The organism is Kangsaoukella pontilimi, from assembly GCF_009830125.1.
GTDB lineage: Bacteria > Pseudomonadota > Alphaproteobacteria > Rhodobacterales > Rhodobacteraceae > Kangsaoukella > Kangsaoukella pontilimi.
Genome location: NZ_WUPT01000001.1, coordinates 1,400,869 through 1,508,056, shown reverse-complemented (window position 1 = coordinate 1,508,056; position 107,188 = coordinate 1,400,869). Strand labels below are relative to the sequence as shown.

Genomic DNA, 107,188 nt, shown 5'->3' with positions numbered 1-107,188 from the left:
TCACGCCGGAATGGCGGTTTTCCGGCCTGTCGTGGCGGAACAAGTGGCGGCGATCGGGGGTTTCCCTCGTGACAAGCCGCTCTGCATCGCCGGGCGGAACACAAGATAGGTGGTTGATCATGTTCAGTAAAATCAAATCGACAACGGCTCTGGTGACTTGCCTCAGCCTTGGTCTTCAGGCGCCCGCGATGGCGCAGGGCAATGGCGAAGGCCGCGCGCTCGGGCTTGCAAAACAGACGGCCCGTGACCTTGGGCTTCAGATGTGCATGGACGCGGATGCGCCTTGCGTGACCGAGGAGAATCTCGTCCTGCTGCCCGCCGACGCGACGGGCGAAGAGCTGTCCATCTGCGCGACCGACGCGGTCGAAGCGCCATGTGTGCGCGAGGAAGACGGACAGATTCTGGCCGAGGCCGAGAGCGAGCTTGTCGTGAATGTGCTGGCTGGCGTATCGACCGAAGGCGGCGCCGTTCAGGTCGAAGACAATGCCGTGATGGAAGCCGCCTCGTCGCCCGCGGGTGACGATGATGCCGCCGACACGACGGCAAGTGCCGAGGCTGAAGCCGCTATCGAGGCCGAACCGGCCCCGGCGGATCAGCCTGCGATTTCCGAAGCTGGGACGGAGGCGGATGCCGAAGCCGAGGGCGAGGCCGAGACGGCCGACGCCGCTGGCGACACCGAGGGCGCTGCCGAGGAGGAAGAGGTCGCTGCCGAAACGCTGGAAGCCCCTGCCGACGATGCGGATGCGGGCGAGATGATCGAAGAACAGACCACCGCCGAAGTCATCGAGGCGCCGGAAGGTGATGTCGAAGATGTCGATGTGAGCGAGCAGATCGAAGAAGAGACGACTGCCGAGGTGATCGAAGCTCCTGAAACGGAAACGGCCGAGGCCGAGGACGTGATCGAAGAAGAGCCGGTGCAGGCGACTGCTGCCGCGGCAGCCGCGACCGATGAGGGCGCGTCGGCCGAGGCCGAGGTCGTGACCGAAGACGTGACGGAAGAGTCCTCGCGGTCCGCCACCGAGGATTTCGAGACCGCCGCCACCGTGACCGAGGAAAGCGCCGCGCCTGCGGATGACGACAGCCTGTCGAATTTCGAGAAAGCGCTGCTTCTGGGTCTGGGTGCCGTGGCTGTGGGATCTATCCTGGATAATGGCGACGAGGTCGTTTCGAACTCGGGCGACCGTCTGGTCGTCAGGGAATCGGATGGCGAATTGCGCATTCTCAAGAACGACGACGCGCTTCTGCGTCAGCCGGGCGCGCAGGTGCAGACCGAGACCTTCAATGACGGCTCGACCCGCACCACCGTCACCCGTGAAGACGGTAGCCGGATCGTGACGATCCGGAGCGCCGAGGGTGTGGTCCTGCGCCGTGTGCGCGTTCTGGAGGACGGGACGCAGATCATTCTTGTCGACGACACCGCCGAGGTGCAGCCGGTCCGCGTGTCCGAGCTTCCTGAACCGCGGCCCGCGCCGGAGACGGCCGATGCGTCGGACGAGGACGCGTTGCGCGCGGCTCTGGCGGAAGCCGAGTGGCTGTCCAACCTCGACCGCAGCTTCTCGCTGCGTCAGGTGCGCGAAATCCGCGAAGTGCGCGAACTTGCTCCGCAGGTCGAGCTGGACGCGATCACCTTCGCGACGGGCTCCGCTGCGATCCAGCCAAGTCAGGCCGAGGAGCTGGCCGCGCTTGGCCGCGTGATGAGCCGGATCATCGAAGAGCGCCCGGAAGAGGTGTTCCTGATCGAAGGTCACTCCGACGCCGTGGGTGACGCGACTTATAACCTCGCCCTGTCCGACCGCCGTGCCGAAACGGTCGCGCTGGCACTCACCGAATATTTCGACGTGCCGCCGGAAAACATGGTGGTGCAGGGCTATGGCGAGCGCTTCCTGAAGATCGAGACGCTTGAGGCCGAACGCCTGAACCGCCGCGCGGCGGTCCGGCGGATCACGCCGCTGATCTCGGTCCAGACGGCCCGCCGCTAAGGCGCAGCGCGTTACAAACAAAAAGCCCGGGAGCGTGTCTCCCGGGCTTTTTCGTTTCCGTAAGATCGGCGGCGCTACTTGGCCGGGCCGATCATCATGACCATCTGGCGGCCTTCCATCTTGGGCATGTTCTCGACCTTGCCGAGCCCCTCGACATCGGTGGCCACCCGTTCGAGCAGGTCGCGGCCCAGATTCTGGTGCGCCATTTCGCGGCCCCGGAAGCGCAGCGTCACCTTGACTTTGTCGCCGGCTTCGAGAAAGCGCGTCACGTTGCGCATCTTGACGTCGTAGTCGTGGGTGTCCGTGTTGGGACGGAACTTCACCTCTTTGACTTCGATGGTCTTCTGTTTCTTGCGGGCCTCGCTTTCGCGCTTCTGCTGCTCGTACTTGAACTTGCCGTAGTCCATGATCTTGCAGACAGGGGGCGAGGCATTGGGAGAAATCTCGACCAGGTCGAGCCCGGCTTCCTCGGCCATCTCAAGCGCCTGACGGGGCGAGACGACGCCGACATTTTCTCCTTCGGCTCCGATGAGCCGGATTTCGGGCACGCGAATCTTGTCATTGATCCGGGGGCCGGTGTCACGCGTCGGAGGCGCGTTGTGAGGTCTGCGAGCGATGGTGGTTATCCTTCCGTTGCCGTTTCGCTGAGCGCGTAAAATAGGCGCGAAGTGGCGCATATTCAACCGGTTTCGCGCAGACGCACCTGTCCTGTTGCAAGGGGCAGAAAAGGGTGTGGCGCGGGCCGGACGGTCAGCCCACGAAGGCCTTTTCCACCACGTAATGCTTGGGATCGCTGTTGGCGCCTTCTTCCAGACCGAAGCCCTCGAGAATCGTCTTCATGTCCGTGTTCAGACCCATTGAGCCGCAGACCATGGCGCGGTCGGTTTCGGGCGTGATGCCGTCGACGCCGAGATCCCGGAACGCCTCGCCCGAGGTCAGAAGATCGGTGATGCGGCCCATCTTCGGGCTCTGTTCGCGGGTTGTGGTCGGGTAGTAGACCAGCTTGTCCACGCCGCCATCGGTCAGCTCGCGCATCATTTCGTCGGACTTCACATGGTCGACCAGCCGCCGTCCGTATTCCAGTTCCGCCACGTCGCGGCAGGTATGGGTCAGGATGACCTTGTCGAAGCGCTCGTAGGTTTCGGGATCGCGGATGAGCGAGGCGAAGGGGGCAAGCCCTGTGCCGGTCGCGAAGAACCAGAGCCGGTCGCCCGGCAGAAGCGCGTCATGGACGAGAGTGCCAACGGGTTTCGGCCGCAGGATCACCTGATCGCCGGGCTGAATGTGCTGCAGCTTCGAGGTGAGCGGGCCGTCCTGCACCTTGATCGAGTAGAATTCCAGTTCGTCGTCCCAGGAGGGCGAGGCGATGGAATAGGCGCGCAGGATCGGTTTCTGCTTGCCGGTCTTGGGGTCGGGATCGCCCATCAGGCCGATCATCACGAACTCTCCCGAGCGGAAGCGGAGCGAGGCGGGACGCGTCGTCCGGAACGAGAACAGACGGTCGGTCCAGTGCTGAACGCTGGTGACGGTCTGGGCGTCGGGCAGGATGGCGGGTTTCGCTGCGGCTTCGTTCACGGGTCTTTGCTCGGTCATATGGTCCATGCCGACCCGTTCCGGGTCGGTCCTCGTCTTAGCTTGTGTTGCAGGTCAGATAAAGGTGCGTCTCAGGCGCGGAGCCGCGACTGATAGTCATGGGCGGTCCATTCGGCGCGGGCGAGCCACTGGTCCTCGGGCTGGCGGCGGGCGAGATCGTCGTCGATCTCAACCTCGTCGAAGCCCGAGCGGCGGGCCATGGCGTACTGGTCCGCGATGACATGACCGCGCGCGCGTAGCCGTCCCTGATAGCCCATCAGGCGCAGGCGGCGCGCGATGGTAAAGCCACGCCCGTCGGCAAAACCGGGGAAATCGACGCGGATCAGGTCGATATCGTCGAGCCTGCCGGCCAGAGCCTGCGGATCGGCGTCGCTGGCAAGGTCCACGGCCATCACGGGGCCGGTGTCATTGGCGGCAAGATCGGCCAGCGGCACGATGGGTGCGGTCCAGTCGTCGGGCGTGAAGCCCCGGTCGGTGACGATGATGGTCATACTGCCTCCTCTGCGGCAGGGCGCGTGGCGCGCCCGCCCGCGACGTGGATGCCGCATTCGGTCTTTTGCCGACCGCGCCAGCGCCCGGCGCGGCTGTCTTCGCCCTCGGCCACGCGGGTGGTGCAGGGCAGGCAGCCGATGGACGGATAGCCCTTCGCCACCAGTGGGTGGCGCGGCAGGCGGTTGTTGTCGATGTAGTCCGCGACGTCCGAGGGCGACCAATGGGCCAGCGGGTTGACCTTGATCCGGCCGGCGGCGTCGGGCTCGAAGAAGTCGAGCGCCACGCGGCGGCCGCCCTGGTACCGTTTCCGGCCCGTCACCCACGCGCCGTAGGTGGTGAGGGCGCGCTCCAGCGGCCGGGTCTTTCTCAGGTCGCAGCAGGCGTCGGGGTCGGTGACGTGCAGCGTGTTCTCGGGGTCGGCGAGGAAGGTCTCGTCCCGGTCGGGGCGGATCACGGTGACGTTCGACAGGCGCAGTTTGGCGGCGAGGTCCGCCTGATAGTCCAGCGTCTCGGGAAAGAGCATTTCCGTATCGACAAAGAGAACCGGTGCGGTCCGGTCGATGGTGGCGACCATGTGAAGCAGGACCACTGCCTCGGCCCCGAAGGACGAGACAAGCGCGGTCGGGCCGACCTGCGGGTCGGTCAGAGCGTGGGCCAGCACGTCATGGGCGGCGTGATGCGCGTGGCGGCGGTTCAGGTCCGCGACGCGGGTCGCGACCGGTTCGAGCGGGGCTTCAAGCGGCATGTCTCTTCTCCTGATCGGGGTAGAGCGCGGCCTTGAACGGTGTCAGGCCGAGCCGGCGGTAGGTCTGAAGGAAGGTCTCGTCGGCGCTGTCGCGCAGGTCGAGATAGGCCATGACCAGACGCTCGACGGCGGGGATGATCTGATCCGCCGAGAAACCCGGACCGGCCCGTTCGCCGATGGTGGCCGTCTCGGTGCCGTCGCCGCCGAGGGTGATCTGGTAGTTCTCGACGCCCGCGCGATCCAGCCCGAGGATGCCGATATGACCCACGTGGTGATGCCCGCAGGCATTGATGCAGCCCGAGATCTTGATCTTGAGCGGGCCGATATCGTGTTCGAGCTTGAGCGCGTCGAAATGGGTCGCGATCTCCTGCGCGATGGGGATCGAGCGGGCCGTCGCAAGCGCGCAGTAATCCATGCCGGGGCAGGCGATGATGTCCGAGATCAGGCCGATATTCGCCGTGGCGAGGCCGTGCGCGCGAAGGGTCGCGTAGACCTGCGGCAGATCGGATTTGTGGACATGGGGCAGGATCACGTTCTGCTCGTGGCTGATTCTAAGCTCGTCATGGCCGAAGCGTTCGGCAAGGTCTGCGAGGACGCGCATCTGTTCGGCGCTGGCGTCGCCCGGCGTCGCGCCGTGGGCCTTGAGCGAGACGCTGACGATGGCGTAGCCGGGCGCGCGGTGTTCGGTCAGGTTGGTATCCGTCCAGGCGCGGAAGGCCGGATTGGCGGCGCGGTGGGCTTCATAGCCGTCAGTGGAGGCGTCGCGGAAGGCGGGTGGGGCGAATTCGGCCTCGATCCCTGCCAGAAGTTCCTGATCGACGCCGGAGAAGGCGGGGCGCAGCTCGGCGAAGCGCGCCTCGACAAGGTCGCGGTATGTGTCGAGCCCGTTCTCGGCCACGGTGATCTTGATCCGGGCCTTGTACTTGTTGTCGCGGCGTCCAAGCAGGTTGTAGACGCTGACGATGGCCTCGACGTAAGGCAGCAGGTCTTCGCGCGGCAGGAAGTCCCGGATGATCTGACCGACCATCGGGGTCCGGCCAAGGCCGCCGCCGACGATCACCTCGAAGCCCGGCTCTCCAGCGTCGTTCCGCACCATGCGGAGGCCGATATCGTGGGCCTTGGTCACGGCGCGGTCATTCGGGCTGCCGGTGATGGCGATCTTGAACTTGCGGGGCAGGAACTGGAATTCCGGGTGGTCGGTGGACCACTGGCGGAGAAGCTCGGCCACGGGGCGCGGGTCGGCGATCTCATCCGCCGCGGCACCGGCGAAATGGTCGGCGGTCACGTTCCGGATCGTGTTCCCGCTGGTCTGGATGGCGTGCATGCCCACATCGGCCAGCGCGTCGAGCATATCCGGCACATCGGCCAGCTTGGGCCAATTGTACTGGATGTTCTGGCGCGTGGTGAAATGGCCGTAGCCCTTGTCCCACCGCTCGGCCAGATAGGCGAGCTGGCGCATCTTGGCGCTGTCGAGCGTCCCATAGGGGATCGCCACGCGCAGCATATAGGCGTGAAGCTGAAGGTAGAGGCCGTTCATCAGGCGGAGCGGTTTGAACTCGTCCTCGGTGAGCGAGCCGTCGATACGGCGTTCGACCTGTTGGCGGAACTGCGCGACCCGTTCGCGGACGAAGGCATTGTCGAATTCGTTGTACGTGTACATGGGGTTACTCTCCGGCCTGTTTGCCGTGGGCATAGTTGGACGGCCCGCGCGTGCGAAACGCTTCGCGGAAATGGATGGGCGCGGGGCCGGTGTCGGTGGGTTTGGCGTCGGCAAGGTAGGCGCCGACGACGACGTCCGGCTGCGAGATCGCAAAGAGCAGCCGGTCTTCGGCGACGGCCTCGTCCTCGATCAGCTCGGCATCCGCGATGTCGCGGGTCCAGCGGTCGTCCTCGGTCAGCCAGACGGCGTCGCCCTCGAGAAGGGCGTTGGCGGTGACGACCTTGGGGGTGAAGGGGCGGCGGGTCATAGGGCGATCTCCGTCGAAAAGCTGGGTGCAAGGGCGGCGGCGGCGCGGGGCGCGAGGCCGAATAGGATGAGGGCGGGGCCGTTCAGGTCGGCGCCGGCGATGTCGTCGGGAAGTGCTGCGAGCGTGGTGGAGAGCGTCCGCTGATCTGGGCGGGAGGCGTTCTCGATCACGCTGACGGGCGTGTCGGGGGCTGCGCCATGCATCATCAGGCGGCCCTGGACGAACCGCGCGGCGCGCTTGCCCATGTAGATCGCGGCGACCTCGCCCGGACGCGCCAGGGCGCGCCAGTCGTGGTCGGCATAGCCCTTCATGTCGTGGCCGGTGATGAAGCGGACGCTGGCGTTCCGGCCGCGCCGGGTCAGGCTTTGCCCGATGGAGGCGACGGCGGCAGAGGCGGACGTGATGCCGGGGACGATGGAGAATGCGACACCGGCGGCCTCGCAGGCTTCGATTTCCTCGTCCAGACGACCGAATACGGTGGGATCGCCCGATTTCAGGCGGACGACATGGGAGCCTGTGAGAGCGTGCTGAACGATCAGCGCGTCGATTTCGGCCTGCGGGGTGGAGGGGCCGAAGCCCTCTTTCCCGGCGTCGATGATCAGGGCCTCGCGGCGCGCGAGTTCGAGGATTTCGGGCGTGACGAGGCGGTCGTGGATCACGACGTCAGCCTCATGCAGCGCGCGGCGCGCCTTGAGCGTCAGAAGCTCGGGGTCGCCGGGGCCGGAGCCGACGAAGCTGACGCGGCCCTCGTCGGCGCGGGCGGCGAGGTGCCTGTCGAGTAGGCTGTCGAGCGCGGGCGTGAGCGCGTCTTCGCCTGCCTCGTCAAAGGCCTGCGGTCCGGTGCGGAAGTAGAAATCCGACCAGAAGGCACGGCGCGCCCGGCCCATGGGAAGCGCCTCGGCGGCGGCGCGGAACGCTTTGCCCACACGGGCCAGCGTGCCCAGTGCGCGGGGCAGGCGTTCTTCCAGGTCGGCCTTGATCGCACGGGCGAGGACAGGGGCCGCGCCCTCGGTGCCGATGGCGACGGTCACGGGGTCACGGTCGACGATGGCGGGGGTGATGAACTGCGACTGTTCGAGGTTGTCGACCCAGTTGACCAGAGCGCCGTCGGCACGGGCAAGCGCGGCGACGCGTGCGTCCTCGGCATCGTCGTCATTGGCGGCGTAGAAGAGCACGGCGCAGGTGGCGTCGCCGGGTTCCATCGCGCGGCGAACCAGCGTCAGGCGACCGACACGGGCGAATTCGGCGATCTCGGGCAAGGCATCCTCGGCAAAGACCGTGATCCGGGCCTCGGTCTTCAGAAGCAGGCGCAGCTTGGCGAGCGCGGCCTCGCCACCGCCCGACACGACGATGCGGCGGCCCTCGACGGCGACGAAGATGGGAAAGTGCTTCATGGGCTCGCTCCGAACATTTCTTGTCCTCAAGATAGAATATTGTTCTGGATATTGGCAGATACTTGCGCCAGATAAGGACAAATGTTCCGTTTCGGCGTGAGTCTGGAACGGTGTTTCCAAAAAAGACGGAGGACGGGAATGTCAGTGCGGTTGGACGAGTTGGATCGGAAAATCTTGCGCGAGTTGCAGCGGGACGCGAGCCAGTCGCTGGACGATATCGCAAGCCTTGTGGGCTCGTCGAAGACCCCGGTCTGGAACCGAATCCGGAAGATGCGCGAGGCGGGCGTCATCGGCGCGCAGACCGTGATCCTGGACGCCGAGGCGCTTGGGTTTGAGGCCTGTTTCTTTGTCCTGATCCGCACCTCGGCCCATGAGGCGGACTGGCAGGCGAAGTTCCTCAAGGCTTTGAAATCACGGCCCGAAGTGCTTGAGGCGCATCGGCTGGCGGGTGATATCGACTATATCCTGAAGGTGCGCGTCAGGAACGCACGGGCCTATGACGAGTTCTATCAGGCGCTGATTTCGGAAGTGCAGATCTACAACGTCACCGCGCTTCTTTCGATGGAAGAGATCAAGTCGACGACGATGCTGCCGCTTTGATCAGGTGGTGACCATCAGCTTTTCGCGGCCCCGGAAGTGATAGAGGTTCGCGACGCGGGGCGGCTCGATCAGTTCGAGGTTCCGGAAGCGCGCGAAGAGGATCGGCAGGGCGATCTGCATCTCGAGCCGCGCCAGAGGTGCGCCGACGCAGAAGTGGATGCCGCCGCCGAAAGACGCGTTGGCACGGATCGGGCGGAACGGGTCGAAGACGTCCCCGTCGGGCCAGACGGCGTCGTCGCGGCAGGCCGATGCCAGAAGGCAGCCGACCTCATCGCCGGGGTCGAACCTCTGTCCGAGGATCTCGACGGGTTTGTAGACATGCCGGGTGAACATGTGGAGCGGCGGGTCGAACCGCAGGCATTCCTCGACCGTGCCTTCGATGGCCTCGGGGGCGAGCGCCTCGTCCCGTCCGGCGAAGTTCCAGAGCTGGACCACGGCGTTGCCGAGGGAATGAACGGTCGCCTCGTGGCCCGCGTTTAAGAGCAGGATGCAGGTGGTGATCAGCTCGTCGGTGGTGAGCTTTTCGCCGCCTTCCTCGGCGGCGATCAGGTGGCTGATCAGGTCGTCGGCAGGCTGGCGGCGGCGCACCTCGACATAGGAGCGGACGAATTCCGCGAACTCGGCGGCGGCGCAAGCGGCGTCTGCCTCGATCTCGGGGGTGCGGCGGGCCTGATACATGGCCACCATACGGTTCGACCATTCGAGAAGCTCGGGCGCGAGGCTTTCCGGGACACCGAGGAGGCGCGCGATGACGATCACCGGAAGCTGCCGCGCGAAGACATCGAGGAGATCGAACGGACCGGAGGGCGCCTTGGACAGGAGATGGTCGGCCGTTTGCGAAATTTCCGGTGCCAGATGCAGGATACGCCGCTTCGTGAAGGCGCGGAGCACAAGCCCCCTCAGTCGGGTGTGGTCGGGCGGTTCGCGTTCGAGCATCGAATGCGCCTCGACATCGTAGAAGGGCCGGAGTTCGGGGCGGACGGGTTTCTGCTGTCCGGGGGGCACCTCGCGCCCCATGTCGCGATGCTTGAGCACGGCCATGACCGCCTCGTGGGTCGTGGCCATGGGCATTCCATACTCGTCCCAGTACACGAAATCCCCCATCGCCCTCAGGCGCGCGTAGAACGGATAGGGGTTCTGGACGAAGCCGGGCTCCGTCGGGGACTGTCTCACCGGTTCCATCATCTGCGCTTCCCACGCTATTTGATGCTGTTCGCAAAATCCGAAATAACTCGACGGGGGGTTGCCGCAACCTAGCCTTTTAGACAGGTCGTGGCGTGCGACGGATTATTCGGTTCGACAAGAGGGTTTGGTATGAGCGGACTTCTGGCACTTCTGGACGATGTTGCGGCGATTGCCAAGCTGGCGGCGGCGCAGGTCGACGACATTGCCGGGCAGGCGGCCAAGGTGGGCGCCAAGGTGGGTGCGGGCGTTCTTGACGACGCGGCCAAGGCGGGCGCCAAGGCCGCCGGCGTCGTGATCGACGACGCGGCCGTGACGCCGAAATACGTCACCGGGCTGCCGGCGGCGCGTGAATTGCCGATCATCTGGAAGATCGCGCGGGCGTCTTTTTTCAACAAGCTGGTCATCCTGCTGCCTCTGGCGATCCTTCTGGACACGTTCCTGCCCTGGATCGTGACGCCCTTGCTGATGCTGGGGGGGGCGTATCTGTGTTTCGAGGGGGCCGAGAAGGTCTGGCACCTGTTCCGGCCGCATGAGGAAAGCCACGCGCAGGAGGCCGAGACGCTGGATGCGGCGCATCTGGAAGAGACCCGCGTGAAAGGCGCGATCAAGACCGATTTCATCCTGTCGGCCGAGATCATGACGCTGGCGCTGTCGACGATCGAATCCGACGACTGGCTGTCCAAGGCGCTTGTACTCGCCATGGTGGCGATCGGGATCACGGCGCTGGTCTATGGCGCGGTGGCGCTTCTGGTGAAGATGGACGACGCCGGGCTGACCCTGTCGCGGATCGGGCGGCTGGCGGCCACGCGGGCCTTCGGGCGCGGCATGGTCAAGGCGATGCCTTACCTGATGAAGCTGATTTCGACCGTGGGGACGCTGGCGATGCTCTGGGTCGGGGGCAACATCATCGTTCACGGGCTTGAGGTGCTGGGCTGGCACTGGCCTTACGACACGATCCACCACGCCGCCGAGGCGGTTGGCCAGGGGAACGGGCTGCTAGAATGGGTCGTGGTCGCCACGCTCGACGGGATCGTTGGGCTTGCGCTTGGCCTTTTGCTGATCCCTTTGGTGACCAAGGCGATCGCGCCGGTCTTTACCCGGCTCTTCCCCGAGAAACAGGCCGGGTCGGCGCACTGAGGTCCGGTTTCGCCGCCGACTGCGTCGGCGTCGACCGACCGGGGGGAGCGCTGCTCCCCCCGGACCCCCTCGGAGTATTTCCGAACAGAAGAAGGCGTGTGGCTCAGCCGAGGAGGAGCGCAGAAAGCGACCAGACGGCCATGACCATGACGAGAAGCGAGCCGACGGTATAGAAGCTGGCCCGGATGTCGTGGATTTGCGCGGTCGCGTAGGCCCAGAAATGGCCGGCGCGGGCGAGGACGAAGCCCCAGAAACCGATCAGCGTGGCCCAGAGCGGCGGGTCGGTCGCGACGAAGAGCGCGCCCGCGACCCAGAAGGCGGGGATGTTTTCGAGGTCGTTCAGATGCATCCGCCGGCTGCGCTCGACCCTTGGGTTGGGATCGAGCTGTGCGGGATCGGGGTTCGGGTTGAGCGGGGTCTTCTTCAGGTCTTCGGGCGAGGCCCATCCGGCGCGCTCGCTGAGCATCGCGTGAACCGTCATCCAGCCCTGTCCCATGAGCTTCAGCACCATGACCGACGCGGCCGCGGCGTAGTGCCAGAAGACGGGATTCTCGAGCGTGTAGAGCATCCGGTCAGCCCCTCGGGCGTTTCTCGAAGCGGGGCAGCATGGCGGAGAAGTCCTTGCCGCGGCCATCCTCGGCCTCGACGAATTGAGCGTAGAGGTCGCGCGCCCGTACGCCCATGGGCGTGTCGGCGTCGACCGAGGCCGCAGCCTGTTGGGACAGGCGCAGGTCCTTGAGCATGAGTTCCGCCGCGAAGCCCGGTCGGTAGCCGTTATCGGCGGGGGACCGAGGACCGACGCCGGGGGCGGGGCAATAGGTATTCATCGACCAGCTCTGACCGGACGAGGTCGAGACCACGTCGAACATGGCCTGCCGGTCGAGGCCGAGCTTGTCGGCCAGCGCGAAGGCCTCGCAGGTGGCGATCATGGTGACGCCGAGGATCATGTTGTTGCAGATCTTGGCGGCCTGACCGTTGCCGGACGGACCGCAATGGACGGCCTTCTGGCCCATGATCTCGAAGAGGGGTTTGGCGGTGAGATAGGCGTCCTCGGGGCCGCCCACCATGAAGGTGAGCGTTCCGGCGTCGGCGCCCCCAACGCCGCCCGAGACGGGGGCGTCGAGCGCAAGAAGGCCGGCGTCGGAGGCTTGTGCTGCGACGGCGCGGGCGCTGTCCACGTCGACGGTCGAGCAGTCGAGCAGGATGGCGCCGGGTGTCATGGCGGGGATGACCTCATCCGCCACGGCGCGAAGGATCGCGCCGTCGGGCAGCATGGTGACGACCACCTCTGCGCCGGTCGCAGCGGCGGCGGCGCTGTCGGCGGCGGCGACGCCATCGGGCATGGGGGCGGCGGTGTCGAAGCCCGTCACGTCATGGCCCGCTGCGGCGAGGTTGCGGGCCATGGGCGCGCCCATGTTTCCAAGTCCGATGAAGGCGATTTTCATGTGGGCGTCTCCTGGAATGTGAGGTCGTCCGGGCCGAGCGGCATGAGCATGGCCGAGACCTCGGCCGGGGTGGGGGCGTCGGGCGCGGGGTGGCGCCATGTCGGCGCGCGGTCCTTGTCGATGACGGCGGCGCGGATGCCTTCCTGAAAGTCGCCCATCTCGACGATGCGGTGGGCGAAACGGTATTCCTGCCGAAGCGCCTCGTCCATCCGGTCGCGGGTGCGGGCTCGGTGGATCAGTTGCACGGCGGTGGCCATGGCCAGCGGTGCGTTCCTTGCCAGACGGTCAAGCGTGGCGTGGGTCCAGTCGGTCTCGTCGCCTCGAAGCGAGGTGAGGATATCGCGGAGCGTTTCGCCGCCGAAATGGGTGTCGACCAAGGGCTGCTCGGACGCGAGCGGGCTGTCCGGAGCGGGCATGGCCGCCGCGTCGATCGCGTTCCAGTCGCCGGTCTCTTCGAGACGGGCGATCAGGTCGGGCCACGCGGCCTCGGGGATATAGTAATCCGCAAAGCCCGCGTGGATCGCATCGCCCGGCCCCATCCGTGCGCCGGTCGTGCCGAGATACTCGCCGAGGCGTCCCGGCGCCCGCGCCAGAAGAAGCGATCCGCCCACGTCCGGCACCAGCCCGATGGTGCATTCCGGCATGGCGATGCGGGAGGTGTCGCCCACCACCCGGTGCGAGCCGTGGCAGCCGATGCCGACGCCGCCGCCCATGGTGAAGCCCTGCAGGAAGGTCGCCACGGGTTTGGGGAAGTCGAAGAGGGCGAGGTTCAGCGGGTATTCGGCCCGCCAGAAGCGGCGCACCTCGCCATGGTCTCCGGCCTTTAGCGCGGCATAGATGCCGGCGATATCGCCGCCCGCGCAGAAGGCACGGTCGCCCGCGCCGTCGATAACCAGCATCGTGACGTCGTCGTCCGCGGCGAAGCGCGGCAGGGCGGCGCTCAGCGCCTCGACCATGTCCCACGTGATCGCGTTCAGCGCGTCCGGGCGGGTCAGGGTGATGCGGCCGGTCCGGCCCGTTTTTCGGATGTGAATGTCGCTCATCTGGTCTTCAGCATATCGCGGGCGACGATCACCCGCATGATTTCGTTGGTGCCTTCGAGAATACGATGCACGCGCAGATCGCGCACGATCTTCTCGATGCCGTAATCCGCCAGATAGCCGTATCCGCCGTGAAGCTGAAGGCAGGTGTCGGCGGCGCGGCTTGCGGCCTCGGTCACGAAGGCCTTGGCCATGGCGCAGCGTCGGGTGGCGTCGGGTTGGGCGGTATCCAAGGCCCAGGCGGCGTGGCGGAGAAAAGTGCGGGCGGCCTGAAGCTCGATCTCGGTATCGGCCAGCTTGAACTGGAGTGCCTGAAAGCGGTCGAGGGGCTGACCGAAGGCCTGACGCTCGGCCATGTAGGCGAGCGTCTTGTCCAGCGCGGCCTGCGCGGCGCCGAGGGAACAGGCGGCGATGTTCAGGCGGCCGCCATCGAGGCCTTTCATTGCATATTTGAAACCGTCCCCCTCATTTCCAAGGAGATTGGCGGAGGGAATGTTGCAATTGTCTAAGTGCACTTGTCGGGTCGGCTGGCTTTTCCAGCCCATTTTGTCCTCAAGAGCGCCGAAGGAGAGGCCGGGCGTGCCGTCTTCGACCAGAAAGGCAGAGATGCCATCCGGTCCGTCGCCGCCCGTCCGGGCCATGACGATGTAGGCATCGGAATAGCCGCCGCCCGAGATGAACGCCTTGGTCCCAGTGAGGCTCCAGCCGGTGTCCGTGCGGGTGGCGCGGGCGCGGAGCGCGGCGGCATCGGAGCCCGAGCCGGGTTCGGTCAGGCAGTAGGACAGGAGTCGACGCATGGCGATCACGTCGGGCAGGAGCCTGTCGCGAGTCTCGGGCCGGGCGTGGGCCGCGACCATTGCGGCGCACATGTTGTGGATCGACAGGAACGCCGCGACAGAGGCACAGGCGCCCGAGAGCGCTTCGAAGACGATGGTGCCGTCGAGCCGGGTGAGACCCGCGCCGCCTGCGTCCTCGCTGACATAGAGCCCGCCGAAACCGAGGGCGGCGATATCGGTCCAGAGGTCTTTCGGGATGGTGCCGTCCGTCTCCCATTGCCGGGCATGGGGCGCGATCCGGTCGGTGGCAAATGCGCGGGCCATGTCGAAGATGGCGGATTGTTCGTCCGACAGGGCGAAATCCATGGCGTCCTCCGCAGGAATTGAACACTTGTCCAGTTAACGTGGCCGGACAGGCCGGGCAAGTCAGAGGTCGGCGGTGAATTCCTCGATCAGGTGGTTCACGACGGCACGAAGAGCGCCCTGATGATCCTCGCCCGCCTCGCGCGCGCCGGCATAGACGCGGCGCTGACGGTCGGAACTGGTGCCACCGGCAACCATTTCCGGGGCGCGGTGCACCTCTTCGGTACAGCGCAGGATACCGGCGTCCTCTTCGATCAGATCCAGAAGCTCGGCCAGCAGGTCCTCCATCGGCTTGATCTCGTTTCGGCCGAAGTCGATCAGCCCTTCCGAGGCCCCGAACCGCTGGGCCCGCCAGCGGTTTTCGCCCACAAGGAAGGTATCGTAGATGCGCCAGCGCATGTTCGAGCGCGACAGCCGCCAGAGCATCCGGGTGATCGACTGGGTCAGCGCGGCGATGGTCAGAGTGTCTTCCAGCCTGGGCGAGACGTCGCAAATCCGGCTTTCGATCGTGGGGAAGCGGTGCGAGGGGCGGAGATCCCACCAGATCTTGGTCGAGTCCTCGATGATGTCGAGCGAGGTCAGCGCCGTGACCGTGCGCTGGTATTCGGACCAGCCCGAGAAACGCGGCGGCAGACCGGTGCGAGGCAGGTTGTCGAACACCGTCAGCCGGTAGGAGGCGAGGCCGGTATCCTGCCCCTGCCAGAAAGGCGAGGAGGTCGAGAGCGCCAGCAGGTGCGGCAGGAAATACATGAGCTGGTTCATCAGGTCGATGCGGGTGTCCTTGTCCTCGACGCCCACATGAACGTGCATTCCGCAGATCAGCATCCGCCGCGCGACGCCCGCGAGCGCCCGTTCCAGATCGTTGTAGCGCTCGCGGTCAGTGTGGTGCTGTTCCTTCCAGTCCGCGAAGGGATGGCAGGAGGCGGCGATGGGGGCGAGGCCGAACTCGGCTGCGACCTCGGCCACGGTAGCGCGGAGGTGGCGCAGGTCCTCGCGCGCCTCATTGATATTGGCGGCGACCTGCGTGCCGACCTCGACCTGACAGGCGAGAAACTCGGGGCTGAATTGGCCTTCGAGCCGTTCCGCGCAGGCGTCCATCATGGCGTCCGGTGCGGAGGCGAGTGCGCCCGTCTCGGGTTCGACAAGGAGGTATTCCTCTTCGATCCCCATGGTGAAGGCGGGCGGGTTGGTCATGGGTCGGCCCCTCGCTGTGATATGCCTGTCTCAAGCTAGAGCAAATGCGCGGCTGCACCGCAAGGCCGCTGATTCGCGGATTGGTTCTGATTTTTGCACAGTCCTATCCACAGGCTCTTACCGTCCACGGATCGGATTTTCGCCGCTTGTGCCGACGCGGTCGAAAGGCACCAAATGCCGGATTTTGCCGCGATTTTGCCCCATTTTGGACGTATTTCCTTGGGGCAGGTCTTGCCGTCGGGTAACGTTAATGCGGGGTTAAACCCGTGTTTTTTTTGGCGGCGTCTGCGCCGCGTTCCTGGTGGGGGAAATTATGAAACTTATGAATACACTGCTTGCGGCGGGGGCGTTGTCCTTTGCTGCGGGCGCTGCAAGCGCAGCGACATATACAATCGAGGATTTCGGCGAGAAGAAGCCTGACGATCCGTATGTGAGCCAGGGGTATATCTACGACCCGGCCAATGGCGTGAACGGTCAGTGCTACGACAAAGAGACTTGGTGCCTTAAGGAAGCCGGCACGCAGGACTTTCTGACGACGATCGACACGACGCCTGAAGATAACGTCCTGTTCTCGCTCCTGGGTTTCTACGTGAACCTCGACGGCGTGGGTTCGCAGGAAGGCGAGGGCGACGACGCTATCGTCAACTATCTGCGGATCACGGATAACACTGACGAAGGCGACGTTCTGACCCTGGGTCTGAACATCGACTACAAGAACGACACCGACTACAACTCGCTCGTGAGCATCTTCACCGTCGAAGAGACGCCGGAGGAAGTCAGCTTCCTCGACAAGCGCAGCGAAGGGTTCTGGGTGATTATCGAAAGCGGCTTCACCGACGTCACCAAGTTGACCTTCGAGGCGCTTGGCTCGGCGAACGTGCGGATCGACTGCATGGCGCTGGCCCAAGGCGGTGATCATGGCTTCGAGGGCGTAAGCTCGATCAGCACCTGTGCACCGAGCATGCCGCCGCCGCCGGAAATCCCGCTGCCCGCCGCCGGCTGGCTGCTGATTGGCGGTCTTGGCGGTCTGGCTGCGATGAAGCGGCGCAAGTCTTAACGGCCTGAACCACCCACCTTTGTATCGACGGCGTCCCATCTGGGGCGCCGTCCTTGCGAATCGAGGCCCGGATGCGTCCGGGCCTTTGTTTATTAATGCGATACAATGATGGAACTGGGGCATCATCGTTCACGCTGCGATGGCAGTCATTGTGAAGCGTCTGTGGATAAACCCAGATATAGGGGCTATTTGCCCCATTTTCGCCACAATTTGCTTCCTTTGGGGAACTCTTGGGCGTAAGGTCTAGTTGGGTGAATAGCGTCTATTTCGGACGCGATTGTTTGGTGGGGGTACCATCTATGAATGTTTTTAGAACTATAATTGCGGTCGCAGCTATGTCGGTCATCGGTGGCGCTGCAAGCGCGGCGACCGCCAAGTGCGGTGATGCGCTGGCCGCCCTCGTGACCGGTACGTCCGATTGCGAGATCAGCTCTACAGCGAACCAGGATTTTCTGAACACGACACCGATTACGGTGAACGGCGAGGCGTTCTTCGGTTTCACTGACTGGGTGTATCTCGACAAGGACGAAGGCGTCGATGTCGATGATGAGACGGTTTACAGCAATCCCGAGGTCTCTTCGACAAATTACCTGTCGGTGAACGGCGACGGCACGAGCGGCACCTGGGCGATCTGGGAAGGTCTCGCCAGCATGTACTCGGACGGTATGCTCATCTTCAAGGATGGCAACGACACGTTTCTGACGGGTTATCTGCTCAGTGGTTTCACTGGCCTTTACGGCGACGTGTTCGACGGCAAGGACATCAGCCACGTGACCCTTTACGGGCGTGGAGTTGGACAGGAAATCCCGCTGCCCGCCGCTGGCTGGCTGCTGCTTGGCGGTCTTGGTGGCCTGGTGGCGATGAAGCGCCGCAAGTCGTAAATCTCGCCTCTCTGGCGATGCAAAGGCGGCCCTTCGCGGGCCGCCTTTTCGATTCCGGCGGAAAGCTGCCGCCCTGTCTGCGCCTGTCCGTCGATCCGGGACGGGGAGACGCGGAAAACTCCAATTTTTCAATGGATTAAGTTTGTTTCCAAATGAGGCATTGGTGCGTCAGCATTGTGTCTTTAAAATGGCAGGTAAATCCGGCATGTACGAAGCCGGTCCTGCCATTCCGGCAGGCGTACCAGTGGGGGCTGAGTATGGCACCGAAACGTTTGCTTGCGACCGCATTCCTTGCGGCTCTGGCGCCGATCGCGGCGTCGGCGGCGAGCTATACGTTCGACCTTGCCAGCGAGACATCGATCTATGACCCTGCGGGCGATCCCGGCACGTTTCTGAACGACTATACGCTCAGTATCACCGACGGCGGCCTGACTGGCATTTTCGGCGGCGGCTATGTCACCGGCCTGAGCTATGACGGCAGCGATACGGTGGATGGCGGCACCTTTCAGGACGCCGATCGCCTGCGCCGGTTCAACAACGGTCTGGGCGTCTGCAATGTCGGCGAATGCTACAGCGAAGACCCCGTTCATTCGGTCGATGGTGCGTCCAGCAACACCCGCGACTATGTCGAGCTGTCTTTTTACAGCGGCGGCGAACTCGTCGATGTGACCCTGACGGCGCTGACGTTTGGCTGGATCGGCGAGTGGACATGGGGAGGCCACGACCTCGGCTTTGAGGATACCGACGGCTCTTTCGAAATCCTGCTCGATACGATGACCGGTGGCGACATCGGGTTAGGCGATCAGCTTGCGTTCTCGGGGACCGTCACGGCGAACCTAGACAGCTATCTGTCGCGGGGCAGCTTCAATCTTGCCGATGAGAACCTCTTCGACAGCGTCTTCGGGATCATGGCGGGTGACATGGCAAGCTGGAAGCTTCTTGCTGTCACGGTCGATTTCACGCCACCGCCGCCGCCGCCACCGCCGGAAATTCCGCTGCCCGGCGCGATCTGGCTGATGCTGGGCGCTTTGGGCGGGCTCGCCGGTCTGCGCCGGCTTCGGACGGCCTAGAACCCCACGCGATCCCCGCCCTTCAGCGCCAGAAGGTCCCGCGCCTCGTCCGGGGTGGCGACCTCCAGTCCCAGCCCCTCGATCAGACCGCGCACGATGCCCACCTGTTCCGCGTTCGACTGCGCAAGGCGTCCCGGACCGGCCCAGAGCGAGTCCTCCAGCCCCACGCGCACATGTCCGCCCAGTGCCGCCGCCTGTGCTGCCACGCGCATCTGTGCGGCACCTGCGCCCAGCACGGACCACTGGTAGTCCTCACCGAACAGCCGGTCGGCGGTGCGGCGCATATGCATGACGTCTTCCGCGTGCGCGCCGATCCCGCCCAGAAGGCCGAAGACCGACTGGACAAGGAAAGGGGGCGTCACCAGCCCCCGGTCCACGAAATGGGCAAGGGTGTAGAGATGCGAGATGTCGTAGCACTCGAATTCGAACTTCGTTCCGTTGGCGGTGCAGATAGACAGCACCTTTTCGATATCGGCGAAGGTGTTCTTGAAGACGAGTTCGCGCGAGGCCTCCAGGTGCTGCCGTTCCCAGTCGTGTTCGAACTCGGTGAAGCGGTCGAGCATCGGGTAGAGGCCGAAATTCATCGAGCCCATGTTCAGGCTGGCCACCTCGGGCTTGTGGATGGCGGCGGGCTGGACCCGTTCCTCGACATCCATGAAGGGCGAGCCGCCGGTGGTCAGGTTCAGAACGGCATTCGTGGCCTGCTTGATCCGGCCGAGAAAGGGCAGGAAGGCCTCGGGGCTCTGATCGGGTCTGCCGGTCTCGGGATCGCGGGCGTGGAGGTGCAGGATTGCCGCGCCGGCTTCGGCCGCTGCAATGGCGCTTTCCGCGATCTCGTCAGGCGTGACGGGCAGGTGCGGCGACATCGATGGCGTGTGGATCGAGCCGGTGACGGCGCAGGTGATGATGACCTTGCGGGCAGGGCGGGGCATTGGGTCAGGCTATCAAGTATTCGCTGATGGACACGTCGAGCAGGAATATCGTGTCGGTCTGCTCTGCGCCGGGGTCGCCCCATGTGTGAGTGATCAGCGTTCCCGTGAAGTCCGGTTCGCCTTCGCCCGCAGGCTCGGTATAAGTCGGATCAAGCACGAAGTTGCCTGACCACCCAGTAAGGTCGAGTATGTCCTTGCCGACTTCGAAGTCGAAGATGACATCGTCGTTGCTGCCGTCCTCAAACACGAAAACGTCCGCACCGCCCGTGGCTTCGTTGATGAGTTCGTAGGCGTCACCCCACATGAAATCGTTGCCCTCGCCGCCGATAATCGTGTCGTCGCCACCGGTCACCCCGTCGAGCGTCCGACTGTCTCCCACGATATCATCGTGGCCGGCCCCGCCGATCAGGCTGTCATTTCCACCAGAGACATCGGGATAACCCTCGGGCGGTGTCCCGTTCGCGATAGTGCGGTATGTGTCGCCCCATAGTACGTCGTCGCCTTCGCCGCCATCGAGCGTATCGTCGCCAAGGATGTCGTAGGTCGACCATCCGCCGTCGAAATCTCCGATGAGGATGTCTCGATCGCCTTCACCCGAGATATTATCGTCGCCGAGGTTGCCGACGACCCAGTCGGCGCCGTCGCCCATCGTCGCGGTGTCATTCGCCTCGTCCAGATAGAGCATCTCGGAGCCGGAGGAACCCAGAACGACCATGTCTTCGGCGGGGCCGTTCTGATTGCGATAGTCGAAATAGGGGACGAGAACCCCGGTTTCGGGGTGGAAATTGTAGGTCTTGAAATTCTTCTTGGCGGCCAGTGCGCCAAGGTCGATCACGCTACCGTCGGCGGCGCCCGTATCACCGCCATCACCGCCGCCACCGCCCGGCCCGCCCTTGTCCGGTTTTCCACCCTTCGGCATGGTTCAATCCCCCGTCTTGAACGAATACACCCTTTTCAATTGCCTAAGCTTATCGGAAATCGGCAAGATCTCAAAGAATTGCCGTTTGACGGTGGGAAGCAAAAAGGGCCGCCCTTTCAGGCGGCCCGTTCGTTTCCCGGTTGGGCGCGTCAGTCCATCTGCTTGAAGTGGAACTCGCCGCCTTCCTTCAGGCCCGAGGGCCAGCGCGCGGTCACGGTTTTGGTCCGTGTATAGAAGCGGAAGGCGTCGGGGCCGTGCTGGTTCAGGTCACCGAAGCCCGACTTCTTCCAGCCGCCGAAGGTGTGATAGGCGAGCGGCACTGGGATCGGGACGTTGACGCCCACCATGCCGATATTGATGCGGCTGGCAAAGTCGCGGGCGGTGTCGCCGTCGCGGGTGAAGATCGCGGTGCCGTTGCCGTATTCGTGGTCCATGGCAAGGCCGAGCGCCTCTTCGTAGCTCTTGGCGCGCACGGTGGAAAGGACGGGGCCGAAAATCTCGGTCTTGTAGATGTCCATGTCCTTGGTCACGCGGTCGAAGAGGTGGGGGCCCACGAAGAAGCCGTCCTCGTAGCCCTGAAGCGAGAAGTCGCGGCCATCGACCACCAGTTCGGCACCCTGTTCCACGCCCGACTCGACGAGGCGGAGGATGTTGGCCTTGGCGGCGGCGGTGACGACGGGGCCGTAATCCACGTCATTGCCGGCTGTGTAGGGGCCGACTTTCAGCTTTTCGATGCGGGGGACCAGCTTTTCGATCAGGCGGTCGGCGGTTTCGTCGCCCACCGGCACGGCGACCGAGATCGCCATGCAGCGCTCGCCCGCGGCCCCGTAGCCCGCGCCCACGAGGGCGTCGGCAGCCTGGTCCATGTCGGCGTCGGGCATGACGATCATGTGGTTCTTGGCGCCGCCGAAGCACTGGACGCGCTTCCCGTTCTCGCAGCCCTTGGCGTAGATGTACTGCGCGATGGGGGTCGAGCCGACGAAGCCCACGGCCTGCACGGTCTCGTTTTCGAGGATGGCGTCCACGGCCTCCTTGTCGCCGTTCACGACCTGCAGGACACCGTCGGGAAGGCCCGCCTCCTTCAGCAGTTCGGCCAGCATGAGGGGCACAGAGGGGTCACGCTCGGACGGCTTCAAGATGAAGGCGTTGCCACAGGCGAGGGCCGGGGCCATTTTCCACATCGGGATCATGGCGGGGAAGTTGAACGGCGTGATTCCGGCAACGACGCCAAGGGGTTGGCGCATGGAGTACATGTCGATGCCGGGGCCGGCGCTGTCGGTGAATTCGCCCTTCAGAAGGTGCGGCGCGCCAATGCAGAACTCCACTACTTCAAGCCCGCGCTGCACGTCGCCCTTTGCGTCGGGGATGGTCTTGCCATGCTCGCGGCTGAGCGCCTCGGCCAGCTTGTCCATGTCACGGTTCAGAAGCCGGACGAACTCCATCAGCACGCGGGCGCGGCGTTGCGGGTTGGTGGCGCCCCATGCGGGCTGCGCCTCGGCGGCGCGGGCGACGGCGGCGTCCACCTCGGCCCGCGAGGCGAGCGGGACCTTGGCCTGAACCTCGCCCGTGGCGGGGTTGAAGACGTCGGCAAAGCGGCCGGACGTGCCGGCGGTGTGTGCGCCGTCGATGAAATGGCTGAGTTCTTGCATGTAGGTTCCTCCCGGTGGGTCGGTCTTTCGGTTGCGGGGACTATAGGGCTGGTGCGGGGCTGCGAAAACGGGCAGTTTCCCAAAAAGGTTTTGCAAAAATGCGGGCACGGGTCGGATGAAAGACTGGGATGACATGCGAATTTTCCTGTCCGTCGCGCGGGCGGAAAGCCTGTCGGGCGCGGCAAAGGTGCTGCGCGTGGACCCGGCCACGGTCAGCCGGCGCATCGCCCGGCTTGAGGCCGAGGCGGACGCGGTTCTCTTCGTGAAATCGCCGCAGGGCTATGTGCCGACAGAGGCGGGCGCGCGTCTGATCGCTCATGCCGAGGCGGCCGAACGCGCGATGGAGGCGGCGCGCGAGGACCTGCAGGGCCGGGCAGAGGGGCTGACGGGGACGATCCGGCTGGGCGCGCCGGACGGCTGCGCCACCTACCTCTTGCCAGTGGTCACGGCCCGGATCGTGCGGGCCAATCCGGGTCTGGATATTCAGGTCGTGGCGCTGCCACGCGTCTTCAACCTGTCCCGGCGCGAGGCGGATATGGCCATCGGGGTCAGCCGGCCCACGGCAGGGCGGCTGAGGATCCAAAAAATCGCGGACTACACGCTGTCGCTGGCGGCGTCGCACGACTATCTGCGGGACTGTCCGCCGATCCGGACGCGCGCCGACCTGCGTGAGCATCCGATCGTCGGCTACATCCCTGACATGATCTTCGACAGCGAGCTGGACTACCTTGCCGAGGCAGGGCTGTCTCATGTCGATTTCGCGTCCAATTCGGTGCCGGTCCAGATTGCCTGGCTGAGAGCCGGGGCAGGGGTGGGCGTGATCCACGATTTCGCGCTGCCCGATGCGCCGGGCCTCGACCGCGTTCTGCCCGAGGACTTCCGCCTGACGCGGGCTTTCTGGCTGATCCGGCACGCGGATGATGCGCGGGTGGCGCGGCTCAATCGCTTTGCCGAGGCGCTGACCGAGGAAATGCGCGCCGAGATCGCCGAGCGCGCGCGCGCTTGACTCGAAGCCTCTGGGCGTGGACGCTGGAGCCAAGAGCGAATGAGGAGGACATTCATGCTTGTGCGCCAGATACTTGCCATGAAAGGCGGCGGTGAGGTCGAGACGATCCCCGCGGCGACCGGCATCGCGGACGCGGTCCGGATGCTGTCGGAAAAGCGGATCGGCGCATTGGTGGTGTCCGATGACGGCAAGACGCCGCTCGGCATCCTGTCCGAGCGCGACGTGGTGCGCGAGCTGGGCCGGCGCGGGCAGGGGGTTCTGGACGAGAATGTCAGCGACCTGATGACCCATGACCTGATCGGCTGCACCTCGGACGAAAGCGCCGATCAGGTGCTGAGCAAGATGACCGACGGGCGGTTCCGGCATATGCCGGTGATGGACGGCACGCAGATGATCGGGCTGATCTCCATCGGGGATGTGGTCAAGGCACGGCTGTCCGAGCTTGCGATGGAAAAGGATGCTCTGGAAGGGATGATCAAAGGTTTCTGAGCTTGGGCCGGCCTTGCCGCCCCGGTCCAAGACCTTGATGTCACGAGAAAAGTCGTGCAGGGATGCGCGGCATAGAGCCAAGGAACCTGTCCATGCGCATCGGTCTTTATCCCGGCACATTCGATCCCGTCACGCTGGGGCATCTGGATATCATCGAGCGTGCGACAGTGCTGGTCGACCGTCTGGTGATCGGTGTCGCCATCAACCGCGACAAGGGTCCGCTTTTCCCTCTGGACGAGCGTGTCGCGATGATCGAGGCCGAGTGCAGCGCGATTTCCGAGCGGACCGGCGTCGAGATCGTCGCGCATCCGTTCGAGAACCTTCTGATCGACTGCGCCCGCGACGTGGGCGCCAGCATCATCGTGCGGGGCCTGCGGGCTGTCGCGGATTTCGAGTATGAGTACCAGATGGTCGGCATGAACCGCGTTCTCGACAATACGATCGAGACGGTCTTTCTGATGGCCGAAGCCGAGCATCAGGCGATTGCGTCGAAGCTGGTCAAGGAAATCGCGCGGCTGGGGGGCGATGTGTCGTCCTTTGTCACGCCGGCGGTCGAAGCCGCGCTCAAGGGGCGTTATTCGCGCTGAGAAATGAAGAACGGGCGATCCCCTTCTGGGGTACCGCCCGTTCAGATAATTCCGTCATCCTGTCCCGGCGTTGAGCCGGTCGCGGCCTCAGTAGCCATAGACGGCGCGGTGCGCGATTTTTTCAACGTCGCCCTGATAGATGTTCAGGTCCAGCGCGGTGTCGAGCGGCAGGCCGCGCAGCTCGCGGACGGTGCGGTGGTATTGAGCGCGTTTTTTCAGTTCGGTTACGAAGTTCATCGTTATCTCCAATCGTGTCTTGTCGGTCTTTCATCGTCCGACACCCGCGATATGGGCCTGTTGTTAGCGCTAAACAAGCGACGAAATCGAAAAGCCGCGTTGCATTTCATGCAAGGGTCGGCGGACGTCCAAATGCTTGACGTTCAATGAAAAAAGCAGGCCGCGAGGGCCTGCTTTTAACGTGTTGGTCCGAAAAAGGGCCGGTTGACCGCTTAGCGGCCGTAGACGGCCCGGCGGGCGATGGCGGGAATGTCGCCCTCGTAGATGTCGAGGTCGAGCCGAGTGTCGAGCGACGTCGCGCGCAGCTCGGTCACCGTCCGGTTATAGGCAGCGCGCCGGGCGGCACGCGTACGAAGTGTCTCATAGAGCGATGGCATGGGGGCCTCCTTGTCACGGGGTTGCGCTCACACCCCGAGACTTGGCCCCCCAGGCCGATCAAGCAAGCGCTAACGCTGCAATGCAGCATTGCGCGTTCTGCAAGGCTTGTCAGATGTGGATCAGAGCTCTTCCATGAGCTGCGCCTTGGCCGCGGCCAGGAGCTGCGTCATCTTGGTGCGGATCTCGGTCTCTGTGGCCTTGTCGCCAAGATCGCCGGAGACCTTGCGATAGACGTCCTCGTCGCCCGCTTCCTCGAAGTCCGATTTCACCACTTCGCGGGCGTAAGCCTCGGCGTCGTCACCGGTTTTTCCCAAAAGCTCGGCGGCCCAGAGGCCCAGAAGCTTGTTGCGGCGCGCCTCGGCGCGGAACTGCATTTCCGCGTCATGGGCGAATTTGTTCTCGAAGGCGTTCTCGCGATCGTCAAAGGTGGTCATGTGCCTCTCCCCGGGAAGTCGTGGTGCTCGTTTCCTCAGATATGCCCTTGCACGCCGCGATGGACAAGGCCCGAGACGCCCGCGACGCTTGCCCGATGGTCGCAGTTGGCCTATGAGGGCGCGACACGAGCGCGGGGCCGCTGGCCACCCGCGACAGGGAACATCGGGACATCATCATCATGGCACGTCGCAAGAAGGTCTACGAAGGCAAGGCCAAGATCCTTTACGAAGGCCCGGAGCCGGGCACGCTGGTTCAGTACTTCAAGGACGACGCCACCGCCTTCAACGCCCAGAAGAAGGACGTGATCGAAGGCAAGGGCGTGCTGAACAACCGCCTGAGCGAGTTCTTCATGACCGGGCTGGCGCAGATCGGAGTGCCGACGCATTTCATCCGCCGCCTGAACATGCGCGAGCAACTGATCCGTTCGGTCGAGATCATCCCGCTGGAAGTGGTCGTGCGGAATTTTGCCGCCGGCACGCTGTCGCAGCGGCTGGGACTGGAAGAGGGGACGCCGCTGCCGCGCCCCATCGTCGAGTTCTGCCTGAAGGACGACGCGCTTGGCGATCCTCTGGTCGCGGAAGAGCATATCATCGCCTTCGGCTGGGCCAGTCAGCAGGATCTGGACGACATGGTGGCGCTGGCGCTTCGCGTGAACGACTTCCTGTCGGGCTGCATGCTGGCCGTCGGCATCAAACTGGTGGATTTCAAGATCGAGATCGGCCGCATCTGGGACAATGATTTTCAGCGCCTTATCGTGGCCGACGAGATCAGCCCGGACAGTTGCCGGCTCTGGGATATGGAGACCGGTCAGAAGCTGGACAAGGACGTGTTCCGCCGCGATCTTGGAAACCTTGCAGACGCATATACCGAGGTTGCGCGGCGTCTGGGCGTATTGCCGTCCAACGTGACGCCCGCATCGAAGCCGACATTGATCAACTGAGGCTTAGCATGTTCGGACTTTTCAAGAAAAAGACCCGCGCAAACAAGAACGATGCGGTGCGCAAGGCGCTTGCGGGATATGGAGACGACGGCACGCGGCCGCGTCACGTTATCCACTTCGCCTACGCCAAGAAGGGCGGTCAGGACGCAGCGGCCGCCGAAGAGATCATCCGGCGGTATCTTGCCCCTGACGTTCTGGAGCCCGCCGAGGTGGGTGACGGCATCCGCTTCGAGCAGAACCGCGAGGTCGCGTCGGCCGAGTTCGATGCGATGACCGACGGTCTGGAGCGTGATCTGGCAGAGATCGGCTGGGAGTATGACGGCTGGGAATGCGCCGTCGAGACAGGAGAAGAAGAGTGAAGGCACGGGTTCATGTCATGCTGAAGGACGGCGTTCTCGATCCGCAGGGCGAGGCGGTCCGCCACGCGCTCGGCTCGCTCGGGTTCGAGGGCGTGAACGGCGTCCGGCAGGGCAAAGTGATCGAGCTGGACCTGGCTGGCGAGGATCCTGCGGCGGCAGAGGCCGAAGCAAGGAAGATGTGCGAGGCGCTTCTGGCCAACACGGTGATCGAGCGCTACGAGGTCGAGATCCTCTGATGAAAGCGGCCGTTCTGCGGGAATACAACGCGCCCCTCGTCCTTGAGGACGTGGCGTGGCCTGATTGTCCCGAGGATGGCGTTGTCCTGAAAGTTCTGGCCTGCGGTGTCTGCCGGTCCGACTGGCATGGCTGGGTCGGCGAGCATCCGCGCGTGAAGCCGGGTCAGATCGGCGGGCATGAGTATTGCGGCGAGGTGGTCGAGGCGGGGCCGCGCGCGACCTATCGCGTGGGCGACCGGGTCATCGCGCCATTTATCCTGGCCTGCGGGTCCTGTCCGCAATGCCGGGCCGGTGTCTCGAACACCTGCGACGATCAGCGCCTGCCGGGTTTCGTCGAGCCGGGCGCATTCGCCGAGTATGTGGCCGTGCCCAGGGACTGGAACCTTGCGCGGCTGCCCGAGGGCATGTCGCCCACGCTGGCCGCCGCGCTTGGCTGCCGGGTCACCACCGCATGGCACGCGCTGACGGGGCGCGCCGATCTGCGCGCCGGCGAGTGGCTGGCGGTGCATGGGACGGGCGGCATCGGGCTGGCCGCGATGCTGTTGGGCCGGGCCATCGGCGCGCGGGTCATCGTGACGGATGTCGTGGCCGAAAAGCTGGATCACGCGAAGGCGCTCGGGGCCGAGCACGCGGTTGACGCGAGCGGCGGCGACAGCGCCGAGGCGATCCGCGAGCTGACGGGCGGGGGCGCGCATGTGTCCGTCGAGGCGCTTGGGTTTCCGGCCACGGTGGCCGCGTCGATCGCTTGCCTCAGGCCGCTAGGGCGCCACGTTCAGGTGGGTCTGCCCGTGGGGCATCATGCCGTGCAGCCAGTGAACCTGAATCAGGTCTATATGGGGAACCTCGCGCTTTTCGGGACGCGGGGGATGCCGTCGCACCGCTATCCGTCGCTTTTGTCTCTGATCGCTTCGGGCGCGGTCGATCTGTCGCCCATCGTGGCGCGTGAAGTCGCGCTGTCGGATGCCAGTGCCGAGCTTGCCGCCTTCAACGGGCCGATGCCGCCGGGCGTCGCCGTCATCACCGATTTCCAGAATTAGGAGCCCTTCCATGAAAGCCGCCGTCATCGTCTTCCCCGGATCGAACTGCGACCGCGATCTGGCCGTCGCTTTCAGGGCTGCCGGGTTCGATGTGGACATGGTCTGGCACAAGGACACCGAACTGCCCCAGGGGGTCGACGTGGTGGGCGTGCCGGGGGGCTTTTCCTTTGGCGACTACCTGCGCTGCGGGGCGATTGCCGCGCGCTCGCCCATCGTGGCGGCGCTGAAGGCGCATGTTGAGGCGGGCGGCTATGGCATCGGCATCTGCAACGGGTTTCAGGTGCTTCTGGAGACGGGGCTTCTGCCCGGCGCGCTGATGCGGAATGCGGGGCTCAAGTTCATCTGCAAGCCGGTGGAATTGAGCGTCGAGACCACGGCAAGCGATTTCACCAGCGGATATTCCGCCGGCCAGACCGTGACCTACCCGGTGGCCCATCATGACGGCAACTACGTGGCCACACCCGAGGTGGTCGCGGCGCTGGAAGCCGAGGACCGGGTGGCCTTTCGCTACTGCGAAGATTTGAACGGGTCTGTGGGCCGGATCGCCGGTATCCTGTCGGAGAACCGCCGGGTTCTGGGCCTGATGCCGCATCCCGAACGTGCGGCCGATCCGGCGCTCGGGACTGCGGATGGGGCGGCGCTTTTTGCCGCGCTGGCGAAGGCCGGTGTCGCCGCTTGAGCCAGACCTGCTTGGGGCGTAGATTCGTCCCATGAGCGCCAAGGATCAGGAACGCGGAACCAGCGGCGGACCGGACAGGTCCGCATGGCGCATTCGTCTGTTCATGATCGCCGTCATTGCGGCGGCGGTGGGCGTGGTCTGGTGGACCAATCAGCTTCTGACCGAACGCTTTACGGAAAGCACGCGCTCCCGCGCCGAGGTTCGGCTTGCGCTCTATTCCGGGAACATCCGAAGCGAGCTGCAGCGGAGCCAGATCGTGCCGCAGCTTCTGGCCCGCGACCCGACGCTGATCGGGGCGCTGAATTCGGCGGATTACTCGCAGTCGTCGCAGCGGCTGATTTCCTATCGCGAGGAGATCGGCGCGGCGGGATTGATCCTGCTCGATGCGGACGGGCGGATCGTGGCGGCGAGCGATCGGGTCGAGATTGGCGCGTCCCGGCGCTCGGCACCCTATTTTGTTGATGCCTTGCGCTCGAACGAGACGGTTTTCACCTCGGCTGAGCAGGAAAGCGGCGCGCAGATCTTCGCATATTCCCGCAAGATCGAGGTCTCGGGCACCGCGATCGGGGTGATCGTGGTCGAGGTCGACCTCAGGAAATTCGAGCTTGCCTGGGCAGGGTTCACCGATGCGGTCATCGTGACCGACAGCGAGGGCAAGATCATCCTGACGACGGAAGGCCGCTGGCGCGGGCTGACCGAGGAGGCGGCGCTGGCCGCGCGCTCGGCGCCCTCGGCAATCCAGCGGGCGATCCGCGCGACGCAGGACTGGTCGGCCCTGCCCATCGACGCGTACCTGCAGGGCGAGGCGGTGATGCGGCAGGAGACGCGGATCGGGTTTCAGGGCTGGCGGATGACCAGCTTCACCACCTACGCCGGCGTCCGCGAGCGGGTGAACGCGTTCATCGCGCTGGAGATCATGGGATTCGCCATCCTTCTGGCGCTCGGGTTCTACTTCATCAGCCGCAAGGCGACCTCGCGGCTGGTCTTCTTCCAGCGGGAGTCGGCAGAGCTTCGCGCATTGAACCTGGCGCTACAGCGGGAAATCGCCGAGCGCGAACGGGCCGAGCGGAACCTTCAGGTGGCCGAGCAGACGATCCAGCAGTCGTCCAAACTGGCCATTCTGGGCGAGATGTCGGCGGCGGTCAGCCACGAGCTGAACCAGCCTCTGGCGGCGATGAAGACCTATCTGGCGGGGGCGAAGCTGCTGCTGCAGCGGCGGCGGGCGGACGAGGCGCTGTCGTCCTTCCAGCGGATCGACGACCTGATCGAGCGGATGGGCGCGATCACGCGGCAGCTCAAATCCTATGCGCGCCGAGGTGGCGATGCGTTCGAGCCCTTGGATGCAAGGGCGGCGGTGTCTTCGGCGCTGGTGATGATGGAGCCGCAGCTGAGACAGCGCAATATCGCGATCACCTCGTCCCTGCCGCGAGACCCGGCGATGATCGTGGCCGACCGGCTGCGGCTGGAGCAGGTTCTGATCAATCTTCTGAGGAACGCGCTCGACGCCACGAAGGCCACGGCGAACCCGGATATCAGGGTCAGCCTATCGGTGGGGGATGACGTAGTGATCCTTGTCCGCGACAATGGGGTGGGGATCGAGGATCTGGAGAACCTGTTCGAGCCGTTCTACACGACCAAGGCGCCGGGTGACGGTACGGGACTTGGGCTTGCCATTTCCTCGGGGATCGTGAACGACCTTGGCGGTCGTCTGACCGCCCGCAATGGCAGCGACGGCGGCGCGGTCTTCGAGATCGTGTTGCCAAGAGCGACGGAGGCGAGCCTGAGGGCCGCGGAGTAGGTGAGGACAGGGCATGGCCCAGCACATGAAAATCGCGATCGTCGATGACGAGCAGGACATGCGGCAGTCGATCAGCCAGTGGCTGGCGTTGTCGGGCTTCGATACCGAGACCTTCGCCAGCGCCGAGGACGCACTGAAGGTGGTGAACACCGACTATCCCGGTGTCGTCGTCTCGGACATCAAGATGCCAGGCATGGACGGGATGGCGTTTCTGAAACGGCTGATGAGCGTCGATTCCGCGCTGCCCGTGATCATGATCACCGGGCATGGCGATGTGCCGATGGCGGTCGAAGCGATGCGGATGGGCGCGTTCGACTTTCTGGAAAAGCCGTTCAACCCGGACCGGATGACCGAGCTTGCCAAGCGCGCGGCCAATGCGCGGCGGCTGACGCTGGATAACCGGGCTTTGCGGCGGGAGTTGTCGGACGGGACCGGCATCATGAAGAAGCTGGTGGGCGCGTCTCCGGTGATGGAGCGGCTCCGCGAGGATATTCTCGACCTCGGGCAGGCCGACGGTCACGTGTTGATCGATGGCGAGACTGGCACCGGCAAGACGCTGGTGGCGCATGCGCTCCATGCGGTGGGCGCGAAGGCGGGCAAGAAATTCGTTCTGTTCTCCTGCGCGGCTCTGGACGAGGACAGCCTCGCCACCCGGCTTTTCGGTCCGGCCGAGGATGGCGGGCCGTTGCCGCTGCTTGAGGAGGCGCGTGGCGGGACGCTTGTGCTCGAAGATATCGAGGCGTTGCCGGAACGGCTTCAGGCGCGGCTTCTGACGTGGATGAACGAGCAGGGGAGCCCGGCCGAGACGCGGATCGTCGCGATCTCGAACCTGCAGGAGGCGGGGCGCACCTGCGAGGATGCGCTGAGGCCCGATCTCTATTACCGGCTGGCCGCGATGAAGATCACGCTGCCTCCGCTCAGGAACCGGGGCGAAGACATCCTCATGCTCTTCCAGCGTTTCTCCGAGGAATACGCGGACGAATACGGCACCGAAGCACCCGAGGTCAGCGCGCAGGAGGCGGCGCAGTTGTTGCAGGCGCCGTGGCCGGGGAACATCCGTCAGCTTGTGAACATCGCCGAACGGGCCGTGTTGCAGGCGCGACGGGGGACGGGGACCATCGCGTCGCTGCTAATGGCCGAAAGCGACGAGGCTGATGCCTCCGTCACGACCGAGGGCAAGCCCCTTAAGGAATACGTGGAAGCCTTTGAGCGGATGCTGATCGACAACACGATGCGGCGGCATCGGGGGTCTATCGTCAACGTGATGGAAGAGCTCTGTCTGCCGCGCCGGACGCTCAACGAGAAGATGGCGAAGTACGGGCTACAGCGGTCGGACTACCTGTAGGGCGTCAGCCGGACTGACGGGCGGCGGTGTCGGCCTCGGGCTGTTCCGCTGGCGTGGCGTCGCGCGCGTTGCGCGTCAGCGTCTCTTGGATGAGGCGCGCCCATTCGCGGAACGGGTAGACGTAGATCAGGAAGGGGTTCTTGTCTTCGACGCCTGAACTCAGCGCCCCCATCTGCCCCCGGAAAACGCCGTTCTCGTGATAGGTGCCGAAGAGCTTGTCCCAGAGCGGCATCAGGTTGGCGAGGTTCTTGCCGTAGGCTTCGGGCACGTCGGCATGGTGCCAGCGGTGGAAGACGGGTGAGGCGACAAGGTATTTGAAGCGCCCGTGATCCCATTCGAGGTCCATGTGGACATACATGTTATGCAGAAGCGCCACCGCGATGACGACGGGCAGGGCGGCGGGGATTTGCAGCCAGGTGAGCAAGACCAGGTAGCTCGTGGTCATCACGAAGGCTTCGAGCGCGTGGATACGGAGCGCGGTAAAGGCGTTCACATGGGTGTCCGAGTGGTGCGCGGCGTGCGTCGGCCAGCCCCAGCGGGTGTGCATCAGCCGGTGGCTCCAGTAGTCGCAGAAATCCACGGCGACGAGGCCCACGACGCAGATCAGCCAGATCGGCGCGTTGTTCCAGAGCGCGGGGTCGATATGAGGGATGTGGAGCTGATCGTAGATCCACTGCGCGCCCGCGTTCAGGTCATGCACATAGGCGACGCCCACATAGAGGTTGAGCCCGTAGACGACGAGGGTGGCGGCGGTGTTCTGCGCGGCGTTCCGGCTGAGTTCGTCAAGACGCCCGTAGATGAAATAGAGCACGAAGGACGCGGCCAGCGCGATCTGAAGCACGTAGAGATTGACGAAATTCAACGCCCCGTCGATGAAATGCACTTGTCTGCTCCGTTTGTGCCTTGGGCGGGCCAGCCCCCGCCATTCCCTTGGTCGAGGTCCGTTAAACAAGGGAGCTTTGGCAGCTTCGCGAAGAAAAAACGGCGAAATTGTGCGGGGATCAGTGGGCGTGCTGCGCGGAGCCGCGCAAAATTCATCATTGTGTTATGACATTCTCCCGCATTATGGTCACTCAGACCAAGGCAACGTCCGCGACGGGACGCCTTGGCGGAAAATTTCGCTGCATCAGGGGCTTGGACCGATATACGGCGCCACTGACGCGGCAAGCAGGCCGGATGGCCGCACTGGGATCGCCAGCAGAGTCGGATGAACGAACTGCTGGCCTTGAACGGGCGCACCCCGAACGGGTCGCGTCGGAGAAGAAACGCGATGACGCGTGCGAGGCATAGTGAGAGCGTGCTTCCGGTCCTTTCGGGCCGGACAGTAGGCCATGCCCGCCGCTCGGTCGCCTTAAATGAACACGCCAGAACACGCAAAGCGCCCCCCGGGCGCCGACTGCGTTTGGCGTGCGGAAAGTCAACATGTCAAAGAAAATGCTTATCGATGCCACCCACGCGGAAGAGACCCGCGTCGTGGTGGTCGATGGAAACAGGGTCGAGGATTTCGACTTTGAATCCGAAAACAAGCGTCAGCTTGCCGGGAATATCTATCTAGCCAAGGTCACGCGGGTCGAGCCCTCGCTTCAGGCGGCGTTCGTCGATTACGGCGGCAATCGCCACGGTTTCCTGGCCTTTTCGGAAATCCATCCCGATTACTACCAGATCCCCGTCGCCGACCGCGAAGCACTTCTGGCCGAGGAAATGGCGCTGGACGCCGCAGAGGCCGAAGAGGAAGAGGCCGAGAAGCCCAAGCGGAGAAGCCGCCGTGGCCGTGGCCGTGCAAAGGCGGCCGAGGCCGAGAACAAGGATGCGGTCGCGACCGAAGAGGTGGCCGAGGCGTCCGGAGAAGACAGCGGAGAGCCGTCCGGTGACGACGCCGCGCCCGAGACTGAGGCCAGCGCGGATGCGCCCGCCGCCGAGGCCGAAGAGGGCAATGGCGACGACAGCGCACCCCGCGCCATTCCCGGCATGGACGTTGTCGACCTTGACGAAGAGGGCGACGACGACGCCTACAATGCCGCCGAGCACGCAGCCCAGAACGACGACTCGGTCGAAGCCGTCTCCGACGACGACAGCCCCGAGGAAATTCGGCGCCCCCGCAAGCAGCGCCCGCGCCGCTACAAGATCCAAGAAGTCATCAAGGTCCGGCAGATCCTGCTGGTGCAGGTCGTCAAGGAAGAGCGCGGCAACAAGGGCGCGGCGCTGACCACCTACCTGTCGCTGGCCGGCCGCTACTGCGTGCTGATGCCCAACACGGCGCGGGGCGGCGGCATCAGCCGCAAGATCACCCAGGCCGCCGATCGCAAGAAGCTGAAAGAGATCGCGAACGAGATCGACGTGCCGAAGGGCGCGGGTCTGATCATCCGCACGGCAGGCGCCAAGCGGACCAAGACCGAGATCAAGCGCGACTACGAGTACCTGCAGCGGCTCTGGGAGCAGATCCGCGAGCTGACGCTCAAGTCCATCGCGCCCGCGAAGATCTACGAAGAAGGCAACCTGATCAAACGCTCGATCCGCGACCTCTATAATCGCGACATCGAGGAGGTTCTGGTCGAGGGCGATCTGGGCTACCGGACGGCCAAGGACTTCATGAAGATGATCATGCCGTCCCACGCCAAGAACGTGAAACACTACCACGACCAGATGCCGCTTTTCGCGCGTTATCAGGTCGAGAGCTATCTGTCGTCGATGTTCAACCCGACGGTTCAGCTCAAGTCGGGCGGCTATATCGTGATCGGCGTGACCGAGGCGCTGGTGGCCATCGACGTGAACTCAGGGAAAGCCACAAAGGAAGGCTCGATCGAGGAAACCGCGCTCAAGACCAACCTTGAGGCCGCGGAAGAGGTGGCGCGGCAGTTGCGCCTCCGCGACCTTGCCGGGCTTGTCGTCATCGACTTCATCGACATGGAAGAGCGGCGGAACAACGCCGCCGTCGAGAAGCGCTTCAAGGAAAAGCTCAAGGTCGACCGGGCCCGCATTCAGGTGGGCCGGATCTCGGCTTTCGGTCTTCTGGAGATGAGCCGTCAGCGGCTGCGTCCGGGTATGCTGGAGGCGTCGACCCAGCCGTGCCCGTCCTGCCATGGTACGGGTCTGATCCGGTCGGAAGACAGCTTGGGCCTGACGATCCTGCGCCAGATCGAGGAAGAGGGCGTCCGCCGCCGCACCAAGGAGGTGCTGGTCAAGGCGCCAGTGTCGATCGTGAACTTCCTGATGAACCACAAGCGCGAGCATATCGCGCAGATCGAGGCGCGCTACGGCATGGCCGTCCGTGTCGAGGCCGATCCGTTCCTGATCTCGCCCGACTTCTCGCTGGAGAAGTTCAAGACCGCCACGCGCATCGTCAAGGAAAGCGCGCCGGTCGTATCGGCCGACGCCATGCTGATGGCAGCGGTGGAAGAGGACATGTCCGCCGAAGCTGAGGCCGAGGCCGAGGAAGAGGATATCCAGGACACGCCCGAGACCGCCGAGGCCTCGGACGAGGATCGCCCCAAGAAGAAGCGCCGCCGTCGCCGCCGCCGTCGCGGCAAGGGCGAAAATGGCGACCGCGAAGAGGGGGCCGAGGGCAATATCGAGGCCGCCGACAGGTCGGGTGAGAACGGTGAGGACAGTGGCGAAGCCGCCGAGACGCCGGTCGCCGCCGAGGCAGAGGAGGCTTCTGCCGCGGAAGAGACCGAGAAGCCCAAGCGCCGCCGCAGCCGGAGCCGGAAGAAGCCTGCCGACGAGGCCGAGGCAAAGCCGGAAGAGACAGCGGCTGAAGAGGCCCCGTCCGAGGCACCTGCCGCCGAGGATACGCCCGCGCCCGAGGCCGAGGCCGACGCGGCCGAGGAAAAACCTGCGAAACCCAAGCGCACGCGCTCGCGCAAGAAAAAGACCGAGGAGGCACCCGCCCCCGAGGCCGCTCAGGACGAGGCACCCGCTGAAGAGGCCGCTCCCGAGCCGCAGGCAGAGCCTGAGCCCACTCCGGAGCCGGAACCCGAGCCTGCCGCCGCCGGGGCAGGCGGCGAGCCCGCACCCGAGCCGGAACCCGCGCTGGAAGAGACGTCGGGCGGTCCCGAGAAGCCTCGCCGCAAGGGGTGGTGGTCGATGGGCCGGGGCTAGGACTCAAGGCAAATGACAGACAGGGGCGCGGGGCAACTTGCGCCCTTCGTCGTTTCTTCTGTTCGGAAATACTCCGGGGTCCGGGGTAGCGCCCCGGTCCTGCCCTCTCAGCCTTTGCGCCGGATCAGGTAGACCTGCCGGCCGTCGCTCTCAATGGCCGAAAGAAGCGCATGTCCCTGCTCGTGGCAGAAATGCGGGATGTCGACGATCGCGGCGGGGTCGTCCGCCAGCACTTTCAGAACAGTTCCCGGCGTCATGCCGCGCAGCCGCTTCGCCGCCTTCAGGACGGGGAGCGGGCAGAGAAGCCCAAGGGCGTCGAGTTCGTCGTCATGCTCCATGACCGGACGGGTAGGGCGCGTGTTACAATTTGTCCACCACCTTGTGATGCCCCGTGTCGTGACGCGGCGCGCGGGATGGCATAAGTCAGATTCATGTTCGGGATCGACATCTTCGACGCGTCGCTTCTGCCCGCGATGACCATCGCGCTGGCGGCAGGCGTTCTGTCGTTCCTCAGCCCCTGTGTTCTGCCCATCGTTCCGCCTTACATCGCCTACATGAGCGGGGTCACGGTGACCGACATGTCCGAAGGCACGGGGCCTCAGCGGCGCCGTGCACTGGGCGCGGCGGCCTTTTTCGTGCTGGGTCTCTCAACGGTCTTCCTGTTTCTCGGCTTTACCGCGTCAGCCTTCGGACGCTTTTTCCTGTCGAACCAGGACTGGTTCGTCACGGTGGCGGGGCTGGTGATCATGATCTTCGGGGCGCATTTCCTCGGCATCTACCGTATTGGGTTCATGGACCGTGAAATGCGGATGGATGCGGGCGACCGGGGCGGCTCGGCCTTTGGCGCCTACGTGCTGGGTCTGGCCTTCGCCTTTGGCTGGACGCCGTGCATCGGCCCGATCCTGGGCGCGATCCTGTCCATCGCGGCGAGCGAGGCTGACGTGGCACGGGGCACGACTCTTCTGGCCGCCTATGCGGCGGGCCTCGGCATTCCGTTCCTGCTGGTTGCCGCGTTCTTCCCGTCCATGAAAGGGCTCATGAGCTGGATGAAGCGGCATATGGAGCGGATCGAACGGGTGATGGGTCTGCTTCTCTGGACCGTCGGTCTGTTGATGCTCACGGGCAAGTTCACCGATTTCTCCTGGTGGCTTAACGAGCAGTTTCCGGTCCTGCAGACCTTCGGCTGAGGCCGATTGTTTCCGAACGGGCATTTGACCGTTGATCCGGAAAATACGAAACAGAATCAGGCTTCTCGTGTCCCGTTTCATGGTCTAGGGTCATGCCCATGCTGCACCGGGGAAAATCGCGCGTTGATCGTCGCCGGGTGTTCTACATCCCCGGCTACGACCCCTATCCGCCCCGCCGCTATCGCGAGCTGTACCGGGCCGAGAGCGCGAAACAGGCCGGCATTTCGGACTATCGGATCGAGATGAAGCCACTCCGGGGCGAGACCGGCTGGATGGTCCGTTCTGATATGGAGGGCGGGCGCACCGTGTCGCGGGTGGAGGTGCTGGTCTGGCACGACCTTGTGCAGTCCTCGATGTCGGGCGGCATCTGGGCGACCTATCTGGCGCTGATCCGGACGGTCTGGATTTATCTTTCGACCGGCGCGTTCCGGCGGCTTTCGTGGCTGGCCAAGGGGCCGGTCATCGCGGCGCTCTATCCGATCGTGATGCTTTTGGGACAGTTTCTGCTGGCGCTTCTGGGCGCGGGTGTCGTGGCGAGCCTTGCGGGGTTCGTGACGCTCCGGGCCAGCGAGTTGGCCATGGGGCTTGCGGGCCGTGCGCCCATCGGCTGGGTGGCGGCCATTGTGTCGGCGGCGGTGTTCTGGGGCGTGTTCCTGCCTGTCTTCGTCGCCGCGATGCGCTGGTTCAAGTCGAAGGACGACAAGACCTTCGCCTATTACCTGATGCAGGATTATGCCTATACGGCTTCAGAGCGCGGCGCCTATCCGGCCGAGATCGAGGCGCGCCTGCATGAGTTCCGCCACCGGATCGAGGCGGCGCTTCGTGACCCCGACGTGGATGAGGTTCTGGTCGTCGGCCATTCCTCGGGCGCGCAGCTTGCCGTGTCCGTGGTGGCCGATATCGTCCGGCTGAACCGGGTGCCCGAGCGGGGCGCGGTTCTGTCATTGCTTACACTGGGGCAGGTCATTCCGATGGTCAGTTTCCTGCCCAAGGCGCGGCGGCTGAGGGGGGATCTCAGGCTGTTGTCCATGGCCGAGACGATCACCTGGCTCGACGTGTCAGCGCCCGGGGACGGGTGTTCCTTTGCTCTTTCGGACCCGGTGGCGGTCACGGGCGTCGCGCCTGCCAAGGGGCAGCAATGGCCGCTCATCATCTCGGCGGCGTTCTCGAAGACGCTGGCGCCGGAGACGCTGAAGGCGATGCGCTGGCGGTTCTTCCGGCTGCATTTCCAGTATCTCTGCGCCTTCGACCGGCCGGGCGATTACGACTATTTCCGGATCACCGCAGGCCCGCAGACGCTGGCGCAGCGGTTCCGGGGGCGGCGGCCCTCGGCCAGCCGGATCGACGTGCCCGCGTCGCGCTTTACCTCGACCATGCATTCCGTCGTGCGATGATCCCGCCGAAGCCGGCGTCGCGGCCTGACCGGGTCTCGCTCTGGCGCTACTGGCGGCTGTTCCGTCAGGACATCCTGTCGGCGCAGCCCGAGCGGCTTTACCACGCGTGGATGGCCGAGTTCCGGACGCCGTTTTTCCGGTCCTTTCTGGTGAACCAGCCGGATCTTGTGCGCCGCGTGCTGTCGGGGCGGCCGGAGGCGTTTCCCAAGTCGGGGCGGGTGACGGCCGGGTTAAGGCCGCTTCTGGGGGCGTCTGTCTTCGTCACCAATGGCGACCTCTGGGCGCATCAGCGGCGGATCATCGACCCGGCCTTCGAGGGCGGGCGGCTGCGGGACGTGTTCCCGGCGATGGTGGCGGCAGCGCGGGATACGGGGGCGCGCTTGGAGGCGGGGGTGCTGGACATCGAGGCGCTGGCCAGCCGGGCGACGGCGGACGTGATCTTCCGCACGCTGTTCTCGATCCCTATCACGAAGCGGATCGCAGAGGACACCTATCGCGCGTTTCGCATCTTTCAGCGGGCGCAGCCGGTCGCCACCTTGCCGGCGCTGATCCCCGGTCTGCCGGTGGTGCACCGGAAAAAGACGAGGGCTGCGGCACGGGAGTTGCGGCGGTTGATCGGGGACCTCGTCGCGGCGCGGACGGAAGAGATACGCGAGGGGCGCGCGCCGGACGATTTGGCGACCCGGATCATGACGACGCCCGACCCGGAGACGGGGGCGACGTTCTCATCCGACGAGATGGTCGATCAGGTGGCGATCTTCTTCCTCGCAGGCCATGAGACGAGCGCGGCGCATCTGGGCTGGACGCTCTGGTGTCTGGCGGCGGCGCCGGAATGGCAGGAGCGGGTGGCGGAGGAGTTGGCGGGGTTCGACCCGGAAGCGGGGCTGGCGGGGCTTTCCGCGCTTAAGGTCACGCGGAACGTTCTGCGCGAGGTACTGAGGCTTTACCCGCCGGTGCCGATGATGGTGCGCGAGGCGGCGGAGGGCGACGTGTTCCGCAAGCGGCAGGTGCCGAAGGGCGCGCAGATTGTGTTGTCGCCCTGGCATCTGCACCGGCATGAGCGAATCTGGTCGGAGCCGGACGCTTTCGACCCTGCGCGGTGGGAGGATGAGGCGACCCGCACGGCGCGGCGCGAGGCGTTCATCCCGTTCTCGGCAGGGCCGCGGGTTTGCCCCGGTGCGGGGTTCGCGATGGCGGAGGCGACGGTGCTGCTGGCGGCGCTCCTGAAGGAGTGGCGGTTCGAGGTTATGGACCCGCCCGTGCCGGTGGCGCATCTGACTGTGCGGGCGCGGGACGGTATTCGGCTGAGGGCGGTGGCGCGCTAGGCGTCGCGCCTGCGGTGCCAGTCGAGCACATATACACGGATGGCGGAGGCAAGGCCGCTTTCCGCGCCGCGCTCTTCGTCAATTTCCGCCGCCAACTCGTTCAGGCCGAGGCCGCGCGCCGCCGCGATTTCGCGGAAGGCCAGCCAGAACGGTTCCTCAAGCGAGACCGAGGTGCGGTGTCCCCGGATCGTGAGCGAGTGTTTGACCGGGCGGCTCATGCGTCTTCTTCGTCGTCCTCGGTGCGGTGCGCGTCGAGGACGCGGCGGGCCTGTTCGGTACGGGCGGCGTCGAGCAGACGCTCGGCCTTTGTGCGGCCGAACTTCACGGCGTTGGCGTCAGCCTCTTTTCGGGCCGCGTCCCGCGCGCGGGCCTTGCGCACCCGGTTCAGGTTGATGGGTTTTTCCGTCACTTGGGACCGATCATCTTTTCGGGGCGCACGACCTGGTCGAAGGTCGCCTCGTCCACGAAGCCGAGTTTGACGGCCTCTTCGCGCAGCGTCGTGCCGTTCTTGTGGGCGGTCTTGGCGACGGTGGTGGCGTTATCATACCCGATGGTGGGGGCGAGCGCGGTGACAAGCATCAGGCTCTCGCGCATGAGCTGGTCGATCCGGGATTCGTTGGCGCGGATGCCCGAGACGCAGTTGTCGGTGAAGGCGCGGGCCGCGTCGCCCAGAAGCTGCATGGATTGCAGCACGTTATAGGCGATCATGGGCTTGTAGACGTTCAGCTCGAAGTGGCCCTGGCTACCGGCGAAGCCGACGGCGGCGTCGTTGCCGATCACATGGGCGCAGACCTGGGTCATCGCCTCGCACTGGGTCGGGTTGACCTTGCCGGGCATGATCGACGAGCCGGGCTCGTTCTCGGGCAGGAGCAGTTCGTAGAGGCCGCAGCGGGGTCCGGAGCCGAGAAGGCGGATGTCATTGGCGACCTTGAAGAGCGCGGCGGCGGCGGCCTTGAGCGCACCGGACATGGCGACCATGGCGTCATGGGCGGCGAGCGCCTCGAACTTGTTCGGCGCGGTGACAAACGGCAGGCCGGTGATGCGGGCCATGTTGGCGGCCACGTCCTCGGCCCAGCCGGGGCGGGTGTTGAGGCCCGTGCCGACGGCGGTGCCGCCCTGGGCAAGCTCGTAGATGTCGCCGAGCGCGGCCTCGATCCGTTCGATGGATTTGGCGACCTGGTGCGTGTAGCCCGAGAACTCCTGCGCCAGCGTCAGCGGCGTGGCGTCCATCGTGTGGGTGCGGCCGATCTTGATGATGCCGTCGAACTCTTCGACCTTGGCGGCGAGCGCGGCGTGGAGGTGCCGTAGGCCCGGCAGGAGCACGTCGCGCGCGGTCATGGCGGTGGCGATGTGCATGGCCGTTGGGAAGGTGTCGTTGGACGACTGGCCCATGTTGCAATGATCGTTCGGGTGGACCGGGTCCTTGGAGCCGATCACACCGCCCAGAAGTTCGATGGCGCGGTTGGCGATGACCTCGTTCGCGTTCATGTTGGACTGGGTGCCGGAGCCGGTCTGCCAGACGACCAGCGGGAAGTGGTCGTCGAGCTTGCCGGCCACGACTTCGGAGGCGGCTTCGATGATGGCGTCGGCCTTGTCGGCGTCGAGCGCGCCGGCGGCCTTGTTCGCCTCGGCGCAGGCCTGTTTGATGACGCCGAGGGCGCGGACGATGGCGACGGGCTGCTTCTCCCAGCCGATGGGGAAATTGATCAGGCTGCGCTGCGTCTGCGCGCCCCAGTACTTGTCGGCGGGCACTTCGAGCGGGCCGAAGCTGTCGGTTTCCGTGCGGGTCGCGGTCATGGTCTGGCCTTTCCTCGGTTGCTCCGGAGGCCAGCTATATTGAGCGCGCGGGGCGCGTGCAATGCGATGAGGGGGCTCTTCAGGCCATGCGGCGGGTCAGGGCCGAGCGGAATTGCGGGTTGCCGGAGAGCGCCTCGGCGAGGCGGGCGCGCATCCGGGTGAAATCCTGACCATAGAAGAAAAACACGGTCTTGCCGCCGCGTTCGACCCAGCCGCGGAAGACGCCGTCTTCGCGGAGTGCATCGGCGCAGGCGCGGGCGATGCCGCGACGGGCCTCGGCGGTGGGGGCTGCGTCGGCTTCGAGCGTGAGTTCCAGCCCTTCGGACGCGCCGAAGACCAGCGGCTGGCCGCCATCGGCCAAACGGATCGACGAACCGCAGGGGGCGGCGAGATGTTCGAGCATCCGCGCGACGGTCTCCAGCGTGCCGCGATCGGCGCGGGTGAGGCCGAGATGCAGGTCGACGCCGAAGACATCGGCGGGCGCGCTGCCATGGGCGGTGCAGTCTGTGACGACACCAAGGCCTGCGGCGGCCAGTTGCCGGGCCAGAGGTTCCGCAAAGCTCTTGTGGGCGTCGCGGTGACCGAGACGCACAGGCAGGTGGACCCGCGCAAGGTTCACGCTGAGCGTCACGTCGGTCTTGGGCTTCAGATCACGAAAGAACATGGAGCGACTCCCCTGCTGGCAACGGGGTCAGACTGGAGTCGAAATGTGGCGAATTCCTGAACGCCGGGTGACCCAAAGAGGGCGCGGGCGCTATTTCCGGAAACGGTCGAGGCTGACGATTTCTGCGTCGCCCTTGGGCGCGGGGCCGGGATCGGGCGCATCCGGCTCATCATCGTCCCCGTCGTCGTCATCGTGATCGTCCTGGGTCTCGAACCGGAGACCGAATTCGACGGAGGGGTCGACGAAGGTCTTGATGGCGTCGTAGGGGATATACAGAGGCTCGGGCGTGTCGCCGAAGTTCAGCGTGATACTGAAGCCGTCATCGGTGACTTCGAGGCCGTCGAACCAGTGCTGCATGACCACGGTCATTTCGTCCGGATAGCGGTCCGACAGCCAGTCGGCGAGCTCCACGTCCGGGTGCATCGTGTCGAAGGTGATAAAGAAGTGGTGCTGACCCGGAAGCCCATGCTCGGCCACGTCTTCGAGGACGTTCTGGATCAGGCCGCGCATGGCCTGATGCATGAGGTTGCCGTAATCGATGCTGCGGGTCATGGGGCCTCCGTCGCCTGAGGTCAGCATAAGAGATTCGGTTGCGTTGAAAAGGCGGGTCGGCGGAAAATCGACATTGATGCGGTTTCGGCCCGTGTCACAGGGCGGAGGCCGTTTCCGGGCGGGCGCGAATGGTGGGAAAGTGCAGGCTTCTGTTGCCAGGTGCCTGCGAACCCCGCCTTACGCGGCTAGGCGCAAGGGCTTAAGTTTCGATCTTGCGCGCAGCTTAGGCTGCGAGCGCGACCGGAGCACGGTTGTCGTTGGCAACTGTACTTGTCGGACCGATAACGGTGGTACCTCACCGGGACAAAGCTAACCCCTTTAGACGTTCGTCGATCCTATTTCGGCCCCTCTGTCCGCCAACGACGGGATATTGGTGGAGCCGCCGGGTACCGCCCCCGGGTCCGATCCGCTTATTACGAGCGCGTTTATGTCCATAGTCCCGTTGCCGGAACAGGGTTGATATAGGTGTTTAAGGGCCGCGTGGAAAGGGGCTCTGCCCCCGCAGCCTGCCTTGCAGGCCGCTCCCCCGGAGTTTTTTTGCCAAGAAGAAGGGACGTGCGGGTCTCAGAGATTGAGGGCCAAGAGAAGGCCCGCGACGACAATCTCGGTGGCCGCGAACCCCCATGTGCGGCGGGTGGGTGCCTCGTCCAGCGCGATGGAGGTGACGCGGCCCACGGCGGCGCCGGCCCAGGCGAAGCCGATCATCGCGTAGGCGATCGGGCTGCCGAGGATAAGGGCGCCAAGTCCGAGGCCGATGAAGAGCGCCCCCGATGCGGCGCGAATCTCACTTGTGCCCATGGTCGAGCCGTTGGTCTCGAGGTCGAGGACACCCATCGTGTAGCGGGGCGCGAGCCAGCCGATGGCCCCCAGCCCGATAGAGGCAAGGGCAAGAAGGATGTTGATGGCGTCGATCATGGGGGCGTTTTCCTGTGCTTGCCTGTCTTCTACGCACGGGCGGACAGAAAGGTTCAGTCAATTGGGCGCTTGATATCCGGGGGCGGGCATCAAAGGTAAGGCGGAACAAGGAGAACACGATGATCACACCCGCATATGTCGACACGATGGCCCGCTACAACGCGTGGCAGAACCGCAGTCTTTACAGGGCGGCGGATGGGCTGAGCGATGCGGCGCGGCGCGAGGATCGGGGCGCGTTTTTCGGGTCGATCCACGGGACGCTGTCGCACCTGCTCTGGGCGGATATTCTGTGGATGAGCCGGTTCGACGGGTGGGAGACAATCGAGGCCGGCATCTCGGAAAGTGCGAGCTGGGTGGCGGACTGGGTTGATCTGCGGGAGCGTCGGCAAGAGGCGGATACCCGCATTCTGGCCTGGGCCGGGGCGATAACGCAGGACCGGCTTGATGGGGACCTGTCCTTCTTCTCGCGCGTGCTGGGCCGTCAGGCGACGAAGCCGCTCGATTTCTGCGTCGTCCATTTCTTCAATCACCAGACCCACCACCGCGGGCAGGTTCATGCCATGCTGACGGCGGCGGGGGCAAAGCCCGAGGACACCGATCTTTTCGTCATGCCGGATGATGCCGGGGAGCCTTCGCACTAGAGGCTGGCGCGTGCAGCTTGCTTGCCCCCCGGGGAGGCCGCCTGTATTTCGGGGTGCGATTGCCGGGTGGTGCCGGGAGGCCGGTGCCAGAGGACCGACAGAAAAACTCCAGAGGGGGGCACTCATGTTCAAGGCACTTGTCGTCGAAAAGGATGAGGACGGAAAAACAAAGGCTTCCGTCAAGGAGTTGACACTTGATGACCTGCCCGAGGGCGAGGTGACGGTGGCGGTCGAGTATTCGACGGTCAATTACAAGGACGGGCTTTGCGTTGGGCCGGGTGGTGGTCTGGTGCGCAATTATCCCCATGTGCCGGGCATCGATTTCGCCGGTGTGGTCGAGGCGTCGGACGATCCGCGCTACAGCCCCGGCGACCGCGTGGTTCTGACCGGCTGGCGCGTGGGCGAGGCGCATTGGGGCGGGTATTCGGAAAAGGCGCGGGTCAGGGCCGATTGGCTGGTGCCCTTGCCCGAAGGGCTGACCACGCGCCAGGCCATGGCGGTCGGAACAGCCGGGTTCACCGCGATGCTGGCGGTGATGGCGCTGGAAGATCACGGGCTAACCCCTGAGAAAGGTGAGGTTCTGGTGACCGGTGCCGCGGGTGGCGTGGGTTCTGTGGCGACAGCCATTCTGGCCAATCTGGGCTACGAGGTCGCCGCCGTGACGGGGCGGCCCGAGACCGAAGACTATCTGAAGGGACTGGGCGCAAGCCGGATCGTGCCGCGCGAGGATCTGGCCGAAACGGTCAAGCGGCCGCTCGAAACCGAGACATGGGCAGGCTGCGTCGATGCGGTGGGCGGCGCGATGCTGGCCCGCGTGCTGGGGCAGATGAGATATGGCGCGTCGGTCGCCGCCGTGGGGCTTGCCGGCGGGGCAGCCCTTCCTGCGACGGTTGTGCCGTTCCTGCTTCGCGGTGTGAACCTTCTCGGCATCGACAGTGTCATGCAGCCCTATGAGAACCGCGTCCGGGCCTGGGAGCGGGTGGCGCGGGATCTGCCGATGGACAAGCTGGAGGCGATGGTCCAGCCCGCGACGCTGGACGATCTTCCGCGTTTGGGTGCCGATATCCTGAAGGGTCAGGTCAAGGGGCGCGTGGTCGTCGATATCGCGGGCTGACCCGCGCCGTCAGGCGGCTTCCAGACGGGCTGCGAGTTTCTCGAAGGCCTGTTTCCAGCCGCCTTCGCCTGCGGTTCCGGCGGGGACGCCCCGATGAACCATGGTCATCTTCGTGCCGCGGGAGTCTTCGGCGAGATCCACGATGACTTCGGTAACGTCTGGCGCGCCTTCGGGCATTCCCATGGCTTGCGGGGAGATGATCGTGCCGCTCTCGTCGGCCATGCTCTCGGTATAAACCAGCCGCGTCTTAGGCGTGATCTCCTTGTAGACGCCGGTGAACCACATGCGCATTTCGCCGTCGGGGCGAGACATCGCCATGCAGATGCGGCGGGTGCCGCCGATGCGGAGGTCCAGTTCGGCAACCGGCACGCTCATGCCGTTCGGTCCGTACCATTGGCGGAAGAGGTCGGGGTCGGTCCACATGTCCCAGACCCGGGCGATGGGGGCGGAGAAGTGGCGCTCGATCCGGACCCAGACGGGTGTGTCGGTCATTCGGGGTCTCCCTTCAGGTTTTTCAGGACGTGATCCATCGCGTCGAAGCGTGCGTCCCAGATGTGGCTGTAAGCGGCGGTCCAGTCGGCCACCCGCGCGATGGCGCTGGCGTCGAGCGTGCAGGGGCGGAACTGTGCGTTGCGGCCCTTGGCGATGAAGCCGGCGTTCTGAAGCACGCGGACATGTTTCGAGATCGCGGGCAGGCTGATGTCGTATGGGGCAGCGAGCTCGTTCACCGTGGCCGGGCCTTTTGCGAGCCGGGCGAGGATGTCGCGCCGGGTCGGGTGAGCGAGGGCCGAGAAGATGGCGTCGAGTTGGGCGTCGTCCTGCATGCGAGCATTATTGAACTGATTCGTTAATTAATAAAAGTGTTAATTAATGTGGCTGCAGGGGGCGCATTTGCTTGCCGGTCGGCAAGTTGCGGGGTAGGCAGGAAAAAACGAGGGAGGGACGGGCATGAGCCTTGCATTCGTATTTCCGGGACAGGGGGCGCAGACCATCGGCATGGGCAGCGACCTGGCCGAGGCCTATCCGGCGGCGCGGGCGGTTTTCGACGAGGTGGACGACGCCCTGGGCGAAAAGCTGTCATCGCTGATCTGGGAGGGAGATCAGGCGGAGTTGACCCTGACGCAGAATGCCCAGCCCGCGTTGATGGCCATGTCCATGGCAGTTGTTCGTGCCTTGGAGGCCGAGGGCGTGAGCGTCACTGATGCGGCCTTTGTGGCCGGGCATTCGCTGGGGGAATATTCGGCACTTTGTGCGGCGGGCACGTTTTCGGTGGCGGATGCGGCGCGGCTTCTCCGTCTGAGGGGCGAGGCGATGCAAGCCGCGGTTCCGGTCGGCGAGGGCGCGATGGCCGCGATCCTTGGCCTCGAAATTACGACCGTTCAGGCAATCGCGGCGGATGCGGCAGGGGGCGAGGTTTGCGCGGCCGCCAATGACAACGACCCGGCGCAAGTCGTGGTCTCGGGCCACAAGGGCGCCGTGGAGCGGGCGGCGGAACTTGCCAAGGAGCGCGGCGCCAAGCGGGCGCTGATGCTGCCGGTGTCCGCCCCGTTCCATTGCAGCCTGATGGCGCCCGCGGCCGACGCGATGGCCGAGGCGCTGGCCGGTGTGGACATGAGTGACCCGAGCGTTCCGGTCGTCTCGAACGTGGCCGCGCGGCCCGTGTCGGACAAAGCCAAAATCCGCGATCTGCTGGTCGAGCAGGTGACCCATTCGGTCCGGTGGCGCGAGAGCGTCGACTGGATGGCGACGGAGGGCGGCGTGACCTCCTTCTGGGAGATCGGAGCGGGCAAAGCGCTGACCGGCATGATACGGCGCATCGCCAAAGAGGCCGAGACGCGGGCCGTCTCTGGCCCCGATGACGTGCGCGGTGCGGCGGGCAAGGCGTAGGCAACGCATTTCAACCAAGAAGAAGGAGTGAGGCATGTTCGATCTGAGCGGAAAGACGGCTCTTGTCACCGGCGCCTCTGGCGGGATCGGCGCGGCCATTGCGCGGGCCCTGCATGGGGCGGGGGCGACCGTGGCCCTGTCCGGCACGCGTGAGGCGCCCTTGCAGGATCTGGCGGGCGAGCTGGGTGAGCGGGTGCATGTGACGCCCTGCAACCTCTCGGACCGCGAGGCGGTCAATGCGCTGCCCAAGGTGGCGGCGGAGGCGATGGGATCGGTCGATATCCTTGTGAACAACGCGGGCGTGACGCGGGACAACCTGTTCATGCGGATGTCCGAGGACGAGTGGGACAGCGTCATAGAGGTCAACCTGACCGCCGCGATGCTGCTCTCGAAAGGTGTTATGCGGGGCATGATGAAATCCCGCTGGGGCCGGATCGTGAATATCTCGTCCGTGGTCGGGTCGACGGGCAATCCGGGGCAGGCCAATTACGCGGCGTCCAAGGCCGGGCTGGTGGGCATGTCGAAGTCGCTGGCCTATGAGGTGGCGAGCCGGGGGATCACCGTGAACGCGGTGGCGCCGGGTTTCATCACCACGGCGATGACGGACAAGCTGAACGAGGAACAGCAGGCCAAGATTCTGACCCAGGTGCCGGCGGGACGGATGGGCGAGGCAAGCGAGATCGCGGCGGCCGTTCTGTACCTCGCCAGCCCTGAAGCCGGCTATGTCACGGGAACGACATTGCATGTGAACGGCGGAATGGCCATGCTGTAGGCAGGCTTGCGGGCGTTCACCTTATCGTTTGCCTTGTGGAAACGATGTGCTATAGGGCGCCCACATCCCAGCCGGGAGCCGCCAGCGGCCCGGCTGTTTTTCGTCCCCAGGGGCGGTATAATCAACGACGGGACGAGACCCGAGGAACACGTGAGGAATTAACATGAGCGACATCCAAGATCGCACGCGCAAAATCGTCGTCGAACATCTGGGCGTCGAAGAAGACAAAGTCACCGAGAACGCCTCGTTCATCGATGATCTGGGCGCGGACAGCCTCGACACGGTCGAGCTGGTGATGGCTTTCGAAGAAGAATTCGGCATCGAAATTCCGGACGACGCCGCTGAAACCATCCAGACGTTCGGCGATGCGGTGAAGTTCATCAAGGAAGCCGTCTGAAGCGACTTCCCATCCGTTCTTGAAGGCGGCGCGTCCCTGGCGGGGCGCGCCGTTTTCTTTTGCGGCGGTCCTCGGGTCGGCGTTTCGCCGCCCCCTTTGATTGCGCCCGGTTTTCGGCACGTGTATGTCGGAGTGCAAAGCAATTCCTGAACGGAGGCGGGCATGCGTCGGGTTGTTGTAACGGGTCTTGGGATGGTCTCTCCGCTGGCGGCGGGGGTCGAGGAGACATGGACGCGGCTTCTGGCCGGTCAGAGCGGCGCGGGCACGATCACGCGGTTCGACGCGGGGCATCTGGCAACCACCTATGCCTGCGAGATACCGCGCGGCGACGGGTCGGACGGCACATTCAATCCGGACGACTGGATGGAGCCCAAGGAGCAGCGGAAGGTCGACGACTTTATCCTGTACGGGATGGCCGCTGCCGAGATGGCGGTGAAGGATTCGGGTTGGATGCCCGAGGGCACAGAGGATCGTGAGCGGACGGGCGTCATGATCGGCTCGGGCATTGGCGGGCTGCAGTCCATCGCGGAGACCGCTGTTCTGATCAAGGAGCGCGGCGCGCGGCGGGTGTCGCCGTTCTTTATCCCCGGCGCACTGATCAACCTCGTCTCGGGGCAGGTGTCGATCCGCTACGGCTTCAAGGGGCCGAACCATGCGGTTGTCACGGCCTGTTCGACGGGCGCGCATGCCATCGGGGACGCGGCGCGGCTGATCATGCTGGGCGATGCGGACGTCATGGTGGCCGGCGGCGCGGAAAGCCCGATCTGCGAGATCGGGATCGCCGGGTTCAACGCGTGCAAGGCGCTCTCCACCAAGCGGGGCAATGAGCCCGAGAAAGCGTCGCGGCCCTATGATGCGGACCGGGACGGGTTCGTCATGGGCGAGGGCGCGGGCGTTGTGGTGCTGGAGGAATACGAGCACGCCAAGGCGCGGGGCGCAAAGATTTACGCCGAGATCCTGGGCTATGGTCTGTCGGGTGACGCCTATCACATCACTGCGCCCTCGGAGGATGGCGAGGGCGGCGAGCGGGCCATGCGGAACGCGCTGCGCTCGGCCGGCCTGTCCGGGGCGGATGTGGACTACATCAACGCGCATGGCACCTCGACCATGGCCGACACGATCGAGCTGGGCGCGGTCGAGCGGGTGATGGGAGATGCGGCGTCCAAGGCCACGATGAGCTCGACCAAGTCGTCCATCGGGCACCTTCTTGGAGCGGCGGGCGCCGTGGAGGCGATCTTCTGCATTCTGGCGCTCCGCGATCAGGTGGCACCGCCGACGATCAACTTGGACAACCCGGCGGTCGAGCCGAAGCTGGACCTTGCGCCCAACGCCAAGCGTGAGCGCGAGATCGGGGTCGCGCTGTCGAACTCCTTCGGGTTCGGCGGCACCAATGCGTCGCTCGTCATGGGCCGGATCGACCGCTGATGTGGCGAAATCTTGCGTCGAATGTCCTGACCCTGCTGATCGTCGGGCTGGTGCTGTTGGCCGGGATCATCGGCTGGGGGCAGAGGCAATACGTGGCCGAGGGGCCGCTAGAGGACGCGATGTGTCTGCAGGTGCCGCCGGGAAGCACGATGAGCCGGGTGGCCGACAGGCTGGCGGCGGATGGGGCGATCACGAACGCCACGATCTATCGGCTCGGCGCGGACTACACCGAGCGCAGCAACCAGTTGAAGGCGGGATCGTTCCTGATCCAGCCGGGGTCTTCGATGGAAGAGATCGTGGCCGAGATTACGGGCGACGGTCTGTCGACCTGCGGGACCGAGGTGATCTATCGCGTGTCGGTTGCCAGCCAGAGCGTGCGGGTGCGCGAGCTGGACGCCGCGACGCAGGATTTCGAGGTCGTGGCCGAGTTCGACCCGCTGGCCGTGGAAGACGTGCCGGCCGAGTACACGAGCGCACTGGACGATGTGGCGACGCGGTACCGGGTCATCGTGGCCGAGGGTGTCACGAGCTGGCAGGTGGTGAACGCGATTTCCGGGTCCAACCTTTTCACGGGCGAGGTGGCCGCGGTGCCGGATGAGGGTTCTCTTGCGCCCGACGGGTACGAGATCCGTCCCGGCGATGACCGGCAGGCCTTTCTGGACCGCATGATCGCGGCGCAGACCGAGCGGCTGTTCTCGGCCTGGGAGAACCGCGCGGCGGACGCGCCCGTGGACACGCCGGAAGAGGCGCTGATCCTTGCCTCGATCATCGAGAAGGAAACCAGCGTTCCCGAGGAGCGGCGGATCGTGGCGAGCGTCTTCGCCAACCGTCTGGAGCAGGGTATCCGGCTGCAGACCGACCCGACGGTGATCTACGGGATCACGCGGGGCGAAGGTATTCTGGGGAGAGGTATCCGGCAGAGCGAGCTTCGCCGCGAGACGCCGTGGAACACCTATGTGATCGAAGGGCTGCCGCCCACGCCGATTGCCAATCCGGGGCTTGCCTCGATTGAGGCGGCTCTCGATCCGGACGAGACGGATTACATCTTCTTCGTGGCCAAGCGCGGCGGCGGGCATGAGTTTGCCGTGACGCTGGACGAGCATAACCGGAACGTGGCCGAGTACCGCCGCTGGCAGGCAGAGCTGGAAGCCGAAAGCGAGAGCACTGAGAACTAGGGGCATTAACCCGCCGTTAACCGGCGCGAACGGTATTATCCAATTCTATCAATAACTTAAGACTTGACCTTTCGTGCGGTCTGGGGTATACCTTTGTTCAAGATGGACGAGGTGAGCGCGGCGGTGGCAACACTGGCCGCGTTCTCTTTTCCCAGAGGCTCAGGAAAATCGAGATGACGAACGATCCTTCGCGACTGGCGGGGACGATCGGCGCGCGCTGGCTTTTGGAACAGAGCGAAACCGCGCTCCAGGACGTCCTTGCGGCATTCGAGGTCATGGCCAACCGTCTTCGCGACGGTGAGGACGTGGCACATGGCGACATCAGCAAGGCTCGCATCGCCCTGGCGGCGACGCGGGCAGCATTGATCAACGAGGTGAACAAGCATGAGCGGCAGGTGCTCTTATCAGAAGGTCTCGTTGCGGAAGCCCCTATCGACTTCGATGCCATGCGATTTGAAATCGGGCGCCATCTCGATCGCCTCCGCGCCGCGGACGTTGCAGGAGACGTTTCTGGCAGGGTTGACGAATGATGCGCTGAGGGCGCTCCCCTACCTGTTCGAGTTCTGGGCGCTGCCGCATCAGTTGCCGCCTGAAGGCGACTGGAAGACCTGGGTGATCCTGGGCGGTCGCGGCGCGGGCAAGACGCGGGCCGGGGCCGAGTGGGTGCGGTCGATGGTCGAGGGTGCGCGGCCCGAGGATCCGGGTATCGCGCGGCGCGTGGCGCTGGTGGGCGAGACGCTGGATCAGGCGCGGGACGTGATGGTGATGGGCGAAAGCGGCATTCTTGCCTGTTCGCCCCCTGACCGGCGGCCGCGCTGGGAGGCGATGCGGCGGCGTCTGGTCTGGCCCAATGGAGCTGTGGCCGAGACCTATTCGGCGCATGATTTCGAGCGCCTTCGCGGCCCGCAGTTCGACGCGGCATGGGCGGATGAGCTGGCCAAGTGGCCGAAGGCGGAAGAGACCTGGGACCAGTTGCAGTTCACGCTGAGGCTGGGGTCGCATCCCCGGCAGGTGGTTACGACGACGCCCCGCAATGTGCCGGTACTGAAGCGGATTCTGGGCCGCGAGACGACGGTGATGACGCAGGCGCCGACGCAAGCGAACCGGGCGAACCTGTCCCGGTCTTTCCTGGCCGAGGTGGAGGCGACCTTTGGCGGTACGCGTCTGGGGCGTCAGGAGCTGGACGGGGTTCTGGTAGATGACGTGGACGGCGCGCTCTGGCCGGTGGCCCTGATCGACGGGGCGCGGGTGGGCGCGGTGGGGACGCTCGACCGGATCGTGGTGGCGGTGGACCCGCCGGTGACGGGGCATGCGGGCTCGGACGAGTGCGGGATCATCGTGGCCGGTGTCCGGCAGGAGGGCGATCCGTCGGACTGGCGGGCGGTCATTCTGGAGGACGCGACGGTCACGGGGATGTCTCCGGCGGGTTGGGCCAAGGCGGCGGTGGACGCCGCCGAGCGGCATGGCGCGGACCGGATCGTGGCCGAGGTGAATCAGGGCGGCGACATGGTGGAAAGCGTCATTCGCCAGATCGATCCGGCGGCGGCGGTTGCGAAGGTGCGGGCGACGCGGGGCAAGGCCGTCAGGGCCGAGCCGGTTGCGGCGCTTTATGAGCGGGGCCGGGTGGGCCATTTGGCCGGGCTGGGCCCGCTGGAGGATCAGATGGCGCTGATGAGCCGGACGGGCTTTCAGGGCAAGGGCAGTCCCGACCGCGTGGACGCGCTGGTCTGGGCGCTGTGGGATTTGCTGATCGAGGGCGCGCGTCAGGCGCGGCGCCCGCAGGTGAGAGTGCTCGGGTGACGGGCGGACAAGGAGCGTGGCGATGATGTTCGACTTTCTGAAAAAGCCCCAGCCGGTGGAAGAGGTGAAGGCCTCGAAGGCGGGGCCGGTGATCGCCTATGCGACATCGGGCCGTGTGGCGTGGAGCCCGCGGGACACGTCGAGCCTGATCCGGCATGCGTTTCAGGGTAATCCGGTGGGGTTCCGGTCGGTCAAGCTGATCGCGGAGGCGGCGGCGTCGGTCCCGCTGACGGTGCGGGACGCGGCCTGCCGGTACGAGCTGCATCCTGTGCTCGACCTGCTGGCGCGGCCAAATGGCGGGCAGGGGCGGGCGGCGTTGTTCGAGGGGCTTTACACCCAGCTTTTGCTTAGCGGGGACGGGTATCTGGAGGGTGTGGCCGCCGAGGGGACGCTGCCGCTGGAGCTGCACGTGCTCAGGTCGGACCGGATGTCGGTAGTGCCGGGCGCCGATGGCTGGCCGGTGGCCTATGAGTACGCCGTGGGCGGGCGGAAGCACCGGTTTTCGGTGACGGAGGCGGGGTCGCCCATCTGCCACGTGAAGGCCTATCACCCCGGCGACGATCATTACGGTCTGTCCCCGATGCAGGCAGCGGCGCGGGCGGTGGATGTGCACAATGCGGCCTCGGCGTGGTCGAAGGCGCTTCTGGACAATGCGGCGCGGCCGTCGGGGGCCATCGTCTTCAAGGGCGAGGGGCAGTCGACACTGACCAACGAGCAATACGACCGTCTGGTGGCCGAGATGGAGGCGCATCATCAGGGCGCGCGAAATGCGGGGCGTCCGATGCTGCTGGAAGGCGGTCTGGACTGGCGACCGATGGGCTTCAGCCCGTCGGACATGGAGTTCCAGAAGACCAAGGAAGCCGCCGCGCGAGAGATCGCGCTGGCCTTCGGGGTGCCGCCGATGCTGCTCGGGCTGCCGGGGGATGCGACCTATGCGAATTACCAGGAGGCCAACCGCGCTTTTTACCGGCTGACGGTGCTGCCCTTGGTGGACCGGGTGCTGGGGGCGGTCACGAACTGGCTGAATGGCTTTGCCGACGCGCCGGTCGAGATCGCGGCCGATCTGGACAGGGTGCCGGCGCTTGGTGTCGAGCGCGAGGCGCTCTGGCGGCGGGTGACCTCGGCGGAGTTTTTGACGGAGGACGAGAAGCGCGCGCTTCTCGGGCTTCCCAAGGCGCAGGAGTGATGGGCATGGACGGGTTGACCGAAATCGGACTTGAGCGGAAGTTTTCCATTGTCGACAGCGGCTTGAGCCTTGTCGACGGGCAAGTGATCGAGGGCTATGCCTCGCTTTTCGGAGTGACGGACCGGGGCGGCGATATTGTCGAGCCGGGGGCCTATGCGGCGTCGCTGGCCGAGCTGGCCGCGGCGGGGCGGCGTGTGAAGATGCTTTGGCAGCATGACCCGGCCCAACCCATCGGCGTCTGGGACGAGGTGCGCGAGGATGCGGTCGGGCTGTACGTCAAGGGCCGTCTGCTGCCCGGTGTGGCGCGCGCACAGGAGGCGGCGGCGCTGATCGAGGCAGGGGCCATCGAGGGCCTGTCGATCGGCTATCGCACGCTGAAGGCGACGAAGGACAAGGCCGGTGCGCGCCGGCTGAAGGAACTGGAGCTTTGGGAAGTGTCGCTGGTGACCTTTCCGATGCTTCCCGAGGCACGGGTGGGCGCAAAGGGGGACGACCCCGAGGATGCGGTCATGCGTGATGTTGCGGCGGCGATCGAAGCTGCGCGCCGCGACCTGACCCGTGCGGCCCGTACCGGCTGACCGGACAACCCCAACTTCAGAGGATTATCCAGATGACAGACCCCGAGACCAAGGCTCGGGACGGGGAAGATCTGCCCCGGTCCCGAACTGCCGCAGACGAGGTGAAGGCCGCTTTTTCGGGCTTTGCCAAGGACATCACCGAGAAACTTGAACAACAGGAAGAGCGACTGAAAATGCTGGACCGCAAATCTACCCTGACCACTCTGCGCCGCCCGGCGCTGACCACGGCGACCGAAGAAGAGGTCCCGCACCAGAAGGCCTTCGCGGCCTATGTCCGCACCGGCGAGGATGACGGTCTGCGGGGTCTCCAGCTGGAAGGCAAAGCCATGTCCACCGCCGTTGCCGGCGATGGCGGTTACCTCGTCGATCCGAAAACGGCGGCGAGCGTGTCGTCCGTTCTGCGGTCGACGGCCTCGATCCGCCAGGTCGCCAATGTCGTGAATGTCGAGGCGACGTCCTATGACGTGCTGATCGACTCGACCGAGATGGGCGCCGGCTGGGCGACCGAGACCGCCGCCACCACCGAGACCGGCACCCCGGTCATCGAGCGCATTTCGATCCCGCTGCACGAGCTGTCGGCCCTGCCCAAGGCGTCGCAGCGCCTGTTGGACGACAGTGCATTCGACATCGAGGGCTGGCTTTCGGCGCGTATTGCCGAGAAGTTCGCGACTTCGGAAGCGGCGGCCTTTGTCTCGGGCGACGGTATCGACAAGCCCAAGGGGTTCCTTTCGCACCCGACCGTCGACAATGACGTCTGGGCCTGGGGCAGCCTCGGCTATGTCCCGACCGGCGTTGATGGCGGCTTCGACGCAGGCAACCCGGCGGATGCGATCATCGACCTGGTCTACGGGCTGGGCGCGCGCTACCGCGCCAACGGTACCTTCGTGATGAACTCGAAGACCGCCGGTGCCGTGCGCAAGATCAAAGATGCCGATGGCCGCTTCCTCTGGTCGGACGGTCTGGCAGCGGGCGAGCCTGCGCGTCTTCTGGGCTATCCGGTGCTGATTGCCGAGGACATGCCCGACATCGCGACGGGTGCCGATGCGATCGCGTTCGGTGATTTTGGTGCGGGCTATACCGTGGCCGAGCGTCCGGACCTGCGCATCCTGCGCGACCCGTTCTCGGCCAAGCCGAACGTGCTCTTTTACGCGACGAAGCGCGTGGGCGGTGACGTGAGCGACTTTGCTGCGATCAAGCTTCTGAAGTTCGCGGTCGCGTAGGCGGGCTGCGTGAGAGGCTGGACCCCGGGAGGGTCCGGCGATCGGGTGCCGGGCCGGGCGCGCTCAGCCGCGCTGGTCCCTCGACGCGGCGGGCTTTGGCCGGCCCGGCATCCGACGGCGACCAAACTGGCGCGAATTTCGGAGTAGTTCCATGATGTTGTTCGAACAAACGCAGGTGCCTGATCAGGCGCTGCCGGTGGCGGAGTTCCGCGCTCACCTGCAACTGGGCACCGGCTTTCCGGATGATGGATTTCAGGACCCGGTCCTGATCCCGATCCTGCGAGCCGCGATTGCGGCGGTCGAGGGGGATACCTCGAAAGTGCTTCTGGAGCGCCGTTACCAATATGTGCGGACCGCGTGGCGCGACCTGGGCCGCGTCTCTCTTCCGGTGGCGCCGATCTCGTCGGTCCTGTCCTTCCGGATCACGGATATGGGCGGCGGTGAGACGGATATTCCGCCCGCGCGGTTCCGGCTTGTTCAAGACGGCCAACGGCCCGAGATCATCTCGACGGGCTGGGCTCTGCCGACGATCCCGGTGGGCGGGACGGCCGAGCTCGTCTTCGATGCGGGCTTCGGGCCGGTGTGGAGCGACGTCCCGGCGGACCTGGCGCAGGCCACGCTGATGCTGGGCGCGCATTACTATGACAACCGCGGCGCGATGGTCGAGCGCGGGCGGGCGCTGCCTGATGGTGTCGCGCGGCTCTTGTCCCGCCATCGCGTGATCCGTCTCTTCGGGGGCGGGGCATGAGTGCCGGGCGGCCGCGGCGGCTGATCCTCGAGGCGCGTGAGGGGTTGCCGGATGGTCGTGGCGGGCGCGCGAGCGTCTGGGTCGAGAAGGGCGTTCACTGGGCGCGGCTCGATCCGCGGGGCGGCGGCTTTCCCTCGTCCGAGGATGGGCCGGTATCGGTCACGCGCTACCGCGCGGTGATGCGGGCGGTTCCCTTCGGTGCGCTGTCGCGACCGGCGCCGGGCGACCGGTTCCGCGAAGGCGCGCGGGCGTTTCACGTCCGGAGCGTCATCGATGACGAGGGTGGCGGCACGATGACCTGTCTGGTCGAAGAGGAGGTGCAGCCATGAGCCTGGCCAATTCGGATGCCGTGCAGGCGGCATTCTATGACCTGCTGAGCGGGGACGCGGCGCTGGCCGCGCTGATCGGCGGGGCGATCCATGACGATCTGCCGGCGGGCGCGGTGACCGGGACGTATCTGATCATCGGCGCCGGCGAGGTTCGGGACCGGTCGCATCAGACCGGAGCCATGGCGGAGCACCGGATCACGATTTCGGTGGTCAGCGATGCCGAGGGTTTCAGGACCGCGAAGGAGGTCGCTGGCGTGGTTTCGGACGCGCTGGTCGATGCCCGGCCGGTGCTAACACGAGGAAGGGTCATCGGGACCACGTTCTTCCGCGCCAGGGCGCGCAGGGATCGCAGGAGTGGGGCCAGGCGGATCGACATGACGTTCCGCGTGCTGGTCGAAGACAACTGACATATCGCAAGGAGTGGGGCCGATGGGCGCACAAAACGGCAAGGACCTTCTGATCAAGCTCGACCTTACGGGGGGCGGTCAGTTCGAGACGGTGGCGGGGCTGAGAGCCACGCGGCTGTCGTTCAACCAGGAGTCGGTGGACGTCACCAGCCTGGAAAGCCAGGGCGGCTGGCGCGAGCTGATTGGCGGCGCGGGCGTGAAGTCGGCGGCGATCTCGGGCTCGGGCGTGTTCAAGGACACCTCGACCGACGAGCGGGCTCGACAGATCTTCTTCGATGGCGAAACCCCTGATTTTCAGGTGATTATTCCCGATTTCGGCATCGTCGAAGGCGCGTTCCTGATCACCTCGATCGAATATGCCGGGAGCCATAACGGCGAGGCCACTTACGAGATCGCCATGGCGTCCGCCGGGCGTCTGACCTTCACGGCGCTCTGATGGCGAACCCGCGCGCCGGAGAGGTGGCGATCCGTCTGGATGGCGAACGCCGGGTGATGCGGCTGACGCTGGGTGCGCTGGCTGAGCTGGAAGCCGATCTGGGGGGCGGCGGCCTCGTCGAGATGGTGCGGCGCTTCGAGACGGGCGCCTTCACCACGCGGGACGTTCTGTCGGTCATCGTCGCCGGTCTAAGGGGCGGTGGCTGGTCGGGGGACGCCCGTGAACTGCTCACGGCTGAGATCGACGGCGGCGTGACGGGCGCGGCGCGGGCGGCGGCGGTTCTGCTTGTGCGCGCCTTTTCCGAGCCGGGCGGATGAGCGGCGCCTTCGACTGGGCGGCGCTGATCCGGGCGGGGTTCGCACGGGGGCTGAGGCCCGAGGATGTGTGGCGGATGACACCGGGCGAGTTCGCGCTTCTGGCAGGCGCGGGCGGAGCGGCGATGCCTTTGACACGGGATAGGCTGGCGGCCCTTGAGCGGGCCTTTCCGGATGAAAGAAACGAGGTAAGCAATGGCTGACATTGAAGAAATCGACGCGTTGGACGAGGCGCTCCGCGATCTCGAGGCGGCCGCGGGCGGTGCGGGTTCCGTGACGGCTGCTTTCGCCTCGGAGGTTGAGAAGATGTCGGCGCGGGTGGCGGCCTCGGGGCGGGATGTGGATGTCATGTCCAAGGGTCTGTCGCGGGGCCTCAAGCGTGCTTTCGACGACATCGTGCTGGATGGCGGGCGGGCGAGCGACGTGCTTTCGACCGTCGCGCAAAGCCTGATCAGCACCGCCTATTCGGCAGCGATCAAGCCGGTGACCAACCATCTGGGCGGGCTTCTGGCCGAGGGGATCAGCGGCGTCTTCGGTGGCGCCTTTGCCGATGGAGCGAGTTTCGCCCAAGGGCGCGTCACGCCCTTTGCCACGGGCGGTGTCGTGTCGGGGGCGACGGCATTTCCAATGCGGGGCGGCTGGGGCCTGATGGGTGAGGCGGGGCCGGAGGCGATCATGCCGCTGAGCCGCGGCGCGGACGGGAAGCTGGGGGTCCGGGCTGCGGGCGGCGCACGCCCGGTGCAGGTGGTCGTCAATGTGACGACGCCCGATGTGCAGGGATTTCAGCGTTCGCAAAGCCAGATCGCGGCGCAGCTTGGCCGGGCGTTGAGCCTTGGTCAGCGGAACATGTGAGGGCAAGTCTATGAGTTTTCACGAAATTCGTTTTCCCGCCTCGCTGAGCTTCGGCTCGTCCGGCGGCCCCGAGCGGCGGACCGAGATCGTGTCGCTGGCCAACGGGTTCGAGGAGCGGAACAGCCCCTGGGCTCATTCGAGGCGTCGCTACGATGCCGGGTTGGGGATGCGGTCGCTGGAGGATGTCGAGGCGCTGATCGCGTTCTTCGAGGCGCGGCGCGGGGCGCTTTACGGGTTCCGCTGGAAGGATTGGGCCGACTACCGATCCTGCGGGGTGCTGGAGGCTCCGGCGCCGGGCGATCAGGTGATTGGGACGGGTGACGGGCTAACGAAGGTCTTCGGGCTGCAGAAGACATACCGGTCGGGCAGCGAGACCTATACCCGGCCCATCGCCAAGCCGGTGTCGGGCACGGTTCTGATTGCCGTGGGCGGCGACCCGAAGGTCGAGAGCGTCGATTTCTCGGTGGATATCTCGACGGGCAAGGTGGCGCTGACCGAGGCGCCGGGGCCGGGCGCTGTGGTCACAGCTGGGTTCGAGTTCGACGTGCCGGTGCGGTTCGACACCGACGCCATCCAGGTGTCGGTCGCCAGTTTCCGCGCAGGCGAGGTGCCGAATGTGCCGATTGTGGAGCTCAGGCTGTGAGCGCCGCTGCGCTGGCCGCGCATCTGGCCACGGGGACGACGACGGTGGCGCGCGCGTGGCTGGTGAGGCGGCGTGACGGGCGCGAGTTAGGGTTCACGGATCACGACCGTGATCTGAGTTTCGCGGGCGTCGTCTTTTCAGCGTCTGCGGGTCTGTCGGCGCGTGCCGTGGAGCAGACCACGGGCCTTGCCGTCGACAATAGCGAGGCGGTTGGCGTTCTGAGTGACCCTGCAATTTCGGAGGGGGACATCCGCGCCGGGCTGTTCGACGGAGCCGAGGTCGAGCTCTGGCTGGTGAACTGGGCGGACACGTCTGCGCGCCGGCGGATTTTTCGCGGCAACCTGGGCGAGATCGAGCGGAGCGGGGCGTCTTTCCGGTGCGAATTGCGGGGGCTGTCCGACCGGCTGAACCGGCCCATCGGGCGGAGCTATCAGAAGCGTTGCGGCGCCGTTCTGGGCGATCGTGCCTGCGGGGTGGATATCGGGGCGCCTGAGGTGTCGGTCGCGCTGCCGGTGGTGCGGATCGAGCGGGGCAGCGAGCTGTGGCTGGCAGGCGGTGAGGCCTATTCCGAGGGCTGGTTTTCGCGCGGGCGGGTCAGCGTCGAGACAGGCGCGGGTGTGGGCGCGAGCGGATCGGTGAAGCGGGATCGCCTGATCGCCGGGCAGCGCGTGGTCGAGCTCTGGTCCTTCCTGTCGGCGGGGTTGCAGCCTGGCGACACTTTGCGGCTGGTGGCGGGGTGTGACAAGCGCGCGGAGACCTGCCGCGAGAAGTTCGACAACTTTCTGAATTTTCGCGGTTTTCCGGATATTCCGGGTGAGGACTGGCTGATGTCTTACCCGGTGTCGGCGGACCGCAACGATGGCGGGACCAGGCGGTCGTGAACCGTGCGGATATCGTAGCAGAGGCGGAGGCGTGGATCGGCACGCCCTATCGCCATCAGGCATCGGTCAAGGGCGCGGGGAGCGATTGCCTTGGCCTTTTGCGGGGCGTGTGGCGTGCGGTGGCGGGCCATGAACCCGAGGTGCCGCCGCCCTATTCGCGGGACTGGGACGAGGTCGAGCGGCGCGATGTGCTGTTGGCTGCGGCTCGGCGGCATCTAGTCGAACGCCCTGCGGCGGAGATGGCGCCGGGCGACGTGCTGCTCTTTCGGATGCGGGATGGGGCGGTGGCCAAGCATCTTGGCATTCTTACGCGGTCGGGCGCCCATCCGGCCTTTGTCCATGCCTATTCCGGGCATGGGGTCGTGCAGTCTTCGCTGTCGCTGCCCTGGCGGCGGCGGGTGGCGGCGGTGTTTTCCTTTCCGGGTCTGACCTGACCTCCTTCACGTTGGGAGCTTCCAATGGCGACACTTCTTCTTTCCGCCGCCGGTGCGGCGATCGGCTCGTCCATTGGCGGGTCGGTCCTGGGGATCGGTGCGGCGGCTCTTGGGCGCGCGGTGGGGGCGACCGTGGGACGGCTGGTGGACGACAAGATCCTCGGTGCGGGATCGCGCCGGGTCGAGACCGGGCGGATCGACCGGTTCCGCCTGACAGGGGCTAGCGAGGGTCTGCCTGTGCCGTCGGTCCATGGCAGGGTGCGGGTGTCGGGGCAGGTGATCTGGGCGTCGCGCTTTCGCGAGACGGTGACCGAGGAAGGCGGGGGCGGGGGCAAGGGCACGCCGTCGCAGCCGACGGTCACCAGCTATTCCTATTCGGTAAGCCTGGCGATTGCGCTGTCTGAGGGGGTCATATCGCGGTTGGGCCGTATATGGGCCGACGGGATCGAGATTTCTCCGGCTGATCTGTCGTTCCGGCTTTATCCGGGTGATGACGCGCAGTTGCCCGATCCTGTGATTGAGGCGGTGGAGGGCGTGGGCGAGGCACCGGCCTATCGAGGAATCGCCTATGTGGTCATTGAGGACCTGCCGCTCCAGCGGTTCGGCAACCGCATTCCTCAGTTCACTTTCGAGGTGATGCGCACCGGCGCGGGCGATCCGGCGAGCCGTGTAAGGGCTATCGGTATCGGGCCCGGCATGGGGGAATATGCGCTTGCCACGACGCCTGTGCATTTCGAGGAAAGTCTGGGCCGGGTCCGGTCTGCCAATGTGAACACCGCCAGCGGCGTCACGGATTTCGAAATGTCGGTGCGTGCGCTGGAAGAAGAGTTGCCGGGCGTGTCTGCGAGCGCGCTGTCGGTCTCATGGTTCGCGGGCGATCTGCGGGCCGGGCGGGCCAGCTGCCAGCCCAAGGTCGAGCAGGGCGCGATGGACGGTGTCGGGATGGGCTGGGCCGTGGATGGCGTGACGCGGGCTGGCGCGGCGGTTCTGCCCGAAAAGGAAGGTCGCTCGGTCTATGGCGGGACGCCTGCGGACCGGGCCGTCATCGAGGCCATCGGCAGGCTGGGTCAGGCAGACCATGAGGTCATGCTGTCGCCGGTTCTGCTGATGGACCAGATCGCCGGCAACGGCCTCGCCGATCCCACGGGCGGCGTTGAGCAACCCGAGACACCCTGGCGCGGCCTTCTGGAGCCGGAGCCGGGGCAGGACGTGACCGCCGAGGTCGATGCGTTTTTCGGGTCGGCGGTCGCGGGCGACTTCTCGGTGAGCGGTGGAACGGTGAGCTATATCGGTGGCGACGGGTTCACCTATCGCCGCTTTGTCCTGCATTATGCGCATCTGGCGGCGGTGGCGGGCGGTGTCTCGGCCTTTCTGATCGGGTCCGAGTTGGTCGGGCTGACGCGGGCGCGGGCGGGAGACGGGAGTTTCCCGGCGGTTGGTCAACTGAAGGCGCTGGCGGCGGAGGTGCGTGCGATCCTGGGGCCGGGGACCAAGGTCGGGTATGGCGCGGACTGGACCGAGTATCACAGCGTCCGACCCGTGGACGCGCCGGGCGACGTTCTGTTCCCGCTGGACGCGCTCTGGTCCGACGCGAATATCGATTTCGTCGGCATTTCCAATTACATGCCGGTCAGCGACTGGCGTGGCGGGACCGAGCATGCCGATGCCGGTTGGGGCGCGATCTATGACCTTGGCTACCTGCAGGCGAATATCGCGGGCGGCGAAGGGCATGACTGGGAATACCGCACCGAAGAGGCGCGGGCGCTTCAGATCAGGAGCCCGATCGAGGACGCGGCGTTCGGAGAACACTGGGTCTATCGCTGGAAGGACATCGCAAGCTGGTGGTCCGAGCCGCATCACGAGCGGGTGTCAGGCGCGCGCGCGGGCGCGCCGACGGGGTGGGTGCCTGGCTCGAAGCCTGTCTGGTTCACGGAGCTGGGGTGTCCGGCGGTGGACCGGGGCACGAACGCGCCCGGCCGCCGGGTTGAGGCGGAGGCACGCGACAGCAGCGGCGCGCGGGACGATCTGTTGCAGGCGCGGTATCTGGATGCCGTCGCCACGTATTGGGACGATCCGGAACGGAACCCGGTGTCGTCTGTCTATGGCGGGCCGATGGTGGCCACCGACCGCATGTTCTTCTGGGGGTGGGACGCGCGGCCTTACCCGCAGTTTCCGGCGAGCCTGTCGGTCTGGTCGGATGGTGCGGGCTATGGGGCCGGGCATATCCTGGCCGGGCGGATGGCGTCGCGGTCGCTCGCATCAGTGGTCGAGGAGGTCTGTACGGCCTCGGGGCTGACGGATGTGGATGTGAGCGGGCTTTATGGCCTTGTGCGGGGTGTCTCGCTGGAGGGCGGGCGCGATGCGCGGGCGGCCTTGCAACCACTGTTGATGGCGGCGGGGGCCGATGCGGTCGAGCGGGACGGACAGTTGGTGTTCCGGTCGCGCGGCGCACGATTGACGGAGGTTCTGTCGCAGGAGAGGCTGGTCTGGGCGCAGGGGACTGATGTTATCAGCCATCTGAGAGAGGCGCAGTCGGGCGTGGCGGGCCGTGTGCAACTGGATTTCCTGGAGGCCGATGGCGACTACGAGGTGCGGGCCGCGGAGGCGCGCTTTCCCGATGCCGATGACAGCGTGATCGCGCGGAGCGAGTTGCCGCTGGTTCTGACGCAGGGCGAGGGCCGTGCGCTGACCGAACGCTGGCTGTCCGAGGTGCGCGTGGCCCGTGAAAGCGTGCGCTTCACGCTGCCGCCGTCCTCGACTCTCGCGGCGGGCGATGTGGTGGCCTTTGAGGAGGATACCGATGGGGCGCGGTACCGGATCGACCGGATCGAGGAAGGTGGAGAGCGGCGGGTCGAGGCGGTTCGGATCGACGCTGGCACCTTCGAGGTCGCCGCAGATGCCGAGACGATCGTGGCGCGGCCGCCCGTACTTGCCCCCTTGCCGGTGGCGAGCAAGATCATGGACCTGCCGCTTGTCGTGGGCGAGGAAGCGGTCGCGGCCCCATGGGTCGTGGCGGCATCAGATCCCTGGCCGGGATCGGTGGCCGTCTACATGCAGCGGGGATCGGTCTGGCGGTTCGAGACAGAGCTCACGCAGCGCGCGCTGATCGGCGAGACGCTGAACGGTCTTGGCCGGGCCTCGCCGCATCGCTTCGACCGGGGGCCGGCGCTGAAGGTGCGGCTGGTCGCGGGCGCCCTGTCGAGCATCGACGAGGCGGCGCTTTATTCGGGCGGGAACGCGGCGCTGATCCGCTCGGCGGCCGGCGGACCGTGGGAGGTGTTTCAGTTCCGGGACGCGGTGCTGTCCGAGCCGGATGTCTGGGACCTGTCGATGCGGCTGAGGGGACAGCAGGGCACGGATGGTACGATGCCCGAAAGCTATCCCACCGGCTCGCGGGTGGTGATCCTTGACGGGGCGTTGCGGCAGATGTCGCTCAGGTCGAACTATCTTGGCCAGCCGCAGGTCTATCGGGTCGGCCCGGCCAACAAGCCGGTGGATCATCCGTCCTTCACAACGATCGAGGCCACGACCTTCGGTCTCGGGTTCCGGCCCTACGCCCCGGCGCATGTCCGGGCCCGGCGGGACGAGAGCGGGGATGTCACCGTCACGTGGGTGCGCCGGACGCGTATCGACGGGGACCGGTGGGAGCCGTTGGACGTGCCATTGGGCGAGGTGGCCGAGAGCTATGTGGTCCGTGTCTTTGTCGGCAGCGCGCTGAGGCGTGAGGTCACGGTCTCCACGCCGTCATGGACCTACGGCGCGGCGGAGGCGGCGGCGGATGGCGTCACCGGTGCCTACCGCGTGGAGGTCGCGCAGATTTCGGACCGCTTCGGTCCGGGGCTTTTCGGAAAGGTAGAGATCAATGACTAGCACCGTCACTCTTGGATTGCCCTTCGTCGAAGCGGCGCAGGCGCAGAAACATGTTACCGTGAACGAGGCGTTCCAGCGTCTGGATGCGCTGACGCAGATGACGCTGGCGGGTACCGGTGCTTCCGTGCCGCCGGTGGCGCCCGGCGAGGGCGAGGTCCATGCCGTGGGCGCGGGCGCATCCGGTGCCTGGTTCGGGTTCGATGGTGCCTTGGCCCTCTATCAGAACGGCGGTTGGGATTCCGTGACGCCGGTGGCGGGCTGGCGCGCCTGGGATGCAGAGGCGGGTGCTATCGTTACCTTCGACGGTGTCGAGTGGGTTCCGGGGCTGATCGCTTTGTCAGGTGCCGGAGCGGCATTCGCGCACCGGACTGCGGACGTGTTGCACAGTGTCGGAGGCGGCCCGGTTTCGACGGTGACGGCTGCGTTGCCAGATGGCGCCCTGGTACTTGGAGTGTCTCTTCGCGTGGTGTCGTCCATCGGCGGTGCGTCGTCCTTCGATCTTGGGGTGAGCGGCGCGGCGACCCGTTTCGCGATGGGGGTCAGCAGCGCCGCCGGAGCGACGGCGGCCACGATCCGCGACGTGCCACAGGTCTATCCCGGCGGTGGGGACATCGTGCTCACGGCTAAGGGCGGGAGCTTCAACGGGACGGGGCAGGTGTGGCTTGCCATCCACCTGGCGGAACTGACGCCGCCCAGGGCGTGAGTGCTCAGCCGTTGGCACAGGAGACGCAGGTGGCGACCGTTGGGTCGAGTTCCAGCCGGCCGGGCGGGATGTCTTCGCCGCAGTCCTGACAAACCCCGTACTCGCCCTCGTCCAAACGGGCGAGGGCGGCGAGGATGCGGGCGCGGCGCTGAGCGCGGCGGCGGCTGGTGGCCTGTGCCATGGCCTGACGCTGCATCGCGTCCATGCGGCTGAGACGGCCGACGGATTGCTGGTCGAGCGTGACGGTGCCCCGATCTTCTCGGCTATCGTCGTCGCTTGTGTCGAGGGCGTGCAGCTCGGTGGCGAGTTTTTCGCGCCACATGTCCAATTGTGTGGAATCGGGCACTTTTCTACCGCCTCACGCTTTGTGTTTTGTCAGGAGCGCCTATCTGGTGTAAGACGCGCTGACAGTAATACGAGGCTGCATCATGGCAGAACGCAAGACGAAACCGACCCCTGTCGACCCCGTCTGGGACCGTATCAGGGACGATGCCGAAACCGCCGTGATAGCCGAGCCGCTGATCGGCGGCATGGTGCATTCGAGCGTTCTGCACCACCAGACACTGGAGCAGGCACTGGCCTATCGCTTTGCCCAGAAGCTGTCGTCGCAGGATGTTTCGCCGCAACTGATGCGGGAAATCGCGGACGCCGCCTATACCGATGACAAGAGCCTCGGCCGCGCGGCGCGCGCGGACCTGATGGCGGTTTACGAGCGCGATCCGGCCTGCCATTCGCTGTTGCAGCCGCTTCTGTTCTTCAAGGGATTCCAGGCCGTTCAGGCCTATCGGGTGGGCCATTGGCTCTGGACCCACAACCGCCGGGACCTGGCCTATCTGATCCAGGCACGGGTGAGCGAGGTCTTCGGGATCGACATTCACCCCGCCGCCCGTATCGGTCAGGGCCTGATGATCGACCACGCCCATTCCATTGTAATCGGCGAGACGGCGGTGGTCGGCAACAACGTCTCGATGCTGCATTCGGTAACGCTTGGCGGTACCGGCAAGGAAGACGATGACCGCCATCCCAAGATCGGAGACGGCGTGCTGATCGGGGCGGGTGCAAAGGTGCTCGGCAACATCCGCGTCGGCAATTGCAGCCGGATCGCCGCCGGGTCCGTGGTGCTGGAAGAAGTGCCGCCCTGCAAGACGGTCGCCGGCGTTCCCGCGCGGATCGTGGGAGAGGCGGGGTGTGACCAGCCGGCGCTCTCGATGGATCAGATCCTGAACGGCTGTCCCGGCGAGTAAGCCATTCCCGAAATGAAATTCCGACGAGAGCAGAGGGCCGGTCCCTCTGCTCTTTTTCTGTTCCGGCCCTTGCTTCAAAGGCACTCCGGGCGCAGGCTTCACCTGAAAAGCTGCATGGGAGAGGGACAATGTCGGATAGAACAACAAGCGGTCGCGGACGGCTTTATGAGTCGATCGTGGACACGATCGGGGACACGCCCACGATCCGTATCAACCGGATCGCTCCCGAGGGGGTCACCGTCTATGTCAAGTTCGAGGCCTTCAACCCGGCTGCCTCGGTCAAGGACCGGCTGGCGATCAGCATCATCGAAGAGGCCGAGAAATCGGGCGCGCTGAAGCCCAGCCAGACCGTTGTCGAGGCGACGAGCGGCAATACGGGCATCGGGCTTGCCATGGTCTGTGCGGCCAAAGGCTATCCGCTGGTCATCACCATGGCGGACAGCTTCTCGATCGAGCGGCGGCGGTTGATGCGGTTCCTGGGCGCCAAGGTGGTGCTGACGCCGAGGGCCGAGAAGGGCTTCGGCATGTACCAGAAGGCGAAAGAGCTGGCCGAAGCGAATGGCTGGTTCTTTGCCGGCCAGTTCGAGACGCCGGCCAACGCGAAAATCCATCAGAACACCACGGCGCGCGAGATCATCGGGGACTTCGAGGGTGAGCGTCTGGATTATGTCGTGACGGGCTATGGCACGGGCGGCACCGTCAGCGGGCTTGGGCGTGTCCTGAAATCGGAGCGGCCCGAGACAAAGATCATCCTGACTGAACCCGCAAACGCCCAGCTTGTGGGCTCAGGCTATGTCAACACGCGGAACGAGGCGCATCAGCCGACCGAAAGCCACCCGAATTTCGAGCCGCACCCGATTCAGGGGTGGACGCCGGATTTCATTCCCTGGGTGCTGCAGGAGGCGCTGGACAAGGGCTACTACGATCAGCTTCTGCCGGTGCCGGGACCGGAGGGGATCGCCTGGTCGCGGCGGCTGGCGGCGGAAGAGGGTATCTTCACGGGTATCTCGGGCGGCTCGACATTTGCGGTCTCGATGAAGATCGCCAAAGAGGCCGAACCCGGCTCGGTCATCCTCTGCATGTTGCCCGATACGGGCGAGCGGTACCTGTCGACGCCGCTCTTCGAGGGGATCGGAGAGGACATGTCAGAGGAAGAACTCGCGCTGTCGAAATCGACGCCGGGGTATCAGCTCTGACGAGTTTGGCCTAGGCGACGAACTGGTCGTAGGCTTCGAGCGCGCGCGCCCCGTACATGAAGGCGGGGCCGCCGCCCATATACATCGCGACGGATATCGTCTCGGCCACCTGATCGCGGGTGGCCCCTGCCGCGATGGCGGCCTTCACGTGAAATCCGATGCAGTCGTTGCACTGCTTGGAAATCCCGATGGCGATGCACATCAATTCCTTGTCGAGCGTCGAGAGCGCGCCTGGGGCCATTGCGGCCTTTGCCATGGCGCCGAAGCCCGTGGCGGCCTCCGGCTCGGCCTTTCGGAAAGCCGCGAGATTACGGTTGGCGTTGGTCAGAAAGTCGTGCCAGTTCATGGGATTGCTCCAGTCATGCGGGTTTTCGCATGACTAGGCACACCGGCGCCCAGAAGCCTTGCGCTGGATCAAGCGAGGACGGCGTCCCCATTATCGGCCTTCAAATATCCTCGGGGGAGTTTGAGGGGGCAGACAGCCCCCTCATCGGGCGCGGATGCATCAGCATCCGCGCAGCGCGACCTGCGAAGCAGGGCGCAAAACCTCGTCAAGCCAGCATCGCCACCGGGTTTTCGAGGTTGTCCTTGATGGCGTTCAGCAGTTCCGCGCCGAGCGCGCCGTCGATGACCCGGTGATCGACCGAGAGTGTCACCGACATGACCGTGGCCACGGTCAGTTCGCCATCGTCGCCCACAACCGGCTTTTTGACGCCCGCGCCGACGGCGAGGATCGCGCCATGGGGCGGGTTGATGACGGCGTCGAAATTGTCGATGCCGAACATGCCGAGGTTCGAGATTGCAAAGCTGCCGCCCTGATATTCCTCGGGGCTGAGCTTGCGGTCGCGGGCGCGGGCGGCGAGGTCCTTCATCTCGGCCGAGAGCGCCGAGAGCGACTTCATCTCGGCATCCTTCAGAACCGGCGTGAACAGCCCGCCCTCGATGGCGACGGCCACGGCCACGTCGGATGGCTTCAACTTCAGCATCCGGTCGCCCGCCCAGACGGCATTGGCGTTCGGCACCTGCTGAAGCGCCAGTGCGCAGGCCTTGATGATGAAATCATTGACGGAGAGCTTCACGCCCCGCGCCTCGAGCTGCTTGTTCAGCGTGCCCCGGAACTTCATCAGCGCATCCAGCTGGATGTCGCGGCGAAGGTAGAAATGCGGGATCGTCTGCTTGGCCTCGGTGAGGCGCGCGGCGATCGTTTTCCGCATTCCGTCGAGTTTGACCTCTTCGTACTCGCGGCCCTCGTACATCTTGATGACCGCATCGGCTCCCATGCCGGCGGGCATGGCCGGTTTCGCGCCCTCGGTTACCTTCGGCGCCTCGGCGGCTGCGGCCTTCGGCGCTTCGGCCTTGCCGGGTTCGGCCTTCTCCACATCCGCCTTCACGACGCGGCCCTTCGGACCCGAGCCCTTGATCTGGCTCAGGTCCAGACCCTTGTCCTTGGCGATGCGGCGGGCGAGGGGCGATGCGAAGATGCGGTCGCCCTTGTCGTCGGTGCCTGCTGCCGGCGCTGGCGAGGCGCTCGCTTGCGTTTCGCCCCGGCCATATCCCTCTGCGGGTGCGGTCTTGTCCGACGCCTCTGCAGGGGCCGCATCCGTCGATGCCTCGGCCTTGGGCGCGCTCGACACCTCACCGATATCGTCGGCGCTTTCGCCCTCTTCCAGCAGGACCGCGATGGGCGTGTTGACCTTTACGCCTTCCGAGCCTTCGGGGATGAGGATCTTGCCGATGACGCCTTCGTCGACGGCTTCGAATTCCATTGTGGCCTTGTCGGTCTCGATTTCGGCCAGAAGGTCGCCCGAGGATACGGTGTCGCCTTCCTTGACGAGCCATTTGGCAAGCGTGCCTTCCTCCATTGTAGGCGAGAGGGCGGGCATCAGGACTTCGGTGGGCATTTCTTCACTCCTCCTCGAGCGACAACAGATCGTAGGGCTTTTTCACCCGATTGTCGCCTTGAGACATTTTCACGAGAGCGCTCTCGATGTTTTTTCTGTGGTGGGCGATCCAGGAATAGACGTCGAAATGTTCAGGCCGGGTGGCGTTCGGAAGGCCGAGCGTCTCGGCCACCAGCGCCTCGGGGACGAGGCCGCGGATGCGGCGCCCCCCGGCTTCGAAGCTGACGCGGTAGGCGCCTTTCGACATGTCTATCCCGTGGACCTCCATCCTTTTAGCGGTAGGTCACGGCCTTGACCGCGTCGATCACCTCTTTGGTGCTGGTCAGCGCCAGCTTTTCGAGGTTTGCGGCATAGGGCATGGGCACGTCCTTGCCGGTGCATTTCAGCACCGGGGCGTCGAGATAATCGAACGCCTCGCGCATGATCTCGGAGCCGATATGGTCCGACATGCTCGCCACGGGCCAGCCCTCTTCCACGGTGACGCAGCGGTTGGTCTTCTTGACGCTTTCCACCACGGTCGCGATGTCGAGCGGGCGGAGCGTGCGCAGGTCGATGACCTCGGCCGCGATGCCCTCTTTCGCCAGTTCGTCCGCCGCTTCCAGAGCATAGGTCATGCCGATGCCCCAGGAGACGATGGTCACGTCCTCGCCCTGGCGCCAGATGCGCGCCTTGCCAAAGGGAATGGTGAAATCGTCCATCTTCGGCACATCGAAGGAACGGCCGTAGAGGATTTCGTTTTCAAGGAAGACGACCGGGTTCGGGTCGCGGATCGCGGATTTCAGGAGGCCCTTGGCGTCGGCCGCCGAGAAGGGCTGAACCACGCGAAGGCCCGGCACGCTGGCATACCACGCCGCGTAATCCTGGCTGTGCTGGGCCGCCACGCGGGCCGCCGCACCGTTCGGGCCACGGAACACGATCGGGCTGCCCATCTGACCGCCCGACATGTACAGTGTCTTGGCCGCCGAGTTGATGATGTGGTCGATGGCCTGCATCGCGAAGTTGAAGGTCATGAACTCGACGATGGGGCGCAGACCGCCCCAGGAGGCACCCACGCCTATGCCGGCAAAGCCGTGCTCGGTGATGGGCGTATCGACGACGCGGCGCGCGCCGAACTCGTCCAGCAAGCCCTGCGTGATCTTGTAGGCGCCCTGGTACTCGGCCACTTCCTCGCCCATGACGAAAACGGTGTCGTCGCGGCGCATCTCTTCGGCCATGGCGTCGCGGAGTGCTTCGCGGACCGTGGTCGAGACCATTTCGGTCCCTTCCGGGTAGTCGGGCTCGAGCGCGCGGCTCTCCTTGGGCTGCGCGGGGGCAGAGGCGGCTGCAGGGGCAGGGGCCTCTTCCTCGGCAGCGGCGGGCGCTTCGGCGGGGGTCGACGACACTTCGACGTCATCGGCGCTTTCGCCCTCCTCGACGAGGACGGCGATGGGCGTGTTCACCTTCACGCCTTCGGTGCCTTCGGCCACGAGGATTTTCCCCATGATGCCTTCATCGACGGCCTCGAATTCCATCGTGGCCTTGTCGGTTTCGATCTCGGCCAGAATGTCGCCGGACGAAACGGTATCGCCCTCTTTCACCAGCCATTTGGCCAGCGTGCCTTCCTCCATCGTGGGGGAGAGTGCGGGCATGAGAATTTCGGTTGCCATTTTCGGTATCCCTCCCTCTGATCAGGCGTTCTGCGGCGCCGGGGCGTCTTCGACGATGATGTCGGTCCAGAGCTCTTTCAGCTCCGGCTCGGGGCTTTCCTTGGAGAAATCGGCGGCGTCGTTGACGATGCTCTTGATTTCCTTGTCGATGTCCTTGAGCTGATCTTCCAGCCCGCCGTCCATCTCGAGAAGGCGCTTGCGGACCTGTTCGATCGCGTCGCGTTCCTCGCGCATCTTCTGCACTTCGTCGCGGGTCCGGTACTTGGCCGGGTCCGACATCGAGTGGCCGCGGTAGCGATAGGTCATGACTTCAAGGATGAACGGACCCTTGCCGGCGCGGCAATGTTCGACCGCCTTCTGACCGGCGGCCTTCACGGCGAGGACGTCCATGCCGTCGACTTCCATGCCTTCGATCCCGTAGGCCGCGCCACGTTCCCAGAGCGACGGCGATTTGGTCGACCGCTTGACGCTCGTGCCCATGGCGTACTGGTTGTTTTCGATGACGAAGACGACGGGCAGGTCCCAGAGTTCGGCCATGTTGTAGGTCTCGTAGACCTGGCCCTGGTTGGCGGCGCCATCGCCGAAATAGGTGAAGGTGACGCGGTCATTGCCGAGATATTTGTCGGCGAAGGCGAGACCAGCGCCAAGCGGCACGTTCGCGCCGACGATGCCGTGACCGCCATAAAAGCGCTTGTCGGTCGAGAACATGTGCATCGACCCGCCCTTGCCCTTGGAATAGCCGCCCTCGCGGCCCGTCAGTTCGGCCATGACGCCCTTGGGGTCCATGCCGCAGGCGAGCATGTGCCCGTGGTCGCGGTAGGTGGTGATGCGCCGGTCGCCTTCTTCGGCCACGGCTTCAAGGCCGACGACGACAGCTTCCTGTCCGATATAGAGGTGGCAGAAACCGCCAATCAGGCCCATGCCATAAAGCTGGCCCGCCTTTTCCTCGAACCGCCGGATGAGAAGCATCTCGCGGTAATATTCCAGCAGTTCCTCTTTCGAGGCGTTCGACTTGCTCGCAGCCTTGCGTGCGGCCATGGGCAACACCCTCCCTTCCGAGAATAGTTCAGCGTTAAACCATCTCGTACACCATGACGCGAGGGAACGCACGTGGAAAGACGCCGCAGGCGGCGAATGCCTGCCATGCCTCTGGTGCAAGGGGGGCTTGGCGTCAGTTCAGCGCGATTTCGTCGGACCGGATCAGGCCCAGCACGTCGCGGGCCTGCGCATCGAGAAGATCGAGATCGAGGAAGCGGTCGGACAGACGGAGCGTCTTGTTTTCGAGTGCCGCCACCTCTTCGGCAAGGCGGGCTTTCTCAGTTCGCAGGACATCTGCCTCGGCGTCGATCTGGACGCGGCGGAAGAGGCCGAAATCGCCCTGGACGCTTGCAAAGGTAAAGTAGAGCCCCAGCGAAAACATCGCTGCGAAATAGACGATCACGCCGATTGCCGGACGTTTGCCTGACCCTGCCATCACTCTGCCTCTTGGCCCTCTTCCGGGGCTGCCCTAGCACATTGGCACAGGTGATTCGCGCTGTGAATCCCCTAAATGCACGACCTGGCGAAAACCTACCGAAACCGCGTCGGACAGGATCGGAAACAGTGAGTTCCCGGTCAGGCAGTGGGATTTCATGCGATCTCCGTGCAGACAGGCGGGGTGGTATCGTCCGGGCACTGTGTCCGGACGAGTTTGTGGGGGTAATTCCAGATGAAGACACTGCTGACTTCGGCCGTGTTCGTCGTTGCTGCCGGAGCGGCACATGCGGCGTCACTGTCGATCGACTTCGAGACCGGTTACAGCAACGACGTGACGGTCCTGTCCAATGGCGACGAAATCGCACCGGGCGTGACCGTGACCAGCACCGAGACCATCCAGGTGGTCAAGACCGGCTCGCCGACCGACGCCTTCGTGCCGAACGACATGCCTGCCGTCGGCGATTTCGGTGACTATTTCCTGACCGGCGATTTCAACAAGGACACCGACCTCTCGCTGCACTTCGCCACCGACGTGACGGGCCTGTCCTTCGACATCGCGGATATCGACGGTTCGGGCGAGACGGTCAGCAACTCGACCGAGTTCTTCGAGTTCACCGCTTATCTGAACGGTATTCAGGTCGATCAGATCCTCGTTGACGCGACCGAGGTCAATGGCGACGCGCAGGTGGTGACCATCGCGTTCGCGGACGATCTGGTTTTGGATATGCTGGGCATCGTCGGCTACACCAAGGGCGGCACCCGGAACATCGGATGGGGCATCGACAACATCCACGCCTCGCCCGTACCGCTGCCCGCAGCAGGGTTGCTGCTGCTTGGCGGTCTGGGTGGGCTCGCGGCGATGAAGCGCCGTCGCAAGGCCGCCTGATCCACGGTCACGACCCAAAAAAGAACGCCCGGAGCTGAGTGCTCCGGGCGTTCTTTTTCTGCGCGCCGCGTGCTGGCGATCAGGTGATCGAGGCGCGGTAGATGCTGTCGATCGTGGCGGCGATGGTCTCGTTGAATTCGGCGTCCGACTGCTGGGCCGAAAGACCCTCGGTCAGGGCGCGGCTGAAGCTGGCGATCATGCCGTGGTTATCCGCCAGCATCGCGTTGGCGTCGTCGCGCGAATAGCCGCCCGACAGGGCAACGACGCGCATCACCTTGGGGTGGTCGATCAGCGGCTTGTAGAAATCGGCCTCGGTGGGCAGCGACAGCTTCAGCATGATTTCCTGACCGTCGGGGAGCGCGTCGAGACCGTTCAGAATCTCGTCGCGCAGGATCGCTTCGGCCTCGGCCTTGTCCGAGATCGAGATCGTGACCTCGGGCTCGAGGATCGGCATCAGCCCGTGAGACAGGATTTGCTTGCCCACTTCAAACTGCTGCTCGACGATGGCCTTGATGCCGCCCGCATTGGCCGCACCGATGACCGAGCGCATCTTGGTGCCGAAGATGTCCTTGGACACGGCACGGTCGAGCAGAGCGTCAAGCCCGCCGATGGGCTTCATGAGCTGCACGTCGTTTTCCTCACCGGCAAGGCCCTGATCGACCTTGAGGAACGGCACGACGCCCTTGTCTTCCCAGAGGAATTTCGCCGCCGGTTTGCCGCCGAACTCGCGGTCCATGGTCATCTCGAACAGGATCGCGCCGATCACCTTCTCGCCGGTAAAGGCGGGGGCGGCGACGATGCGGGCGCGCATCTCGTGGATGCGGTCGAACATCTCGTCTTCGCCGGAATAGGCGTCTTCTTCCACGCCGTAGAGCCGGAGCGCCTTGGGTGTCGAGCCGCCCGACTGGTCGAGCGCGGCGATGAAGCCTTGCCCGGTGCGCATCTGCTGGGCCTGTTGTTCGTTCATGACTTTATGTCCTCCTCTTGCCGGGGCCGTCGCCCGGCGGGTCAATCCTGGTCGAGCGCGGCGACGCCGGGCAGTTCCTTGCCTTCCATCCATTCGAGGAAGGCGCCGCCAGCCGTCGAGATATAGGTGAAGTCGTCCGCCACCCCGGCGCGGTTGAGCGCCGCCACGGTATCGCCACCGCCGGCGACAGAGATGAGTGCGCCCGCGCGGGTCAGTTCGGCCGCCTTCTGCGCGGCGGCGTTCGTGGCGGCGTCGAAAGGCGCGATCTCGAAGGCGCCGAGGGGGCCGTTCCAGATCAGCGTCTTGGCGGCCTCGAATGCCGCGGTGATCTTCTCGACCGTCTTGGGGCCCGCGTCGAGTATCATGCGGTCGGCAGGGCAGTTCTCGGCCGCAACGGTCACGTTGTCGGCGCCTGCCGCGAATTCGGTCGCGCAGACCACGTCCACGGGCAGCAGAATTTCGCAGGCGGCCTCGTCGGCCTTTGCCATGATCTCGCGCGCGGTGTCGGCCATGTCGTGCTCGGCCAGCGATTTGCCCACGTCGATTCCCTTGGCGGCGAGGAAGGTGTTGGCCATGCCGCCACCGATCACCAGCGTGTTCACCTTGCGGACGAGGTTGCCCAGAAGGTCGAGCTTGGTCGAGACCTTGGCGCCCCCCACAACGGCCACGACGGGGCGTTCGGGATCGGTCAGCGCGGCTTCGAGCGCTTTCAGTTCGGCCTCCATCAGGCGGCCCGCAGCGGACGGCAGGATCTGTGCCAGCGCCTCGGTCGAGGCATGGGCGCGGTGCGCGGCGGAGAAAGCGTCGTTCACATAGACCTGCCCGAGCGCGCCGAGCGATGCGGCGAACATCCCGTCATTGGCCTCTTCGCCCGCGTGGAAGCGGGTGTTCTCCAGAAGGACGACATCCCCCGGCTCCATTGCGGCCACCGCGGTCTTGGCGGGGCCGCCGATGCAGTCCTTGGCGAAGGTGACCTTGCGGCCCAGATGCTCGGACAGGGTGTCGACGATCTGGGCAAGCGACATCTCGGGGTTGGGCTTGCCCTTTGGACGGCCGAAATGGGCCATCAGGACCGGCATTCCGCCCTTTTCGATGATGTCGCTGACCGTGGGCACAATCCGCTCGATCCGGGTCGCGTCGGTCACGCGTCCATTCTCGACGGGGACGTTCAGATCGACCCGTACCAAGGCGACCTTGCCGTCAAGGTCGATGTCGTCGAGCGTCTTCCAGGCCATTTTGCGCCTCCATATGTTCCCCGCCATTCCCTAACGGACGCTCGCGCGGCGTCAACCGGCGGAATGCCCCGGATGGGCGCGCTTTCGCCTTTTCCTCTGGCCATGGGCGCACTACCTTCGCCCGCGACAAAGAAAAGGAGCGCGCCACCATGGCCGACTACAAGGACCCCGAGAACACCATCCTGATCGAGTTGAAGGACGGCACCGTCGCGATCGAGCTTCTGCCCGACATCGCGCCCAAGCACGCCGAGCGCATGAAGGAGCTGGCGCGGTCGGGCGACTACGACAACGTGGTCTTTCACCGCGTGATCGACGGTTTCATGGCGCAGACCGGCGACGTGGAACACGGCGACTTCGAGGACGGCTTCAATCTGCGGCGGGCTGGCACCGGCGGGTCGAGCCTTCCCGATCTGCCGGCCGAGTTCAGCCGTATCCCCCATGATCGCGGCACCCTCGGTGCGGCGCGGAGCCAGAACCCCAATTCGGCCAACAGCCAGTTCTTCATAAACTTCTCGGACAACCATTTCCTGAACGGGCAATACACCGTTTATGGCCGGGTGATCGAAGGCATGGAGCATGTCGACAAGATCGCTCGCGGCGAGCCGCCGATGAACCCCGACCGGATGCTGAGCGTGAAGGTGGCCTCGGATGCGTAACCTCTTTCTGATCGCCGCGCTGGCCGCAGCGCCCGCCGTCGCGCTCGCCCAGACCGAAGACGGCCCCGGCCCGAACCTCGTCATCGAGGTGGCGGGCGAGGCCGAAGGCACCGTGGTCATCGACCTCTTCGAGGACGTGGCACCCGCCCATGTCGAGCGGATTACGACGCTGGCTGAGGAAGGTGCCTATGACGACGTCGTGTTTCACCGCGTGATCGACGGCTTCATGGCGCAAACCGGCGACGTAGAATTCGGCAAGCTGGGTCAGGACATGCGCATGGCTGGGCGCGGCGGGTCGGACCGGCCTGATCTTCCCGCGGAGTTCTCGGACATCAATTACGACCGGGGCATCGTGGGCATGGCGCGCGCGCAGAACCTGAATTCCGCCAACAGCCAGTTCTTCATCATGTTCGAAGAGGGCGCGTTTTTGAACGGGCAGTACACGGTTGTCGGGCGCGTGATCGAGGGCATGGATGTGGTCGATGCGATCAAGCGGGGCGAGGGCGCGAATGGCGCGGTCCTTGGCGAGCCTGACCGGATGGCCGAAGTCAGCGTCGCGCGCTGATCGAGGGTTTGCGCCCGGCTGGCGCCGGTCGCGGTAGAAGGGGGGCGCTGCCCCCCTCGGCCCTTCGGGCCTCACCCCCCGGGATATTTGAGGGCCGATAATGGGGATTGGGGGCGCGGGGCATCGGCGTGTGCACTCCCTGGTGGTTGAAACACGCAACCGTCTGACATCTTCCTGGCCGGGAATAAGGCTTTGGGGCGCGCGCTCGCCGCGTGTCGCGGGCGGTAAAGAGGCCGTGAGGTGGGCTAGGCGGAGAGCGTTGGCTCTGTCAGCGTGAGGGGGTCTTACCGGAGAGGTCTGCCATGCGTCTGGTTCATTTCGTTTGCGTTCTTGCCCTCGGGCTGGGGCTTGGCCTGTCCGCCGCGAAGGCGGACCCGAGTTTCTGGCGATATGAATGGCCGGAGACGGATTTCAGCCAGACGAGCGTGGAGAACTGGACCGAGATCCTCTCGGGCGGACCGCCCAAAGACGGTATTCCGGCGCTCGATGATCCCGACTTCATTCCGGTTTCGGACGAGACGCGGATCGGCGACCGCGAGCCGGTCATCACGCTTGAGATCGACGGTGCGGTGCCGCGCGCCTATCCGATCCGCTACCTCACATGGCACGAGATCGCCAATGACGTGGTCGCGGGCGTGCCGGTGGCGGTGACCTTCTGTCCCTTGTGCAACTCAGGCATTACCTTCGATCGGCGGGTTGCCGGGACGGTGCTGAGTTTCGGCGTCTCAGGCAAGCTGAGGAATTCGGACATGGTCATGTATGACCGCGAGACCCAGAGCTGGTGGCAGCAGGCGGTCGGCGAGGGGATCGTGGGCATCCATACGGGGACCGAGTTGAAGATGCTGCCGTCCTGGATGGAGAGCTGGGGCGAGTTCCGGGCGCGCAATCCGGAGGGCCTGGTCATGGCCGAGCCCGGCTGGCCACGCGACTACGGGCGAAACCCCTACCGTGGTTACGATTCGCTGTCGCGGCCGTTTCTATACAACGGCGAGTTGCCGCCCCACGGGATCGAGCCGCTGGTGCGTGTCGTGCGCGTGGGGGACCGGGCCTGGCCGGTGGAGCGGCTGCGCGAGGCGGGCGAGCTGACCGAGGCGGGTGTCACCATCACCTGGGCATCCGGGCAGGCCTCGGCGCTGGACACGCTGGCCATCGACGAGGGCAAGGACGTGGGCACCATCCGGGTGCGCGACGCCGAGGGCAATGACGTGGTGCATGACATCCTGTTCGCCTTCGCCTTCCATGCCTTCTGGCCCGATGGCGAATGGATGCTCGGGGGCTGAGCGGAACCCGACGCCGCCCGCCCTTGTTCGGTCTTCATGGACAAGACTTATCGAGAGGCGGTCGCCGACGAGCGGCCCGAACTTCTGACCTTTTGCGGCGCCTTCGGGATTCTGGGCGCGCTCGTGATGACCTTTGGCGTTCTGATCGTTCAGACCTTCGCCCCCGGTCACGACCCGATCGAGGACACGATCAGCGATCTGGCGCGTGGTGACACCGCGTGGATCATGGACGCGATCTTCTACCTGAACGCCGCCAGTCTGCTGGGTCTCGCCATTGCGGCGGCGCATCTGCATCTGGGCAAGTGGGACTGGTCGCTCGGGATTTTCGTGCTGGCGCTTCTGGCGCTCGATATCGTGCTTCTGGGGGTCTGGGACACGTTCTATTCGACGGAGGGTGTCGACAAGACGTCGGTCCATACGCGGCTGGCCACGGCGCTTTATCCGCTGTTCCTGATCGGGCCGCTTCTGATGGTGCGGGGCATCTCGAACGCGGCGGGCGTGCTTCCTCGGGTCTTCATTGCCGCGTCGATCCTCTGGGGGATCACGGCGCTGATCTATTTCTTCGGCCCAGAGGCCTATTACGGCATCACCGAGCGGATCGCCGGGGCGACTACGCTGATCTGGGTTCTGCCGCTGTCCTGGGTGTTTCTGAGGCGGGGTCTGGCGCGGCTTTGAAGGCCGCGCCGGATTAGCCGAGTTTCACCAAGGCGTGCCGTTTCTTGCCTGCCGATAGCTTGACCGGCTGGGCGAAGGCGGCGGCGTCGAACATGCGGCCACCGTCGGTCAGCGGTTCATCGTCCACGCGCGCGCCGTTTTCCGCGATCAGGCGCTTGGCCTCTTTGCCGGACTTGGCAAGGCCGGACTGCACGAACAGCTGTACCGCCGAGATGCCGTCTCCGATATCGCCCGCCGAGAGCGTGAGTGTAGGGAGGTCGTCGCCCGCGCCGCCCCGCTCGAACACCTCGCGCGCGGTGGCTTCCGCTGCCGCTGCGGCTTCCGCCCCGTGGAGAAGCGTTGTGACCTCGTTGGCGAGGCGGATTTTGGCGTGGTTGATCTCGGAGCCTTCCAGCGCGCCGAGGCGGTCGCATTCGTCGACCGACAACTCGGTGTAGAGCTTGAGGAACCGGCCCACATCGGCATCGGTCGTGTTGCGCCAGAACTGCCAGAACTCGTAAGGCGACAGCATGTCCGAGGACAGCCAGACCGCGCCGCCCTGGCTTTTGCCCATCTTGCGGCCGTCCGAAGTCGTCAGAAGCGGCGTGGTCAGGCCGTAGATCTCCTGATCCAGAACGCGGCGCGTCAGGTCGATGCCGTTGACGATATTGCCCCACTGGTCCGACCCGCCCATCTGCAACCGGCAGCCGTAGCGGCGGTTCAGTTCGAGGAAGTCGTAGGCCTGGAGGATCATGTAGTTGAATTCGAGGAACGAGAGCGACTGCTCGCGGTCGAGCCGCGACTTGACGCTTTCAAAGCTGAGCATCCGGTTGACGCTGAAATGCCGCCCGATATCCCGCAGGAAGTCGAGGTAATTCAGGCTGTCGAGCCATTCGGCATTGTTCAGCATCAGCGCATCGGTCGGCCCGTCGCCATAGGCGAGGTAGCGGTCGAAGACGGTCTGCATGCCCGCGATGTTGTCATCGATGGCCTCGGGCGTCAGAAGCGGGCGCTCTTCGGCCCGGAAAGACGGATCGCCCACCTTGGTCGTGCCGCCGCCCATCAGCGTGATCGGCTTGCCGCCCGTCTTCTGAAACCAGCGCAAGAGCATGATGTTCAGGAGGTGGCCGACGTGGAGCGATTTGGCCGTGGCGTCATACCCGATATAAGCCGGCACCACGCCTTCGATCAGCGCTTCGTCAAGGCTTTGCAGATCGGTGCAGTCGGCGAGAAAGCCGCGCTCGATGATCGTGTGGAGGAAATCCGATTTCGGGTGGTAGGTCATGGCGGTCCGTCTATGTTGGCGCGAAGGGCGCGAGGCCTTCTATAGTCAGGACGCGGGCAGAGGAAAAGGCATGAGCAGACAGGAACCGGTCTGGGCGTTGGGCGCGATGTCCGGCACGTCGCTGGACGGTGTCGATGCGGCGATGATCCTAACCGATGGCCGCCGGGTGCTGGAATTCGGAGAGACCGCCTATCGGCCCTATTCCGACGACGAGCGGGCGGTCCTGCGCGCGGCGCTTGGGCGGTCGGCCGGGGCCGAGGTCTTGGCCGCGGCCGAGGTGGTCGAGATCGCCCATGCCGAGGTCTTGTCGGGCATCAAAGGCGCCGGGGTCGTGGGATTCCACGGGCAGACCACCGACCACCGGCCCGGCGACGGCGTGACGGTCCAGATCGGGGACGGGCAGGTTCTGGCCGAGGCGCTGGAGCGCACGGTGGTCTGGGATTTCCGCTCGAACGACGTGGCGCTTGGCGGGCAGGGGGCGCCGCTGGCGCCGTTCTATCATTTCGCGCTGGCCCGGTGGGCCGGTTTTCGGATGCCGGTGGCGTTTCTGAACGTGGGCGGCGTGGCGAACCTGACATGGATCGACCCGGAAGCGGACGCGCCCGAGCGGCCCGGTGCGCTCTTGGCCTTCGATACGGGGCCGGGGAACGCGCGGATCGACGACATGGTGGCGGCGCGCACCGGCGCACGGATGGACGTGGACGGGGCGCTCGCGGCGGCGGGCGTGGTGGACGGCGACATCCTTGAGGCTCTGGTCTCGGGCGAAGCGTTTTTCGCGAAAGTGCCGCCCAAATCGCTGGACCGAAACGATTTTGCGGGCTGGGCCGAGGCGGTCGCGGACCTCACTGTCGAAGACGCCGCCGCCACGCTCGCCGCTGCGACAGCCGGGTCGATTGCGCGGGGGCTGGAGCATTGCCCGCGCCCGCCCGAACGGCTTCTGGTGACCGGCGGCGGGCGGCGGAATCCGGCGCTGATGGAGATGATCGCCGCGCTGGCACCCTGTCCGGTCGTCCCGGTCGAAGAGCACGGCTTCGATGGCGACATGATCGAAGCGCAGGCCTTTGCCTTTCTCGCGATGCGGGTGCTTCACGGCCTGCCCACCAGTGCGCCCGGCACCACAGGCGTCGCTGCACCCGTTGGCGGCGGACGCGTCAGCCGCCCGCGCGGGGTCGCCTGAGCACAGCCTCGCGGAAACGTGCCGTCTGTCTGAAATTTCCTTTCCGAAGCAGGGGGGCCGCTGCTATCCATCGCGCAAGGGTCGGGAAACGGCCCGCGAAACGAGAGGCAATGAGCAATGGCACGACCCAACGGCATTCCGCCGCAGACGCCCCCGTCGCAGGCTGCGGACCATATTCCCGAAGATGTCACCCTTCCCGAACCCGATAACTCGGTGCCGGCAGATCCGGGCAATCCGTCCGGCCTGCCCCTGATCCCGGTTCAGGCGCTTTACCGCATCCCGCCCGAGGACCTGCCGGACGAGGCAGAGCCGGGCTTTCCTGACTTTCTCTTGTTCTAACCGGGAATATCGAAGCCCGGCGGGGCCAGTTCGAACCCCTCGAATCGGAACGCCGGGCTGACGGTACAGCCGACCCATGTGAAGGCGCCGGTCGTCCGGGCGGCTTGCCACCAGCCCTTCGGCACCACGATCTGCGGCCGACCGAGGGACAGGTCAGGCGTCAGCATGTGTTCCTCTGCCGGACCGTCACCGGTCTCGGCCATCCGGAGCGAAAGCGGCGCACCGGCGTAGTAGTGCCAGATCTCGTCGGCATCGACCCGGTGCCAGTGGCTTGCCTCGCCCGCTTTCAGAAGAAAATGGATTGCCGTTCCCGCGGGCCGTGCGCCATCCCTGGCGTCGGCCACCCATGTCTGCCGGTACCAGCCGCCTTCCGGATGCGGCTCCAGACCGAGCGCGGCGATGATCTCGTCTGCGGTCATGCGCCACCACGTCCCGCCATCTTGACGATGGCTTCCTGCCGGGTCGAGACGCCAAGCTTGGCGAAGATATGGGTGGCGTGGTTGCGGACGGTCTTCTCGCTCATGTCCAGTTCCCGCGCGATCTGCTTGTTGGGCTTGGCCTGACAGATCAGCGCCAGGATCTCGCGTTCCTTCGGCGTGAGGTCAGGCAGGTCGGCGCCGCTATCGCCGCCCTTGGCGAAGCGCAGGATTTCGGCGCACGCGATCTGCCATGCCGGTTCGTCGGGTTGCAGGATGTGGTTCTTGCTCGGCAGGACGCAGAATTCCGCGTCCGGGATATGCCGCGCCAGGAACCGGCCTTCGTCCACCGGCGCGACGGCGTCGCCATCGGCATGGAGGATCAGGGTCGGCACGCTGACGTCGGCCAGCATCCCCGAGACATCCATATCCGCCCGCGCGGTCAAGAGCCGTGCGCCGGTCTCCGCGGTGGTCGTGCGGCGGCAGAGCTCGTTGAACCAGGTGATCTGCTCGGGCGTGCCCTCGGGCAGGAACCGCTTGGTAAAGACCTCGCGGAAGGCGGCGTTTTCTTCGTCGAAGCCTGCACGGAAAATCTCGGTGACGGCGTCATAGAGCGCCGCGGCCTTGGGATTGTCCCGATGGTGGATGCCGCGGGCATAGCCGCCGAGGATGATCAGCCGCGACACGCGCTCGGGATGGCGCACGGCATAGGACACGGCGGCGGCGGTGCCTTGCGACATGGCGAAGAGCACGAAGGGCTCGGCCGGTTTCGCGGCCTCCACCACCCGTTCCAGATCATCGGTCCAGGCGTCCACGTCCAGCCGCCCGGGATCGCGGTCCGACAAGCCGCAGCCCCGCTCGTCATAGCGGATATAATCGAAATGGCTTTCCAGGAAGGCGACGTAATGCGACCAGACCGGACTTTCGGTGTCGAACTCGAGATGAGACAGCCACGCCGCCGCCTTGACCAGTGATGGTGCAGCCGCCTGCCCGGTCCGGCTCCAGGCAAGCGATTTGCCGTCCAGCGTCTCGATGAACCTGACCGGTCGCATATCCCTCTTTCTCGGGACATCTGCCCCGGCCGTTTCGGGCATACGTATCGCGAACCGGGACATCTGCCCGATATTCGGCCCGCGTTCGCCCTGACAGGCTCAGTGTCAGAGAAACCGGCCCCTCCGATCAAGGGCCAAAAACAACAAGGACCAGAGCCATGACCCGCCTGAACACCATGATCAGACACCGCCGCGCCCCCGCACCCAAGGCCGATGCCCCCGCCCGGCAAAGCGACAAGGCCCGCCCGCGCGATGTGTCAAAGCTCTATTCGACGCGTATCTGGCTCTGAGACGATCCGCCTGTTTTGCAAGTGCAGGCGGCGGGCGCGGCGGCAGACCTCCCAGTCGCGCCGCGCCCATCCGTTTCTTCTGTTCCGAAATACTCCGGGGGAGGCTCCGTCAGGAGCCGGGGGCAGAGCCCCCAAAGACCGGTTACCTCAGGATCGACCGCCCGGCATAGATGGCGGTGTCTTCCAGCATCTCCTCGATCCGGATCAGCTGGTTGTACTTGGCAAGCCGGTCCGAGCGCGCCAGCGAGCCGGTCTTGATCTGTCCGCAATTCGTCGCGACGGCGAGGTCGGCGATGGTGGCATCCTCGGTCTCGCCCGAGCGGTGGGACATCACGGCGGTCATCCGCGCGCGGTGGGCCATGTCGACGGCCATCAGCGTTTCCGACAGGGTGCCGATCTGATTGACCTTGACCAGAAGCGAGTTGCCGGCCTTCTTCTCGATCCCCGTGGCAAGGCGTGTGGGGTTGGTCACGAAGAGGTCGTCGCCCACGAGCTGGACCTTGTCGCCAAGAGCCGCGGTCAGCGCGACCCAGCCGTCCCAGTCGTCTTCCGCGCAGCCGTCCTCGATCGAGAGGATCGGATAGTCCTTCACCAGCGCGGCGAGGTAGTCGACGTTCTCGTCCGACGAGAGCTTCCGGCCTTCGCCCTTCATGTCGTAGACGCCGTCGGAATAGTACTCGGTCGAGGCGCAGTCGAGCGCCAGCATGATGTCGTCGCCGGGCTTGTAGCCGGCCTTTTCCACCGCCTTCAGAATGAAGTCGAGCGCGTCGCGGGTCGACGACAGGTTCGGCGCAAAGCCGCCCTCGTCACCGATACCGGTCGAAAGACCCGCTGCGGAAAGCTCTTTCTTCAGCGTGTGAAAGACTTCCGAACCCATGCGGACCGCCTCGCGGATATTCTCCGCCGAGACTGGCATGATCATGAATTCCTGAATGTCGATCGGGTTGTCGGCGTGTTCACCGCCATTGATGATGTTCATCATCGGCACGGGCAGGACGCGGGCCGCGGTGCCGCCGACGTATCGGTAGAGAGGCTGCATCGTGAAATCGGCTGCGGCCTTGGCGGTGGCGAGGCTGACGCCGAGGATGGCGTTCGCACCGAGCCGACCCTTGTTGTCAGTGCCATCCAGTTCGATCATGGCGGCGTCGATGGCCTGCTGCTCGGTCGCGTCGAAGCCGACCAGCGCCTCTGCAATCTCGCCATTCACGGCGGCAACCGCTTCCAGCACGCCCTTGCCCATATAGCGGCCCTTGTCGCCATCGCGTTTCTCGACCGCTTCATGGGCGCCTGTGGACGCGCCCGAGGGCACGGCGGCGCGGCCCAAGGTGCCGTCTTCCAGGATCACGTCGACCTCGACGGTCGGGTTGCCGCGGCTGTCGAGAATCTCGCGGGCGTGAATGTCGATTATGGTGCTCATGCGGGGTCCCCTCGGGTTCTCATGCGTTTGGGCTGCTCTATAGCAGCGTCTTGAGCCAAGGGAAATAAAGCTCTGTCATGCGCTAACATGTGTTTCGGGACAAAACGCCCGGATTGGCGGCATTGTTTCGGACCCAAGTGCTGATGCTTTGTTAAGAGGTCCGAATTCGCGAAACAAAATACCAATAGATTTCCGTTCGTTGCGACGCCCGCTTTCAATCTGTCAAGGTCACCACAGCGTTTCCGGACCTTCTGATTTCGGACCTCAAAGCGCCGCATTCGCGTCACAATGCCGCCGATGCTGCGCGTCACCCGAAACGATGGAGTGTTCCATGACCAACGCGAAAACACTGATTTCCCTCGCCGTCGCCGCATCCTTCGCCGCTCTTCCGGCCATGGCGAACGGCAACGATGACCCCGGCGTCAAAGGCGACCTTGTGCAGACTTCGAAGGAGGCGCGTCAGGCTACCGGCGGGCCGAGCGGATGGGGTCAGCAAGTGTCCGGCAAGGCCACCGGCGCTATCCCGAGCGACGACAAGAACCTCGGCGCCTTCCTGGATCGCATGGCGCCGAACCCGAGCCCAAACAAGTGACCTCAGGTGGCGGGGGCGGTGCCGGTGCGCCGTTCCCGCCAGAACGCATAGAGGCCCGACGCGAGGATGACGCTCAGCCCGATCCAGACCGCCGCGTCGGGCCTCTCCCCGAAGGCGACCCACGCGATGCTCATCGCGAAGAGGATGCGCGTGTAGCGGAAGGGGGCGATGGCCGAGACCTCGCCCTTTCTCAAGGCCAGCGTGATGAAGACGAAGGCCACCGACACAGTCACCGCCGCCGCGCTCACCACGGCCCAGAGTGTCGGTGTCATGGGCCGGTAACCGCCCGCCACCATCATGCCCACCGCGCCCACCAGCGTCAGCACGAAAAGCGCCCAGGCAGCCGCGAAGGCCGTGCTGACGCTTGGTGGCAGAAGCCGTGTGCCGAGGTCGCGTGCCGTCAGGCCGAAGATGCCGGCGATTGGCAGAAGAAGTGCCGGATCAAAGGCTTCGCGGCCGGGGCGCAGGATGATCATCATGCCGATGAAGCCCGCGACAACGGCGGCCCACCGTCTCCAGCCGACACGTTCCTTGAGGAAGATCGCCGCTGCGGCGGTCAGCACAAGCGGCTGCGCCTGTGCGAGTGCCGTCACCGTCGATAGCGGCACCAGCGCAAGCCCGCCCACGAACCCGGCCGAGCCGACGACCTCGCCTGCCGTGCGGATCAGCATTGGGCGACCCAGGGCGTCGGCTGTCCAGAAGCGTTCGCCGTTCCGGCGGAGGACGACCAGAAAGACCGCCATGCTTATGACCGACACCAGCATCAGGCATTGCATGGTGCCGATGGCCTCGGCGGCGTGCTTGATCAGCGCGTCGGTCACGGCAAAGGCGGCCATGGCGGCCGTCATGAAGATCATGGCGCGGGTGTTGAGCACGGGGGAGGTGTCCGGGGCGTTGTTACCGGGCACTCCTATCAGGCAATTCCGGTCTTAGAAAGCGGGCGGGATATCCACAGAAACCTCGCGCTCCGGCATGGACGGGTCGGGCGTAGGCGTGCTAGTCATTGTGTCATGCATGCCGCCGACCCCAATATAAGCCAGTCAGCCGCCCGAATCCGACAGTTGGACGAGGCTGCCGTCAACCGCATCGCCGCGGGCGAGGTGGTCGAGCGCCCGGCGTCTGCGGTCAAGGAACTGGTCGAGAACGCCATCGACGCGGGCGCGCGGCGGATCGACGTGACCGTGGCCGATGGCGGCAAGACCCTGATCCGGGTCGAGGATGACGGCTCGGGCATTCCAGCCGAAGACCTGCCGCTGGCGCTCTCGCGCCACGCGACGTCCAAGATCGACGGCTCGGACCTGTTGAACATCCTGACCTTCGGCTTCCGGGGCGAGGCGCTGGCGTCGCTCGGCGCAGTGGGGCGGCTTTCGATTACAAGCCGTGTCGCGGGCCGCGAGGGCGCGCGGATCGAGGTTTCGGGCGGACGCATTGGGGGCGTGACCCCGGCGGCGTCGGGGCAGGGCACGGTCGTCGAGCTGCGCGACCTTTTCTACGCGACGCCCGCACGGCTGAAGTTCCTGCGCAGCGACCGGGCCGAGATGCAGGCCGTCACGGATGTGGTCAAACGGCTGGCCATGGCCGAACCTTACGTCCGCGTGACGCTCTCCGAGGCAGGCGACCGGCCCCGCGAGCTGTTCCGGGCCGAGGCTGAGACGGGCGCGCCGGTCGACGCGCTCCGCCGCCGCTTGCGCGCGGTTCTGGGCCGCGAATTCGTGGAAAACGCAATTCCGCTCGATGCCGAGCGCGAGGGGCTGCACCTGACCGGCTTCGCCGCGCTGCCCACCTATTCCCGGGGCGCTGCGGTCCAACAGTACCTTTTCGTCAACGGGCGCCCGGTACGGGACAAGCTGCTCGTGGGCGCGCTCCGGGCCGCCTACATGGATTTCCTCAGCCGCGACCGGCATCCGGCTGCGGTTTTGTTCATCGACTGCGATCCGACGCTGGTGGACGTCAACGTCCATCCCGCCAAGACCGAGGTGCGCTTCCGCGATCCCGGCACGGCGCGGGGGCTGATCGTGTCCGGCCTGCGTCATGCGCTGGCGGACGCTGGGCACCGCGCGTCCACCACCGTGGCCGCCGAGACGCTTGGCGCGTTCCAGACGCCGTCCGAGGCCCCGCGCGTCTATCAGATGGACATGGCGTCCCGGCCGCGCCCGGCGCCGATGCCGGCGCAGACGGGGTTCGCGGCGCCCCAGGCCGAGTTCTCGACCCCTTCGGCGCGGGTGGACTTGGCCGAGCACGCGCCCGAGGCCGAGGCGTTGCCGCTTGGCGCGGCGCGCGCGCAGGTGCATCAGAACTACGTCATCTCGCAAACCGAGGACGGCATCGTCATCGTCGATCAGCACGCGGCGCATGAACGGCTGGTCTATGAGCGGCTGAAGCGGCAGATGGCCGAGAACGGTGTCCGTGCGCAGGCGCTTCTGGTGCCCGAGATCGTCGAGATCGGGGCCGAGGTGGGTCGGCTTCTGGACGTGGCAGACGATCTGGCCCGGCTCGGTCTGGTGATCGAGCCCTTCGGAGCGGGGGCCGTGGCCGTCCGCGAGACGCCGGCGGTGCTGGGGCAGGTGGATTGCACGGCACTTCTCCGCGACATCCTCGACGAGTTGACCGATGGCGAAGAGACAACCGCGCTCGGCGCGCGGATCGATGCCATTCTGAGCCGGGTCGCGTGCCATGGCTCGGTCCGGTCGGGGCGGCAGATGCGGCCCGAGGAGATGAACGCGCTACTGCGCGAGATGGAGGCGACGCCCCATTCCGGCCAGTGCAACCACGGGCGGCCCACCTATGTCGAATTGAAGCTCTCGGATATCGAGCGGCTGTTCGGGCGGCGATGATCACGATCGGGGACACAACGGTCGCGCTAGACGACCCGATTGCGCTTCTGGCGCTGTTGCTTGGCGTGGTGCTGATCCTGATCGTCGTCCTCCTGATCACGGCGGTCCGGCGGGCAGGGCGTTCGGCCGACCTAATCGCGCCCCTGGCGCAGGACATCGGGACGCTTGGTCAGCGGGTGCAGAGCCTGTCAGACGGTCAACACCAGTTGGCCGGCGGTCTGACCCATGTGTCCGAGGCGCAGGCCGCGAGCCAGGCCAATATGCTGAAGCTGATGGAGGCGCGGTTGGCCGAGGTGTCGGGCAATATGAACGAGAACCTCGCCGCATCCTCCACCCGGACCGCGCGGTCCCTGGGCGAGTTGCAGCAGCGTCTGGAAACCATCGACAAGGCGCAGGCGAATATCGAGAAGCTGTCGGGCGATGTGCTGTCGCTGCAGGATATCCTGTCGAACAAGCAGACGCGCGGCGCTTTCGGGGAAATTCAGCTCAACGACATTGTCACCAAAGCGCTGCCGTCGGACGCCTTCACGCTGCAGGCGACACTGTCGAACGGCAAGCGGGCGGACTGTCTGATTCACCTGCCGAACCCGCCGGGCTCGATCGTGGTGGACTCGAAGTTTCCGCTGGAAGCCTATGAGATGCTTCGGAATTCGAAGACGGACCGTGAGGTGAACGAGGCGGCAAAGGCGCTGCGCGTTGCCGTGCGGAACCACATCCGGGCGATCTCGGAACGCTACATCATCGAGGGCGAGACGGCGGATGGCGCGATCATGTTCCTGCCGTCCGAGGCGGTCTATGCGGAGCTTCACGCGAACTTTCCAGAGATCGTCCGCGAGGGGTTCGCCGCGCGGGTCTGGATCGTTTCGCCCACCACCTGCATGGCCACGCTCAACACGATGCGGGCGATCCTGAAAGACGCGCGGATGCGCGAGCAGGCGGGCGCGATCCGGAAGGCGCTGAAGCTGCTGCATCGCGACGTGGAGATCGTAGTCGAGCGGGTGCAGAAGCTGGACACCCATTTCAATCAGGCGCGCGCGGACCTCGAAGGGATCGGCACGGCGGCCGAGCGCGCGGGCAAGCGTGCGGCGAAGCTCGACAATTTCGATTTCGAGGAACTGGCGCAGGACGGCGACGTCGTGAAGATCGCGGATCAGCGTCTGGGGTGACGCAGGTTTTGCTGCCGTCGGCATATCGACAATTTACTTCAAATTAACCAGAGAGCGGTCATTCCGTCCTCCGAATGCACGTGTCGCAAGACGCTTTTCGGGGGCAGGACATGTACGGAACTTACGGTTTTGTCGGATTTGCAGCGCTCTGTTTACTGACCGGCTGCGGCAGCGGTGGGACTTCGGTGCCTGCCGGGTCGCTGCCGCTGGCGACAGGGGATCAGGTGCTTGCCGATGCATTGGGTAAACCTCTGGCGGTGAAGCTCGTTCGTTTCGAAACCGACTACGGGACGGGCAGAAGCGGGCTTGTCGTCACGGACGAGGTGCTGACCCTGACCAGCGTCGATGAGGCAAGCGGCGACGTCACCTTTCGGATCACCGTACGCGGGCAAACACTGAATTTCGTCACTGGCGCCGGCGGTGTCGTCGCGACTGATTCCGCAGGCAAGGACTGGACCGGTTACGAGAATTCCGGCGGCGACTATTCCGCCACGGTGGGTCTCTATCATTATGATTTCGGTGGGGGCGCCGGGGATTTCGACACCGAGGGTTTTTTCGTCTTTGGCTTTGCCACCGACCCGGCCACCATAGCCGCAAAAACCGAAGCGCTGAGATATTCGGGCAGCTTCGATGGCTATGGCGGCGTTCTGGATGAGACCGGCGCCATTCAGGAAGAAGAATCCTATGGAACCGGGTCGATCGAACTCTTTGTCGATTTCGATGGGATGCTGCTGGATGGCAGTCTCAGTGGCAATTATGACGGCTATGGCTCGATTTCAGGTTCGATCGACGAGACTTCGATTGCGGGCAACGGCTTTCAGACGACCTTCACCCCCGACTGCGACTTCGGCAGGACGTGCACGTCGAACACCGTGATACGCGGAACCTTCTACGGGCCGGACGCCGAGGAAACGAGCGGGCTGATCGCCTTCGACGAAACCGTGCTGGACACGGCAACGGGCACCGGTGACCGTCTTCTGAGCGGCGCTGGCTTTACGCTGACCGGAGATGCCGGGCCGCTCTGACGGGCGCGCTGATGAACGGAATGGGCCGGCGCGTACCGGCCCTTTTCGTTTCAGGACAAGGCTTTCTGCAGGTTCTCGTCGATCTTGTCGAGAAAACCGGTCGTCGTCATCCAGCCCTGATCTGGGCCGACCAGTAGCGCCAAGTCCTTGGTCATATGGCCTGACTCCACGGTGTCGATGACGACCTTCTCCAGCGTCTCGGCAAAGCCCATGAGCTCGGAATTGTCGTCCAGCTTGGCGCGGTGCTTGAGCCCGCCCGTCCAGGCGAAGATCGATGCGATCGAGTTGGTCGAGGTCTGCTCGCCCTTCTGATGCTGGCGGTAGTGGCGGGTGACGGTGCCGTGCGCGGCCTCTGACTCGACGATCTTTCCGTCGGGCGTCATCAGGATCGAGGTCATCAGCCCGAGCGAGCCAAAGCCCTGCGCCACGGTGTCGGACTGCACGTCGCCGTCATAGTTCTTGCAGGCCCAGACATAGCCGCCGGACCACTTGAGGGACGAGGCCACCATGTCATCGATCAAGCGGTGCTCGTACCAGATGCCGGCTTCTTCATAGGCTTCCTTGAACTCGGCCTCGTAGACCTCTTCGAAGACCTCCTTGAAGCGGCCGTCATAGGCCTTGAGAATGGTGTTTTTGGTCGACAGGTAGAGCGGCCATTTCAGATTCAGCGCGTAGTTGAACGAGGCGCGGGCGAAATCGTAGATCGACGGGTCGAGGTTATACATGCCCATGTAGACGCCCGAGGACGGGGCATCGAAGACCTCTTCCTCGATGACGGTGCCGTCCTCGCCCACGAATTTCATTGAGAGCTTGCCGGGGCCGGGGAACTTCATGTCCGTCGCGCGGTACTGGTCGCCATAGGCGTGGCGGCCGATGACGATGGGCTTGGTCCAGCCGGGGACAAGGCGCGGCACGTTCCGGCAGATGATCGGCTGGCGGAAGATGACGCCGCCAAGGATGTTGCGGATCGTCCCGTTGGGCGAGCGCCACATCTTTTTCAGGCCAAACTCCTCGACCCGTGCCTCATCGGGGGTGATCGTGGCACATTTCACGCCCACGCCGACTTCCTTGATCTTTTCGGCGGCGTCGATTGTGACCTGATCGTCGGTGCGGTCCCGCTCTTCCATCCCGAGGTCGTAATAGAGCAGGTCGATGTCGAGATAGGGCAGGATCAGCTTTTGTTTGATGAAGTCCCACATAATCCGGGTCATTTCGTCCCCGTCGAGTTCGACGACAGGGTTCTCCACCTTGATCTTGCTCATCGCTCTGCCTCTCTCAGTTTGGGACCGGCGGCCGTCTGACGGGCCGCCGGGCGTCGTCCGGGTCAGCCGATGATGGCGTTCAGCGTGGCCGAGGGGCGCATCACCTGTGCCAGCTTGGCCGGGTCGGGATGGTAATAGCCACCGATATCGGCCGGTTCCCCCTGCGCGGTGTCGAGTTCGCTGAGAATCTGCGCTTCGTTCTCTGCCAGTGCCTGTGCGACCGGCGCGAATTCGGCGGCGAGGTCGGCGTCCTCGCTCTGAGCCGCCAAAGCTTCGGCCCAATACCGGGCGAACCAGTAGTGGCTGTCGCGGTTGTCGGGCTGGCCCACCTTGCGGCCAGGCGAGCGGTCGTGATCCAGAACGCCCTGCGTTGCCGCCTCGACCGCCTCGCCAAGGATGCGGGCCTTGGCATTGCCGCGCGCGTCGGCGAGGAACTTGAAGCTCTCCCCGAGCGCGCAGAACTCGCCGAGCGAATCCCAGCGGAGGTGGTTTTCCTCCTGCAGCTGCTGGACATGCTTCGGTGCCGAGCCGCCCGCGCCCGTCTCGAACAGGCCGCCGCCCTGCATCAGCTTCACGATCGACAGCATCTTGGCCGAGGTGGCCAGTTCAAGGATCGGGAAGAGGTCGGTCAGGTAGTCACGCAGCACATTGCCGGTGATGGCGATGGTGTTGTCGCCCTTGGTGATCGTCTCAAGCGAGGCACGGGTCGCTTCGCGGGGAGCCATGATCTCGAACTTGTCGGCAACGCCCTTGGCCTCGAGAATAGGGAGGACGTAGTTCAGAAGCTGGGCGTCATGCGCCCGGTTCTCGTCCAGCCAGAAGATCGAGCGGAAGCCGGTGGCCTTTTGCCGGTCGATGGCGAGGTTCACCCAGTCTTCGATCGGGGCCTTGCGTGTGGAGGCCGAACGCCAGATGTCGCCCGCTTCGACCGCGTGCTCATGCAGGACCGTGCCATCGTCGAGGATCATGCGGACGGTGCCGTCCTCGGGGATCTCGAAGGTGGTCGGGTGCGAGCCGTATTCCTCGGCCTTCTGCGCCATCAGGCCAAGGTTTTGCACCGTGCCGGCGGTGGCAGGGTTCAGCTTGCCGTTGGCTTTGAAGAACTCGATCGTCTCGTCATAGACCGGCGCATAGGAGTTGTCGGGGATCACGCAGACCGTGTCGGCCTCTTCGCCGTTCGGGCCCCAGCCCTTGCCCCCGTTTCGGATCAGTGCGGGCATCGAAGCGTCGATGATGACGTCGGACGGTACGTGCAGGTTGGTGATGCCGCGATCGGAATTGACCATGTACATCGGCGGGCGCTCGGCGCGGACCTTTTCGATATCGGCCATGATCTCGCGCGAATCCTTTGCGCGCTCCAGCAGATCGCCAAGCCCCGAGTTTGGGTTCACGCCAAGCGCTTTCAGCGCGGGGCCGTGGGCGTCGAAGACCGGCTGAAGCCACGCGCGGACGGCGTGGCCGAAGATGATCGGGTCCGAAACCTTCATCATCGTCGCCTTCATGTGGAGCGAGAAGAGGACGCCGTCGTCGGCCTTGGTGGCTTCGATTTCCTCGGCCAGGAAAGCGTTCAGCGCCTTGGCCGACATGAAGGTCGCGTCGACCACGGTTCCGGCGGGGTAGGAGATGCCCTCTTTCAGGACGGTCTCGCCGCTGGTGGTCTCGAGGACGATCTTCGCCGTCGCCGCCTTGTCGAGGGTTGCGGATTTCTCGTTCGAGAAGAAGTCGTTGCCGGACATCGACGCCACCCGGGTCTTGCTGTCGGCGGACCAGTCACCCATGCGGTGCGGGTTGTTCTGGGCATAGTTCTTGACCGCAGCGGCGGCGCGGCGGTCGGAGTTGCCTTCGCGGAGGACCGGGTTCACCGCCGAACCCTTGATTGCGTCATAGGCGGCACGGGCCGCTTTCTCGGCGTCGGTCGACGGGCTCTCGGGATAATCCGGAACGGCATAGCCCTGCGCCTGCAACTCGGAGATGGCGGCGACAAGCTGGGGCACCGAGGCCGAGATGTTCGGCAGCTTGATCACGTTGGCCTCGGGGGTCTTCACGAGGTCGCCGAGGATCGCAAGGTCGTCGGCGATGCGCTGCTCTTCGGTCAGGTGGTCGGGGAAAGCGGCAAGGATGCGGCCCGCGAGCGAGATGTCCTTGCGGCCCACCGAAACCCCGGCAGCAGCGGCGAATTTCTGGATGATCGGCAACAGCGACGCGCTGGCCAGTTCGGGGGCCTCGTCGACCTTGGTGTAGACGATATCGGGGGTGGAGCTGTCGGTCATGGAAGTGCCCTCGCGGATCGGCCGGAACGCGGACGCGCATCACATGTGGCGCGGCCCGTCCGGGGTTTGGAAATGCTGCCTGCCCCATAGCGCAGACGGGTGCGGATGGAAAGACGGTATGCGAAGGTATACCAAAAATGCCGCAGCCCGGAAATGACAAGGCCCGGAGCGATGCTCCGGGCCCTTGCCGACTTGAAGGATAGGCGTGGCGATCAGGTCGCCATGCGGTGGTACTCGGGCGCGAAGTTGTTCTCCATGCCGGCCCCGCCGCAGAAACCCATGTTCATGAGCGATGTGCCGTCGATGCGACCGCCAGCCACCATCGACACGCCCTCGATGCCATTGGCGCGGGATTCGAAGAGAATGTCTTTCGCGGCGATGATCTGACCGCCGTAGATCTGAAGGTCCGCGGGAAACTTGACGCCGCCCTTCGTGACCAGCTGCGCGCCACCGCCGGGCGTACAATTGTCATCGAGGCCCAGCACGACGCCAGCAGCGCCGTTGATCGAGTCGGCGTTTTCGTTCGTCGAGACGATAATAACATCGATCAGCTGAGAGCCTGCGCCGAGAGACACCTGGCAGTTGGTGACGATGACGCCCTTCGTGAGGGTCTGGTTGGCCTGCAGGCTGAGCGTCTGGTTCGATGCGTTGCAGGTCCGCGTATGGATTGCGCCGGACACCCAGACATCATGCAGCTTGTCGTTCTTGGCGACCGGGACAACTGTAGGGGCACCGGAAAGCGGATTGATGTCGACATAGGCGGTCCGGAAGAACTTCGATGTCGGGTCCGTCACGTTGTTGATGATCTCGTCGATCTGCTGGAACACCTTGAGACGGTATGCGCCATCGCGGCTGGCCTGGGTCAGGCAGGGGTTCGACGACTCATCCGAATTCGGGACGACAAGGTCGCGTTCGTCCGGCATCGACACGATCGCGCCACAGAACGAGTTGCCGTTGTTCACCTCGACATGGGTATTCGAGTGGATGCAGAAGCCGCTGTCGTAGTTGTTGTTCGACTGCACGTCGACCACGTCCTGCGCCACGAAGCCTTCACGGAAACAGGTGGGAACGTAAGTCTCGAAGACCGACTGGCTGATCACGTCCATCGAGTTCATGTTGATGACCCGGAGGAAGAACGTGCCAAGCGGGTTCTTGCGCGCGGCGATCTGCTGGGTGTTCACGAGAACCGCGTCGTCAGACCCCGCCAAGACGGTGAAGAGCTGCGTGCTCGAGTCCCATTTGCCGAACTGAATATCGCCCTTTTCGATCAGGTTTCCGTATTTCGACTGGGGGAGGGCGGCGTAGACCATGGCCATGCCGAGGTCCTTGGAGTCGTCCTCGGACATCTCGAGGCTGCGCGCCATGAGGGCCGCATGTGCGGCCGCGTCGGCTGCCACCTGAAGTTTCGTCCGCGTGCTGAGCGCGCTCATCACGTCGAGGCCGAGGCCGCCGATGATCAGAAAGGTCACGATCATGAAGAGGCCGAGAACCGTCAGGGAGCCGTCTTCGCGATGCGTGAATTTACGGAGTGTAGCGTTCTGCATGGTTCAACCCTCGAAATATTCGACCGTCATGTCGGCCGTCACGTCCACTTCAAGGCTGGCGAAGGCGCCGAAGAAATGCGTGATGGTGAGTTGCCTGGTCGGGATGACGACCGTCGAGCGGATGTTGCCTGCCACCTGCGTGGTCGAGGCCGCGCTCGGCCAGATTTCCATTTTGCTCAGCTCGGCGAGGACCTGCTTTTCGGTGTCGGCCGTGCTTGCGATATTGCCGACCGAGTACTCGCGGTTCACGTCCTGCAGGACGCGCAGCACCTTGGCCTGTCCGTTGAAGATCATCGCGAGGTCGACCATGAAGCCGAAGGCGGCGATGAAGAAAGGCAGCCAGATAACGGTTTCCACAGTCGCGGCGCCGTGTTCGCGGCGCAGGAAGCTGAGTATCGGTTTTCGGTTGCATGTCATGGCTTAGTAAACCGTGCTGACGGAACTGGTGCCGAATGTGGCCGGATCCCAGGTGTCCAGAAGGTGAACCGCCTGAAACTCAAGGTCGAGCTCCATCAGGCTTGAAAAGTATCCGATCAGTTGCAGGCTGCTTGCCGGGACGACGACACGGGTGGCGATGAAGTCCTGGTTCGGATCGACATAGGTTTCGATCGTTTTGGGTTTGACGCCGATCGTTCTCAGGCGGTCGTTGATGAAGGTCTTGGCCTCGGCCGCGTCGTCGAGAAATCCAACCGAGACGCTGCGGTTTGCATCCTGCACCACGCGGTAGACCTCGGCCTGGCCGTGGAACACCACGGTCACATCGACGAGCAGTCCGGAGATCAGACCGAACAGCGGAAGCCACAGCACCGCTTCGACCGATGCGGTGCCGTCTTCGTCGCGCCGGTAGGCGCGCAGATGGCGAAATATGCGAGCGACTGCGGACATTCCGTCCCTCATGCGAATTCTGCAACGCCCTTTTCTACAAGGAGCGCCGGGGCATAGGCGTGACGGAAATGCGGCAGAAAGGTGACCCTTCAGGGGAATCTGATGTTACGCGCCCCGCCTTGTTGGCAGAGCGCAGACAATTGATATCAATCGAGAATATTGTTGCCGCTTTCGGGCGGCAGACGGATCAGCGCGTGGTCTCGGTCAGGCGGCGCTGAACGTAGTCGGTCACGGTGCCGATCATCGTGTCCATATGCGGGTCTTCGAAAAAGTGGCCCGCGCCTTCGACCTCGTTATGGGTGATCGTGATGCCCTTCTGCTCGTGCAGTTTCTCGACGAGGGCATGGGTGTCCTTGGGCGGCGCGACGCGGTCGGCGGTGCCGTTGATGATCAGACCCGACGACGGGCAGGGGGCGAGGAACGAGAAATCGTACATGTTGGCCGGCGGCGAGACCGAGATGAAGCCGGTGATCTCGGGGCGGCGCATCAGAAGCTGCATCCCGATCCAGGCGCCGAAGGAGAAGCCCGCGACCCAGCAATGCTTGGCGTTCTGATTCATCGACTGCAGGTAGTCGAGCGCCGAGGCGGCGTCGGACAATTCGCCCACGCCCTGGTCGTATTCGCCCTGGCTGCGACCGACGCCCCGGAAATTGAACCGGAGTACGGTGAAGCCCATTTTGTGGAAGGCGTAATGCAGGTTGTAGACGACCCGGTTGTTCATCGTCCCGCCGAACTGCGGATGCGGGTGCAGGACGATCGCGATGGGCGCGTCCTTCGTCTTCTGCGGATGATAGCGGCCTTCGAGCCGGCCTTCAGGGCCGGGAAAAATCACCTCGGGCATGGGTCCCCTTCATTTCTTCCCTCTCGCCGCGCCCCCAATTCTTGACGAATTTGGTCGGGGTCTTTAGAACCATTCTAAACCGGGCGCCGGGGCGTCCGTGCGGCTGCGGTTCAGGTAAGCTGCCGCCGCCCCGAGGTCAATGATTTAAGGCGGGTGGACGTCATGAAGCTGAGCACGAAGGGCCGCTATGCCATGGTCGCGCTGACGGATCTGGCCATGGCGAAGGACGGAGCGCTTCTGTCGCTGGCCGAAATCTCCAAGCGTCAGGACATTTCGCTGCCCTATCTGGAACAGCTTTTCGTGAAGCTCCGCCGGGCGGGGCTGGTGGAATCGGTGCGGGGTCCCGGCGGCGGGTACCGGCTGGCGCGGGCAGCCTCGGACATCCGGGTGGCCGATGTTCTGGGCGCGGTGGACGAGACGGTCAGCGCCATGCATACCGGGGCAGGCGCCTCGGGCGGGGTGTCGGGCAGCCGGGCGCAGTCGCTGACCAACCGTCTCTGGGAGGGGCTCTCGGCGCATGTCTATGTGTTCCTCCACCAGACGCGTCTGTCCGATGTGGTCATGAACGATCTTGCGCCATGCCCCGCCGTACCGGCGCTTTTCCAGGTTGTTGACGAATGACCGGGTTGCGCCGGCTTCGCCGTCGCGCTGGTCGGATGCTGGCGCATCCGACCGAAGCGAGGGGCCTGCCCCTCGCGCTCCCCGGGATATTTGAGGGCCGATAATGGGGCGGGTTTATCTTGACTGGAATGCGACGGCGCCTTTGCGGCAGGAGGTACGTGCGGCGATGCTGGCGGCGCTCGATGTCGCGGGCAATCCGTCGTCGGTTCATGCCGAGGGACGCGCGGCGCGGGCTCTAGTGGAGCGGGCGCGGGGCGAGGTGGCGGCGCTTGTGGGCTGCAAACCGTCTGAGGTGGTTTTTACGTCCGGCGCGACCGAGGCCGCGGGCATTTTGGCGCACGTGCCGCCGCATGGGGCGGTCTGTGTCGACGAGACGGCCCATGATGCGCTCTGGGCGCATCTCGACCTGACCCATGCCGAAGGCGGGGCCAATGTGCTGGCCAAGGGGCTGGCCAATTCGGAGACCGGGGTAATCACCGAACCGCCCGCGAGGGACGAGGACGGGGCGTATCCCTATGGGGCGATCCGCTGCGGGTCGTTGTTTCTGGACGTGACGCAGGCGGCCGGGCGCATTCCTTGGAGCTTTCACTGGTCGGGCGCGGACATGGCCTGTGTCTCGGCCCACAAGATCGGCGGGCCGAAAGGTGTGGGTGCGCTGATCGTCCGCGAGGGGCTGGATATCGGGGCGGTGCAGAAGGGCGGCGGGCAGGAACTGGGCCGACGGTCCGGCACCGAGAACGTGGCCGGGATCGCCGGGTTCGGCGCGGCGGCGACGGCGGCACTCCGGGACATGGACGCCGGCGTCTGGGCCGGGGTTGAAAAACTTAGAAATATTCTAGAATCAAGTCTGGCGTCTGGCGCCAAGGGAACTATTTTTGTCGGGAATGATCGTCCCCGCCTGCCCAACACGTCCTGTTTCGTGACGCCGGGCTGGAAGGGAGAGACCCAGGTGATGCAGATGGACCTTGCCGGCTTTGCGGTGTCGAGCGGATCGGCCTGCTCTTCGGGCAAGGTCAAGACGCCACGGGTTCTGGCTGCGATGGGGCTGGATCAGGCGGCGGCGGAAAGCGCGCTCCGGGTCTCGCTCGGGCCGGAGACGACAGAAGAGGATGTGCTGCGTTTCGCGGAAACGTGGCTGAGACACGAGAAGAAATTCCGCCAGCGGGCGGCATGATGAGGGAGCCTTACATGGCAGCTTTGGACACAACCGAAGTGAAGGAAGGCGTCGACCAGGAAACGGTCGATGCGGTTCGTTCGCTGTCGGGCAAGTACAAGTACGGCTGGGAAACCGAGATCGAGATGGACTATGCCCCCAAGGGGCTGAACGAGGACATCGTCCGGCTGATCTCGGAAAAGAACGGCGAGCCCGAATGGATGCTGGAATGGCGGCTCGAGGCCTATCGCCGCTGGACCGAGATGAAAGAGCCCGACTGGGCGATGATCGATTATCCGAAAATCGATTATCAGGAGCAGTATTACTACGCCAAGCCCAAGTCGATGCAGGAGAAGCCCAAGTCGCTGGACGAGGTCGATCCGAAGCTTTTGGAGACCTACGCCAAGCTGGGCATTCCGCTGAAGGAGCAGATGATCCTTGCCGGTGTCGAGGGGGCCGAGGACGCGCCTGCCGAGGGCCGGAAGGTGGCCGTGGATGCCGTGTTCGACTCGGTGAGCGTCGGCACGACCTTCCAGAAGGAGCTTGAGAAGGCCGGTGTCATCTTCTGCTCGATCTCGGAGGCGATCCAGAAGCACCCCGAACTGGTCAAGAAATACCTGGCCAGCGTGGTGCCGGTCTCGGACAACTATTTCGCGACGCTGAACTCGGCGGTCTTCACCGACGGGTCCTTCGTCTACGTGCCCGAGGGCGTGCGCTGTCCGATGGAGCTGTCGACCTATTTCCGGATCAATGCCGAGAACACCGGCCAGTTCGAGCGGACGCTGATCATCGCGGACAAGGGCGCCTACGTGTCCTATCTGGAAGGCTGCACCGCACCGCAGCGCGACACCCACCAGCTTCACGCGGCGGTGGTCGAACTGGTCGCGCTGGAAGATGCCGAAATCAAGTACTCGACGGTTCAGAACTGGTATCCGGGCGACGAAGAGGGCAAGGGCGGCATCTACAATTTCGTCACCAAGCGCGCCGATTGCCGGGGCGACCGGTCGAAGGTGATGTGGACGCAGGTGGAAACCGGCTCGGCCGTGACCTGGAAATACCCGTCCTGCATCCTGCGTGGCGACGAGAGCCAGGGCGAGTTCTACTCGATCGCCATCACCAACAACCGTCAGCAGGCCGATACCGGCACCAAGATGGTGCATCTGGGCAAGAACACGAAGAGCCGGATCGTGTCCAAGGGCATCTCGGCGGGCAAGGCGCAGAACACCTATCGGGGGCTCGTCTCGATGCACCCGCGCGCCAAGAACAGCCGCAACTATACCCAGTGCGACAGCCTTCTGATCGGCTCGGAATGCGGGGCGCACACGGTGCCTTACATCGAGGTCAAGAACAACTCGAGCCGGGTCGAGCACGAGGCGACGACGTCGAAGGTGGATGACGACCAGCTTTTCTACTGCCGCCAGCGCGGCATGGACGAGGAAGAGGCGGTCGCGCTTGTCGTGAACGGGTTCTGCAAGGAGGTGCTGCAGGCGCTGCCGATGGAATTCGCGATGGAAGCCCAGCAGCTTGTGGCGATCTCGCTGGAAGGCAGCGTAGGCTGACCGACCGGAGACCTGAGCGATGCTGCGACCCATTCTGATGACGGCGTTTCTGACCGGCGTGTTCTGCGCCGGGTTCGCCATGTTCATCGATTGGGCGACCGAGATGCTGATGCAGAACCAGGTCATCGCCATCAGCTTCGTGTCGGGGACGTTGGGAAGCCTTTTCGCGCAGACGGTTCTGGGCCGCTGGCGGGACAAGAGATGAAGCCCTGGGGGAATGCGACCATGATCGTGACGACGACGCCTTCGATCGAGGGAAAGACGATTATCGGCTACCGCGGCGTGGTGGTGGGCGAGGCTATTCTGGGCGCCAACGTGTTCCGGGATATCTTTGCGCAGATCACCGACATCGTGGGCGGCCGCTCGGGCGCTTATGAAAAATCGCTCGCGGAGGCACGGCAGACGGCACTGCGCGAGTTGGAGGACCGGGCCCGCGACGCGGGCGGCAACGCGGTGGTCGGCGTCGATCTGGATTACGAGGTCATCAATAACATGCTGATGGTTTCGGCCAGCGGCACGGCGGTGGTGGTCGAGTGACACCTCTTTGCCCTCATATCGCCCGGCGAGGGTCCGGAATTTCCCCGGATCTGCCCAGATTTCGCCCTGTTGGCTTGTCACACCCGTGGCAAATCAATGAAGGGGATGACTGCGATGTCTCTGGAAGAGAAACAGCGCCGGGGCTTCGAGGACCGTTTGGGACGAATCCGCGCCTGTGCGAGCAACACCATGGGCGAAGTGCATATCGGCCCGTCCGAGGATCGGCGCTATGCCGAGGGCAAGCCCAAGAACCGCGTCCGCGTGAAGTCGCGCAAGGCGAAGCAGGTCAAGGTGGGCGAGGGCTCGAACAAGGTTCTGGTGCCGGTCGCCGTCGTGCTTGGCATTCTGGCGATGTTCGTCGGACTGGCGGCCACGTTCCAGCTGTTCGATCCGCGCGGGCTTTTGCAGCTTCCGTCGCCTCATGCCGCGCTCGACCCCTACATGAGTTACGCGCCCTTCGCCTTCGGACTGCCGCTGGCGCTGGCCTTCGCCTGGACGTTCCAGCTGAACAACTTCCTGCGCCGCGCCGCGCTGATCGGCGGGCTGGCCGTGGGCTTTGTCTATCACCCGCAGCTTGTGGACCGGTTCCCCGGCACGCATGTGGCGGCCTTCAACAAGGAATATGTCAAGACGGTCAGAAGCGACCTGCGCGCGCCGACCGGCTAGACCTTACCCAAAATCCGACCCTGACGGGGCCCGCCCACGCGGCGGCGCCCCTTTTCGCGTTTGAGAGGAAGAAAGATGCTTGAGATCAAGAACCTGCACGTCAAACTTGAAGAAGAGGACAAGCAGATCCTGAAAGGCGTGGACCTGACCGTACCGGCGGGCAAGGTTCATGCGATCATGGGGCCGAACGGCTCGGGCAAGTCGACGCTGTCCTATGTCCTGTCGGGGCGTGACGGCTACGAGGTGACCGAGGGTGCCGCGACGCTGGAGGGCGAGGACATCCTCGACATGGAGCCGGAAGAGCGCGCGGCAGCGGGCCTGTTTCTTGCGTTTCAGTACCCGGTCGAGATCCCCGGCGTCGGCAACATGACCTTCCTGCGCACGGCGCTGAACGCTCAGCGCAAGGCGCGCGGCGAGGACGAAATGAGCGCGGGCGATTTCCTGAAGTTCATCCGCGAAAAGGCCAAGGCGCTGAAGATCGACGGCGACATGCTGAAGCGTCCGGTCAACGTCGGGTTCTCGGGCGGCGAGAAGAAGCGGAACGAGATCCTGCAAATGGCCGTTCTCGGCCCCAAGATGTGCATTCTCGACGAGACGGATTCCGGTCTGGACGTGGACGCGATGAAGCTGGTGGCGGACGGCGTCAACGCGCTGCGTGACGAGGGGCGGTCGTTCCTTGTCATCACGCATTACCAGCGCCTCCTGGACCACATCCAGCCTGACGTCGTCCACATCATGGCCGATGGCCGCATCGTGAAGACCGGCGGGCCCGAGCTGGCGCTCGAGGTCGAGAACAACGGCTATGCCGACATCCTTGCGGAGATGGCATGATGGCACTTCCTCAGGTGAAACAGGACGTGACCGAGGCGCGTCTTCAGGCGCTGAAGATGCCCGAAGGCGCCGGCTGGGCCGTCGAGGCACGGAAGGCCGCGCTTTCGCGACTGACGCAGATGGGTTTGCCGGGCGCGCGGGACGAATACTGGCGCTTTACCAATCCGGGCGAGTTCAACGCGCCGGAAGCCGCCGAAGCTCCGCCTTTCGACGATGGCGACGAAAGCCCCGTTTTCGGCGAGATAGACCGGCTCAAGATCGTCTTCCGCGATGGTGTTTTCGATGCCGTGGCGTCGGATGATCTGTCTCTGGAAGGTGTCGAGATCGAACGTCTGGAGGATGCCCTTTCGACCGACATCCACTGGCTCAAGGACGCCTATGGCGCGATCGAGGCGCGGACCCACGCGCCCGTGCCGCGCCCCTTCGCTGCACTGAACACGGCCTTCGCGACGGATGGCGTGGTGCTGCGGGCGACGGGTAAGGTGTCGAAGCCGATCTCACTGATCTACCTGCACGAGAAAGCCACAAGCGACGCGATCCTGCATTTCGTGATCCGCGTCGAAGAGGGCGCCGACCTGACAGTTCTCGAAAACGGCCCGGCGGCGGCGCGCTTTAACAAGTGCATGGAGGTCGATGTGGCCGATGGCGGAGCGTTCCACCATGTGCGCGCACAGGGTCGCGACCACGAGCGGCGCGCGGTGACGCATCTTTTCGCGACACTGGGCGAAGAGTCGACCTTCAAGTCCTTCACGCTGACCGCCAATGGCGTGATGACGCGGAACGAGGCATGGATCGAGCTGAACGGCGACAACGCCGTCGCCCATATCGCGGGTGCGGCGGTTGGCGACGGGCGCTTTCACCATGACGACACTGTTTTCATCACCCATGACGCGGTGAATTGCGAAAGCCGCCAGGTGTTCAAGAAGGTGCTTCGGAATGGCGCTGTCGGCACGTTCCAGGGCAAGATCCTCGTGAAGGAAGGCGCGCAGAAGACCGACGGCTACCAGATCAGCCAGTCGCTGCTTCTGGACGAGGACGCACAGTTCCTCGCCAAGCCCGAGCTGGAAATCTACGCCGATGACGTGGCCTGTTCGCATGGTTCCACGTCCGGTGCGATCGACGACGAAGCGCTGTTCTACCTTCGGTCGCGCGGGGTCGAGAAGGGCGATGCGCAGGATCTTCTGGTTCTGGCCTTCCTCGCCGAGGCAATCGAGGAGATCGAAAGCGAAGAGATCGCTGACGACATCCTTGGCCGTCTCGACGGCTGGCTGGCGCGCCGCCGGTCGTAATGAGCGTCGTTCTGGACATCATCCGCACCTATCGTGCGCCGCGCGAGGTTCTGCGCCGCCGCCTGTCGGGCGGCGCGCGCGAGGACCGGGCGCTGGCCACGCTGATGGCGGGATGTGTCCTGTTGTTCGTGGCACAGTGGCCGCGGCTGTCGCGTGAGGCCTATCTGGACGAGACGATCGGGTTCGATGCCCGTCTTGCAGGTGCGCTCTTCGGCTGGATCTTCGTGATGCCGCTGGTGTTCTACGTGGTGGCTTGGGTGGTGCATCTGGTCCTTCGCGTCACCGGCAGCGCGTCCACCGGCTATCAGTCGCGGATGGCGCTGTTCTGGGCCATTCTGGCGTCGTCGCCGCTCTGGCTGCTGACGGGGTTGATGGCGGGCTTCGTCGGTCCGTCCCATGTCACCAGCCTGACGGGCATCCTTGCGCTCGGCTCGTTCTTCGTGTTCTGGCTGGGTGGCGTCGCGGAAATCGCGTCGTATCGAAGTGAAGGCCGGGTCTAGGTATGTTGCAATTGTTCGTTCCCCTTGCCCGGCAGGCGCTGACCGAGCCGCGTGAAGCGGCCTCGACCCTTCTGAGCATGGGCGTGCCGAAAGCGGCCTACTGGCCGGCGTTCTTTGCGCTGGTCGCGCTGTCGGTGATCCTGAACGAGGTCGTGGCGCTGATGACGCCGGGCCCGGCTATCGGTCCGCAGATTGCGCCCCTCGTCATGGCGGCGCTGACAGCGCTGATCTCGGCGGTGTCGGTCTGGGCGATCTGGAAGGTCGGTCGGGCCATGGGCGGCACGGGCAGCTTCGATGAGGCTCTGCTGCTGACGATCTTCCTGCAGGCCATTCTGTTCACGGGCCAACTGGTCGAGGTCGGGCTGATGCTGATCCTGCCGCCGATTGCGGGTCTGTTCAGCGTCGCGCTGATCATCCTGGCGTTCTGGCTGAACGTGAACTTTGTTGCGGCGCTTCATGGGTTCACGTCGCTCTGGCGCGCATTCGGCGCGCTGATCCTCGCCACGCTCGGCGTGGCGCTGGTTCTGATTTTCCTGATGACGCTGACCGGCATCGGGCCGGGCATGGGAGGGGGCGGCAATGTATGACGTCGAAGCCATCCGCGGCGATTTTCCGATCCTCTCGCGCGAGGTGAACGGCAAGCCGCTGGTCTATCTGGACAACGGAGCCTCGGCGCAGAAGCCGCAGGTGGTGATCGACGCGATCACCCGCGCCTATGCCGAGGAATACGCCAATGTCCACCGGGGGCTTCATTACCTCTCGAACCTCGCGACCGAGAAATACGAAAGCGTTCGCGGCACGGTCGCGCGGTTCCTGAACGCGGCGTCCGAAGATGAGATCGTGATGAACTCGGGCACGACCGAGGGCATCAACCTTGTCGCCTATAGCTGGGCCATGCCGCGGTTTGAGCCGGGCGACGAGATCGTCCTCAGCGTCATGGAGCATCACGCCAATATCGTGCCCTGGCATTTCCTCCGCGAACGGCAGGGTGCGGTGCTGAAATGGGTGGATGTGGACGAGACTGGCGCGCTTGACCCGCAGAAGGTCATCGACGCCATCGGGCCAAAGACCAAGCTGGTCGCGGTCACGCATCTGTCGAACGTGCTCGGCACGCGGGTCGATGTGAAGACGATCACCGAAGGCGCCCACGCCAAGGGCGTGCCTGTTCTGGTCGATGGCAGCCAGGCTGCGGTGCATATGCCGGTCGACGTGCAGGATATCGGCTGCGACTTCTATGCGATCACGGGCCACAAGCTCTATGGCCCGTCCGGATCAGGCGCGATCTATATCCGGCGCGAACGGATGGACGAGATGCGCCCCTTCATCGGCGGCGGAGACATGATCCGCGAGGTCCACAAGGACGAGGTCACCTATGCCGATCCGCCCATGCGGTTCGAGGCCGGCACTCCAGGTATCGTTCAGCAGATCGGCCTTGGAGTGGCGCTCGACTACATGATGGGGCTGGGGATGGAGAACATCGCCGCCCATGAGGAGCGTCTGCGCGACTATACCCGTTCGAAGCTGGATGGGCTCAATTGGATTCAGGTGCAGGGGACGACGCGCGACAAGGCGGCGATCTTTTCCTTCACGATGGATGGCGCGGCCCACGCCCATGACATCTCAACGATCCTCGACAAAAAGGGCGTCGCGGTCCGGGCAGGGCAGCATTGCACCGGTCCGCTCATGGATCACCTCGGGCTGAACGCCACCTGCCGGGCGAGCTTTGGCCTCTACAACACAGAGGCCGAGGTCGACGTGCTTGTCGATGCGCTGGAACTGGCGCACGAGCTTTTCGCCTGATCAGACGCGGTTCCGGCCCGACGGTTGTATGAGGGCCGCGCCGATGGCATCGGGCAGCACCTCCCGCGCCCAGTCGATCACGGTCCTGACCCTGAGAAGTCGCGCGGCGTCGGACGTCACGTGGCAGCGCAGGACACGTTCGATCCGTCCGACGGATACGCCCGATCGTGTCAGTGCGGGATCGGCATCGCCAAGGCAATTCGGCAGCACGCCGTGGCCCAGCCCCGCACGAATCGCGCTGATCAGGATGCGCGCGTCGGTCGCCGTCAGACGCACCCGCGCCTCGGGTCCCAGTCGCCGCTGCATTTCCCGGCTGAAGGACGGGCCCGCCGCGTCGTCGTCCCGGAACTGAACCCAGTCGGTGGGCGGCGGAGGCCGGTCGGTGGCCGCGAAGGCCGAGTAGGGGACCCGCGCGAAGGCGGTAGACACTTCGGGCGGCTGAT

General features: G+C 65.1%; 119 protein-coding genes and 1 other RNA gene (1 of these 120 cut by a window edge). 69 read left to right on the top strand and 51 right to left on the bottom strand.

The features are described 5' to 3' along the window. The first annotated feature begins 119 nt into the window (after positions 1-119). Positions 120-1,979, top strand: coding sequence for an OmpA family protein (locus GQ651_RS07545; protein ID WP_160763563.1), 1,860 nt, complete (start codon positions 120-122; stop codon positions 1,977-1,979). 74 nt (positions 1,980-2,053) lie between these two features. Here the strand turns inward: GQ651_RS07545 and infC are convergent, their stop codons facing one another. From infC to cysG, 7 genes are all read right to left on the bottom strand, one after another. Next, the gene (gene infC, locus GQ651_RS07540) at positions 2,054-2,656 is read right to left on the bottom strand and encodes a translation initiation factor IF-3 (RefSeq protein WP_160763562.1); all 603 of its coding nucleotides are present in this window, start codon (positions 2,654-2,656) and stop codon (positions 2,054-2,056) included. Positions 2,657-2,729: 73 nt separating this feature from the next. Beyond that, positions 2,730-3,572, bottom strand: a complete 843-nt coding sequence (locus tag GQ651_RS07535) for a ferredoxin--NADP reductase (protein WP_160763975.1) — start codon at positions 3,570-3,572, stop codon at positions 2,730-2,732. A 71-nt stretch (positions 3,573-3,643) separates the two neighbouring features. After that, complete coding sequence (locus GQ651_RS07530) at positions 3,644-4,063, bottom strand: DUF934 domain-containing protein (RefSeq protein WP_160763561.1); 420 nt, start codon at positions 4,061-4,063, stop codon at positions 3,644-3,646. Beyond that, the gene (locus GQ651_RS07525) at positions 4,060-4,809 is read right to left on the bottom strand and encodes a phosphoadenylyl-sulfate reductase (RefSeq protein WP_160763560.1); all 750 of its coding nucleotides are present in this window, start codon (positions 4,807-4,809) and stop codon (positions 4,060-4,062) included. The genes GQ651_RS07530 and GQ651_RS07525 overlap by 4 nt, the downstream gene beginning before the upstream one ends. After that, positions 4,799-6,469: a nitrite/sulfite reductase gene (locus tag GQ651_RS07520; protein ID WP_160763559.1), complete on the bottom strand. Its 1,671-nt coding sequence runs from the start codon at positions 6,467-6,469 to the stop codon at positions 4,799-4,801. The genes GQ651_RS07525 and GQ651_RS07520 overlap by 11 nt, the downstream gene beginning before the upstream one ends. Before the next feature lie 4 nt (positions 6,470-6,473). After that, positions 6,474-6,776 (bottom strand): DUF2849 domain-containing protein, encoded by a 303-nt coding sequence (locus GQ651_RS07515; RefSeq protein WP_160763558.1) that lies wholly within the window; start codon positions 6,774-6,776, stop codon positions 6,474-6,476. Continuing rightward, entirely contained in the window at positions 6,773-8,170 is a 1,398-nt protein-coding gene (cysG, locus tag GQ651_RS07510) for a siroheme synthase CysG (protein WP_160763557.1), read from the bottom strand. Before cysG ends, GQ651_RS07515 begins: the two co-directional genes overlap by 4 nt. Positions 8,171-8,308: 138 nt before the next feature. On the opposite strand from cysG, the gene GQ651_RS07505 reads away from it, so the two are divergent. Beyond that, complete coding sequence (locus GQ651_RS07505) at positions 8,309-8,770, top strand: Lrp/AsnC family transcriptional regulator (protein ID WP_160763556.1); 462 nt, start codon at positions 8,309-8,311, stop codon at positions 8,768-8,770. On the opposite strand, the gene GQ651_RS07500 is transcribed toward GQ651_RS07505, so the two are convergent. Continuing rightward, a complete protein-coding gene (locus GQ651_RS07500) occupies positions 8,771-9,952 on the bottom strand; it encodes a cytochrome P450 (RefSeq protein ID WP_160763555.1) in 1,182 nt (393 codons plus the stop codon). 132 nt (positions 9,953-10,084) lie between these two features. Here GQ651_RS07500 and GQ651_RS07495 point away from each other — a divergent pair, with 132 nt between their 5' ends. After that, complete coding sequence (locus GQ651_RS07495; RefSeq protein WP_160763554.1) at positions 10,085-11,092, top strand: DUF808 domain-containing protein; 1,008 nt, start codon at positions 10,085-10,087, stop codon at positions 11,090-11,092. 103 nt (positions 11,093-11,195) lie between these two features. Here GQ651_RS07495 and GQ651_RS07490 read toward each other — a convergent pair whose 3' ends face one another. The 5 genes from GQ651_RS07490 to GQ651_RS07470 are packed head-to-tail and all read right to left on the bottom strand — an operon-like array spanning position 11,196 to position 15,910. After that, the gene (locus GQ651_RS07490; RefSeq protein ID WP_160763553.1) at positions 11,196-11,660 is read right to left on the bottom strand and encodes an MAPEG family protein; all 465 of its coding nucleotides are present in this window, start codon (positions 11,658-11,660) and stop codon (positions 11,196-11,198) included. Positions 11,661-11,664: 4 nt separating this feature from the next. After that, on the bottom strand, positions 11,665-12,537 hold the full coding sequence (gene mmsB, locus GQ651_RS07485) for a 3-hydroxyisobutyrate dehydrogenase (RefSeq protein ID WP_160763552.1): 873 nt from the start codon (positions 12,535-12,537) through the stop codon (positions 11,665-11,667). Next, positions 12,534-13,580, bottom strand: a complete 1,047-nt coding sequence (locus GQ651_RS07480; RefSeq protein WP_160763551.1) for an enoyl-CoA hydratase/isomerase family protein — start codon at positions 13,578-13,580, stop codon at positions 12,534-12,536. The genes mmsB and GQ651_RS07480 overlap by 4 nt, the downstream gene beginning before the upstream one ends. Further along, positions 13,577-14,719 (bottom strand): acyl-CoA dehydrogenase family protein, encoded by a 1,143-nt coding sequence (locus GQ651_RS07475; RefSeq protein WP_160763550.1) that lies wholly within the window; start codon positions 14,717-14,719, stop codon positions 13,577-13,579. The genes GQ651_RS07480 and GQ651_RS07475 overlap by 4 nt, the downstream gene beginning before the upstream one ends. Before the next feature lie 60 nt (positions 14,720-14,779). Then, complete coding sequence (locus GQ651_RS07470; RefSeq protein ID WP_160763549.1) at positions 14,780-15,910, bottom strand: carboxylate-amine ligase; 1,131 nt, start codon at positions 15,908-15,910, stop codon at positions 14,780-14,782. A gap of 322 nt (positions 15,911-16,232) precedes the next feature. On the opposite strand from GQ651_RS07470, the gene GQ651_RS18695 reads away from it, so the two are divergent. From GQ651_RS18695 to GQ651_RS07455, 3 genes are all read left to right on the top strand, one after another. Continuing rightward, positions 16,233-16,967: a VPLPA-CTERM sorting domain-containing protein gene (locus tag GQ651_RS18695; protein ID WP_227257988.1), complete on the top strand. Its 735-nt coding sequence runs from the start codon at positions 16,233-16,235 to the stop codon at positions 16,965-16,967. Between the two features lie 335 nt (positions 16,968-17,302). Then, the gene (locus GQ651_RS07460) at positions 17,303-17,848 is read left to right on the top strand and encodes a VPLPA-CTERM sorting domain-containing protein (RefSeq protein ID WP_160763548.1); all 546 of its coding nucleotides are present in this window, start codon (positions 17,303-17,305) and stop codon (positions 17,846-17,848) included. 257 nt (positions 17,849-18,105) lie between these two features. Continuing rightward, positions 18,106-18,918, top strand: coding sequence for a hypothetical protein (locus GQ651_RS07455; RefSeq protein WP_160763547.1), 813 nt, complete (start codon positions 18,106-18,108; stop codon positions 18,916-18,918). Here GQ651_RS07455 and GQ651_RS07450 read toward each other — a convergent pair. The 3 genes from GQ651_RS07450 to GQ651_RS07440 all read right to left on the bottom strand — a co-directional run bounded on the left by GQ651_RS07450 (position 18,915) and on the right by GQ651_RS07440 (position 22,418). Beyond that, on the bottom strand, positions 18,915-19,850 hold the full coding sequence (locus GQ651_RS07450) for a BKACE family enzyme (protein WP_160763546.1): 936 nt from the start codon (positions 19,848-19,850) through the stop codon (positions 18,915-18,917). The two genes, GQ651_RS07455 and GQ651_RS07450, sit on opposite strands and share 4 nt — an antisense overlap. Positions 19,851-19,854: 4 nt before the next feature. Continuing rightward, on the bottom strand, positions 19,855-20,769 hold the full coding sequence (locus GQ651_RS07445) for a calcium-binding protein (protein ID WP_160763545.1): 915 nt from the start codon (positions 20,767-20,769) through the stop codon (positions 19,855-19,857). Between the two features lie 149 nt (positions 20,770-20,918). Continuing rightward, the gene (locus GQ651_RS07440; protein ID WP_160763544.1) at positions 20,919-22,418 is read right to left on the bottom strand and encodes a CoA-acylating methylmalonate-semialdehyde dehydrogenase; all 1,500 of its coding nucleotides are present in this window, start codon (positions 22,416-22,418) and stop codon (positions 20,919-20,921) included. A 115-nt stretch (positions 22,419-22,533) separates the two neighbouring features. Here GQ651_RS07440 and GQ651_RS07435 point away from each other — a divergent pair, with 115 nt between their 5' ends. The 3 genes from GQ651_RS07435 to coaD all read left to right on the top strand — a co-directional run bounded on the left by GQ651_RS07435 (position 22,534) and on the right by coaD (position 24,500). Further along, positions 22,534-23,424: a LysR family transcriptional regulator gene (locus tag GQ651_RS07435; RefSeq protein ID WP_160763543.1), complete on the top strand. Its 891-nt coding sequence runs from the start codon at positions 22,534-22,536 to the stop codon at positions 23,422-23,424. A 54-nt stretch (positions 23,425-23,478) separates the two neighbouring features. Further along, entirely contained in the window at positions 23,479-23,913 is a 435-nt protein-coding gene (locus GQ651_RS07430; protein WP_160763542.1) for a CBS domain-containing protein, read from the top strand. Positions 23,914-24,005: 92 nt separating this feature from the next. After that, a complete protein-coding gene (gene coaD / locus GQ651_RS07425; RefSeq protein ID WP_160763541.1) occupies positions 24,006-24,500 on the top strand; it encodes a pantetheine-phosphate adenylyltransferase in 495 nt (164 codons plus the stop codon). Between the two features lie 87 nt (positions 24,501-24,587). Here the strand turns inward: coaD and GQ651_RS18690 are convergent, their stop codons facing one another. The 3 genes from GQ651_RS18690 to GQ651_RS07420 form a co-directional block, all read right to left on the bottom strand. Next, a complete protein-coding gene (locus GQ651_RS18690) occupies positions 24,588-24,737 on the bottom strand; it encodes a hypothetical protein (RefSeq protein WP_227257987.1) in 150 nt (49 codons plus the stop codon). Positions 24,738-24,949: 212 nt separating this feature from the next. Beyond that, the gene (locus GQ651_RS18685) at positions 24,950-25,114 is read right to left on the bottom strand and encodes a hypothetical protein (protein ID WP_227257986.1); all 165 of its coding nucleotides are present in this window, start codon (positions 25,112-25,114) and stop codon (positions 24,950-24,952) included. A 120-nt stretch (positions 25,115-25,234) separates the two neighbouring features. Further along, positions 25,235-25,549 (bottom strand): DUF1476 domain-containing protein, encoded by a 315-nt coding sequence (locus GQ651_RS07420; RefSeq protein WP_160763540.1) that lies wholly within the window; start codon positions 25,547-25,549, stop codon positions 25,235-25,237. 179 nt (positions 25,550-25,728) lie between these two features. On the opposite strand from GQ651_RS07420, the gene purC reads away from it, so the two are divergent. Genes purC through GQ651_RS07385 form a run of 7 tightly spaced genes read left to right on the top strand, consistent with a single transcriptional unit; the run spans position 25,729 to position 31,944 of the window. Further along, on the top strand, positions 25,729-26,490 hold the full coding sequence (gene purC, locus GQ651_RS07415; RefSeq protein ID WP_160763539.1) for a phosphoribosylaminoimidazolesuccinocarboxamide synthase: 762 nt from the start codon (positions 25,729-25,731) through the stop codon (positions 26,488-26,490). 8 nt (positions 26,491-26,498) lie between these two features. Beyond that, positions 26,499-26,849 carry a ribonuclease E inhibitor RraB gene (locus GQ651_RS07410; protein ID WP_160763538.1) on the top strand — a complete coding sequence of 117 codons (351 nt, stop codon included), beginning with the start codon at positions 26,499-26,501 and terminating at the stop codon, positions 26,847-26,849. Further along, positions 26,846-27,085, top strand: a complete 240-nt coding sequence (gene purS, locus GQ651_RS07405) for a phosphoribosylformylglycinamidine synthase subunit PurS (protein WP_160763537.1) — start codon at positions 26,846-26,848, stop codon at positions 27,083-27,085. The genes GQ651_RS07410 and purS overlap by 4 nt, the downstream gene beginning before the upstream one ends. Then, entirely contained in the window at positions 27,085-28,122 is a 1,038-nt protein-coding gene (locus GQ651_RS07400; RefSeq protein WP_160763536.1) for a zinc-dependent alcohol dehydrogenase family protein, read from the top strand. Before purS ends, GQ651_RS07400 begins: the two co-directional genes overlap by 1 nt. A gap of 10 nt (positions 28,123-28,132) precedes the next feature. Further along, the gene (gene purQ, locus GQ651_RS07395; RefSeq protein ID WP_160763535.1) at positions 28,133-28,801 is read left to right on the top strand and encodes a phosphoribosylformylglycinamidine synthase subunit PurQ; all 669 of its coding nucleotides are present in this window, start codon (positions 28,133-28,135) and stop codon (positions 28,799-28,801) included. A gap of 31 nt (positions 28,802-28,832) precedes the next feature. Next, positions 28,833-30,599, top strand: coding sequence for a sensor histidine kinase (locus tag GQ651_RS07390; RefSeq protein WP_160763534.1), 1,767 nt, complete (start codon positions 28,833-28,835; stop codon positions 30,597-30,599). A gap of 13 nt (positions 30,600-30,612) precedes the next feature. Further along, positions 30,613-31,944, top strand: a complete 1,332-nt coding sequence (locus GQ651_RS07385) for a sigma-54-dependent transcriptional regulator (protein WP_160763533.1) — start codon at positions 30,613-30,615, stop codon at positions 31,942-31,944. Positions 31,945-31,948: 4 nt separating this feature from the next. Here GQ651_RS07385 and GQ651_RS07380 read toward each other — a convergent pair whose 3' ends face one another. Continuing rightward, positions 31,949-32,827: a sterol desaturase family protein gene (locus GQ651_RS07380; RefSeq protein ID WP_160763532.1), complete on the bottom strand. Its 879-nt coding sequence runs from the start codon at positions 32,825-32,827 to the stop codon at positions 31,949-31,951. A gap of 539 nt (positions 32,828-33,366) precedes the next feature. On the opposite strand from GQ651_RS07380, the gene GQ651_RS07375 reads away from it, so the two are divergent. Beyond that, entirely contained in the window at positions 33,367-36,042 is a 2,676-nt protein-coding gene (locus GQ651_RS07375; protein WP_160763531.1) for an Rne/Rng family ribonuclease, read from the top strand. A gap of 107 nt (positions 36,043-36,149) precedes the next feature. Here GQ651_RS07375 and GQ651_RS07370 read toward each other — a convergent pair whose 3' ends face one another. Beyond that, complete coding sequence (locus GQ651_RS07370; protein ID WP_160763530.1) at positions 36,150-36,380, bottom strand: sulfurtransferase TusA family protein; 231 nt, start codon at positions 36,378-36,380, stop codon at positions 36,150-36,152. Positions 36,381-36,473: 93 nt separating this feature from the next. Here GQ651_RS07370 and GQ651_RS07365 point away from each other — a divergent pair, with 93 nt between their 5' ends. The 3 genes from GQ651_RS07365 to GQ651_RS07355 all read left to right on the top strand — a co-directional run bounded on the left by GQ651_RS07365 (position 36,474) and on the right by GQ651_RS07355 (position 39,948). Next, complete coding sequence (locus GQ651_RS07365) at positions 36,474-37,229, top strand: cytochrome c biogenesis CcdA family protein (protein WP_160763529.1); 756 nt, start codon at positions 36,474-36,476, stop codon at positions 37,227-37,229. 98 nt (positions 37,230-37,327) lie between these two features. Further along, entirely contained in the window at positions 37,328-38,623 is a 1,296-nt protein-coding gene (locus GQ651_RS07360) for a hypothetical protein (RefSeq protein WP_160763528.1), read from the top strand. After that, entirely contained in the window at positions 38,620-39,948 is a 1,329-nt protein-coding gene (locus GQ651_RS07355) for a cytochrome P450 (protein ID WP_160763527.1), read from the top strand. The genes GQ651_RS07360 and GQ651_RS07355 overlap by 4 nt, the downstream gene beginning before the upstream one ends. Here GQ651_RS07355 and GQ651_RS07350 read toward each other — a convergent pair. The 7 genes from GQ651_RS07350 to GQ651_RS07320 all read right to left on the bottom strand — a co-directional run bounded on the left by GQ651_RS07350 (position 39,945) and on the right by GQ651_RS07320 (position 43,876). Continuing rightward, positions 39,945-40,166 carry a ribbon-helix-helix domain-containing protein gene (locus GQ651_RS07350; protein ID WP_160763526.1) on the bottom strand — a complete coding sequence of 74 codons (222 nt, stop codon included), beginning with the start codon at positions 40,164-40,166 and terminating at the stop codon, positions 39,945-39,947. The two genes, GQ651_RS07355 and GQ651_RS07350, sit on opposite strands and share 4 nt — an antisense overlap. After that, positions 40,163-40,357 carry a DUF4169 family protein gene (locus tag GQ651_RS07345; protein WP_160763525.1) on the bottom strand — a complete coding sequence of 65 codons (195 nt, stop codon included), beginning with the start codon at positions 40,355-40,357 and terminating at the stop codon, positions 40,163-40,165. The genes GQ651_RS07350 and GQ651_RS07345 overlap by 4 nt, the downstream gene beginning before the upstream one ends. Next, positions 40,354-41,745, bottom strand: coding sequence for a class II fumarate hydratase (gene fumC / locus GQ651_RS07340; protein ID WP_160763524.1), 1,392 nt, complete (start codon positions 41,743-41,745; stop codon positions 40,354-40,356). The genes GQ651_RS07345 and fumC overlap by 4 nt, the downstream gene beginning before the upstream one ends. A gap of 79 nt (positions 41,746-41,824) precedes the next feature. Then, positions 41,825-42,409 carry a hypothetical protein gene (locus GQ651_RS07335; RefSeq protein ID WP_160763523.1) on the bottom strand — a complete coding sequence of 195 codons (585 nt, stop codon included), beginning with the start codon at positions 42,407-42,409 and terminating at the stop codon, positions 41,825-41,827. 90 nt (positions 42,410-42,499) lie between these two features. Continuing rightward, positions 42,500-42,961: an SspB family protein gene (locus GQ651_RS07330; RefSeq protein WP_160763522.1), complete on the bottom strand. Its 462-nt coding sequence runs from the start codon at positions 42,959-42,961 to the stop codon at positions 42,500-42,502. Positions 42,962-43,099: 138 nt separating this feature from the next. Further along, positions 43,100-43,452: a transfer-messenger RNA gene (ssrA, locus tag GQ651_RS07325) on the bottom strand. A gap of 73 nt (positions 43,453-43,525) precedes the next feature. After that, entirely contained in the window at positions 43,526-43,876 is a 351-nt protein-coding gene (locus tag GQ651_RS07320; RefSeq protein WP_160763521.1) for a DUF4345 family protein, read from the bottom strand. A gap of 119 nt (positions 43,877-43,995) precedes the next feature. Between GQ651_RS07320 and GQ651_RS07315 the strand changes: the two genes are divergently transcribed. Continuing rightward, entirely contained in the window at positions 43,996-44,517 is a 522-nt protein-coding gene (locus GQ651_RS07315) for a DinB family protein (RefSeq protein ID WP_160763520.1), read from the top strand. A 124-nt stretch (positions 44,518-44,641) separates the two neighbouring features. Next, complete coding sequence (gene acuI / locus GQ651_RS07310; protein WP_160763519.1) at positions 44,642-45,631, top strand: acrylyl-CoA reductase (NADPH); 990 nt, start codon at positions 44,642-44,644, stop codon at positions 45,629-45,631. A 9-nt stretch (positions 45,632-45,640) separates the two neighbouring features. On the opposite strand, the gene GQ651_RS07305 is transcribed toward acuI, so the two are convergent. After that, on the bottom strand, positions 45,641-46,123 hold the full coding sequence (locus GQ651_RS07305) for an SRPBCC family protein (protein ID WP_160763518.1): 483 nt from the start codon (positions 46,121-46,123) through the stop codon (positions 45,641-45,643). Then, positions 46,120-46,455 (bottom strand): ArsR/SmtB family transcription factor, encoded by a 336-nt coding sequence (locus tag GQ651_RS07300; RefSeq protein ID WP_160763517.1) that lies wholly within the window; start codon positions 46,453-46,455, stop codon positions 46,120-46,122. The genes GQ651_RS07305 and GQ651_RS07300 overlap by 4 nt, the downstream gene beginning before the upstream one ends. Positions 46,456-46,579: 124 nt before the next feature. Between GQ651_RS07300 and fabD the strand changes: the two genes are divergently transcribed. From fabD to GQ651_RS07190, 22 genes are all read left to right on the top strand, one after another. Further along, positions 46,580-47,518, top strand: a complete 939-nt coding sequence (gene fabD, locus GQ651_RS07295) for an ACP S-malonyltransferase (protein WP_160763516.1) — start codon at positions 46,580-46,582, stop codon at positions 47,516-47,518. Between the two features lie 34 nt (positions 47,519-47,552). Next, positions 47,553-48,290 (top strand): 3-oxoacyl-[acyl-carrier-protein] reductase, encoded by a 738-nt coding sequence (gene fabG, locus GQ651_RS07290; RefSeq protein WP_160763515.1) that lies wholly within the window; start codon positions 47,553-47,555, stop codon positions 48,288-48,290. A 163-nt stretch (positions 48,291-48,453) separates the two neighbouring features. Beyond that, entirely contained in the window at positions 48,454-48,687 is a 234-nt protein-coding gene (locus GQ651_RS07285; RefSeq protein ID WP_160763514.1) for an acyl carrier protein, read from the top strand. 162 nt (positions 48,688-48,849) lie between these two features. Beyond that, complete coding sequence (gene fabF, locus GQ651_RS07280) at positions 48,850-50,112, top strand: beta-ketoacyl-ACP synthase II (protein ID WP_160763513.1); 1,263 nt, start codon at positions 48,850-48,852, stop codon at positions 50,110-50,112. Continuing rightward, positions 50,112-51,287 carry an endolytic transglycosylase MltG gene (gene mltG, locus GQ651_RS07275; protein WP_160763512.1) on the top strand — a complete coding sequence of 392 codons (1,176 nt, stop codon included), beginning with the start codon at positions 50,112-50,114 and terminating at the stop codon, positions 51,285-51,287. The genes fabF and mltG overlap by 1 nt, the downstream gene beginning before the upstream one ends. 173 nt (positions 51,288-51,460) lie before the next feature. Beyond that, a complete protein-coding gene (locus GQ651_RS07270) occupies positions 51,461-51,817 on the top strand; it encodes a hypothetical protein (protein ID WP_160763511.1) in 357 nt (118 codons plus the stop codon). Beyond that, entirely contained in the window at positions 51,729-53,087 is a 1,359-nt protein-coding gene (locus tag GQ651_RS07265; RefSeq protein ID WP_160763510.1) for a DNA-packaging protein, read from the top strand. The genes GQ651_RS07270 and GQ651_RS07265 overlap by 89 nt, the downstream gene beginning before the upstream one ends. A 22-nt stretch (positions 53,088-53,109) precedes the next feature. Further along, positions 53,110-54,273, top strand: a complete 1,164-nt coding sequence (locus tag GQ651_RS07260) for a phage portal protein (protein ID WP_160763509.1) — start codon at positions 53,110-53,112, stop codon at positions 54,271-54,273. A gap of 5 nt (positions 54,274-54,278) precedes the next feature. Next, positions 54,279-54,851: an HK97 family phage prohead protease gene (locus GQ651_RS07255; protein WP_160763508.1), complete on the top strand. Its 573-nt coding sequence runs from the start codon at positions 54,279-54,281 to the stop codon at positions 54,849-54,851. Positions 54,852-54,883: 32 nt separating this feature from the next. Further along, the gene (locus GQ651_RS07250) at positions 54,884-56,071 is read left to right on the top strand and encodes a phage major capsid protein (RefSeq protein ID WP_160763507.1); all 1,188 of its coding nucleotides are present in this window, start codon (positions 54,884-54,886) and stop codon (positions 56,069-56,071) included. Between the two features lie 151 nt (positions 56,072-56,222). Next, entirely contained in the window at positions 56,223-56,819 is a 597-nt protein-coding gene (locus GQ651_RS07245; RefSeq protein ID WP_160763506.1) for a head-tail connector protein, read from the top strand. After that, complete coding sequence (locus tag GQ651_RS07240; RefSeq protein ID WP_160763505.1) at positions 56,816-57,148, top strand: head-tail adaptor protein; 333 nt, start codon at positions 56,816-56,818, stop codon at positions 57,146-57,148. The genes GQ651_RS07245 and GQ651_RS07240 overlap by 4 nt, the downstream gene beginning before the upstream one ends. Further along, positions 57,145-57,555 (top strand): DUF3168 domain-containing protein, encoded by a 411-nt coding sequence (locus GQ651_RS07235; RefSeq protein ID WP_160763504.1) that lies wholly within the window; start codon positions 57,145-57,147, stop codon positions 57,553-57,555. The genes GQ651_RS07240 and GQ651_RS07235 overlap by 4 nt, the downstream gene beginning before the upstream one ends. 22 nt (positions 57,556-57,577) lie before the next feature. Continuing rightward, the gene (locus tag GQ651_RS07230) at positions 57,578-57,991 is read left to right on the top strand and encodes a phage major tail protein, TP901-1 family (protein WP_160763503.1); all 414 of its coding nucleotides are present in this window, start codon (positions 57,578-57,580) and stop codon (positions 57,989-57,991) included. Next, the gene (locus GQ651_RS07225; RefSeq protein ID WP_160763502.1) at positions 57,991-58,308 is read left to right on the top strand and encodes a gene transfer agent family protein; all 318 of its coding nucleotides are present in this window, start codon (positions 57,991-57,993) and stop codon (positions 58,306-58,308) included. The genes GQ651_RS07230 and GQ651_RS07225 overlap by 1 nt, the downstream gene beginning before the upstream one ends. Further along, positions 58,305-58,508, top strand: coding sequence for a phage tail assembly chaperone (locus GQ651_RS07220; RefSeq protein ID WP_160763501.1), 204 nt, complete (start codon positions 58,305-58,307; stop codon positions 58,506-58,508). The genes GQ651_RS07225 and GQ651_RS07220 overlap by 4 nt, the downstream gene beginning before the upstream one ends. Next, on the top strand, positions 58,501-59,157 hold the full coding sequence (locus GQ651_RS07215) for a phage tail tape measure protein (RefSeq protein ID WP_160763500.1): 657 nt from the start codon (positions 58,501-58,503) through the stop codon (positions 59,155-59,157). The genes GQ651_RS07220 and GQ651_RS07215 overlap by 8 nt, the downstream gene beginning before the upstream one ends. Positions 59,158-59,167: 10 nt before the next feature. After that, on the top strand, positions 59,168-59,800 hold the full coding sequence (locus GQ651_RS07210) for a DUF2460 domain-containing protein (protein WP_160763499.1): 633 nt from the start codon (positions 59,168-59,170) through the stop codon (positions 59,798-59,800). Continuing rightward, the gene (locus GQ651_RS07205) at positions 59,797-60,681 is read left to right on the top strand and encodes a DUF2163 domain-containing protein (protein ID WP_160763498.1); all 885 of its coding nucleotides are present in this window, start codon (positions 59,797-59,799) and stop codon (positions 60,679-60,681) included. The genes GQ651_RS07210 and GQ651_RS07205 overlap by 4 nt, the downstream gene beginning before the upstream one ends. Next, positions 60,678-61,115 (top strand): NlpC/P60 family protein, encoded by a 438-nt coding sequence (locus GQ651_RS07200; RefSeq protein WP_160763497.1) that lies wholly within the window; start codon positions 60,678-60,680, stop codon positions 61,113-61,115. The genes GQ651_RS07205 and GQ651_RS07200 overlap by 4 nt, the downstream gene beginning before the upstream one ends. A gap of 24 nt (positions 61,116-61,139) precedes the next feature. After that, positions 61,140-64,985 carry a baseplate multidomain protein megatron gene (locus tag GQ651_RS07195; protein ID WP_160763496.1) on the top strand — a complete coding sequence of 1,282 codons (3,846 nt, stop codon included), beginning with the start codon at positions 61,140-61,142 and terminating at the stop codon, positions 64,983-64,985. Beyond that, positions 64,978-65,688 carry a DUF2793 domain-containing protein gene (locus GQ651_RS07190; RefSeq protein WP_160763495.1) on the top strand — a complete coding sequence of 237 codons (711 nt, stop codon included), beginning with the start codon at positions 64,978-64,980 and terminating at the stop codon, positions 65,686-65,688. Before GQ651_RS07195 ends, GQ651_RS07190 begins: the two co-directional genes overlap by 8 nt. Positions 65,689-65,692: 4 nt before the next feature. Here GQ651_RS07190 and GQ651_RS07185 read toward each other — a convergent pair whose 3' ends face one another. After that, positions 65,693-66,034, bottom strand: coding sequence for a TraR/DksA family transcriptional regulator (locus tag GQ651_RS07185; RefSeq protein WP_319637347.1), 342 nt, complete (start codon positions 66,032-66,034; stop codon positions 65,693-65,695). Between the two features lie 82 nt (positions 66,035-66,116). On the opposite strand from GQ651_RS07185, the gene cysE reads away from it, so the two are divergent. Together cysE and GQ651_RS07175 are read left to right on the top strand one after the other, a co-directional pair. Continuing rightward, positions 66,117-66,932 (top strand): serine O-acetyltransferase, encoded by an 816-nt coding sequence (gene cysE / locus GQ651_RS07180; protein ID WP_160763494.1) that lies wholly within the window; start codon positions 66,117-66,119, stop codon positions 66,930-66,932. A 128-nt stretch (positions 66,933-67,060) separates the two neighbouring features. Next, entirely contained in the window at positions 67,061-68,128 is a 1,068-nt protein-coding gene (locus GQ651_RS07175; RefSeq protein ID WP_160763493.1) for a PLP-dependent cysteine synthase family protein, read from the top strand. Between the two features lie 10 nt (positions 68,129-68,138). Here GQ651_RS07175 and GQ651_RS07170 read toward each other — a convergent pair whose 3' ends face one another. From GQ651_RS07170 to GQ651_RS07145, 6 genes are all read right to left on the bottom strand, one after another. Next, entirely contained in the window at positions 68,139-68,474 is a 336-nt protein-coding gene (locus GQ651_RS07170; RefSeq protein WP_160763492.1) for a carboxymuconolactone decarboxylase family protein, read from the bottom strand. Between the two features lie 205 nt (positions 68,475-68,679). Further along, a complete protein-coding gene (locus GQ651_RS07165; RefSeq protein WP_160763491.1) occupies positions 68,680-70,029 on the bottom strand; it encodes a pyruvate dehydrogenase complex dihydrolipoamide acetyltransferase in 1,350 nt (449 codons plus the stop codon). A gap of 4 nt (positions 70,030-70,033) precedes the next feature. Beyond that, positions 70,034-70,276, bottom strand: a complete 243-nt coding sequence (locus tag GQ651_RS07160) for a hypothetical protein (RefSeq protein WP_160763490.1) — start codon at positions 70,274-70,276, stop codon at positions 70,034-70,036. A 25-nt stretch (positions 70,277-70,301) separates the two neighbouring features. Continuing rightward, positions 70,302-71,675: a pyruvate dehydrogenase complex E1 component subunit beta gene (locus GQ651_RS07155; protein WP_160763489.1), complete on the bottom strand. Its 1,374-nt coding sequence runs from the start codon at positions 71,673-71,675 to the stop codon at positions 70,302-70,304. Positions 71,676-71,696: 21 nt separating this feature from the next. Next, entirely contained in the window at positions 71,697-72,713 is a 1,017-nt protein-coding gene (gene pdhA, locus GQ651_RS07150) for a pyruvate dehydrogenase (acetyl-transferring) E1 component subunit alpha (RefSeq protein WP_160763488.1), read from the bottom strand. Between the two features lie 133 nt (positions 72,714-72,846). Continuing rightward, positions 72,847-73,149: an FtsB family cell division protein gene (locus GQ651_RS07145; RefSeq protein ID WP_160763487.1), complete on the bottom strand. Its 303-nt coding sequence runs from the start codon at positions 73,147-73,149 to the stop codon at positions 72,847-72,849. A 234-nt stretch (positions 73,150-73,383) separates the two neighbouring features. Here GQ651_RS07145 and GQ651_RS18680 point away from each other — a divergent pair, with 234 nt between their 5' ends. Further along, positions 73,384-74,037: a VPLPA-CTERM sorting domain-containing protein gene (locus GQ651_RS18680; protein WP_227257985.1), complete on the top strand. Its 654-nt coding sequence runs from the start codon at positions 73,384-73,386 to the stop codon at positions 74,035-74,037. Positions 74,038-74,116: 79 nt separating this feature from the next. Here GQ651_RS18680 and GQ651_RS07135 read toward each other — a convergent pair whose 3' ends face one another. Then, positions 74,117-75,004 carry a fructose bisphosphate aldolase gene (locus tag GQ651_RS07135; RefSeq protein ID WP_160763486.1) on the bottom strand — a complete coding sequence of 296 codons (888 nt, stop codon included), beginning with the start codon at positions 75,002-75,004 and terminating at the stop codon, positions 74,117-74,119. A gap of 41 nt (positions 75,005-75,045) precedes the next feature. After that, positions 75,046-76,239: a phosphoglycerate kinase gene (locus GQ651_RS07130; protein WP_160763485.1), complete on the bottom strand. Its 1,194-nt coding sequence runs from the start codon at positions 76,237-76,239 to the stop codon at positions 75,046-75,048. Between the two features lie 149 nt (positions 76,240-76,388). Here GQ651_RS07130 and GQ651_RS07125 point away from each other — a divergent pair, with 149 nt between their 5' ends. From GQ651_RS07125 to GQ651_RS07110, 4 genes are all read left to right on the top strand, one after another. Further along, the gene (locus GQ651_RS07125) at positions 76,389-76,895 is read left to right on the top strand and encodes a peptidylprolyl isomerase (protein ID WP_160763484.1); all 507 of its coding nucleotides are present in this window, start codon (positions 76,389-76,391) and stop codon (positions 76,893-76,895) included. Further along, positions 76,888-77,460, top strand: a complete 573-nt coding sequence (locus GQ651_RS07120) for a peptidylprolyl isomerase (protein ID WP_160763483.1) — start codon at positions 76,888-76,890, stop codon at positions 77,458-77,460. The genes GQ651_RS07125 and GQ651_RS07120 overlap by 8 nt, the downstream gene beginning before the upstream one ends. 302 nt (positions 77,461-77,762) lie before the next feature. Then, positions 77,763-78,740: a DUF3179 domain-containing protein gene (locus GQ651_RS07115; RefSeq protein WP_160763482.1), complete on the top strand. Its 978-nt coding sequence runs from the start codon at positions 77,763-77,765 to the stop codon at positions 78,738-78,740. 36 nt (positions 78,741-78,776) lie between these two features. After that, entirely contained in the window at positions 78,777-79,415 is a 639-nt protein-coding gene (locus tag GQ651_RS07110) for a DUF998 domain-containing protein (protein WP_160763481.1), read from the top strand. A gap of 13 nt (positions 79,416-79,428) precedes the next feature. Here GQ651_RS07110 and tyrS read toward each other — a convergent pair whose 3' ends face one another. Further along, a complete protein-coding gene (gene tyrS / locus GQ651_RS07105; protein ID WP_160763480.1) occupies positions 79,429-80,679 on the bottom strand; it encodes a tyrosine--tRNA ligase in 1,251 nt (416 codons plus the stop codon). A gap of 70 nt (positions 80,680-80,749) precedes the next feature. On the opposite strand from tyrS, the gene GQ651_RS07100 reads away from it, so the two are divergent. Together GQ651_RS07100 and GQ651_RS07095 are read left to right on the top strand one after the other, a co-directional pair. Next, positions 80,750-81,856 carry an anhydro-N-acetylmuramic acid kinase gene (locus GQ651_RS07100; protein ID WP_160763479.1) on the top strand — a complete coding sequence of 369 codons (1,107 nt, stop codon included), beginning with the start codon at positions 80,750-80,752 and terminating at the stop codon, positions 81,854-81,856. Positions 81,857-81,973: 117 nt separating this feature from the next. Beyond that, positions 81,974-82,195 (top strand): hypothetical protein, encoded by a 222-nt coding sequence (locus GQ651_RS07095; RefSeq protein ID WP_160763478.1) that lies wholly within the window; start codon positions 81,974-81,976, stop codon positions 82,193-82,195. On the opposite strand, the gene GQ651_RS07090 is transcribed toward GQ651_RS07095, so the two are convergent. Beyond that, the gene (locus tag GQ651_RS07090) at positions 82,192-82,614 is read right to left on the bottom strand and encodes a cupin domain-containing protein (RefSeq protein ID WP_160763477.1); all 423 of its coding nucleotides are present in this window, start codon (positions 82,612-82,614) and stop codon (positions 82,192-82,194) included. The genes GQ651_RS07095 and GQ651_RS07090 overlap by 4 nt on opposite strands. After that, a complete protein-coding gene (locus GQ651_RS07085; protein WP_160763476.1) occupies positions 82,611-83,663 on the bottom strand; it encodes an alpha/beta fold hydrolase in 1,053 nt (350 codons plus the stop codon). Before GQ651_RS07085 ends, GQ651_RS07090 begins: the two co-directional genes overlap by 4 nt. Before the next feature lie 158 nt (positions 83,664-83,821). Here GQ651_RS07085 and GQ651_RS18890 point away from each other — a divergent pair, with 158 nt between their 5' ends. Continuing rightward, entirely contained in the window at positions 83,822-83,953 is a 132-nt protein-coding gene (locus GQ651_RS18890; RefSeq protein WP_264464685.1) for a hypothetical protein, read from the top strand. A 142-nt stretch (positions 83,954-84,095) separates the two neighbouring features. On the opposite strand, the gene eno is transcribed toward GQ651_RS18890, so the two are convergent. Beyond that, on the bottom strand, positions 84,096-85,370 hold the full coding sequence (eno, locus tag GQ651_RS07080) for a phosphopyruvate hydratase (protein ID WP_160763475.1): 1,275 nt from the start codon (positions 85,368-85,370) through the stop codon (positions 84,096-84,098). A 331-nt stretch (positions 85,371-85,701) separates the two neighbouring features. On the opposite strand from eno, the gene GQ651_RS07075 reads away from it, so the two are divergent. Next, a complete protein-coding gene (locus GQ651_RS07075; RefSeq protein ID WP_160763474.1) occupies positions 85,702-85,962 on the top strand; it encodes a hypothetical protein in 261 nt (86 codons plus the stop codon). A gap of 2 nt (positions 85,963-85,964) precedes the next feature. On the opposite strand, the gene GQ651_RS07070 is transcribed toward GQ651_RS07075, so the two are convergent. Beyond that, on the bottom strand, positions 85,965-86,870 hold the full coding sequence (locus GQ651_RS07070; protein WP_160763473.1) for a DMT family transporter: 906 nt from the start codon (positions 86,868-86,870) through the stop codon (positions 85,965-85,967). A gap of 102 nt (positions 86,871-86,972) precedes the next feature. On the opposite strand from GQ651_RS07070, the gene mutL reads away from it, so the two are divergent. The 3 genes from mutL (at position 86,973) to GQ651_RS07055 (ending at position 90,987) form a co-directional block, all read left to right on the top strand. Beyond that, positions 86,973-88,796 carry a DNA mismatch repair endonuclease MutL gene (gene mutL, locus GQ651_RS07065; protein ID WP_160763472.1) on the top strand — a complete coding sequence of 608 codons (1,824 nt, stop codon included), beginning with the start codon at positions 86,973-86,975 and terminating at the stop codon, positions 88,794-88,796. After that, a complete protein-coding gene (locus tag GQ651_RS07060) occupies positions 88,793-89,962 on the top strand; it encodes a DNA recombination protein RmuC (protein ID WP_160763471.1) in 1,170 nt (389 codons plus the stop codon). The genes mutL and GQ651_RS07060 overlap by 4 nt, the downstream gene beginning before the upstream one ends. Before the next feature lie 110 nt (positions 89,963-90,072). Then, positions 90,073-90,987, top strand: a complete 915-nt coding sequence (locus GQ651_RS07055; RefSeq protein WP_160763470.1) for a transferrin-binding protein-like solute binding protein — start codon at positions 90,073-90,075, stop codon at positions 90,985-90,987. A 50-nt stretch (positions 90,988-91,037) separates the two neighbouring features. On the opposite strand, the gene GQ651_RS07050 is transcribed toward GQ651_RS07055, so the two are convergent. From GQ651_RS07050 to GQ651_RS07025, 6 genes are all read right to left on the bottom strand, one after another. Beyond that, on the bottom strand, positions 91,038-92,249 hold the full coding sequence (locus GQ651_RS07050; RefSeq protein ID WP_160763469.1) for an NADP-dependent isocitrate dehydrogenase: 1,212 nt from the start codon (positions 92,247-92,249) through the stop codon (positions 91,038-91,040). A 62-nt stretch (positions 92,250-92,311) separates the two neighbouring features. Then, positions 92,312-94,519: an NADP-dependent isocitrate dehydrogenase gene (locus GQ651_RS07045; RefSeq protein WP_160763468.1), complete on the bottom strand. Its 2,208-nt coding sequence runs from the start codon at positions 94,517-94,519 to the stop codon at positions 92,312-92,314. 212 nt (positions 94,520-94,731) lie between these two features. Next, positions 94,732-96,063: a Tad domain-containing protein gene (locus GQ651_RS07040; protein ID WP_160763467.1), complete on the bottom strand. Its 1,332-nt coding sequence runs from the start codon at positions 96,061-96,063 to the stop codon at positions 94,732-94,734. Positions 96,064-96,066: 3 nt separating this feature from the next. Then, positions 96,067-96,420 (bottom strand): TadE/TadG family type IV pilus assembly protein, encoded by a 354-nt coding sequence (locus GQ651_RS07035; protein ID WP_160763466.1) that lies wholly within the window; start codon positions 96,418-96,420, stop codon positions 96,067-96,069. Between the two features lie 63 nt (positions 96,421-96,483). Next, positions 96,484-96,948, bottom strand: a complete 465-nt coding sequence (locus tag GQ651_RS07030) for a TadE/TadG family type IV pilus assembly protein (RefSeq protein ID WP_160763465.1) — start codon at positions 96,946-96,948, stop codon at positions 96,484-96,486. Between the two features lie 187 nt (positions 96,949-97,135). Beyond that, entirely contained in the window at positions 97,136-97,789 is a 654-nt protein-coding gene (locus tag GQ651_RS07025; protein WP_160763464.1) for an alpha/beta hydrolase, read from the bottom strand. A 162-nt stretch (positions 97,790-97,951) separates the two neighbouring features. On the opposite strand from GQ651_RS07025, the gene GQ651_RS07020 reads away from it, so the two are divergent. From GQ651_RS07020 to GQ651_RS06970, 11 genes are all read left to right on the top strand, one after another. Beyond that, on the top strand, positions 97,952-98,410 hold the full coding sequence (locus GQ651_RS07020; protein WP_160763463.1) for a Fe-S cluster assembly transcriptional regulator IscR: 459 nt from the start codon (positions 97,952-97,954) through the stop codon (positions 98,408-98,410). Positions 98,411-98,513: 103 nt separating this feature from the next. Continuing rightward, positions 98,514-99,584, top strand: a complete 1,071-nt coding sequence (locus GQ651_RS07015; RefSeq protein WP_160763462.1) for a cysteine desulfurase family protein — start codon at positions 98,514-98,516, stop codon at positions 99,582-99,584. A gap of 14 nt (positions 99,585-99,598) precedes the next feature. Beyond that, a complete protein-coding gene (gene sufB / locus GQ651_RS07010; RefSeq protein WP_160763461.1) occupies positions 99,599-101,122 on the top strand; it encodes a Fe-S cluster assembly protein SufB in 1,524 nt (507 codons plus the stop codon). A 19-nt stretch (positions 101,123-101,141) separates the two neighbouring features. Beyond that, complete coding sequence (locus GQ651_RS07005; RefSeq protein WP_160763460.1) at positions 101,142-101,327, top strand: hypothetical protein; 186 nt, start codon at positions 101,142-101,144, stop codon at positions 101,325-101,327. A 20-nt stretch (positions 101,328-101,347) separates the two neighbouring features. After that, positions 101,348-101,659, top strand: coding sequence for a heavy metal-binding domain-containing protein (locus GQ651_RS07000; protein ID WP_160763459.1), 312 nt, complete (start codon positions 101,348-101,350; stop codon positions 101,657-101,659). A gap of 96 nt (positions 101,660-101,755) precedes the next feature. After that, complete coding sequence (locus GQ651_RS06995; RefSeq protein WP_160763458.1) at positions 101,756-102,325, top strand: hypothetical protein; 570 nt, start codon at positions 101,756-101,758, stop codon at positions 102,323-102,325. Positions 102,326-102,400: 75 nt separating this feature from the next. Further along, a complete protein-coding gene (sufC, locus tag GQ651_RS06990; protein ID WP_160763457.1) occupies positions 102,401-103,156 on the top strand; it encodes a Fe-S cluster assembly ATPase SufC in 756 nt (251 codons plus the stop codon). Then, positions 103,156-104,445: a Fe-S cluster assembly protein SufD gene (gene sufD, locus GQ651_RS06985; RefSeq protein ID WP_160763973.1), complete on the top strand. Its 1,290-nt coding sequence runs from the start codon at positions 103,156-103,158 to the stop codon at positions 104,443-104,445. Before sufC ends, sufD begins: the two co-directional genes overlap by 1 nt. Continuing rightward, on the top strand, positions 104,445-104,945 hold the full coding sequence (locus tag GQ651_RS06980; protein WP_160763456.1) for a YIP1 family protein: 501 nt from the start codon (positions 104,445-104,447) through the stop codon (positions 104,943-104,945). The genes sufD and GQ651_RS06980 overlap by 1 nt, the downstream gene beginning before the upstream one ends. 2 nt (positions 104,946-104,947) lie before the next feature. Continuing rightward, a complete protein-coding gene (locus GQ651_RS06975) occupies positions 104,948-105,532 on the top strand; it encodes a YIP1 family protein (protein ID WP_160763455.1) in 585 nt (194 codons plus the stop codon). Beyond that, positions 105,525-106,745: a cysteine desulfurase gene (locus GQ651_RS06970; RefSeq protein ID WP_160763454.1), complete on the top strand. Its 1,221-nt coding sequence runs from the start codon at positions 105,525-105,527 to the stop codon at positions 106,743-106,745. Before GQ651_RS06975 ends, GQ651_RS06970 begins: the two co-directional genes overlap by 8 nt. Here GQ651_RS06970 and GQ651_RS06965 read toward each other — a convergent pair whose 3' ends face one another. Further along, positions 106,746-107,188, bottom strand: partial view of a LysR family transcriptional regulator gene (locus GQ651_RS06965; RefSeq protein ID WP_160763453.1) — the end only. 445 nt of this gene lie beyond the right edge of the window; 443 of the gene's 888 nt are visible here — the last part of the coding sequence; the start codon falls outside the window, past its right edge — the gene reads right to left on this strand; the stop codon is at positions 106,746-106,748.

Bases quoted from the DNA above. Each gene is read 5' to 3' on its own strand.
- sufC (WP_160763457.1), top strand. From the start codon at position 102,401: ATGCTTGAGATCAAGAACCTGCACGTCAAACTTGAAGAAGAGGACAAG.
- GQ651_RS07450 (WP_160763546.1), bottom strand. From the start codon at position 19,850: ATGCCCCGCCCTGCCCGCAAGGTCATCATCACCTGCGCCGTCACCGGC.
- GQ651_RS07365 (WP_160763529.1), top strand. From the start codon at position 36,474: ATGTTCGGGATCGACATCTTCGACGCGTCGCTTCTGCCCGCGATGACC.
- GQ651_RS07090 (WP_160763477.1), bottom strand. From the start codon at position 82,614: ATGACCGCAGACGAGATCATCGCCGCGCTCGGTCTGGAGCCGCATCCG.
- GQ651_RS07270 (WP_160763511.1), top strand. From the start codon at position 51,461: ATGACGAACGATCCTTCGCGACTGGCGGGGACGATCGGCGCGCGCTGG.
- GQ651_RS07235 (WP_160763504.1), top strand. From the start codon at position 57,145: ATGAGCCTGGCCAATTCGGATGCCGTGCAGGCGGCATTCTATGACCTG.
- eno (WP_160763475.1), bottom strand. From the start codon at position 85,370: ATGAGCACCATAATCGACATTCACGCCCGCGAGATTCTCGACAGCCGC.
- GQ651_RS07435 (WP_160763543.1), top strand. From the start codon at position 22,534: ATGAAAGACTGGGATGACATGCGAATTTTCCTGTCCGTCGCGCGGGCG.
- GQ651_RS07195 (WP_160763496.1), top strand. From the start codon at position 61,140: ATGGCGACACTTCTTCTTTCCGCCGCCGGTGCGGCGATCGGCTCGTCC.
- GQ651_RS07515 (WP_160763558.1), bottom strand. From the start codon at position 6,776: ATGACCCGCCGCCCCTTCACCCCCAAGGTCGTCACCGCCAACGCCCTT.
- GQ651_RS07375 (WP_160763531.1), top strand. From the start codon at position 33,367: ATGTCAAAGAAAATGCTTATCGATGCCACCCACGCGGAAGAGACCCGC.
- GQ651_RS07240 (WP_160763505.1), top strand. From the start codon at position 56,816: ATGAGTGCCGGGCGGCCGCGGCGGCTGATCCTCGAGGCGCGTGAGGGG.
- mltG (WP_160763512.1), top strand. From the start codon at position 50,112: ATGTGGCGAAATCTTGCGTCGAATGTCCTGACCCTGCTGATCGTCGGG.
- sufD (WP_160763973.1), top strand. From the start codon at position 103,156: ATGGCACTTCCTCAGGTGAAACAGGACGTGACCGAGGCGCGTCTTCAG.
- GQ651_RS07160 (WP_160763490.1), bottom strand. From the start codon at position 70,276: ATGTCGAAAGGCGCCTACCGCGTCAGCTTCGAAGCCGGGGGGCGCCGC.
- GQ651_RS07130 (WP_160763485.1), bottom strand. From the start codon at position 76,239: ATGGCCTGGAAGACGCTCGACGACATCGACCTTGACGGCAAGGTCGCC.
- cysG (WP_160763557.1), bottom strand. From the start codon at position 8,170: ATGAAGCACTTTCCCATCTTCGTCGCCGTCGAGGGCCGCCGCATCGTC.
- GQ651_RS07050 (WP_160763469.1), bottom strand. From the start codon at position 92,249: ATGAGCAAGATCAAGGTGGAGAACCCTGTCGTCGAACTCGACGGGGAC.
- pdhA (WP_160763488.1), bottom strand. From the start codon at position 72,713: ATGGCCGCACGCAAGGCTGCGAGCAAGTCGAACGCCTCGAAAGAGGAA.
- GQ651_RS07045 (WP_160763468.1), bottom strand. From the start codon at position 94,519: ATGACCGACAGCTCCACCCCCGATATCGTCTACACCAAGGTCGACGAG.
- GQ651_RS07040 (WP_160763467.1), bottom strand. From the start codon at position 96,063: ATGCAGAACGCTACACTCCGTAAATTCACGCATCGCGAAGACGGCTCC.
- GQ651_RS18695 (WP_227257988.1), top strand. From the start codon at position 16,233: ATGAATACACTGCTTGCGGCGGGGGCGTTGTCCTTTGCTGCGGGCGCT.
- GQ651_RS07525 (WP_160763560.1), bottom strand. From the start codon at position 4,809: ATGCCGCTTGAAGCCCCGCTCGAACCGGTCGCGACCCGCGTCGCGGAC.
- GQ651_RS07300 (WP_160763517.1), bottom strand. From the start codon at position 46,455: ATGCAGGACGACGCCCAACTCGACGCCATCTTCTCGGCCCTCGCTCAC.
- GQ651_RS06980 (WP_160763456.1), top strand. From the start codon at position 104,445: ATGAGCGTCGTTCTGGACATCATCCGCACCTATCGTGCGCCGCGCGAG.
- GQ651_RS07390 (WP_160763534.1), top strand. From the start codon at position 28,833: ATGAGCGCCAAGGATCAGGAACGCGGAACCAGCGGCGGACCGGACAGG.
- GQ651_RS07545 (WP_160763563.1), top strand. From the start codon at position 120: ATGTTCAGTAAAATCAAATCGACAACGGCTCTGGTGACTTGCCTCAGC.
- GQ651_RS07490 (WP_160763553.1), bottom strand. From the start codon at position 11,660: ATGCTCTACACGCTCGAGAATCCCGTCTTCTGGCACTACGCCGCGGCC.
- GQ651_RS07535 (WP_160763975.1), bottom strand. From the start codon at position 3,572: ATGACCGAGCAAAGACCCGTGAACGAAGCCGCAGCGAAACCCGCCATC.
- GQ651_RS07265 (WP_160763510.1), top strand. From the start codon at position 51,729: ATGCCATGCGATTTGAAATCGGGCGCCATCTCGATCGCCTCCGCGCCG.
- GQ651_RS07030 (WP_160763465.1), bottom strand. From the start codon at position 96,948: ATGTCCGCAGTCGCTCGCATATTTCGCCATCTGCGCGCCTACCGGCGC.
- GQ651_RS07305 (WP_160763518.1), bottom strand. From the start codon at position 46,123: ATGACCGACACACCCGTCTGGGTCCGGATCGAGCGCCACTTCTCCGCC.
- GQ651_RS07025 (WP_160763464.1), bottom strand. From the start codon at position 97,789: ATGCCCGAGGTGATTTTTCCCGGCCCTGAAGGCCGGCTCGAAGGCCGC.
- GQ651_RS07495 (WP_160763554.1), top strand. From the start codon at position 10,085: ATGAGCGGACTTCTGGCACTTCTGGACGATGTTGCGGCGATTGCCAAG.
- GQ651_RS07400 (WP_160763536.1), top strand. From the start codon at position 27,085: ATGAAAGCGGCCGTTCTGCGGGAATACAACGCGCCCCTCGTCCTTGAG.
- GQ651_RS07085 (WP_160763476.1), bottom strand. From the start codon at position 83,663: ATGCGACCGGTCAGGTTCATCGAGACGCTGGACGGCAAATCGCTTGCC.
- GQ651_RS07020 (WP_160763463.1), top strand. From the start codon at position 97,952: ATGAAGCTGAGCACGAAGGGCCGCTATGCCATGGTCGCGCTGACGGAT.
- GQ651_RS07190 (WP_160763495.1), top strand. From the start codon at position 64,978: ATGACTAGCACCGTCACTCTTGGATTGCCCTTCGTCGAAGCGGCGCAG.
- mutL (WP_160763472.1), top strand. From the start codon at position 86,973: ATGCATGCCGCCGACCCCAATATAAGCCAGTCAGCCGCCCGAATCCGA.
- GQ651_RS07000 (WP_160763459.1), top strand. From the start codon at position 101,348: ATGATCGTGACGACGACGCCTTCGATCGAGGGAAAGACGATTATCGGC.
- GQ651_RS18890 (WP_264464685.1), top strand. From the start codon at position 83,822: ATGACCCGCCTGAACACCATGATCAGACACCGCCGCGCCCCCGCACCC.
- GQ651_RS07440 (WP_160763544.1), bottom strand. From the start codon at position 22,418: ATGCAAGAACTCAGCCATTTCATCGACGGCGCACACACCGCCGGCACG.
- cysE (WP_160763494.1), top strand. From the start codon at position 66,117: ATGGCAGAACGCAAGACGAAACCGACCCCTGTCGACCCCGTCTGGGAC.
- tyrS (WP_160763480.1), bottom strand. From the start codon at position 80,679: ATGACCTACCACCCGAAATCGGATTTCCTCCACACGATCATCGAGCGC.
- GQ651_RS07530 (WP_160763561.1), bottom strand. From the start codon at position 4,063: ATGACCATCATCGTCACCGACCGGGGCTTCACGCCCGACGACTGGACC.
- GQ651_RS07155 (WP_160763489.1), bottom strand. From the start codon at position 71,675: ATGGCAACCGAAATTCTCATGCCCGCACTCTCCCCCACGATGGAGGAA.
- GQ651_RS07145 (WP_160763487.1), bottom strand. From the start codon at position 73,149: ATGGCAGGGTCAGGCAAACGTCCGGCAATCGGCGTGATCGTCTATTTC.
- GQ651_RS07500 (WP_160763555.1), bottom strand. From the start codon at position 9,952: ATGGAACCGGTGAGACAGTCCCCGACGGAGCCCGGCTTCGTCCAGAAC.
- fabG (WP_160763515.1), top strand. From the start codon at position 47,553: ATGTTCGATCTGAGCGGAAAGACGGCTCTTGTCACCGGCGCCTCTGGC.
- GQ651_RS07360 (WP_160763528.1), top strand. From the start codon at position 37,328: ATGCTGCACCGGGGAAAATCGCGCGTTGATCGTCGCCGGGTGTTCTAC.
- GQ651_RS07225 (WP_160763502.1), top strand. From the start codon at position 57,991: ATGGCGAACCCGCGCGCCGGAGAGGTGGCGATCCGTCTGGATGGCGAA.
- fabF (WP_160763513.1), top strand. From the start codon at position 48,850: ATGCGTCGGGTTGTTGTAACGGGTCTTGGGATGGTCTCTCCGCTGGCG.
- GQ651_RS07420 (WP_160763540.1), bottom strand. From the start codon at position 25,549: ATGACCACCTTTGACGATCGCGAGAACGCCTTCGAGAACAAATTCGCC.
- GQ651_RS07350 (WP_160763526.1), bottom strand. From the start codon at position 40,166: ATGAGCCGCCCGGTCAAACACTCGCTCACGATCCGGGGACACCGCACC.
- sufB (WP_160763461.1), top strand. From the start codon at position 99,599: ATGGCAGCTTTGGACACAACCGAAGTGAAGGAAGGCGTCGACCAGGAA.
- GQ651_RS07120 (WP_160763483.1), top strand. From the start codon at position 76,888: ATGCGTAACCTCTTTCTGATCGCCGCGCTGGCCGCAGCGCCCGCCGTC.
- fabD (WP_160763516.1), top strand. From the start codon at position 46,580: ATGAGCCTTGCATTCGTATTTCCGGGACAGGGGGCGCAGACCATCGGC.
- acuI (WP_160763519.1), top strand. From the start codon at position 44,642: ATGTTCAAGGCACTTGTCGTCGAAAAGGATGAGGACGGAAAAACAAAG.
- fumC (WP_160763524.1), bottom strand. From the start codon at position 41,745: ATGACCGCGACCCGCACGGAAACCGACAGCTTCGGCCCGCTCGAAGTG.
- GQ651_RS07215 (WP_160763500.1), top strand. From the start codon at position 58,501: ATGGCTGACATTGAAGAAATCGACGCGTTGGACGAGGCGCTCCGCGAT.
- GQ651_RS07170 (WP_160763492.1), bottom strand. From the start codon at position 68,474: ATGAACTGGCACGACTTTCTGACCAACGCCAACCGTAATCTCGCGGCT.
- GQ651_RS06975 (WP_160763455.1), top strand. From the start codon at position 104,948: ATGTTGCAATTGTTCGTTCCCCTTGCCCGGCAGGCGCTGACCGAGCCG.
- GQ651_RS07520 (WP_160763559.1), bottom strand. From the start codon at position 6,469: ATGTACACGTACAACGAATTCGACAATGCCTTCGTCCGCGAACGGGTC.
- GQ651_RS07095 (WP_160763478.1), top strand. From the start codon at position 81,974: ATGGCACGACCCAACGGCATTCCGCCGCAGACGCCCCCGTCGCAGGCT.
- GQ651_RS07330 (WP_160763522.1), bottom strand. From the start codon at position 42,961: ATGACCCGCAGCATCGATTACGGCAACCTCATGCATCAGGCCATGCGC.
- GQ651_RS07115 (WP_160763482.1), top strand. From the start codon at position 77,763: ATGCGTCTGGTTCATTTCGTTTGCGTTCTTGCCCTCGGGCTGGGGCTT.
- GQ651_RS07125 (WP_160763484.1), top strand. From the start codon at position 76,389: ATGGCCGACTACAAGGACCCCGAGAACACCATCCTGATCGAGTTGAAG.
- GQ651_RS07250 (WP_160763507.1), top strand. From the start codon at position 54,884: ATGACAGACCCCGAGACCAAGGCTCGGGACGGGGAAGATCTGCCCCGG.
- coaD (WP_160763541.1), top strand. From the start codon at position 24,006: ATGCGCATCGGTCTTTATCCCGGCACATTCGATCCCGTCACGCTGGGG.
- GQ651_RS07355 (WP_160763527.1), top strand. From the start codon at position 38,620: ATGATCCCGCCGAAGCCGGCGTCGCGGCCTGACCGGGTCTCGCTCTGG.
- GQ651_RS07445 (WP_160763545.1), bottom strand. From the start codon at position 20,769: ATGCCGAAGGGTGGAAAACCGGACAAGGGCGGGCCGGGCGGTGGCGGC.
- GQ651_RS07220 (WP_160763501.1), top strand. From the start codon at position 58,305: ATGAGCGGCGCCTTCGACTGGGCGGCGCTGATCCGGGCGGGGTTCGCA.
- GQ651_RS07460 (WP_160763548.1), top strand. From the start codon at position 17,303: ATGTCGGTCATCGGTGGCGCTGCAAGCGCGGCGACCGCCAAGTGCGGT.
- GQ651_RS07370 (WP_160763530.1), bottom strand. From the start codon at position 36,380: ATGGAGCATGACGACGAACTCGACGCCCTTGGGCTTCTCTGCCCGCTC.
- purC (WP_160763539.1), top strand. From the start codon at position 25,729: ATGGCACGTCGCAAGAAGGTCTACGAAGGCAAGGCCAAGATCCTTTAC.
- GQ651_RS07410 (WP_160763538.1), top strand. From the start codon at position 26,499: ATGTTCGGACTTTTCAAGAAAAAGACCCGCGCAAACAAGAACGATGCG.
- GQ651_RS07055 (WP_160763470.1), top strand. From the start codon at position 90,073: ATGTACGGAACTTACGGTTTTGTCGGATTTGCAGCGCTCTGTTTACTG.
- GQ651_RS07110 (WP_160763481.1), top strand. From the start codon at position 78,777: ATGGACAAGACTTATCGAGAGGCGGTCGCCGACGAGCGGCCCGAACTT.
- GQ651_RS07335 (WP_160763523.1), bottom strand. From the start codon at position 42,409: ATGTTCTTTCGTGATCTGAAGCCCAAGACCGACGTGACGCTCAGCGTG.
- GQ651_RS18685 (WP_227257986.1), bottom strand. From the start codon at position 25,114: ATGCCATCGCTCTATGAGACACTTCGTACGCGTGCCGCCCGGCGCGCT.
- GQ651_RS07210 (WP_160763499.1), top strand. From the start codon at position 59,168: ATGAGTTTTCACGAAATTCGTTTTCCCGCCTCGCTGAGCTTCGGCTCG.
- GQ651_RS06995 (WP_160763458.1), top strand. From the start codon at position 101,756: ATGAAGGGGATGACTGCGATGTCTCTGGAAGAGAAACAGCGCCGGGGC.
- GQ651_RS07475 (WP_160763550.1), bottom strand. From the start codon at position 14,719: ATGGATTTCGCCCTGTCGGACGAACAATCCGCCATCTTCGACATGGCC.
- GQ651_RS07255 (WP_160763508.1), top strand. From the start codon at position 54,279: ATGGACGGGTTGACCGAAATCGGACTTGAGCGGAAGTTTTCCATTGTC.
- GQ651_RS07505 (WP_160763556.1), top strand. From the start codon at position 8,309: ATGTCAGTGCGGTTGGACGAGTTGGATCGGAAAATCTTGCGCGAGTTG.
- GQ651_RS07470 (WP_160763549.1), bottom strand. From the start codon at position 15,910: ATGACCAACCCGCCCGCCTTCACCATGGGGATCGAAGAGGAATACCTC.
- GQ651_RS07285 (WP_160763514.1), top strand. From the start codon at position 48,454: ATGAGCGACATCCAAGATCGCACGCGCAAAATCGTCGTCGAACATCTG.
- GQ651_RS07385 (WP_160763533.1), top strand. From the start codon at position 30,613: ATGGCCCAGCACATGAAAATCGCGATCGTCGATGACGAGCAGGACATG.
- GQ651_RS07430 (WP_160763542.1), top strand. From the start codon at position 23,479: ATGCTTGTGCGCCAGATACTTGCCATGAAAGGCGGCGGTGAGGTCGAG.
- GQ651_RS07015 (WP_160763462.1), top strand. From the start codon at position 98,514: ATGGGGCGGGTTTATCTTGACTGGAATGCGACGGCGCCTTTGCGGCAG.
- GQ651_RS07075 (WP_160763474.1), top strand. From the start codon at position 85,702: ATGACCAACGCGAAAACACTGATTTCCCTCGCCGTCGCCGCATCCTTC.
- GQ651_RS18690 (WP_227257987.1), bottom strand. From the start codon at position 24,737: ATGAACTTCGTAACCGAACTGAAAAAACGCGCTCAATACCACCGCACC.
- GQ651_RS07455 (WP_160763547.1), top strand. From the start codon at position 18,106: ATGGCACCGAAACGTTTGCTTGCGACCGCATTCCTTGCGGCTCTGGCG.
- GQ651_RS07165 (WP_160763491.1), bottom strand. From the start codon at position 70,029: ATGCCCACCGAAGTCCTGATGCCCGCCCTCTCGCCTACAATGGAGGAA.
- GQ651_RS07315 (WP_160763520.1), top strand. From the start codon at position 43,996: ATGATCACACCCGCATATGTCGACACGATGGCCCGCTACAACGCGTGG.
- GQ651_RS07230 (WP_160763503.1), top strand. From the start codon at position 57,578: ATGGGCGCACAAAACGGCAAGGACCTTCTGATCAAGCTCGACCTTACG.
- GQ651_RS07005 (WP_160763460.1), top strand. From the start codon at position 101,142: ATGCTGCGACCCATTCTGATGACGGCGTTTCTGACCGGCGTGTTCTGC.
- GQ651_RS06970 (WP_160763454.1), top strand. From the start codon at position 105,525: ATGTATGACGTCGAAGCCATCCGCGGCGATTTTCCGATCCTCTCGCGC.
- GQ651_RS07320 (WP_160763521.1), bottom strand. From the start codon at position 43,876: ATGATCGACGCCATCAACATCCTTCTTGCCCTTGCCTCTATCGGGCTG.
- GQ651_RS07135 (WP_160763486.1), bottom strand. From the start codon at position 75,004: ATGAACGAACAACAGGCCCAGCAGATGCGCACCGGGCAAGGCTTCATC.
- purQ (WP_160763535.1), top strand. From the start codon at position 28,133: ATGAAAGCCGCCGTCATCGTCTTCCCCGGATCGAACTGCGACCGCGAT.
- GQ651_RS18680 (WP_227257985.1), top strand. From the start codon at position 73,384: ATGAAGACACTGCTGACTTCGGCCGTGTTCGTCGTTGCTGCCGGAGCG.
- mmsB (WP_160763552.1), bottom strand. From the start codon at position 12,537: ATGAAAATCGCCTTCATCGGACTTGGAAACATGGGCGCGCCCATGGCC.
- GQ651_RS07100 (WP_160763479.1), top strand. From the start codon at position 80,750: ATGAGCAGACAGGAACCGGTCTGGGCGTTGGGCGCGATGTCCGGCACG.
- GQ651_RS07480 (WP_160763551.1), bottom strand. From the start codon at position 13,580: ATGAGCGACATTCACATCCGAAAAACGGGCCGGACCGGCCGCATCACC.
- GQ651_RS07060 (WP_160763471.1), top strand. From the start codon at position 88,793: ATGATCACGATCGGGGACACAACGGTCGCGCTAGACGACCCGATTGCG.
- GQ651_RS07175 (WP_160763493.1), top strand. From the start codon at position 67,061: ATGTCGGATAGAACAACAAGCGGTCGCGGACGGCTTTATGAGTCGATC.
- infC (WP_160763562.1), bottom strand. From the start codon at position 2,656: ATGCGCCACTTCGCGCCTATTTTACGCGCTCAGCGAAACGGCAACGGA.
- GQ651_RS07260 (WP_160763509.1), top strand. From the start codon at position 53,110: ATGATGTTCGACTTTCTGAAAAAGCCCCAGCCGGTGGAAGAGGTGAAG.
- GQ651_RS07245 (WP_160763506.1), top strand. From the start codon at position 56,223: ATGATGTTGTTCGAACAAACGCAGGTGCCTGATCAGGCGCTGCCGGTG.